General features: G+C 70.3%; 114 protein-coding genes, 1 tRNA gene and 3 pseudogenes (1 of these 118 running past the window's edge). 63 read left to right on the plus strand and 55 right to left on the minus strand.

Going from position 1 to position 108833, the window contains the following annotated elements:
- The 6 genes and pseudogenes from ACK4YQ_RS00005 to ACK4YQ_RS00030 form a co-directional block, all read left to right on the plus strand.
- Positions 1-1200: pseudogene (locus ACK4YQ_RS00005) on the plus strand (chromosome segregation protein SMC); the annotation flags it as partial.
- A gap of 139 nt (positions 1201-1339) precedes the next feature.
- Complete coding sequence (locus ACK4YQ_RS00010) at positions 1340-1705, plus strand: AtpZ/AtpI family protein (protein WP_409606989.1); 366 nt, start codon at positions 1340-1342, stop codon at positions 1703-1705.
- A gap of 15 nt (positions 1706-1720) precedes the next feature.
- Positions 1721-2506 carry a F0F1 ATP synthase subunit A gene (locus tag ACK4YQ_RS00015; RefSeq protein WP_409606991.1) on the plus strand — a complete coding sequence of 262 codons (786 nt, stop codon included), beginning with the start codon at positions 1721-1723 and terminating at the stop codon, positions 2504-2506.
- Positions 2507-2555: 49 nt separating this feature from the next.
- Positions 2556-2780, plus strand: coding sequence for a F0F1 ATP synthase subunit C (locus ACK4YQ_RS00020; RefSeq protein ID WP_409606993.1), 225 nt, complete (start codon positions 2556-2558; stop codon positions 2778-2780).
- Between the two features lie 67 nt (positions 2781-2847).
- A complete protein-coding gene (locus tag ACK4YQ_RS00025; protein WP_409606995.1) occupies positions 2848-3420 on the plus strand; it encodes a hypothetical protein in 573 nt (190 codons plus the stop codon).
- Positions 3420-3923 carry a F0F1 ATP synthase subunit B gene (locus tag ACK4YQ_RS00030; protein ID WP_409606997.1) on the plus strand — a complete coding sequence of 168 codons (504 nt, stop codon included), beginning with the start codon at positions 3420-3422 and terminating at the stop codon, positions 3921-3923. Before ACK4YQ_RS00025 ends, ACK4YQ_RS00030 begins: the two co-directional genes overlap by 1 nt.
- A gap of 115 nt (positions 3924-4038) precedes the next feature.
- On the opposite strand, the gene ACK4YQ_RS00035 is transcribed toward ACK4YQ_RS00030, so the two are convergent.
- The 6 genes from ACK4YQ_RS00035 to ACK4YQ_RS00060 all read right to left on the minus strand — a co-directional run bounded on the left by ACK4YQ_RS00035 (position 4039) and on the right by ACK4YQ_RS00060 (position 9157).
- Positions 4039-4425 (minus strand): PGPGW domain-containing protein, encoded by a 387-nt coding sequence (locus tag ACK4YQ_RS00035; RefSeq protein ID WP_409609481.1) that lies wholly within the window; start codon positions 4423-4425, stop codon positions 4039-4041.
- A gap of 264 nt (positions 4426-4689) precedes the next feature.
- Positions 4690-5628 (minus strand): ornithine carbamoyltransferase, encoded by a 939-nt coding sequence (argF, locus tag ACK4YQ_RS00040; RefSeq protein ID WP_409606999.1) that lies wholly within the window; start codon positions 5626-5628, stop codon positions 4690-4692.
- 113 nt (positions 5629-5741) lie between these two features.
- A complete protein-coding gene (locus ACK4YQ_RS00045; RefSeq protein WP_409609483.1) occupies positions 5742-6917 on the minus strand; it encodes an aspartate aminotransferase family protein in 1176 nt (391 codons plus the stop codon).
- A 166-nt stretch (positions 6918-7083) separates the two neighbouring features.
- Positions 7084-7590, minus strand: coding sequence for a hypothetical protein (locus ACK4YQ_RS00050; protein ID WP_409607001.1), 507 nt, complete (start codon positions 7588-7590; stop codon positions 7084-7086).
- 4 nt (positions 7591-7594) lie between these two features.
- Positions 7595-8239, minus strand: coding sequence for a TetR/AcrR family transcriptional regulator (locus tag ACK4YQ_RS00055; RefSeq protein WP_409607003.1), 645 nt, complete (start codon positions 8237-8239; stop codon positions 7595-7597).
- Between the two features lie 102 nt (positions 8240-8341).
- Positions 8342-9157, minus strand: a complete 816-nt coding sequence (locus ACK4YQ_RS00060; protein ID WP_409609485.1) for an ABC transporter permease — start codon at positions 9155-9157, stop codon at positions 8342-8344.
- Positions 9158-9416: 259 nt separating this feature from the next.
- Between ACK4YQ_RS00060 and ACK4YQ_RS00065 the strand changes: the two genes are divergently transcribed.
- The gene (locus ACK4YQ_RS00065; protein ID WP_409607005.1) at positions 9417-9926 is read left to right on the plus strand and encodes a GcrA family cell cycle regulator; all 510 of its coding nucleotides are present in this window, start codon (positions 9417-9419) and stop codon (positions 9924-9926) included.
- Positions 9927-10000: 74 nt separating this feature from the next.
- Here ACK4YQ_RS00065 and ACK4YQ_RS00070 read toward each other — a convergent pair whose 3' ends face one another.
- Positions 10001-10963, minus strand: a complete 963-nt coding sequence (locus ACK4YQ_RS00070; RefSeq protein WP_409607007.1) for an alpha/beta fold hydrolase — start codon at positions 10961-10963, stop codon at positions 10001-10003.
- 147 nt (positions 10964-11110) lie between these two features.
- Here ACK4YQ_RS00070 and ACK4YQ_RS00075 point away from each other — a divergent pair, with 147 nt between their 5' ends.
- The 4 genes from ACK4YQ_RS00075 to ACK4YQ_RS00090 are packed head-to-tail and all read left to right on the plus strand — an operon-like array spanning position 11111 to position 13836.
- Positions 11111-11542, plus strand: coding sequence for a MarR family winged helix-turn-helix transcriptional regulator (locus ACK4YQ_RS00075; RefSeq protein ID WP_409607009.1), 432 nt, complete (start codon positions 11111-11113; stop codon positions 11540-11542).
- A gap of 43 nt (positions 11543-11585) precedes the next feature.
- Complete coding sequence (locus ACK4YQ_RS00080; protein WP_409607011.1) at positions 11586-12095, plus strand: DUF1993 domain-containing protein; 510 nt, start codon at positions 11586-11588, stop codon at positions 12093-12095.
- A gap of 49 nt (positions 12096-12144) precedes the next feature.
- Positions 12145-13584, plus strand: coding sequence for an exodeoxyribonuclease VII large subunit (gene xseA / locus ACK4YQ_RS00085; protein ID WP_409607013.1), 1440 nt, complete (start codon positions 12145-12147; stop codon positions 13582-13584).
- 27 nt (positions 13585-13611) lie between these two features.
- Positions 13612-13836, plus strand: a complete 225-nt coding sequence (locus tag ACK4YQ_RS00090; protein ID WP_409607015.1) for a DUF2093 domain-containing protein — start codon at positions 13612-13614, stop codon at positions 13834-13836.
- A 7-nt stretch (positions 13837-13843) separates the two neighbouring features.
- Here ACK4YQ_RS00090 and ACK4YQ_RS00095 read toward each other — a convergent pair whose 3' ends face one another.
- Positions 13844-15553 (minus strand): ATP-binding protein, encoded by a 1710-nt coding sequence (locus ACK4YQ_RS00095; protein WP_409607017.1) that lies wholly within the window; start codon positions 15551-15553, stop codon positions 13844-13846.
- A gap of 96 nt (positions 15554-15649) precedes the next feature.
- Complete coding sequence (locus ACK4YQ_RS00100; RefSeq protein WP_409607019.1) at positions 15650-16564, minus strand: lysophospholipid acyltransferase family protein; 915 nt, start codon at positions 16562-16564, stop codon at positions 15650-15652.
- 138 nt (positions 16565-16702) lie between these two features.
- Between ACK4YQ_RS00100 and ACK4YQ_RS00105 the strand changes: the two genes are divergently transcribed.
- Both ACK4YQ_RS00105 and hisN read left to right on the plus strand, forming a co-directional pair.
- A complete protein-coding gene (locus ACK4YQ_RS00105; protein WP_409609487.1) occupies positions 16703-17101 on the plus strand; it encodes a helix-turn-helix domain-containing protein in 399 nt (132 codons plus the stop codon).
- Positions 17102-17158: 57 nt separating this feature from the next.
- The gene (hisN, locus tag ACK4YQ_RS00110; RefSeq protein WP_409607021.1) at positions 17159-17980 is read left to right on the plus strand and encodes a histidinol-phosphatase; all 822 of its coding nucleotides are present in this window, start codon (positions 17159-17161) and stop codon (positions 17978-17980) included.
- A 4-nt stretch (positions 17981-17984) separates the two neighbouring features.
- On the opposite strand, the gene ACK4YQ_RS00115 is transcribed toward hisN, so the two are convergent.
- Entirely contained in the window at positions 17985-18938 is a 954-nt protein-coding gene (locus tag ACK4YQ_RS00115; protein WP_409607023.1) for an alpha/beta fold hydrolase, read from the minus strand.
- 10 nt (positions 18939-18948) lie between these two features.
- Entirely contained in the window at positions 18949-19257 is a 309-nt protein-coding gene (locus tag ACK4YQ_RS00120) for an SCP2 sterol-binding domain-containing protein (protein ID WP_409607025.1), read from the minus strand.
- Positions 19258-19395: 138 nt separating this feature from the next.
- Here ACK4YQ_RS00120 and ACK4YQ_RS00125 point away from each other — a divergent pair, with 138 nt between their 5' ends.
- Positions 19396-20007 carry an MSMEG_1061 family FMN-dependent PPOX-type flavoprotein gene (locus ACK4YQ_RS00125; protein WP_409607027.1) on the plus strand — a complete coding sequence of 204 codons (612 nt, stop codon included), beginning with the start codon at positions 19396-19398 and terminating at the stop codon, positions 20005-20007.
- A gap of 18 nt (positions 20008-20025) precedes the next feature.
- Here the strand turns inward: ACK4YQ_RS00125 and ACK4YQ_RS00130 are convergent, their stop codons facing one another.
- Positions 20026-20952 (minus strand): class I SAM-dependent methyltransferase, encoded by a 927-nt coding sequence (locus ACK4YQ_RS00130; RefSeq protein WP_409607029.1) that lies wholly within the window; start codon positions 20950-20952, stop codon positions 20026-20028.
- A gap of 67 nt (positions 20953-21019) precedes the next feature.
- Positions 21020-21880, minus strand: coding sequence for a class I SAM-dependent methyltransferase (locus ACK4YQ_RS00135; RefSeq protein ID WP_409607031.1), 861 nt, complete (start codon positions 21878-21880; stop codon positions 21020-21022).
- A 255-nt stretch (positions 21881-22135) separates the two neighbouring features.
- On the opposite strand from ACK4YQ_RS00135, the gene ACK4YQ_RS00140 reads away from it, so the two are divergent.
- Positions 22136-22591, plus strand: coding sequence for an Hsp20 family protein (locus ACK4YQ_RS00140; RefSeq protein ID WP_409607033.1), 456 nt, complete (start codon positions 22136-22138; stop codon positions 22589-22591).
- Positions 22592-22656: 65 nt separating this feature from the next.
- On the opposite strand, the gene ACK4YQ_RS00145 is transcribed toward ACK4YQ_RS00140, so the two are convergent.
- The 4 genes from ACK4YQ_RS00145 to gpmA all read right to left on the minus strand — a co-directional run bounded on the left by ACK4YQ_RS00145 (position 22657) and on the right by gpmA (position 26484).
- The gene (locus tag ACK4YQ_RS00145; protein WP_409607035.1) at positions 22657-23916 is read right to left on the minus strand and encodes a pentapeptide repeat-containing protein; all 1260 of its coding nucleotides are present in this window, start codon (positions 23914-23916) and stop codon (positions 22657-22659) included.
- A gap of 71 nt (positions 23917-23987) precedes the next feature.
- Positions 23988-25247, minus strand: a complete 1260-nt coding sequence (locus tag ACK4YQ_RS00150; RefSeq protein WP_409607037.1) for a pentapeptide repeat-containing protein — start codon at positions 25245-25247, stop codon at positions 23988-23990.
- A 71-nt stretch (positions 25248-25318) separates the two neighbouring features.
- Positions 25319-25750 (minus strand): bifunctional diaminohydroxyphosphoribosylaminopyrimidine deaminase/5-amino-6-(5-phosphoribosylamino)uracil reductase RibD, encoded by a 432-nt coding sequence (locus ACK4YQ_RS00155; RefSeq protein ID WP_409607039.1) that lies wholly within the window; start codon positions 25748-25750, stop codon positions 25319-25321.
- Between the two features lie 20 nt (positions 25751-25770).
- Positions 25771-26484, minus strand: coding sequence for a 2,3-diphosphoglycerate-dependent phosphoglycerate mutase (gene gpmA, locus ACK4YQ_RS00160; RefSeq protein ID WP_409607041.1), 714 nt, complete (start codon positions 26482-26484; stop codon positions 25771-25773).
- A gap of 106 nt (positions 26485-26590) precedes the next feature.
- Here gpmA and ACK4YQ_RS00165 point away from each other — a divergent pair, with 106 nt between their 5' ends.
- From ACK4YQ_RS00165 to ACK4YQ_RS00180, 4 genes are all read left to right on the plus strand, one after another.
- Positions 26591-26845 carry a hypothetical protein gene (locus tag ACK4YQ_RS00165; RefSeq protein WP_409607043.1) on the plus strand — a complete coding sequence of 85 codons (255 nt, stop codon included), beginning with the start codon at positions 26591-26593 and terminating at the stop codon, positions 26843-26845.
- Complete coding sequence (locus ACK4YQ_RS00170) at positions 26842-27807, plus strand: SIS domain-containing protein (protein WP_409607045.1); 966 nt, start codon at positions 26842-26844, stop codon at positions 27805-27807. The genes ACK4YQ_RS00165 and ACK4YQ_RS00170 overlap by 4 nt, the downstream gene beginning before the upstream one ends.
- A 95-nt stretch (positions 27808-27902) precedes the next feature.
- Positions 27903-29405: a phosphomannomutase/phosphoglucomutase gene (locus ACK4YQ_RS00175; RefSeq protein WP_409607047.1), complete on the plus strand. Its 1503-nt coding sequence runs from the start codon at positions 27903-27905 to the stop codon at positions 29403-29405.
- 50 nt (positions 29406-29455) lie between these two features.
- Complete coding sequence (locus ACK4YQ_RS00180; protein ID WP_409607049.1) at positions 29456-30760, plus strand: UDP-glucose dehydrogenase family protein; 1305 nt, start codon at positions 29456-29458, stop codon at positions 30758-30760.
- Positions 30761-31074: 314 nt separating this feature from the next.
- Here ACK4YQ_RS00180 and glmM read toward each other — a convergent pair whose 3' ends face one another.
- Positions 31075-32433, minus strand: a complete 1359-nt coding sequence (gene glmM, locus ACK4YQ_RS00185) for a phosphoglucosamine mutase (RefSeq protein ID WP_409607051.1) — start codon at positions 32431-32433, stop codon at positions 31075-31077.
- A gap of 116 nt (positions 32434-32549) precedes the next feature.
- Here glmM and glmS point away from each other — a divergent pair, with 116 nt between their 5' ends.
- On the plus strand, positions 32550-34370 hold the full coding sequence (glmS, locus tag ACK4YQ_RS00190; RefSeq protein WP_409607053.1) for a glutamine--fructose-6-phosphate transaminase (isomerizing): 1821 nt from the start codon (positions 32550-32552) through the stop codon (positions 34368-34370).
- A 9-nt stretch (positions 34371-34379) separates the two neighbouring features.
- Here glmS and ACK4YQ_RS00195 read toward each other — a convergent pair whose 3' ends face one another.
- Positions 34380-34634 carry a hypothetical protein gene (locus ACK4YQ_RS00195; RefSeq protein WP_409607055.1) on the minus strand — a complete coding sequence of 85 codons (255 nt, stop codon included), beginning with the start codon at positions 34632-34634 and terminating at the stop codon, positions 34380-34382.
- A gap of 252 nt (positions 34635-34886) precedes the next feature.
- Here ACK4YQ_RS00195 and ACK4YQ_RS00200 point away from each other — a divergent pair, with 252 nt between their 5' ends.
- Complete coding sequence (locus ACK4YQ_RS00200; RefSeq protein ID WP_409607057.1) at positions 34887-35756, plus strand: UTP--glucose-1-phosphate uridylyltransferase; 870 nt, start codon at positions 34887-34889, stop codon at positions 35754-35756.
- A gap of 4 nt (positions 35757-35760) precedes the next feature.
- Here ACK4YQ_RS00200 and ACK4YQ_RS00205 read toward each other — a convergent pair whose 3' ends face one another.
- Positions 35761-36729 (minus strand): NAD-dependent epimerase/dehydratase family protein, encoded by a 969-nt coding sequence (locus tag ACK4YQ_RS00205; protein ID WP_409607059.1) that lies wholly within the window; start codon positions 36727-36729, stop codon positions 35761-35763.
- 139 nt (positions 36730-36868) lie between these two features.
- Here ACK4YQ_RS00205 and ACK4YQ_RS00210 point away from each other — a divergent pair, with 139 nt between their 5' ends.
- Entirely contained in the window at positions 36869-38089 is a 1221-nt protein-coding gene (locus ACK4YQ_RS00210) for an NAD-dependent epimerase/dehydratase family protein (RefSeq protein ID WP_409607061.1), read from the plus strand.
- Between the two features lie 9 nt (positions 38090-38098).
- Positions 38099-38959, plus strand: coding sequence for an SDR family oxidoreductase (locus ACK4YQ_RS00215; protein WP_409607063.1), 861 nt, complete (start codon positions 38099-38101; stop codon positions 38957-38959).
- Here the strand turns inward: ACK4YQ_RS00215 and ACK4YQ_RS00220 are convergent.
- Positions 38956-39704, minus strand: a pseudogene (locus ACK4YQ_RS00220) (alpha/beta fold hydrolase). The gene ACK4YQ_RS00215 and the pseudogene ACK4YQ_RS00220 overlap by 4 nt on opposite strands.
- A gap of 84 nt (positions 39705-39788) precedes the next feature.
- On the opposite strand from ACK4YQ_RS00220, the gene ACK4YQ_RS00225 reads away from it, so the two are divergent.
- From ACK4YQ_RS00225 to ACK4YQ_RS00275, 11 genes are all read left to right on the plus strand, one after another.
- A complete protein-coding gene (locus ACK4YQ_RS00225; RefSeq protein ID WP_409607065.1) occupies positions 39789-40952 on the plus strand; it encodes a glycosyltransferase family 4 protein in 1164 nt (387 codons plus the stop codon).
- A gap of 1 nt (position 40953) precedes the next feature.
- Positions 40954-41922, plus strand: coding sequence for a glycosyltransferase family 9 protein (locus ACK4YQ_RS00230; RefSeq protein ID WP_409607067.1), 969 nt, complete (start codon positions 40954-40956; stop codon positions 41920-41922).
- Between the two features lie 110 nt (positions 41923-42032).
- Positions 42033-42554, plus strand: coding sequence for a translation initiation factor IF-3 (gene infC / locus ACK4YQ_RS00235; RefSeq protein ID WP_409607069.1), 522 nt, complete (start codon positions 42033-42035; stop codon positions 42552-42554).
- Between the two features lie 73 nt (positions 42555-42627).
- Entirely contained in the window at positions 42628-43899 is a 1272-nt protein-coding gene (locus ACK4YQ_RS00240) for an MFS transporter (RefSeq protein WP_409607071.1), read from the plus strand.
- Between the two features lie 2 nt (positions 43900-43901).
- On the plus strand, positions 43902-45101 hold the full coding sequence (locus tag ACK4YQ_RS00245) for an MFS transporter (protein WP_409607074.1): 1200 nt from the start codon (positions 43902-43904) through the stop codon (positions 45099-45101).
- A 136-nt stretch (positions 45102-45237) separates the two neighbouring features.
- A complete protein-coding gene (gene rpmI, locus ACK4YQ_RS00250; RefSeq protein WP_409607076.1) occupies positions 45238-45438 on the plus strand; it encodes a 50S ribosomal protein L35 in 201 nt (66 codons plus the stop codon).
- Between the two features lie 20 nt (positions 45439-45458).
- Positions 45459-45815, plus strand: a complete 357-nt coding sequence (gene rplT / locus ACK4YQ_RS00255; RefSeq protein WP_409607078.1) for a 50S ribosomal protein L20 — start codon at positions 45459-45461, stop codon at positions 45813-45815.
- Positions 45816-45930: 115 nt separating this feature from the next.
- Positions 45931-47040 (plus strand): phenylalanine--tRNA ligase subunit alpha, encoded by a 1110-nt coding sequence (gene pheS / locus ACK4YQ_RS00260; protein WP_409607080.1) that lies wholly within the window; start codon positions 45931-45933, stop codon positions 47038-47040.
- Positions 47041-47050: 10 nt separating this feature from the next.
- Positions 47051-49423, plus strand: a complete 2373-nt coding sequence (gene pheT, locus ACK4YQ_RS00265; protein ID WP_409607082.1) for a phenylalanine--tRNA ligase subunit beta — start codon at positions 47051-47053, stop codon at positions 49421-49423.
- Positions 49424-49527: 104 nt separating this feature from the next.
- Positions 49528-50073 (plus strand): TIGR00645 family protein, encoded by a 546-nt coding sequence (locus tag ACK4YQ_RS00270; protein WP_409607084.1) that lies wholly within the window; start codon positions 49528-49530, stop codon positions 50071-50073.
- An 81-nt stretch (positions 50074-50154) separates the two neighbouring features.
- Complete coding sequence (locus ACK4YQ_RS00275) at positions 50155-50601, plus strand: VOC family protein (RefSeq protein WP_409607086.1); 447 nt, start codon at positions 50155-50157, stop codon at positions 50599-50601.
- A 95-nt stretch (positions 50602-50696) separates the two neighbouring features.
- Here the strand turns inward: ACK4YQ_RS00275 and ACK4YQ_RS00280 are convergent, their stop codons facing one another.
- Positions 50697-51311: a DUF1134 domain-containing protein gene (locus tag ACK4YQ_RS00280; protein ID WP_409607088.1), complete on the minus strand. Its 615-nt coding sequence runs from the start codon at positions 51309-51311 to the stop codon at positions 50697-50699.
- Positions 51312-51474: 163 nt separating this feature from the next.
- On the opposite strand from ACK4YQ_RS00280, the gene lepA reads away from it, so the two are divergent.
- A complete protein-coding gene (lepA, locus tag ACK4YQ_RS00285; protein ID WP_409607090.1) occupies positions 51475-53283 on the plus strand; it encodes a translation elongation factor 4 in 1809 nt (602 codons plus the stop codon).
- Here lepA and ACK4YQ_RS00290 read toward each other — a convergent pair.
- Positions 53280-53999 carry a glutathione S-transferase gene (locus tag ACK4YQ_RS00290; RefSeq protein ID WP_409607092.1) on the minus strand — a complete coding sequence of 240 codons (720 nt, stop codon included), beginning with the start codon at positions 53997-53999 and terminating at the stop codon, positions 53280-53282. The two genes, lepA and ACK4YQ_RS00290, sit on opposite strands and share 4 nt — an antisense overlap.
- A 155-nt stretch (positions 54000-54154) precedes the next feature.
- Here ACK4YQ_RS00290 and ACK4YQ_RS00295 point away from each other — a divergent pair, with 155 nt between their 5' ends.
- The 6 genes from ACK4YQ_RS00295 (at position 54155) to ACK4YQ_RS00320 (ending at position 57938) form a co-directional block, all read left to right on the plus strand.
- Positions 54155-54634 (plus strand): Mut7-C RNAse domain-containing protein, encoded by a 480-nt coding sequence (locus ACK4YQ_RS00295; RefSeq protein ID WP_409607094.1) that lies wholly within the window; start codon positions 54155-54157, stop codon positions 54632-54634.
- A gap of 203 nt (positions 54635-54837) precedes the next feature.
- Positions 54838-54975, plus strand: coding sequence for an entericidin A/B family lipoprotein (locus ACK4YQ_RS00300; RefSeq protein ID WP_409607096.1), 138 nt, complete (start codon positions 54838-54840; stop codon positions 54973-54975).
- A 95-nt stretch (positions 54976-55070) separates the two neighbouring features.
- Positions 55071-55460, plus strand: coding sequence for a DUF983 domain-containing protein (locus tag ACK4YQ_RS00305; protein WP_409607098.1), 390 nt, complete (start codon positions 55071-55073; stop codon positions 55458-55460).
- Between the two features lie 90 nt (positions 55461-55550).
- Positions 55551-55709, plus strand: coding sequence for a DUF3309 family protein (locus ACK4YQ_RS00310; RefSeq protein ID WP_409607100.1), 159 nt, complete (start codon positions 55551-55553; stop codon positions 55707-55709).
- A 107-nt stretch (positions 55710-55816) separates the two neighbouring features.
- Positions 55817-57151 carry an MFS transporter gene (locus ACK4YQ_RS00315; protein ID WP_409607102.1) on the plus strand — a complete coding sequence of 445 codons (1335 nt, stop codon included), beginning with the start codon at positions 55817-55819 and terminating at the stop codon, positions 57149-57151.
- 7 nt (positions 57152-57158) lie between these two features.
- A complete protein-coding gene (locus tag ACK4YQ_RS00320) occupies positions 57159-57938 on the plus strand; it encodes a DUF599 domain-containing protein (RefSeq protein WP_409607104.1) in 780 nt (259 codons plus the stop codon).
- Here the strand turns inward: ACK4YQ_RS00320 and ACK4YQ_RS00325 are convergent.
- Genes ACK4YQ_RS00325 through msrA form a run of 3 tightly spaced genes read right to left on the minus strand, consistent with a single transcriptional unit; the run spans position 57901 to position 59236 of the window.
- Positions 57901-58242 carry an MmcQ/YjbR family DNA-binding protein gene (locus ACK4YQ_RS00325; protein ID WP_409607106.1) on the minus strand — a complete coding sequence of 114 codons (342 nt, stop codon included), beginning with the start codon at positions 58240-58242 and terminating at the stop codon, positions 57901-57903. The two genes, ACK4YQ_RS00320 and ACK4YQ_RS00325, sit on opposite strands and share 38 nt — an antisense overlap.
- On the minus strand, positions 58239-58586 hold the full coding sequence (locus tag ACK4YQ_RS00330) for an MmcQ/YjbR family DNA-binding protein (RefSeq protein ID WP_409607108.1): 348 nt from the start codon (positions 58584-58586) through the stop codon (positions 58239-58241). The genes ACK4YQ_RS00325 and ACK4YQ_RS00330 overlap by 4 nt, the downstream gene beginning before the upstream one ends.
- On the minus strand, positions 58583-59236 hold the full coding sequence (msrA, locus tag ACK4YQ_RS00335; protein WP_409607110.1) for a peptide-methionine (S)-S-oxide reductase MsrA: 654 nt from the start codon (positions 59234-59236) through the stop codon (positions 58583-58585). Before msrA ends, ACK4YQ_RS00330 begins: the two co-directional genes overlap by 4 nt.
- 166 nt (positions 59237-59402) lie before the next feature.
- Here msrA and ACK4YQ_RS00340 point away from each other — a divergent pair.
- Positions 59403-59492, plus strand: a tRNA-Ser gene (locus tag ACK4YQ_RS00340).
- A gap of 526 nt (positions 59493-60018) precedes the next feature.
- On the opposite strand, the gene ACK4YQ_RS00345 is transcribed toward ACK4YQ_RS00340, so the two are convergent.
- Together ACK4YQ_RS00345 and ACK4YQ_RS00350 are read right to left on the minus strand one after the other, a co-directional pair.
- Entirely contained in the window at positions 60019-60435 is a 417-nt protein-coding gene (locus ACK4YQ_RS00345) for a hypothetical protein (RefSeq protein WP_409607112.1), read from the minus strand.
- Positions 60432-61571 carry a hypothetical protein gene (locus tag ACK4YQ_RS00350; RefSeq protein WP_409607114.1) on the minus strand — a complete coding sequence of 380 codons (1140 nt, stop codon included), beginning with the start codon at positions 61569-61571 and terminating at the stop codon, positions 60432-60434. Before ACK4YQ_RS00350 ends, ACK4YQ_RS00345 begins: the two co-directional genes overlap by 4 nt.
- Positions 61572-61744: 173 nt before the next feature.
- Between ACK4YQ_RS00350 and ACK4YQ_RS00355 the strand changes: the two genes are divergently transcribed.
- Both ACK4YQ_RS00355 and ACK4YQ_RS00360 read left to right on the plus strand, forming a co-directional pair.
- Positions 61745-62695 (plus strand): IS1595 family transposase, encoded by a 951-nt coding sequence (locus tag ACK4YQ_RS00355; RefSeq protein WP_409607116.1) that lies wholly within the window; start codon positions 61745-61747, stop codon positions 62693-62695.
- Positions 62696-62990: 295 nt separating this feature from the next.
- Positions 62991-63179, plus strand: coding sequence for a YegP family protein (locus ACK4YQ_RS00360; protein WP_409607118.1), 189 nt, complete (start codon positions 62991-62993; stop codon positions 63177-63179).
- Positions 63180-63193: 14 nt separating this feature from the next.
- Here ACK4YQ_RS00360 and ACK4YQ_RS00365 read toward each other — a convergent pair whose 3' ends face one another.
- Positions 63194-63337, minus strand: coding sequence for a hypothetical protein (locus ACK4YQ_RS00365; RefSeq protein WP_409607120.1), 144 nt, complete (start codon positions 63335-63337; stop codon positions 63194-63196).
- On the opposite strand from ACK4YQ_RS00365, the gene ACK4YQ_RS00370 reads away from it, so the two are divergent.
- Both ACK4YQ_RS00370 and ACK4YQ_RS00375 read left to right on the plus strand, forming a co-directional pair.
- Positions 63336-63956: a hypothetical protein gene (locus ACK4YQ_RS00370; protein ID WP_409607122.1), complete on the plus strand. Its 621-nt coding sequence runs from the start codon at positions 63336-63338 to the stop codon at positions 63954-63956. The genes ACK4YQ_RS00365 and ACK4YQ_RS00370 overlap by 2 nt on opposite strands.
- A gap of 803 nt (positions 63957-64759) precedes the next feature.
- Positions 64760-64864: pseudogene (locus ACK4YQ_RS00375) on the plus strand (IS1 family transposase); the annotation flags it as partial.
- A gap of 461 nt (positions 64865-65325) precedes the next feature.
- Here ACK4YQ_RS00375 and ACK4YQ_RS00380 read toward each other — a convergent pair.
- Complete coding sequence (locus tag ACK4YQ_RS00380; RefSeq protein ID WP_409607124.1) at positions 65326-66558, minus strand: MgtC/SapB family protein; 1233 nt, start codon at positions 66556-66558, stop codon at positions 65326-65328.
- Between the two features lie 248 nt (positions 66559-66806).
- Here ACK4YQ_RS00380 and ACK4YQ_RS00385 point away from each other — a divergent pair, with 248 nt between their 5' ends.
- The 3 genes from ACK4YQ_RS00385 (at position 66807) to ACK4YQ_RS00395 (ending at position 70518) form a co-directional block, all read left to right on the plus strand.
- Entirely contained in the window at positions 66807-68402 is a 1596-nt protein-coding gene (locus tag ACK4YQ_RS00385) for a flavin monoamine oxidase family protein (protein ID WP_409607126.1), read from the plus strand.
- A 2-nt stretch (positions 68403-68404) separates the two neighbouring features.
- Positions 68405-68818 (plus strand): c-type cytochrome, encoded by a 414-nt coding sequence (locus ACK4YQ_RS00390; protein WP_409607128.1) that lies wholly within the window; start codon positions 68405-68407, stop codon positions 68816-68818.
- Between the two features lie 86 nt (positions 68819-68904).
- Entirely contained in the window at positions 68905-70518 is a 1614-nt protein-coding gene (locus ACK4YQ_RS00395) for an acyl-CoA synthetase (protein ID WP_409607130.1), read from the plus strand.
- Positions 70519-70939: 421 nt separating this feature from the next.
- Here ACK4YQ_RS00395 and ACK4YQ_RS00400 read toward each other — a convergent pair whose 3' ends face one another.
- A complete protein-coding gene (locus ACK4YQ_RS00400; protein ID WP_409607132.1) occupies positions 70940-71950 on the minus strand; it encodes a M15 family metallopeptidase in 1011 nt (336 codons plus the stop codon).
- Positions 71951-72033: 83 nt separating this feature from the next.
- Between ACK4YQ_RS00400 and ACK4YQ_RS00405 the strand changes: the two genes are divergently transcribed.
- Positions 72034-72456, plus strand: coding sequence for an EVE domain-containing protein (locus tag ACK4YQ_RS00405; RefSeq protein ID WP_409607134.1), 423 nt, complete (start codon positions 72034-72036; stop codon positions 72454-72456).
- 12 nt (positions 72457-72468) lie between these two features.
- On the opposite strand, the gene ACK4YQ_RS00410 is transcribed toward ACK4YQ_RS00405, so the two are convergent.
- Positions 72469-73380: a LysR family transcriptional regulator gene (locus ACK4YQ_RS00410; RefSeq protein ID WP_409607136.1), complete on the minus strand. Its 912-nt coding sequence runs from the start codon at positions 73378-73380 to the stop codon at positions 72469-72471.
- Positions 73381-73512: 132 nt separating this feature from the next.
- On the opposite strand from ACK4YQ_RS00410, the gene ACK4YQ_RS00415 reads away from it, so the two are divergent.
- Together ACK4YQ_RS00415 and ACK4YQ_RS00420 are read left to right on the plus strand one after the other, a co-directional pair.
- On the plus strand, positions 73513-74055 hold the full coding sequence (locus ACK4YQ_RS00415; protein ID WP_409607138.1) for a hypothetical protein: 543 nt from the start codon (positions 73513-73515) through the stop codon (positions 74053-74055).
- Positions 74055-75419, plus strand: coding sequence for an MFS transporter (locus ACK4YQ_RS00420; protein ID WP_409607140.1), 1365 nt, complete (start codon positions 74055-74057; stop codon positions 75417-75419). Before ACK4YQ_RS00415 ends, ACK4YQ_RS00420 begins: the two co-directional genes overlap by 1 nt.
- Here the strand turns inward: ACK4YQ_RS00420 and ACK4YQ_RS00425 are convergent.
- The 6 genes from ACK4YQ_RS00425 to ACK4YQ_RS00450 are packed head-to-tail and all read right to left on the minus strand — an operon-like array spanning position 75416 to position 81749.
- Positions 75416-76474 (minus strand): ABC transporter ATP-binding protein, encoded by a 1059-nt coding sequence (locus tag ACK4YQ_RS00425; protein ID WP_409607142.1) that lies wholly within the window; start codon positions 76472-76474, stop codon positions 75416-75418. The two genes, ACK4YQ_RS00420 and ACK4YQ_RS00425, sit on opposite strands and share 4 nt — an antisense overlap.
- A 3-nt stretch (positions 76475-76477) precedes the next feature.
- On the minus strand, positions 76478-77305 hold the full coding sequence (locus tag ACK4YQ_RS00430) for a carbohydrate ABC transporter permease (protein WP_409607144.1): 828 nt from the start codon (positions 77303-77305) through the stop codon (positions 76478-76480).
- Positions 77302-78231 (minus strand): carbohydrate ABC transporter permease, encoded by a 930-nt coding sequence (locus ACK4YQ_RS00435; RefSeq protein ID WP_409607146.1) that lies wholly within the window; start codon positions 78229-78231, stop codon positions 77302-77304. The genes ACK4YQ_RS00430 and ACK4YQ_RS00435 overlap by 4 nt, the downstream gene beginning before the upstream one ends.
- Complete coding sequence (locus tag ACK4YQ_RS00440; RefSeq protein ID WP_409607148.1) at positions 78228-79499, minus strand: ABC transporter substrate-binding protein; 1272 nt, start codon at positions 79497-79499, stop codon at positions 78228-78230. The genes ACK4YQ_RS00435 and ACK4YQ_RS00440 overlap by 4 nt, the downstream gene beginning before the upstream one ends.
- Complete coding sequence (gene ggpS, locus ACK4YQ_RS00445) at positions 79499-81019, minus strand: glucosylglycerol-phosphate synthase (protein ID WP_409607150.1); 1521 nt, start codon at positions 81017-81019, stop codon at positions 79499-79501. Before ggpS ends, ACK4YQ_RS00440 begins: the two co-directional genes overlap by 1 nt.
- Positions 80973-81749: an HAD family hydrolase gene (locus tag ACK4YQ_RS00450; protein ID WP_409607152.1), complete on the minus strand. Its 777-nt coding sequence runs from the start codon at positions 81747-81749 to the stop codon at positions 80973-80975. The genes ggpS and ACK4YQ_RS00450 overlap by 47 nt, the downstream gene beginning before the upstream one ends.
- Before the next feature lie 499 nt (positions 81750-82248).
- Here ACK4YQ_RS00450 and ACK4YQ_RS00455 point away from each other — a divergent pair, with 499 nt between their 5' ends.
- Positions 82249-82593, plus strand: a complete 345-nt coding sequence (locus ACK4YQ_RS00455) for a hypothetical protein (RefSeq protein WP_409607154.1) — start codon at positions 82249-82251, stop codon at positions 82591-82593.
- A 41-nt stretch (positions 82594-82634) separates the two neighbouring features.
- Here ACK4YQ_RS00455 and ACK4YQ_RS00460 read toward each other — a convergent pair whose 3' ends face one another.
- The gene (locus ACK4YQ_RS00460; protein WP_409607156.1) at positions 82635-83279 is read right to left on the minus strand and encodes a hypothetical protein; all 645 of its coding nucleotides are present in this window, start codon (positions 83277-83279) and stop codon (positions 82635-82637) included.
- 83 nt (positions 83280-83362) lie between these two features.
- On the opposite strand from ACK4YQ_RS00460, the gene ACK4YQ_RS00465 reads away from it, so the two are divergent.
- Genes ACK4YQ_RS00465 through ACK4YQ_RS00475 form a run of 3 tightly spaced genes read left to right on the plus strand, consistent with a single transcriptional unit; the run spans position 83363 to position 85559 of the window.
- Positions 83363-83710 (plus strand): hypothetical protein, encoded by a 348-nt coding sequence (locus tag ACK4YQ_RS00465; RefSeq protein ID WP_409607158.1) that lies wholly within the window; start codon positions 83363-83365, stop codon positions 83708-83710.
- On the plus strand, positions 83707-85263 hold the full coding sequence (locus ACK4YQ_RS00470; RefSeq protein ID WP_409607160.1) for a PepSY-associated TM helix domain-containing protein: 1557 nt from the start codon (positions 83707-83709) through the stop codon (positions 85261-85263). The genes ACK4YQ_RS00465 and ACK4YQ_RS00470 overlap by 4 nt, the downstream gene beginning before the upstream one ends.
- Positions 85260-85559 carry a DUF3325 domain-containing protein gene (locus ACK4YQ_RS00475; RefSeq protein WP_409607162.1) on the plus strand — a complete coding sequence of 100 codons (300 nt, stop codon included), beginning with the start codon at positions 85260-85262 and terminating at the stop codon, positions 85557-85559. The genes ACK4YQ_RS00470 and ACK4YQ_RS00475 overlap by 4 nt, the downstream gene beginning before the upstream one ends.
- A 22-nt stretch (positions 85560-85581) precedes the next feature.
- Here the strand turns inward: ACK4YQ_RS00475 and ACK4YQ_RS00480 are convergent, their stop codons facing one another.
- The 3 genes from ACK4YQ_RS00480 to ACK4YQ_RS00490 are packed head-to-tail and all read right to left on the minus strand — an operon-like array spanning position 85582 to position 87892.
- A complete protein-coding gene (locus ACK4YQ_RS00480; RefSeq protein ID WP_409607164.1) occupies positions 85582-86592 on the minus strand; it encodes an NAD(P)H-dependent flavin oxidoreductase in 1011 nt (336 codons plus the stop codon).
- A 15-nt stretch (positions 86593-86607) separates the two neighbouring features.
- Positions 86608-87051 (minus strand): ester cyclase, encoded by a 444-nt coding sequence (locus ACK4YQ_RS00485; protein ID WP_409607166.1) that lies wholly within the window; start codon positions 87049-87051, stop codon positions 86608-86610.
- A gap of 37 nt (positions 87052-87088) precedes the next feature.
- Positions 87089-87892, minus strand: coding sequence for an MBL fold metallo-hydrolase (locus tag ACK4YQ_RS00490; protein ID WP_409607168.1), 804 nt, complete (start codon positions 87890-87892; stop codon positions 87089-87091).
- Between the two features lie 106 nt (positions 87893-87998).
- Here ACK4YQ_RS00490 and ACK4YQ_RS00495 point away from each other — a divergent pair, with 106 nt between their 5' ends.
- Positions 87999-88589 carry a TetR/AcrR family transcriptional regulator gene (locus ACK4YQ_RS00495; RefSeq protein ID WP_409607170.1) on the plus strand — a complete coding sequence of 197 codons (591 nt, stop codon included), beginning with the start codon at positions 87999-88001 and terminating at the stop codon, positions 88587-88589.
- Here ACK4YQ_RS00495 and ACK4YQ_RS00500 read toward each other — a convergent pair.
- On the minus strand, positions 88586-89353 hold the full coding sequence (locus tag ACK4YQ_RS00500) for an SDR family NAD(P)-dependent oxidoreductase (RefSeq protein ID WP_409607172.1): 768 nt from the start codon (positions 89351-89353) through the stop codon (positions 88586-88588). The genes ACK4YQ_RS00495 and ACK4YQ_RS00500 overlap by 4 nt on opposite strands.
- A gap of 93 nt (positions 89354-89446) precedes the next feature.
- Positions 89447-90490, minus strand: coding sequence for an aldose epimerase family protein (locus tag ACK4YQ_RS00505; protein WP_409607174.1), 1044 nt, complete (start codon positions 90488-90490; stop codon positions 89447-89449).
- Between the two features lie 133 nt (positions 90491-90623).
- Between ACK4YQ_RS00505 and ACK4YQ_RS00510 the strand changes: the two genes are divergently transcribed.
- Positions 90624-91136 carry an SRPBCC family protein gene (locus ACK4YQ_RS00510; RefSeq protein WP_409607176.1) on the plus strand — a complete coding sequence of 171 codons (513 nt, stop codon included), beginning with the start codon at positions 90624-90626 and terminating at the stop codon, positions 91134-91136.
- Between the two features lie 15 nt (positions 91137-91151).
- Here ACK4YQ_RS00510 and ACK4YQ_RS00515 read toward each other — a convergent pair whose 3' ends face one another.
- The 11 genes from ACK4YQ_RS00515 to ACK4YQ_RS00565 form a co-directional block, all read right to left on the minus strand.
- Positions 91152-92435, minus strand: a complete 1284-nt coding sequence (locus tag ACK4YQ_RS00515; protein WP_409607178.1) for an NAD(P)/FAD-dependent oxidoreductase — start codon at positions 92433-92435, stop codon at positions 91152-91154.
- Between the two features lie 6 nt (positions 92436-92441).
- Positions 92442-93845: a glutamine synthetase family protein gene (locus tag ACK4YQ_RS00520; RefSeq protein WP_409607180.1), complete on the minus strand. Its 1404-nt coding sequence runs from the start codon at positions 93843-93845 to the stop codon at positions 92442-92444.
- A gap of 20 nt (positions 93846-93865) precedes the next feature.
- Entirely contained in the window at positions 93866-95254 is a 1389-nt protein-coding gene (locus ACK4YQ_RS00525) for an aspartate aminotransferase family protein (protein ID WP_409607182.1), read from the minus strand.
- A gap of 25 nt (positions 95255-95279) precedes the next feature.
- Entirely contained in the window at positions 95280-96029 is a 750-nt protein-coding gene (locus ACK4YQ_RS00530) for a gamma-glutamyl-gamma-aminobutyrate hydrolase family protein (RefSeq protein ID WP_409607184.1), read from the minus strand.
- Positions 96030-96037: 8 nt separating this feature from the next.
- The gene (locus ACK4YQ_RS00535) at positions 96038-97168 is read right to left on the minus strand and encodes an ABC transporter ATP-binding protein (protein WP_409607186.1); all 1131 of its coding nucleotides are present in this window, start codon (positions 97166-97168) and stop codon (positions 96038-96040) included.
- 8 nt (positions 97169-97176) lie between these two features.
- Positions 97177-98043 (minus strand): ABC transporter permease, encoded by an 867-nt coding sequence (locus ACK4YQ_RS00540; protein ID WP_409607188.1) that lies wholly within the window; start codon positions 98041-98043, stop codon positions 97177-97179.
- Positions 98040-98945 carry an ABC transporter permease gene (locus ACK4YQ_RS00545; RefSeq protein WP_409607190.1) on the minus strand — a complete coding sequence of 302 codons (906 nt, stop codon included), beginning with the start codon at positions 98943-98945 and terminating at the stop codon, positions 98040-98042. Before ACK4YQ_RS00545 ends, ACK4YQ_RS00540 begins: the two co-directional genes overlap by 4 nt.
- 27 nt (positions 98946-98972) lie before the next feature.
- On the minus strand, positions 98973-100079 hold the full coding sequence (locus tag ACK4YQ_RS00550) for a PotD/PotF family extracellular solute-binding protein (protein WP_409607192.1): 1107 nt from the start codon (positions 100077-100079) through the stop codon (positions 98973-98975).
- Positions 100080-100176: 97 nt separating this feature from the next.
- On the minus strand, positions 100177-101550 hold the full coding sequence (locus tag ACK4YQ_RS00555) for a glutamine synthetase family protein (RefSeq protein WP_409609489.1): 1374 nt from the start codon (positions 101548-101550) through the stop codon (positions 100177-100179).
- An 11-nt stretch (positions 101551-101561) separates the two neighbouring features.
- A complete protein-coding gene (locus ACK4YQ_RS00560) occupies positions 101562-102899 on the minus strand; it encodes an aspartate aminotransferase family protein (RefSeq protein ID WP_409609491.1) in 1338 nt (445 codons plus the stop codon).
- Between the two features lie 117 nt (positions 102900-103016).
- The gene (locus ACK4YQ_RS00565) at positions 103017-103715 is read right to left on the minus strand and encodes a GntR family transcriptional regulator (protein ID WP_409607194.1); all 699 of its coding nucleotides are present in this window, start codon (positions 103713-103715) and stop codon (positions 103017-103019) included.
- A gap of 208 nt (positions 103716-103923) precedes the next feature.
- Here ACK4YQ_RS00565 and ACK4YQ_RS00570 point away from each other — a divergent pair, with 208 nt between their 5' ends.
- The 5 genes from ACK4YQ_RS00570 to ACK4YQ_RS00590 all read left to right on the plus strand — a co-directional run.
- On the plus strand, positions 103924-105372 hold the full coding sequence (locus ACK4YQ_RS00570) for an aldehyde dehydrogenase family protein (RefSeq protein WP_409607196.1): 1449 nt from the start codon (positions 103924-103926) through the stop codon (positions 105370-105372).
- A complete protein-coding gene (locus ACK4YQ_RS00575; protein WP_409607198.1) occupies positions 105365-106129 on the plus strand; it encodes a glucose 1-dehydrogenase in 765 nt (254 codons plus the stop codon). The genes ACK4YQ_RS00570 and ACK4YQ_RS00575 overlap by 8 nt, the downstream gene beginning before the upstream one ends.
- On the plus strand, positions 106113-107225 hold the full coding sequence (gene leuB / locus ACK4YQ_RS00580; protein ID WP_409607200.1) for a 3-isopropylmalate dehydrogenase: 1113 nt from the start codon (positions 106113-106115) through the stop codon (positions 107223-107225). Before ACK4YQ_RS00575 ends, leuB begins: the two co-directional genes overlap by 17 nt.
- A 92-nt stretch (positions 107226-107317) precedes the next feature.
- Positions 107318-108322 (plus strand): alpha/beta fold hydrolase, encoded by a 1005-nt coding sequence (locus tag ACK4YQ_RS00585; RefSeq protein WP_409607202.1) that lies wholly within the window; start codon positions 107318-107320, stop codon positions 108320-108322.
- Positions 108319-108833, plus strand: partial view of an aspartate aminotransferase family protein gene (locus ACK4YQ_RS00590; protein ID WP_409607204.1) — the 5' portion only. It continues 814 nt past the right edge of the window; 515 of the gene's 1329 nt are visible here — the first part of the coding sequence; its start codon is at positions 108319-108321; its stop codon lies off the right edge, out of view. The genes ACK4YQ_RS00585 and ACK4YQ_RS00590 overlap by 4 nt, the downstream gene beginning before the upstream one ends.

Below are 108833 nucleotides of genomic sequence, written 5' to 3' on the forward strand. Positions count from 1 at the left end.
GCGGCCGCCGGACCCGCGCGGGACGCCGCTGCGGCCGCCCGCGCGGCCCTGGACGTGGAGACCCGCGAGCGCGACGGGCGGTCCCGGCGGCTGGCGGGCCGGCGCCGGGACCGCGACGACTGGACGCGCCGCGCCCAGTCCGCCGCCCGCCGCCTGGACGAGCTCGCCCAGGCGCGGACAAAGGTGCAGGCTGAACTGGACGCGGCCCGGGACGCCCCGGCCGCCCTGGCCGAGCGGCGCGATCGGCTGATGGACGAACTGGCCCAGGCGGAGGCGCGCCGCGCCCAGGCGGGCGACGCCTTCCAGGCGGCCGAAGCGGCCCGGGCGGAGGCCGACCGTGCGGTCCGCGCGGCCGAGGCCGCGGCGGGCGAGGCGCGGGAACGGCGCGCGGGGCTGGAAGCCAAGCTCGAAGCCGCCCGCGAGCGCCTGGTGGAGATCACAACCCAGATCCGCGAGACGGCGCGAATCGAGCCGGAACAGCTCGCGCGGCGGCTGGCGGACGAGGCGGTGGCGATTCCCAAGGAGGCCGGCGGCGTCGAGGCCCACCTCTACGCCCTGGAACGCCAGCGCGATTCGATCGGGGCGGTGAACCTGCGCGCCGAGGAAGAAGCCGGCGAGCACGCCCAGCGCCTCGAGACCATGCAGACCGAGCGCGCCGACCTGACCGGCGCCATCGCCCGGCTCCGCGAAGGCATCGACGAACTCAACGGCGAGGGCCGCGAGCGGCTGCTGGCGGCGTTCGAGGTGATCAACGACCACTTCCGCACCCTTTTCTCGGCGCTGTTCGAAGGCGGCCAGGCGGAGCTGCGGCTGGTCGAATCGGACGATCCGCTCGAGGCGGGGCTGGAGATCTACGCCTGCCCGCCCGGCAAGCGGCTGGCGACCATGAGCCTGATGAGCGGCGGCGAGCAGGCCCTGACGGCGGCGGCTCTGATCTTCGCGGTGTTCCTGTCGCAGCCGGCGCCGATCTGCGTGCTGGACGAGGTCGACGCGCCGCTGGACGACGCCAACGTCGACCGCTTCTGCAACATGCTGGACGAGATGCGCCGGCGCACCCACACCCGGTTCATCACCATCACCCACAACCCGGTGACCATGGCCCGGATGGACCGCCTGTTCGGCGTGACCATGGGCGAGCGGGGCGTCTCGCAACTGGTCTCGGTGGACCTGCGCCAGGCCGAAGCCATGGCCGCGCAATAGGCGTCGCCGCTCAAATCGCCGAATTTTTCTTGAAAAACAAGGCTTTATTAGGCGTCCGCCTAGCCTTGACGCACCGCACCCGCCCCTATAGGTTCCGCGCGACTTTCAGCCCCGGCTGCGGCGGCGACGGCGCGGTCGCATGACCTCCCGACGCATGACGCAACCGGACGAACCGCGCGACGAGGCGCTAAGACGCCTCGACCAGAGGGCGGACGCGCTCGAGGCGCGGACGGCTCGGGCGACGCAGGAGCACGGCGCCAAGGCGGCCAGCTACGGCTATCGCCTGATCGGGGTGCTCATCGGCGGCGTGTTCGTGGGGCTGGGGCTCGGCGCGGCGATCGACGTGATCGCCAAGACCGCGCCGTGGGGGATGATCGCCGGGGTCCTTCTGGGCTTTGGCGTTTCAATTTGGATGGCCGTTCGTTCGGCCCAGCAGATGACCGCCGAGGCGGCGCGGGAGTGGGGCCCAGTCCGGGACCTGCCCCTCGACGACGAGGAAGATTGAGGAGTTCGAGCCGGCATGGCCAGCCCGATGCACCAGTTCGAGATCCAGCCGGTTCTCACCCTGCCGACGGTGAACGTACCGGGGATCGGCGCGATCGACCTGTCCATCAACAATTCGATCATGGCGATGCTGATCGCCGCGACCATCGTGGTGGTGTTCTTCGCCATCACCACGTCCAAGGCCGCCATCGTGCCGGGCCGCGGACAGGTGATCGCCGAGAGCATCTTCAGCTACATCGACGATCTGGCCACGAGCATCATCGGCCATGAGGGCCGCAGCTTCTTCCCCTACGTGTTCACGATCTTCCTGTTCATCCTGGCGATGAACATGCTGGGCCTGTTCCTGGTGTTCACGGCGACCTCGCAGCTGGCGGTGACCGCCACCCTGGCCGTCATGACCATCGCGCTGGTCATCATCGTCGGCGTGATCCGCAACGGCGGGGCGATGTACAAGCTGTTCGTGCCGTCGGGCGTGCCCTGGTACATGCTGATCCTGGTCACGCCGATCGAGATCATCTCCTTCCTGCTGCGGCCGGTGACCCTGGCCCTTCGTCTCTTCGGCAACATGCTGGGCGGCCACGTGGCCCTGAAGGTGTTCGCCGGCTTCGTCGTCTCGCTGGGCGCCATGGCGGCGGCCGGCGGCGTGGGCCTGCTGGGCCTGCCGGGCGCGGCCCTGTCGCTGGGCGGCGTCGTGGCCCTGACGGCGCTGGAGTTCCTGGTGGCCTTCCTGCAGGCCTTCGTCTTCGCGGTTCTGACGTGCGTCTATCTGAACGACGTGGTCAACCTCGGCCATCACCACTGATCGGCCGGTCAATCCTCAACATCTCAACTTCCAAACGGGACTGAAAATCATGGAAGCGGAAGCGGCTAAGTACATCGGCGCGGGTCTCGCCACCCTCGGCATGATCGGCGCTGGCATCGGCGTGGGCACCATCTTCGGGCACTTCCTGAACGGCGCCACCCGCAACCCCTCGGCCGCCGGCGGCCAATTCACCAACCTGATCCTCGGCGCGGCTCTGACCGAAGCTCTGGGCATCCTGGCCTTCGTGCTCGGCCTGCTCATCCTCTTCAGCTAAGCCACGATCCGCAGTCCCGGGGGCGCGCCCGCGCGCCGCCCGCCTGCCTTGAGGACGTCTAAGCCTTATGGCCGTCGAGACTCACACGCCTGCCGCCGGTCACGGCGAAGCAGGGACGACCGCCGAAGTCGCCGCCCACGGCGGCGGCGAAGGCGGGCTGCCGCAGTTCCAGTTCCAATACTGGGGCGGCCAGATCGTCTGGCTGCTGCTGATCTTCGCGGTGCTCTACACCTTGATCGCCAAGGTGTTCACCCCGCGGCTGCGCAACATCCTGGACACCCGCGCCAAGACCATCGCCGACGCCGTCGAACAGGCGCGCACGGTGCAGGCCGAAGCCGAGGCCCAGGCCAAGGCCGCGCAGGCCGAGGTCGACGAAGCCCGCGCCCAGGCGCGCCAGCTCGCGGCCGAAGCCAAGGCCAAGGCCGCCGCGGAGCTGGCCAAGAGCCAGGCCGCCGAGGACGAACGGCTGAAGGGCCAGATGGCCGAAGCCGAAGCCCGCATCCGTGAGCTGCGCGACGCCGCCATGGCCAATGTCGAGGCGATCGCCGCCGACACGGCCCAGGCCATCGTCGAGAAGCTGACCGGCGAGAAGGCGAACGCCGCGGACATCTCCGCCGCCCTCGCCAAAGGAGCCGCCTGATGCCCGCCTTCCTGAACCCCGCCGAGGCTGAAGCCTGGGTCGGCGCGGGCCTTCTGATCTTCCTGGCCATCGTGATCTTCGTGGCCAAGGCGCCGCGGGCGATCGCCGAAGCCCTGGACGCCAAGACGGCCAAGATCCAGGCCGACCTGGACGAGGCCGCCCGCATCCGCGAGGAAGCCCAGCGCCTGCTGTCCGAGCTGAAGGCCGAGCGCGCCGAGGCCGAACGCCAGGCCAAGGACATGCTGGCCGCCGCCGAGGCGGAGGCCCGCCGCTACGAGGTCGAGGCCAAGGCCAAGCTCGAGGAGAGCCTGGCCCGGCGTCAGCAGATCGCCGAGCGCAAGATCGCCAGCGCCGAGGCCCAGGCCGCGGCCGAGGTGAAGGCCGCCGCCGCCGAGCTGGCGGCCGGGGCCGCCGAGGCCGTGCTGACCAAGCGCATCGCCGCCGCGACCAGCGATCCGCAGGTCGACGCGGCGATCCAGCAGCTCGCCACCCGCCTGCAATAGCCGGCGGACCGGTCGGACGAAAACGATCAGGGCCGGCGCCAGATCCTGGCGCCGGCCCTTCGCTTTTCCGCTCGCTTGTTCGGGGGATGGCGGGCGTCGCCGCCGGGTGAAACGGTCAGACCGCGCGGCGACGGAAGCGCCGGCGGGTGCGCACGGCGAAACGATACTTGCGCGGCACGATCAGCCGTTCGACGCGAAGAACCTGCTGCCAGGCGACCTGAACCACTTCCGGCTCCCGGCGCAGCAGCCGACGGATCGGGAAGACGACCCGCGGGTGGGCCCGCTGGAAGCGCACGAACTGGCGGCGCGCCTTGAACGAATTGCGCAGCACGATCATCAGGCCGACCACCACGACGGGCAGGCCCATGGGACCGGGCAACGGCGCGATCAGCACGCCGGCCAGCACGATCACCAGCCCCAGGACCACCAGCAGGGCGCGCACAATGCGACCGCCGACATCACGGGCGATGTCTGCAGAGGCGTGGCGGCGCGCGCGCGGCATGGATAGGGCGTGGGTCACGGGACATTCAACCTGGGATCGCGCACACGCGGCCATTCGGGGGAGGCCGGCCGCCGTGCACGGTTCAGATATGTAAACCCGCAATGGAGTCGTAAAGACGCGCGGCGGGTTAAATCTTCTCCACGCGCCGCTATTCGAGGCGGGCGCGGCGCGGGCGCCACAGTAGCGAGCGCCACGGCCACGCTCCCCTTTACCGGGTGTTCAGCATAAGCCTTCCACCGGCGGTCAGCGTTCCGGCCCCGTCCCTCAGCCGATGGCCCCGAAGCACCAGGCCAGGATCGACTTCTGCGCGTGAATGCGGTTCTCGGCCTCGTCGAAGATGGTGCTCCGCGGCCCGTCGATCACCTCCTCGGCGACCTCCTCGCCACGGTGGGCGGGAAGGTCGTGCATGAAGATGGCGTGGGGCGCGGCCAGGTCCATCAGCGCCGAATCGACCTGATAGGGCTCCAGCGCCTGGAGCCGGGCCTCGCGGTCGGTGTCGCCCATCGAAACCCAGGTGTCGGTGATCACCGCATCGGCGCCCTCGACCGCCTCACGCGGGTCCTCGGTCAGGAACACGCGCCCCTGGCGCTCGGCCGTGCGCGCCAAGTCGACCCGATCCGGGGCGTAGGCCTTGGGACTGGCGATCCGCAGCTCGAAATTGAACGCCGCCGCCGCATGGATGAAGCTGGAGCAGACGTTGTTGCCGTCGCCCACCCAGGCCAGCCGGCGGCCCTCGATCGAGCCGAAGCGCTCCTCAATGGTCAGGAAGTTGGCGAGGATCTGGCAGGGATGGCTCTTGTCGGTCAGGCCGTTGATCACCGGCACGCTCGAGGCGGCGGCGAAGGCCTCGACGTCCTCGTGGCGGTCGGCGCGGATCATCACCGCATCGACCATGCGCGACAGGACCCGGGCGGTGTCCTCGATGGTCTCGCCCCGGCCGAGCTGCATGTCGGCGGCCGTGGAGATGATCACGTCGCCGCCGAGCTGGCGCATGGCCGCGTCGAAGGAGAACCGTGTCCGCGTCGAATTCTTCTGGAAAATCATGGCCAAGGTGCGTTCGGCGGCCGGGGCGTCGGCGTCGCGGCGCCCCTGCGGCCAGCCCTTGCGGGCGGCCTTGCGCGCCTTGGCGTCGTCCAGGATCAGCCGCAGCTCGTGCGGCTGCAGCCGCCAGAGATCGAGAAAGTGTCTGGGGAAAGAGGTCACGGGGGGGTTCCCATCAGCTCCGCTCGCCCCGGCCAGGACCGGGGTCCAGGTTCAGCCTGAGAGCGAGGTGTCCTTGATCTGGATCCCGGATTTCGCCGGGATGAGCGGGTGGTTCAGGCGGCGGCCTTGGCCTTGGCTCGCGCCGCCTCGCAGGCGCGCTCGAGCTTCTCGACGGCTTCGCGCGCCTCCTCCAGGGTGAGGGTCAGCGGCGGCAGGAGACGTACGCAGTTGTCGCCGCCGCCAGCGATCAGCAGGCGCTCGTCGCGGGCGTGCTGCATGAACTCGCGATTCGGGGTGGCGAGCTTGACGCCGATCAGCAGACCCTTGCCGCGGATGTCGACCACCACGTCGGGGAAGCGCTCCTTCAGGCCGGAGAGCTGCTGCGTGAAGTAGCCGGCGACGGCGCGCACGTGGGCCAGGAGCTCTGGGCTGTTCAGCTCCTCCATGGCGGCCAGGCCGACGGCCATGGCCAGCGGATTGCCGCCGTAGGTCGACCCGTGCGAGCCCACCGTCATGCCCGACCCGGCCTCGGCGGTGGCCAGGCAGGCGCCGACCGGGAAGCCGCCGCCCAGGGCCTTGGCCACGGCCATGATGTCGGGGGCGACGTCGGCCCACTCGTGGGCGAACAGCTTGCCCGTCCGACCCAGGCCGCACTGGATCTCGTCGAAGATCAGCAGGGCGCCGGCCTCGTCGCAGATCTGGCGCATGGCCTTCAGTTCGGCCTCGGATAGGGAGCGAGCGCCGCCCTCCCCCTGCACCGGCTCGACGATCACCGCGGCGGTGGTGGGCCCGACCAGGGCCTTCAGCGCGTCCAGGTCGCCGAACGGCGCCTGGAGGAAGCCCGGCATGCGCGGGCCGAATCCTTCCAGATAGGCGGCGTTGCCCGAGGCGTTGACCGCCGCCAGGGTGCGGCCGTGGAAGGAGCCGTCGAAGCCGATGATGTCGATCCGCTCGGGGTTTCCCTTGGCCCAGTGATACTTGCGCGCCGTCTTGATGGCGCACTCGATGGCTTCGGTTCCGGAATTGGTGAAGAACACCACGTCGGCGAAGGTGGCGTCGGTCAGCACCTTGGCCAGCTTTTCCTGGCCCGGGATCGTGAAGATGTTGGAGACGTGCCAGAGCTTCTCGGCCTGGTCCTTCACCGCCTGCACCAGCTTGGGGTGCGAATGGCCGAGCGCGTTCACCGCGATGCCGGCCATGCAGTCGAGGTAGGCCTCGCCGTCGGTGGTGAAGAGGCGCGCGCCCTCGCCTCGCTCGAACGCCAGCGGGGTGCGGTTGTACACGCCCATGATGTGGTCGCTGGGAACGGGCTGGCTTTGCGTCGCCGTCTTTTCAGTCACCGGAGGAGCCCTCCAAAAGAGAAGCGTCCCCGCCGCTGAGCGACGGGGACCGGAAGGCCCGACGTTTTCAGGTCTGAACGGCGATCTGTCAATGACCGCCGCCCGCCGCCGCGGCTCAGGCGGGCGCGCCCATGAACATGCCGGCGGCGACTTCGGGGTTGTAGAAGGCGAGGTAGCGCCGCGTGCCCTCCGGCGGCAGCACCTCCACCAGGGTGCGGTTGTCGACCCACACCTCGACCAGGTCGAACACCCCGCCGCGGTCGCAGTGGACGGCCCGCCAGCCCTGGGCGCGGGCGAGCTCGATGATCTGCGCGGCGGACAGGGCGCTGGTGATCGCCACGTGCATGCCGTTGGGGGACTCGGCGTCTCCGTCCTGGCGGATCTGGGTCTCCCAGGGCATGACCACCGGCCCGCCGAGCGCCTCGCCGGCCTCGCCCTCGCCCATGTGATGGGCGGTGGCGGCGGGCACCACCTCGACCCCCGTGCCCGATCCGTCGCGGGCGATGGCGACCCAGGCCCCCGGAACCACGGGAAAGGGCATCACGGCGCCGTCGATCAGCCGCCCGAAGAGCTCCGCGGTCGCCTGGGGGTCGCGGGCGGGAATGGAGAAGTGAGCGATCATCGGTCTAGTCCTTGGCAGGGCCGTCCCCGGACGCCCGGGGCCTGATGGGCGCCGAGCCGCGGGCGTGCAGATCGGCCAGAAGGGTTTCGATGGCCCAGCCGGCGGCCTCGGCGGCCGCCTTGCCCGTGACGTTCCACTGCTCGCGCAGGGAGAGCCACGTATAGGCCGAATAGAGAAGCTGGATGACGCCGGCGGCCTTGGCCTTGTCCTCGGGCGAGAGATCGCGCGTGGCCTCAGCCAGGGCGTCGAGGAATGCGTGGCGGCGCAGCTCATTGAGGCTGCCGCGCATCTCGCGGCCGTGCTCGGTGGTGATGGCGGCGGTGATGTGGGCCGGCGCGGCGTCGAAGGTGGCGAACAGCGGTCCGACCTTGTCCAGGATCTCGGCCTCGCTCTCCGGCATGCCGACATTGGCGCCGTTGCGCTGGTTCAGATGCTCCCACAGGCCGCGCAGCAGAAGCTCGCGGCTGGGAAAGTGGCGGTAGACCGTCACCTCCGTCACCCCGGCCCGCTGGGCCACGGCGCGGTTGGTCGCCGCCTCGATCCGCCCATCCTCGGCCAGGATGTCCGCCATGGCCGCGACGATGCGCTCGCGGGTGGCTTCGGCCTGTTCCTGCCGCAGCCGGGAATTGTATGTACGCGTCTCTGACATGATGTAAGTACGTATTACATCAATTTAGGGCATGCAACACGAAAAAGGCCCTCCCCGGTCGGGAAGGGCCTTGTCGCGGACCGGGGCCGGCGCTCGGACGGCTCAGGTCTTCAGCTTGTAGCCGGTCTCGAACATCCACAGGCACAGGAAGGTGAAGGCCACGATGATCCCGGCGGTCATGCCGACGCCCGTGATCAGCGAGCCCTCGGCGTGGCCGATGAAGCCGTAGCGGAAGCCGTCGATCAGATAGAAGAAGGGGTTGAAATGGCTGGCCGAGCGGAACGGCTCGGGCAGGCGGTCGACCAGGTAGAAGGTCCCCGACAGGAAGGTCATCGGCATGATGACGAAGTTGGTGACCGCGGCCATGTGGTCGAACTTCTCGGCCCAGAGGCCGGCCATGATCCCCAGCAGCCCCAGAATGAGCGCCGCCCCGATACCGAAGTAGAGCACGGCCCAGATATGGGTGACCGGCAGGTGGGCGAACGGCAGCACCGCCGCCCAGGTCACCGCCCCCACGAGCACGCCGCGGGTGGCCGCGCCAAGGGCGAAGGCGCTGACGTGCTCGATCGGGGTGAGCGGCGGGGTGAGGAAGTCGCCGATCAGGCCGTTGAACTTGGCCTGCAGCAGGCTGGAGGACGAATTGGCGAAGGCGTTGTTCAGGATCGACATCATGATCAGGCCCGGCGCCACGAAGGTGGCGAAGGCCGTGCCGTGCACGGGCGGCGCCGCGCCCCGCACGGCCACGACGAAGACCATCATGTAGAGCAGGGCCGTGACCACCGGGGCCGCCAGCGTCTGGGTGCCGACCTTCCAGAATCGGCGGACCTCGCGCAGGTAGAGCGTGGAGAAGCCGGCCCAGTTGAACCCCTGGTAGTCCCGCGGCTGCGGTGGAACCACCGCCTCGGACTGCGGATTCAGGGGGATGTCGGCGGATTGCACGGCGGCGAGTTCGGTCATGGACCGTGATGTGCGCCTAAGCACGCTCGGCCGCAAGGGTGCGGCTTTACGACCCAACATGTAGTTCCTGTGGACGAAGGAGCGGGCGCCTATTGTGGTCATTAAGGAAGAGTTTACGATATCTAGTGGTTGGTGGAGGCCAGCGTTGCTAGGCGCCACAAGATGTTGATCCGGGCGCGAACGGGGCCGCCGGGTCGACTTGGAGCGGTGGGAGGCTGACATGGGTTGGACGGACGAACGGGTCGAAACGCTCAAGAAGCTCTGGCAGGACGGGCTGTCCGCAAGCCAGATCGCCAAGCAACTTGGAGGGGTGACCCGCAACGCCGTGATCGGCAAGGTCCACCGGCTGGGCCTGTCCGGCCGCGCCGCGCCCTCGAAGCCCGCCCGCCCCGCGTTCAAGGCGCCGCGTCCGCACCGGCCCGCGGCGGCCGCCCCGTCGGCGCCGCGCCGCATCGCCGAGCCCGCGCCGACGCCGATGTCGGCGCCCACCCCGCCGCCGGTCCGCTACGCCGAGGAGGCGCCCGGCTCGGCCACGGTGCTGACGCTGGGGGCGCACATGTGCAAGTGGCCGATCGGCGATCCGGCCTCGGAAGGCTTCACCTTCTGCGGCCGCCGCGCGACCGACGGCCCCTACTGCGTCGAGCACGCCCGGGTCGCCTATCAGCCCGCCCAGGCCAAGAAGAAGTCCGGCGCCAACGAACTGGCCCGCTCGCTGCGCCGCTACATCTAAGCTGCCAGTCTGCGGACAAGGCGAGAAACGCCCGCCGTGAACGGCGGGCGTTTGCTTTTGGCGAGCCGCCGTCTTCAGCTCCTGAAGAAGGCCAGCAGGTCCCGGTTGATCGTCTCCGGATGGGTCGTGCACATGCCGTGCGGAAGCCCGGGATAGGTCTTCAGGGTTCCGCGCTTCAGGAGCTTGATCGACTTGAGCGCGGAATCGGCGATGGGCACGAGCTGGTCGTCTTCGCCGTGCAGCACCAGGACCGGGACATCGATGGCCTTGAGGTCCTCGGTGAAGTCGGTTTCCGAGAAGGCCTTGATGCAGTCGTAGTGGGCCTTGGCCCCGCCCATCATCCCCTGGCGCCACCAGTTGTTGATCACCCCCTGGTCGATCTTCGCGCCCGGACGGTTGAAGCCGTAGAAGGGCCCGCTCGGCACGTCGAGGAAGAACTGCGCGCGGTTGGCCGCCAGGGCGGCGCGGAAGCCGTCGAACACCTCCAGGGGCAGGCCGTTCGGGTTGGCGTCGGTCTTGAGCATGATCGGCGGCACCGCCCCGATGAGCACCGCCTTGGCGACCCGACCGCCGCCGCCGTACCTAGCGACGTAGCGCGCGACCTCGCCGCCGCCGGTGGAGTGGCCGACGTGGATGGCGTTCTTCAGATCCAGATGCTTGGCCAGTGCGGCCACGTCGGCGGCGTAGGTGTCCATTTCGTTGCCGACTGCACTCTGGCTGGAGCGGCCGTGGCCGCGCCGGTCGTGGGCGATCACGCGGTAGCCCTGGGAGAGGAAGAACAGCATCTGGGCGTCCCAGTCGTCCGCCGTCAGCGGCCAGCCGTGGTGGAAGACGATCGGCTGCCCGGTCCCCCAGTCCTTATAGTAGATCTGCGTCCCGTCGGCGGTGGTCAGCACCCCGCTGCCGGGCTTCGCCGGTTGCGGCGGCGCGGCCGCAGCCGATGAGTTGCTTGCGACGGACGCGGCCGAGGCGACGACGGCGCCCAGGCCCGCGGTCATCACGCCGCGGCGGGAGGCCTCGGTGTTCGACTGGTTCATATCGATCTCCGCTATTTGATATCGCGATAATGTTTATCGCGATCCCCCGCTACCACCCCTCCGAAACGCTGTCCATGGAATTCGTTATCGCGATATGCATTATCTTGCTATCTAACCGCTTCGACCATCCACCCGCGAGTGAGCCCGGTGCCGCTACCCCTGGACAATCAGCTCTGTTTCACCCTCTACGCCACCAGCATGGCCATCATCCGGACCTACAAGCCGATGCTGGACGAGATGGGCATCACCTATCCGCAGTACCTGGTGCTCAACGTGCTGGGCGAGACCGACGGGGCGACCGTCGGCGCGATCGCACAGCGGCTGTACCTGGAATCGAGCACCGTCACGCCGCCGGTGAAGCGGCTGGAGCAGGCGGGGCTTGTGGTGCGCCAGCGCAGCCAGCTCGACGAGCGGCAGGTCCAGGTTCGGCTGACCGACGCCGGCCGCGCGCTCCTGGCGCGCAGCGACTGCCTGGGAGCGACGCTGATCGCCCGCTCCGGCAAGACGCTCGAGCAGCTCGACGCCCTGAACGAAGAGGTTCGATCGCTGCGCGCCGCGCTCGGCGAAAGACTCGGCTGAGCGCTTCGCCTAAGAGGCCACAGCAAGCACCCGGGAGGAACCAATGGCCGCTAGCCTGTTCACGTTCGTCGACCTGTTCTCGCGCCAGGCCGGGACCGCGTCGCACCTGCTGGACAAGGGCGTCGAGTTCGCCGCGCTCAACGGGGTCAGCGAGCGCGAGATGCTGGGCTGGCGCCTGATCGAGGACATGGCGCCGCTGAGCTTCCAGATCATGGTGGTCGCCAACTTCACGCGCCTGTGGCCCGCGCGCGTCGCCGGCCTGCCGCCGCCGGCCGAGGTGGGCGACGACCTGGACGTGGCCGGCTACCAGGCGGTGTTGGCCGACGCCCGCGCCTTTCTGGCCGGTCTGACGCCGGAGCAGTTCGCCGGGCGCGACGAGGTTCCGCTGACCTTCCAGATCGGCCCCGGCATGGAGCCCACCCTGCCCGCCGCCCAATGGCTGACGGTGTTCGCCACCACCAACCTCTATTTCCACCTGTCCACCGCCTACGGGATCCTGCGCTCCAAGGGCGCGCCCATCGGCAAGGTCGATCTGTTCGCCACCGGGCTTTGAGGCCGCGCCAGCCATTGGGTTTCGCCGCGACCCTCGCTAGGGTCGCCCTATGAGCGACGCCGCGCCCGAAGCCGCCGAATCGAACGCCCGGCCCTACTCCGTCTCCGAGCTGGCCTTCGCCCTGAAGCGCACGCTGGAGGACGCCTACGGCTTCGTGCGCCTGCGCGGCGAACTGTCCAAGGTGACCTTTCATTCCAACGGCCACGTCTACCTGACGCTGAAGGACGAGCGCGCGGCCCTGGACGGCGTGGTGTGGAAGGGTTCGGTCCGCGGACTGAAGGTTCGTCCCGAACAGGGGCTCGAGGTGGTGGTCACCGGCAAGATCACCACCTATCCCGCCGGCTCGCGCTATCAGATCGTCATCGAGACCATGGAGGCCGCCGGCGTCGGCGCGCTCCTGGCGCAGCTCGAGCGGCTGAAGGCGCGACTTGCCGAAGAGGGACTCTTCGCGCCGGAACGCAAGGCGCCGATCCCGACCATGCCGGCGGTGGTGGGCGTGGTGACCAGTCCCACCGGGGCGGTGATCCGCGACATCCTGCACCGCATCCGCGACCGCTGGCCCTGCCGCGTGATCGTCTGGCCGGTGGTGGTCCAGGGCGACCAGGCGGCCGCCCAGGTCTGCGCCGCGGTGGAGGGCTTCAACGCCCTGGCGCCGGACGGGCCGGTTCCCCGCCCCGACGTCATCATCGTCGCCCGCGGCGGCGGCTCGGTGGAGGACCTGTGGCCGTTCAACGACGAGCGGCTGGCGCGCACGGTGGCCGCCTCGGCCATCCCGCTGATCTCGGCCGTGGGCCACGAGACCGACACCACCCTGATCGACTTCGTCTCCGATCGCCGCGCCCCGACGCCGACGGCGGCGGCGGAGATGGCGACGCCGGTGCTGGCCGAGCTGCGCGCCTATGTCTCCGACCTCGGGGCGCGCATGCACCGGTGCGGCGGCCGGGTGGTGGAGGACCGCCGCAGCCGCGTGCAGGCGGCCGACCGCGCCCTTTCCCGCGTGCCCGACCTGGTGGAGATGGCCGCCCAGCGCCTGGACATCGCCGCCGGGCGCCTCGGCGCGGCCCTGCACAAGAACGTCGCCGTCCACGAGCGCGAGATGGCGCGGGTCGCCTCGCGGCTGTCGCCGCTGCTGCTGCAGCGGCCCCAGCAGGTCCAGGCCGACCGCCTCAAGGCCGTCGCGGTGCGGCTGGAGCCGACCATCAGCCGCCAGCTCGACCGCTTCTCCGAACGGCTCTCGAACCTGTCGAAGCTGCATGCGGCGGTGAACCCCGACGCGCCCCTGAAGCGCGGCTTCGCCCGGGTGCACCGGGCGGACGGCGAGTTGGTGCGCGCCGCAGGCTCCCTCGCCTCGGGCGAGGCGGTGAGTCTGGTGTTCGCCGACGGTCCGCGCGGCGCGGTGATCGACGGCCAGGCCCAAACATCCGCGCCCAGGCCGCAGAAGTCGGCGCGCAAGGCTGATCCGGGCGCGACGCAGGGCGACCTGTTCTGACGCCGCGGGGCGCGCTACATAGCGGCCATGAACGCCCATGACCGCGACATGGCCGGCCCAGCCGGCGACCTCGCCGTGCTGCACTACGGCGACGGCGACTTCGCCGTGCTCAAGCCCGGCCGCCACGTGCGCTGCGCCGTTTCCGGCCGGCTGATCCCCCTGGAGGCCCTGCGCTACTGGAGCGCGACCCTGCAGGAAGCCTACGCCGGCCCCGACGAGGCCCTGGCTCGCTGGCGCGAGGCGCAGGGCTGAGCCGCCCTCAGGCGCGGGGCTCCACGCGCGAGAGCGCCTCGGCCAGCACCGCCGGGCTGATCGGCTTGGTCAGGTAGTCGTCGAAGCCCAGCCCGAGCAGGCGTTCGCGCGCGCCGGCCATGGCGTCGGCGGTGAGGGCCATGATCGGAACCTGCGGATCGCCCGCCTCGCCGCCGCGGATGCGCGCGGCGACCTCGACCCCGTCCATTCCCGGCATCTGGATGTCCATCAGCACCAGGTCGAAGGCGCGCTCGCGCAGCAGCGCCAGGGCCGCGGGCCCGTCCGCCTCCGCGTGGGGCGTGGCGCCGAGCGCCTCCAGGATCGCGGAGGCGACCGCCCGGTTGGTCGAGTTGTCGTCCACCACCAGGACGCGGAGCGGAGCGACCTGGGGCGGCGCCTCGGGCTCGGCCGGGAGAGGCGGCTCGACCGCCGCCAGCGGCAGACGCACCCGGAACTCCGATCCGCGGCCGGACTGCGTCTCGACCTCGATTTCGCCGCCCATCAGCCGCGCCAGGTCCTGGGAGATGGCCAGGCCCAGGCCGACCCCGCCGCCGCGGCGCGCACCGCCGGCCTCGGCGCCGCTGAAGCGCTGGAAGAGCGTGGCGCGCGCCGCCTCGTCCAGGCCAGGTCCGGTGTCGGCGACGGCCAGGACAACACCGCCCGGCGCCGGCGACAGGGTCAGGCGCACCTGCCCCGCCGCGGTGAACTTGATGGCGTTGGACAGAAGGTTGAACAGGATCTGACGCACGCGCACGGGATCGCCCGCCACCCAGGCCGGGGCGCCCTCCTCGACCCGGCAGGCCAGGTCCAGACCCTTCTCCGCCGCGGCCGGCCGCCAGAGCCTGCCGGCGGTGAAGACGACCTCATGCAGGTCGAACGGGGTCTCGACGATCTCCAGCTTGCCCGCCTCGATCCGCGCCAGGTCCAGGACGTCGTCCAGAAGCGCCATCAGCCCGTCGCCGGAGCGGATCAGGGTGCGCACATGATCCTGCTGGCTGGCGCTGAGGACGGTGGCCTCCAGCGCGTGGGCCATGCCCAGGACCCCGTTCATCGGGGTGCGAAGCTCGTGGCTCATCATCGCCAGGAAGGCCGACTTGGCCAGGCTGGCGGCCTCGGCGGCCTGCTTCTGCTCGGCGAGTTCGCGGCCGGCGGCGGCAAGCGAACGGGCCGAGGCCAGGTTGCGCCTCGCCAGGACCCAGCCATAGGCGGTGAAGGCCAGCATCCCGACCACGGTGATCGCCTGCTGCGGGCCTTCGAAGCGCGGCGCGATCACCGGCGCGGCGACCATGGCCACGGTGATCGGTCCGGTCAGGGCGATCAGCCCCAGGCGCGAGCGGAAGGCCTGGCTGACCCCGCCCAGAAAGACGCAGGCCCAGATGATGAAGGCGGTGAACGGCGCGCCAGGCGAGGGATCGGCCCAGAACAGCAGCGACAGCGCCACCCAGCACAGGTGCAGCGCCACGCCCGATACGAGATAGGCCAGACGGCGGCCCTGGCTGACCGGCGCGCCGCGGGCGAAGGGCCGGGTGACGATCCAGTTGATCGCCTCGCAGGCGGCCAGCGCCACGGCCCACGCGCCGCCCGTTCGCGGGCCGAGCAGCATGAGGACCAGGGGAACCACAACCAGGGCCGTGAGCAATCGCCCAGGTTGCAGCCTGTGGGACCCCGCCGCCACCTCATCGAAGCCGTCGTCAAATACGCGATCGACAGTACGCATCGAGCCCCCACTCGCGCGTGAACCTGCAGCGCGAACGAGAATAAAGCCTTAACGGGCATGTGCGGGGCGATTCGCGCGCAAGGCGAACCTGATCGGCTAGCTCGCCTTCCTGTAGACTTCATTGGGCCAGCGCTTGTGTACCCACCACCACTCGGCGGGCCGCTCGCGCACGCGCGCCTCGATGAAGGCGTTCACCTGGCGCACCCCGGCCTCGATGTCGGCGGAGCGGTCGTCGGTACGGGCAAGGCGTATCGGTTCGTGGACCACTACGCGGAACCGGGCCTTGTCCTTGCGCTGGACCGACATCGGCTGCAGCACTGTGTCGAAACGCAGGGCCAGGCGGGTGGGGCCAGGCGCGGTGTACGCGGTCAGGCCGAACAGCGGCGCGGCGACCCCGCCGTTGAACTTCTGATCGTTCATCAGGGCGACCGACTCGCCCCGCCTCATGCCCTCGAGGAGCTCGCGCGCTCCATCCCCGCCCTTAGGGGCGAACAGGGTCACGCCGTAACGCCGGCGCGTCGCCTTGATGCGGGCGTCGACGTAGGGGTTGTTGGTGGCGCGGTAGGTGATCTGGCAGGGAACGCCGGCCCGCAGGATGGCGGCGGGCATGATCTCGAAGCTGGAGAAGTGCCCCGAGATGAACACGACCGGCTCGCCGGAGGCGGCGATCCGGGCCAGGCGCTCGGCGCCCACCACCTCCACCCGGGCCGGATCGGCGATGATCTTGTCCAGGATCGGGAACTCCATCACCCAGCGGCCGAGCTGCGACCACTGCTGGCGCAGCAGTTCCTCGATCTCCTCGTCGGACGCCTGCGGAAAGGCGATGCGCAGGTTGATCCGGGCCACCCGGTGCGAACTGGTCAGCGGCCCCAGGCGCCGCAGGAGCCAGGCGCCGACGTCTGAGGCGGTGTCGATGGGCAGGGCGCGGACGAACAGGGTGAAGAGGTCGTAGGCGAACGCCTCGACGCGCCAAGCCAGGTTCTGGGCCAGGGAGGGCCGTGTGTCCGCCATGGCCCCTACTAGGGGCGGCGCCGGCGTGGCGCAATGCTGTCGCGGGCGAGCCCCGCTCGCTTGGAACGCGATTTGCCCGGTCGAGGTCGACCCGTCCCGCCTTGGGACGGCGTGGCGACTTAACCTTGTGAGGGGGCTCTGCGGCCCATGGGCAACGACATCGACGTTCATCTCGGCAAGCGCCTGCGCCGCCGCCGCCGTCTGCTGGGCCTGACCCAGCAGCAGCTGGCCGGCGCGTGCGGCGTGCGGTTCCAACAGATTCAGAAGTACGAGTGCGGCGCCAACCGCATCTCGGCGGCGCGCCTGTGGCAGCTGTCCGAGGCGCTGGAGGTGCCGGTGGGCTACTTCTACGACGGCCTGACCGACGCGGCCAAGCGCGAGCACGCCGCCAGCGAAGCCGGCGAGGCGGGCGGCGAGATGTTCGCCCGCAAGGAGACGCTGGACCTGATCCGCGCCTACTATCAGCTCGGCGAGCGTCCCCGCCGCCGGCTGCTGGACCTGGCCAAGTCGCTGAACGGCGACAGCGAGCAGGGCTGAACCCCCTCAGGCGACTGAGGGATTTCGCAACGGCCCACGGCGGGCTAGAGCAGGACCATGCTCGACGCCCGCCGCCTCGCCGACCTCGATTCCTTCGTCCTGGACCTCAACCGGGCCTCGGCCGAGGTGATTCTACCCCTCTTCCGCGCCGACCACGGCCTGGAGGACAAGGGCGGCGCCAGGGGGTTCGACCCGGTCACCGCCGCCGACCGCGGCGCTGAGGCCGCCATCCGAAAGCTGATCGCCGAGCGCTTCCCCGACCACGGCGTGGTGGGCGAGGAGTACGGCCGCGACCGCGACGACGCCGAGTTCGTCTGGGTGCTGGACCCGGTCGACGGCACGCGCGCCTTCATCGCCGGCCTGCCGGTCTGGACCACCCTCATCAGCCTGCGGCACGAAGGCCGGCCGGTGCTGGGCTCGATCGGCCAGCCCTACATCGGCGAGGTGTTCATCGGCCACGCCGGCGGATCGCGCCTGGTCAGCCGCGCGGGCGAGCGCGCGCTGAAGACGCGTACGGGCACGCCGCTGTCGCAGGCCATCATCCATTCCACCGACCCGTCGAGCTATTTCGAGCCGGGCGAGCGCGCCGCCTGGCGCGAGCTTGTCCAGCGCACGCGCCTGGCGCGGCTGGGCTGCGACGCCTACGCCTATGCGATGGTGGCGGCCGGAACCATGGACCTCGTGGCCGAGAGCCGCGTGTGCAAGTGCTGGGACATCGAGGTCGCCGTGCCCCTGATCACCGGCGCGGGCGGCGCCGTGAGCGACTGGGGAGGACGCGAGGTCGGCCTGGGCGGCGGCCAGATCGCCATGGCCGGCGACCAGGCGCTGCTGGACGAGGCGGTGGAGATCCTGAGCGAAGGCGCCCTGCCCCCCGGCTGAGCCGCTAGGGGGCGAGGCGCGCCGCCAGGGCGTCGAACTCGGCCCAGAACTGGGCGCGCAACTCGTCGGTCTCCATCAGGATCTCGTGGGCCGCGCCGCGGACGGCGACGAAGCGCCCCTGCGGCAGGGCCTCGGTCACAGCCTGCTGGGCTACGTTGTCGACCAGGGCGTCCTCGCCGGCCGAGCAGACGACCACGGGGATCTGCACGTCCTTCAGCGCCCCCGGCGCGGCGAGCGCGGCCGTGGCCCTGAACGCGAAGTCGAGCCAGCCCCAGGTCGGCGCGCCGAGCGCGAGGTCCTGGTAGGCTTCAATCTGGTCGTACTGGCGCGAAAAGCGCGCCGCATCATGGGTCAGGACATTGCCCTCGAAGGTGCGGTCGAAGGGCTTGCCCGGATCGTCGCGCACATAACGGCCGGCCCGGCCGGTCAGGCAGTGGGAAAGGGCCATGGCCTTGGCCACCGCCAGGGGCGTCTCGCCGGTCCGCACGCCGAACATCGGCGCCGACAGGATCGCGCCGGCGAAGCGCTCGGCCTGCCCCTTGGCCAGGGCCAGCAGGGTCAGGCACCCGCCCATCGAATGGCCGACGGCGGCCCAGGGCTTGGGCAGGCGCGGCTCGAACGCCTCCAGGAGGGCCGCGTAGTCGCGCAGGAACAGGTCGTAGCCGCGGGCGTGGCCCTTCAGCCGGTCCGGCAGAGCGCGATGCGAGAGCCCCTGGCCGCGCCAGTCGTGGACCAGGACGACGAAGCCGCGCTGGGTCAGCTCGCCGACGACCTCGAAGTATTTCTCGATGACCTCGGTCCGCCCGGGGCTCAGCACCACCGAACCGCGGGCCCGGCCTTCCGGCGCGAACAGCGCCGCACGAAGCCGCGCGCCGCCCGCACCGGTGAACCACTCGGCCGAGCCGCCAGGCGGGACGGGCGCAGACGCGACGGCGATCAGCGGAGCGGCTTCGGCCATGGCGGCCTCCTCAGGCCAGCTTGGAGAAAAGCGCCTGGATCTTCGGCTGCAGCGACAGCGCCAGGCCCATGTCGGACATGCGCAGACGGCCGGTCATGATCGCCTTCATCGGGTCGAGCTCGCGCTTGCCCATGGCGATCAGATCCTTGCGGCTGATCGAGACGGTGAGGTCGGCGGGGCGGTCCTCGTTGACCACCTGGGCGCCGTCCACATGGATGAAGCCTTCACCCTTGAGGTCCAGCTTGATGGTCTTGCCCAGGTCCGAGCCCTGCGCCACGGCGCTGCGAATCCGGTCCGTGAGCTCTTCCAACGTCGCCATGCCGCCCCCCGAAAGCCTGCGCGTGCAGATTGGCGTTTCGCGACGGCGAAGTAAACGGCCGCCGCCGGGCGGGTGACAGACGCGTGCGGGCGGGGCATAGTTGCGAACAAGTCGCAATATACGCCCTGGAGCCCGGTGATGAAGACCCTCGAACTGGCCGACCTCGACCGCCTCTACAAGGCGCCCGGCAAGCTGGTGCTGGACAAGGTGCTCGACCACGTCGACCGGCACGGGCGCGGCTTCGTCGCCCTGTCGCCCTTCTGCGTGGTCAGTTCGGCCGGCCCGGACGGTTCGATCGACGTGTCGCCCCGCGGCGGGGAGCCCGGCTTCGTCCATGTGAGCGAGGACGGACGCGCCCTGTTCCTGCCCGACCGGCCCGGCAACAATCGGCTGGACACCATCCGCAACCTGCTGGCCGGCCCCGGCCGCATCGGCCTGATGTTCCTGATTCCTGGCTTCGACGACGTCTATCGGGTGAACGGCCGCGCCGCGGCCACCGACGATGCGAACCTGCTCGGCCAGTTCGTCGAATTCGGCAAGACGCCCCGGCTGGTGCTGACCATCGCCGTCGAGGAGGCCTTCCTGCACTGTCCCAAGGCGATCATGCGCGGGCGGCTCTGGGACCCGCAGGCGCAGGTCCCGCGCGAGCGCCTCCCCTCGGGGGCGGAGATGGTCATGGACCAGCTCGGCCTCGGCAAGCCGCCGGTCAGCGACGAGCAGATCATCGAGAGCTACAGGACGCAGCTCTGAGCGGCCGGCCCCGCCGGGCTATTTCGCGGCCGGCGCCGCCGCGGCCGCCGGCTTGACGAAGCGCAGGGTCATGCGGTCGCTCTCGCCGATGGCGTCGTACTTGGCGTGGTCGAACGCCGGATCGTCCGGCTCGCCCCGCGGCGAGGAGCGTCGCACTGGCGGCAGGGTCCAGACCCCGAAGGGGTGGTCGCGGGTGTCCTTCGGATTGGCGTTGATCTCGCTGGCTTCCTCGAGGACGAAGCCCGCCTCCTGGGCCAGGCGGATCACATAGGCCTGCTGCACATAGCCGCTCTCGGCCAGGGCGTCCTGCACGCCGCCGGGCTCGGCCCTGTGCTCTTCGACGCCCAGGTATCCCCCCGGCTTCAGCGCCGCATAGGCGTCGGCGAAGGCCTTTTCGGCGATGCCCGCAGCCATCCAGTTGTGCAGGTTGCGCAGGAACAGCACCACGTCGGCCGACCCGGCCGGCGCCACCGGTCCGCTGGTGGGCCCGAAGGCGGTGATCTCCACCCGGCCGTAGAGCCGCGGCCGCGACTGCAGCTTCTGGCGGTAGGCCTCGACCACCTCGGCGGCGGCGGGGTCGGCCGGATTGTCGGTCTGAAGGTTGGCCGCATAGAGCTTGCCGCCGGTGGTGGCCAGGAACGGGGCCAGGATGTCGGTGTACCAGCCCGCGCCGGGCCAGAATTCGACCACCGTGTCGCCCGGGCTGACGCCCCAGAACTTCAGGCTCTCCACCGGATGGCGCCAGGGGTCGCGGGCTGCGTCGGCGGGGGCGCGCCATTCGCCGGCGACCGCGCCTTCCAGGGTGTTCGGCCGCCCGCCCGGCTTCTTCTTCGCGCCGGGCTCCTCGGACCGCGGCCCGCAGGCCGCCAGGCCGAGGACGCCGGCGACCACGCCGCGGCGGGAGAGCGCAAAGGCGCCGGGCGAGATGGGCTGAAGTCTGCTCATGGTCTCTCGATGTCCCCCAGGCGGTCCCCGACTAGCCCGACCGGCCGCGGCGGTCAAAACCGACGGCTCAGCCGGCCTTCACGAATCGCAGCGTCATACGGTCGCTCTCGCCGATGGCGTCGTATCGGGCGCGGTCGAAATCGGGAGCGGGATCCTTGCCGCGCTCGGCGCTCTGGCGGGTCGGCGGCAGGGTCCAGACACCGAAGGGATGGTCCTTGGTGTCCTTGGGGTTGGCGTTGATCTCCGACTGGTCCTGCAGCTTGAAGCCGGCCTTTTCGGCGGCGGCCACCACGGCGGCGGTTGAGACGTAGCCGTCGCGGGCTTCGGCGACCTGCGGGCGGGGGTCGGCGCGGTGCTCCTCAACGGCCAGCACGCCGCCCGGCTTCAGCACCGCGTGGAAGTCGGCCATGGCCTTGTCGAGCATGCCCTCCTGCCACATCCAATTGTGAATGTTGCGGGCGGTGATCACCATGTCGGCCGAGCCGGGCGCGCCCAGCGGCTTGGAGCTCGCGCCGAAGTTGGCGTAGGCGATCGTCCCGTACCTGGCGGGGTCGGCGAAGCGTGCCTCGAAGGCCGCCCGACCCTTGCGGGCGCCCTCGGAGAGCGAGGGGTTGTCCAGATCGGCGACGCCGGCGACGTAGCGGCCGTCCGTCGCCTTGGCGTAGGGCGCCAGGATCTCGGTCCAGTAGCCGCCGCCCGGCGAGATCTCCACCACCGTCAGCCCGGGCTTGAGGCCCCAGAACGTCAGGGTCTCATAGGGGTGGCGATGGGCGTCGCGGGCCACGTTCTCGGCCGTGCGCCCGGGGCTGGCGATGGCCGACTTCAGCGCGGCGTCCTCGTTGGCCAACGCGGGCGAGGACAGCGCCAGGGCGGCGCCCGCGGCCACGGCGGCGACGGCGGCGACGGCGGCGAACAGGTGTCGGGACATCTCTTGGCGCTCCTGAAAGCATGATCGGGGGGCGAGGCCGGCCTGGCCGGGGCGGCAGCCTCGCCGTTTCGGGACGGCCTGACAAGGCGCTCAGGTGGTGGGCGGCGCCCCCTCTTGAAACCCCGCCCATGGGCCCCATCTGAACCATCGAAGGCGCTGGACATCCGGGCCTTCCGAGCGCCACGCGAGGCCGGAACGGCTCGCGGACGGCTCGATCGGAACAACCTTGCTTATGTGAAGAAGGATGTGACTGACATGCGTACGATCGACTTCTCCCCCCTCTATCGCTCGGTCGTCGGGTTTGACCGCCTGGCCGGACTCCTCGAGTCCGCGGCCGCCGATGCGGCCACCGGCTATCCGCCCTACAACATCGAGCGCACCGCCGAGAACGAGTACCGCGTCGAGATCGCGGTCGCCGGGTTCCGGCCTGAAGAGCTGAACATCGAGGTCAAGGAGAACCTCCTGACCGTGCAGGGCCGCAAGGCCGCCAACGACGATCAGCGCCGCTACCTGCACCGCGGCCTGGCCGAGCGCAATTTCGAGCGCCGGTTCCAGCTGGCTGACTACGTGGTGGTCACCGACGCCCGGCTCGCCGACGGCCTGCTCTCGATCTCGCTGAAGCGCGAGCTTCCGGAATCGCTGAAGCCGCGCCGAATCGAGATCGCCACCGGCGAAAGCAAGCCGCTCATCGAAGGCGAAGCGGCCGCCTGATTCCCTCCAGGCAGCCTGCTCACTAAGGGGCGGCGCGGCGACGCGCCGCCCTTTTTCACGTCCGCTCAGTCCTCGTCGAGGCCGATGGCCAAGCTCGGGTCGGTGTCGCGCAGGCTGGCGCCCTTCAGCTTGGCGCCGGTGAAGTCGCAGCCGCGCAGATCGGCCCCGTCCAGCACCGCGCCGGAGAGGTCCGCGCCCGCCGCCAGGGCGTAGCGCAGGCGGGCCTGCTGCAGGGTGCCGGGGGCGGCGCGGTCGGCGCTGATCGGCAGCGGCCCCAGGATTGCGCCGCGCAGGTCGGCCTTGGTCAGGTTGGCCCCCGCCAGGCGGGCGCCGCGCAGGTCGGCGCCGGTGAGGATGGCGCCGCGCAGGTCCGCCCCCTCCAAGTTGGCGCCCTGCAGGTGGGCGCCGGACAGGTCCATGCCCACAAGCCGCGCCCCCCGCGCGCTCATGGCCGACAGGCGAAAGCCCCGCAGCCGCTGGTCGAGCGGGCGCAGGTCCTCGCCGTCCAGCCGCGCCGGCTGGCCGGGCTTGCCGCGGCACCACTCCTGATTGGCCTGGGCCTGGGCGTAGAGGTCCTCGACCCGGGCGAGGGCGGCGGCCGTGGGCTCGGCCAGGGCGCCGGTCAGGTTCGCGCCGCTGGTGCGGGCGGTCGACAGGTCCACCCCCGTCAGGACGGCGTCCGTCAGGTTGGCGTTCTCGAGATTTGCGCCGCCGATGTCGGCGCCGTCGAGGATCGCCCCTTCGAGGCAGGCTTCCTTGAGGTTGGCGCGCGACAGCTTGGCCCCGCGCAGGGAGCAGTCGGTGAGATCCACGGCGAACATCGAGGCGTCATGAAACTGCGAGCCGTCGAGGCTGGCGCCGGTGAAGTTGGCGTGGTCGAGCTGGCCCGGGCGGGCGTGATGCACCAGGGCGCTCAGGCCCTTGCTGGGATGCGGCACCGCGATCTGCCCGACGCGGAAGTCGGCTTCGGTCAGGTTCGCTTCGGCGAGGTTGGCGCCACGCAGGCAGCAGCCGCGCAGATCGGCGCGCATCAGGTTGGCCCGGCGCAGGTCGGCCTTGCGCAGGTCGCTGCCGAACAGGTTGGCGCGCTCCAGCTTGGCGCCGCTCAAGTTGGCCCCGTCGAAGATCGATGAGGACAGATCGGCGTCGGAGAGGTCGCGGCCCGACAAATCCACCCCCGTCAGGTCGATGAACCGCAGGCTCGCGCGGCGCCCGCCCGGCTTGCCGGCCAGGAAGCGCTCGTGCGCGGAGACGAACATCTCGATCTCCCCGGCCGAAAGGCGGCGGCGACCGGACAGGACGACGGCTGGCGCGGCGACGGACACGTGGCGGGCTCCTCCGAGACTGACCCTGCGGTAATACGCCGCAAGGGGCCACCGAACGGTTAAGAACGCTGTTATATCAGCCCGTCGAGCCCCCGAGCCCCGGCGCGCTTGGCGCGGGTGAGGTCGATCTGACGGAGTTGGGCGCCCCTGAAGTTGGCGCGCGACAGGTCGGCGTCGATCATCTGCGCCTGGCGCAGGTCGGCCCCGGAGAAGTCGGCGCCCTTCAGGTTCGCCCCGGTGAGGTTGCAGGGCATCACCCGGTCGGCCCCCAGCAGCAGCGGCCCCATCTGGGCTTCGCGCAGGTCCGCCCCGGCGAGCTTGGCGCCGACCAGGCGCGCGCCGCGCAGGTCGGCGCGCCGCAGGTTGCACGAGCGAAGGTCGGCGTTCTCCAGGTGCGCGCCCTGGAGCTGCACCCCCTCCATGTCCAGGCCGTAGAACACCGCGCCCTTGGCCGACAGCGCCGTCAGGTCGAAGCCGCGCACCGATTCCAGGGCGCGCAGGTCGGCCCCGTCGAAGGAGCTGGGCTTGCCCTCCGCCCCGCCGGTCTCGCACCAGCGCGCGTGCTCGCGGATCATCGTCTGGTAGGGCATGTCGGCGACGGCGGTCCCGGCCGGCTTGTCGGTGAGCACCCCTTCCATGTTGGCAGCGGTGACGTTCCACGACAGCGTCTTGGCGCCCACGAGCACCGCGTCCTGCAGGTCGGCGCCGGACAGGTCCGCGCCGGACAGGTCCGCCCCGGCCAGGTTGGCGCCGGTCATGTTGGCCTGCTTGAAGTTGGCCCGGATCAGCTTGGCGTCCTTCAGCGTCGCGTCGGTGAAGTCCGCCTTCACCGCCATGATGCCCGACAGGCGCGAGCGCTCCAGGTTCACCCCGGCCAGGATCGCGCCGTCGACCTCCCCGGCCCGGTTCAGGTGCTCCAGGATGCGCAGGCCCATCTGCTTGTCGGCGGCGGCGATCGCGCCCTCGCGCAGGTCGGCCTCGAACATGTCCGCGCCGGTCAGGTTCGCGCCGCGCAGGCACACGCCCCTCAGATCCGCCCGCCGCATGGACGCGTCGCGCAGGTCGGCGTTCTGCATGTCGGCGCCGAACAGGTTGGCGTGGTCGAAGCGCACGCCGCGCATGTTGCATCCGGCGAAGATCGCCCCGGTGCAGTCGGCGTCGCAGAGGTTGCGGCCCGTCAGGTCAAGGCCCGAGCAGTCCTTCCACGCCAGCACCGCCCGCGCCCCGCCCGGCTTGGAGGTCCACAGCCGGTCGTGACGTGCGCAGATCACGTCGAGCTCCGCCTGGGTGAGGCGCTGCGCGTTGGGGACCGGAACAGGGTTTACAGGCATTTTCGCGCGGGTTGCCGAAGAAGGTTCTCCGCAAGGCTAGCGCGCGGGGATTAACGGGGTGCTTCCGTGACTTAAGGGTGTTCGCAACCCTGCGTGGCGGGGCGGTAGCTATCGTAAAGAAATTCAGCCTCTTGGGCGAGAAATCCGCTCTCGACCGCAACCCCGGCGGCACCCAGCCGCTCGGTCCCCTGGCCCGAGGCGAAGGTCGACGGATCCTCGCAGGCGATCACCACCCGCGTCACGCCGGCGACCGCCAGGCGCTCGGCGCAGGAGGCCTGGCCGGACGAGCGAGCGCCGCACGGCTCCAGGGTGACATAGCAGGTCGCCCCCCGGGCTCGGGCGCCGGCGATCTCCAGCGCCTGTTCCTCGGCGTGCGGGCGCCCGCCATCGGCGGTGGCGGCCTCGCCGACGACCACGCCGCCGGATTCCAGCACGCAGCCGACGGCGGGATTGTCGCCGGTGCGGCCAAGCTGCGCGCGCGCCAGGCCGATCGCCCGGCGCATCAGCTCAGAGTCCGGCGCGCTCACGCCGCCGCAGGCAGCGGCTGGGCGCGGGTCTCGTCGAGATAGCGCGCCGACAGCGGCTTCAGGTCGGCGTCGAGTTCGATGAGCAGCGGATTGCCGGTCGGGATCTCCACGCCGACGATCGCATCGTCGCCCACGCCGAACAGCAGCTTGACGATAGCGCGGAGGGAATTGCCGTGGGCGGCCACCAGCAGGGTCTCGCCCGCCTTCAAGTGCGGCGCGATCTCCGATTCCCAATAGGGACGCACCCGGTCCAGGGTGGTCTTCAGGCTCTCGGTGTCCGGCAGCGTCGCGCCCGCGTAGCGGCGGTCCTTGGAGAAATCGAACTCCCCGCCCGGCGCCAGCGGCGGCGGCGGCACGTCGTAGGAGCGGCGCCAGATCTTGACCTGGTCGGCGCCGTGCCTGGCGGCGGTGTCGGTCTTGTTGAGGCCCGTCAGCCCGCCGTAGTGGCGCTCGTTCAGCCGCCAGTCCTTGACCACCGGCACGAAGGTCTGGCCGGCGCTGGCCAGGGCCAGCCACAGGGTGCGGATCGCGCGGGTGAGCACCGAAGTGTAGGCGCGGTCGATCTGCACGCCCGCGGCCTTGATCAACTCGCCGCCCTTCACGGCTTCGGCCTCGCCCTGAGGCGTCAGGTCGACGTCGACCCATCCGGTGAAGCGGTCTTCGAGATTCCAGCGGCTCTGGCCATGACGAAGCAGGATCAGGGTGGGCAAGGTCGGTCTCCTTGAGGTCCGGCGAAGGGGGCTAGGGGCCCGCGCCTTCGCCGTCAAGCCCGCCCGCGTCCGGCAAGCCTTGGCCCGACGCGGCCCGAGCGGCTATATGCAGCCGATGCTCGACCGGCTGTTCCTGCCCGCCCTGGCGCTCGCGGCGATCCTCGCGGTGGCGCTGGCCCTCGTCTGGCCCCAGGGACTGGGCGACCGCTCGCCCGGCCCGTTCGGTCACGAACCCGTCCAGCGAACCGCGGAGATGCAAGCGGCCATGAAGCGCGAGACCGAGGCGTCCCAGAAGCGGCTGCGCGAGGCGCGCGAGGCCGTCTCCGACCTGCAGACCCAAGCGGTCGCGCCCGGACAATGAGCGAATTCGACACCATCGCCGTCGGACGGCGGGTCCTGGCCGCCGAGGCCCTGGCGCTGACCCAGCTGGCCGACGGCCTCGGCGAGGCCTTCGTCCGGGGCGTGGAGGTCCTGTTCCAGGCCAAGGGCCGGATCATCTGCACCGGCATCGGCAAATCGGGCCACGTGGCGCGCAAGATCGCCGCGACCATGGCCTCCACCGGCACCTCGGCCATGTTCGTCCACGCCACCGAGGCCAGCCACGGCGACCTCGGCATGATCTCGGCCGACGACGTGGTCCTGGCCCTGTCCAAGACCGGGGAGACCCGCGAATTGGCCGACGTGATCGGCTACGCCAAACGCTACGCGATCCCGCTGCTGGCGATCACCGCGTTTCCGGAGAGCACGCTGGGGCGCGCGGCCGACGTGGTGCTGGCCATCCCCGACGCGCCCGAAGCCGCCGACGCCCTCAACGCCCCGACGACCTCCACCACGCTGCAGATCGCGATGGGCGACGCCCTGGCGGTGGCGCTGCTGGAGCGGCGCGGCTTCCAGCCGTCGGATTTCCGCGTGTTCCACCCGGGCGGCAAGCTGGGCGCCATGCTGCGCACGGCCGGCGACCTCATGCACCCGCAGGCCGAACTGCCGCTGGTGGGCGTCGACACGCCCATGCCCGAGGCCCTGCTGGTGATGACGGAGAAGCGCTTCGGCATCGTCGGCGTCATCGACGATGAAGGCCGGCTGGTGGGCGCCGTGACCGACGGCGACCTGCGCCGCCACATGGCCGGCCTGATGAGCCACACCGCCGGTGAGGTGATGACGCCCGGACCCAGGAAGGCGGTGCCGCCTTCGATGCTTGCGTCCGAGGCCCTGGCGCTGATGAGCGACCCGCCTCCCTCGGTGACCGTGCTGTTCGTCGTCGAGGACGGCCGGCCGGTGGGCATCCTGCACATCCACGACCTGCTGCGCGCGGGCGTGATGTGAGTCCGCCCGCGACGCCCTCGCAACGATCTGTCGCGGCGTGGCTTTAAGACCCGGTTCCGACTAAGACACCCACGAAGCAAACCATAGGAGCGCCGATGCTCGCCGTCCCCCGCGCCGACCTGGCTCCCAACACCTTCGCCTTCGAGACCACCCCGCTGGTCAAGCCGACCGGCTTTCGGGAGTACGACGCGCGCTGGATGTTCGGCCAGGAGATCAACCTCCTGGGCGTGCAGGCGCTGGGGCTGGGCCTGGGGACCTACATCCAGGAGCTGGGACACAAGAAGATCGTGGTCGGCCACGACTTTCGCTCCTATTCCCTCTCGATCAAGCAGGCGCTGACCCTGGGCCTGGTCTCCGCCGGCTGCGAGGTGCTGGACATCGGCCTGGCGGTCTCGCCGATGGCCTATTTCGCCCAGTTCGCCCTGGACGCCCCTTGCGTGGCCATGGTCACCGCCAGCCACAACGAGAACGGCTGGACCGGGGTGAAGATGGGCGCCCAGCGTCCCTTGACCTTCGGTCCCGAGGAGATGGGCCGGCTGAAGGACATCGTGCTGAAGGGCGAGTTCGCCCAGCGCGACGGCGGCAGGATGGTCCAGGTCGCCGACTTCGCCGAGCGCTACATCGCCGAGGTGTCCGAGGGCCTGAACCTGACCCGGCCGCTGAAGGTGATCGCCGCCTGCGGCAACGGCACCGCCGGCGCCTTCGCCCCCGAGGCCCTGCGCCGGATGGGCGTGGCCGAGGTGGTGGAGATGGACTGCGAGCTCGACTGGACCTTCCCCAAGTACAACCCCAACCCGGAAGACCAGGTGATGCTGCACGCCATGGCCAAGACCGTGCGCGAGCTCGGCGCGGACTTGGCGCTCGGCTTCGACGGCGACGGCGACCGCTGCGGCGTGGTGGACGACGAGGGCGAGGAGATCTTCGCCGACAAGATTGGCCTGATGCTGGCCCGCGACCTGTCGGCCCTGCACAAGAACGCGACCTTCGTGGTCGACGTGAAGTCCACCGGGCTCTACGCCACCGACGAGGTGCTCAAGGCCAACGGCGCCACCACCGTCTACTGGAAGACCGGCCACAGCTACATCAAGCGCAAGACCGCCGAGCTGAAGGCCCTGGCCGGCTTCGAGAAGAGCGGCCACTTCTTCTTCAACGACCCGATCGGCCGCGGCTACGACGACGGCCTGGTGGCCGCCGCGGCGATCCTGGCGATGCTGGACCGCAACCCGGGCCGGAAGCTGTCGGACCTGAAGAAGGCCCTGCCGGTCGCCTACACCTCCCTGACGATGTCGCCGCATTGCGCCGACGAGGAGAAGTACGCCGTCGTCGACGAGGTGGTGGCCGAGTACACCGCCCTGCGCGACGCCGGCGGCAAAATCCTGGGCCGGGCGATCACCGACCTGATCACGGTGAACGGCGTGCGCGTGGCCCTCGAGGACGGCTCCTGGGTCCTGGTGCGGGCCTCGTCCAACAAGCCCGAGCTCGTCGTGGTGGTGGAAAGCGCCAGGTCCGAGGACGACATGCGCGCGCTCTTCCGCGAAGAGGTCAAGCCGCGCCTCGCCAAGCGCCCCCAGGTTGGCCGCTACAACCAGGAAATCTGACGGCCCAGAGCCGGCGGTCCTCGTCAGTCATCAATCTAGAGACCTGATCCATGCAAGTTGCGATGATCGGCACGGGCTATGTGGGCCTGGTCAGCGGCGCCTGTTTCGCCGACTTCGGCCATACGGTGACCTGCATCGACAAGGACGCGGCCAAGATCGAGCGGCTGCGCCAGGGCGGCATCCCGATCTACGAGCCGGGGCTGGACGTGCTGGTCGCCCAGAACGTCAAGGCCGGGCGCCTGGCCTTCGACACCTCGGCGGCCGAGGCCGTGCGCAAGGCGGACGCGGTGTTCATCGCCGTGGGCACCCCCTCGCGGCGGGGCGACGGCCATGCGGACCTGTCCTACGTGTACGCCGCCGCCGAGGAGATCGCCGGACTGATCGAGGGCTTCACCGTCATCGTCACCAAGTCCACCGTGCCGGTGGGCACCGGCGACGAGATCGAGAAGATCGTGCGGCGGGTCCGGCCTGACGGCGACTTCGCGGTCGTGTCCAACCCCGAGTTCCTGCGCGAGGGCGCGGCGATCGAGGACTTCAAGCGCCCCGACCGGGTGGTCGTCGGCGCCGAGGACGAGCGGGCCCAGGCGGTGATGAGCGAGCTCTACCGCCCGCTCTTCCTCAACGAGACGCCGATCCTGTTCACCAGCCGGCGCACCTCGGAGCTGACCAAGTACGCGGCCAACGCATTCCTGGCCATGAAGATCACCTTCATCAACGAGATGGCCGACCTGTGCGAGGCGGTGGGCGCGGACGTGCAGCACGTGGCCCGAGGCATCGGCCTGGACAAGCGGATCGGCGGCAAGTTCCTGAACGCGGGGCCGGGATATGGCGGCTCGTGCTTCCCCAAGGACACCCTGGCCCTGGTCCGCACGGCGATGGACTACGACGCCCCCGTGGAGCTGATCGAGACGACCGTGCGGGTCAACGACCAGCGCAAGAAGGCCATGGCGCGCAAGGTGTCCAAGGCCCTGGGCGGCGAGGTTTCAGGAAAGACGGTCGGCGTCCTGGGCGTGACCTTCAAGCCGAACACCGACGACATGCGCGATGCGCCCTCGCTGGACATCATCCCGGCGCTGCAGGCCATGGGCGCTAAGGTCCAGGCGTTCGACCCCGAGGGCGCCGCAGAGGCCGAACACCTGCTGCCCGGCGTAGCCTTCAAGGAGTCGCCTTACGATGCGGCCGAATCCGCCGACGTGCTGGTGATCATCACCGAGTGGGACCAGTTCCGCGCGCTGGATCTGAACCGCATCAAGCTCCTGATGCGCAAGCCCGTGCTGGTCGACCTGCGCAACATCTACAAGCCCGACGACATGCGCGCGCAGGGCTTCGACTACACCAGCGTGGGACGGCCCTAGGGCCCAATCGGACGTCGCGCGCACGTCAGGCGGCCGCGAGCAGTCTCAGGAGGGTTTCGCCGATCCACAGCGCTCCGGCCCAGAAGGCCGCGGCGAGCATGGCCACGAACGCGAGGCAGGCGACCGATTGCACGGCCTTTCCTGCTGGACGCGCCGGGGCCCCGATCAAGGCGGGACGCCTCAGCATGCCGTTTCACTCCCTGTCGTCTTTTCGTTCTAACGATCGGACCGGTCGAGCGATCCGAACATTAAAAAGCTGACATGGTTTTCAGGAGTTGAACAGCCCTTCTTTTTGTAGGGAGATTTCCCCTACGTCAGGCGGCGGCGGTCTTCACCGCCCCGGCGATCTCGCGCACCACCTGCGAAACGAGGCCCTCGTCGTCGCCCTCGGCCATGATGCGGATCAGGGGCTCGGTGCCGGAGGCGCGCACGACCAGGCGGCCTGAGCCGTTGAGCCGCGCCTCGGCCTCGGCGATCGCCGACTTCACCTTGTCGTTCTCCAGCGGCCTGCCGGCGGCGAAGCGCACGTTCTCGAGAATCTGCGGCGCCGGCTCGAACTGACGGGCCAGGGCGCTCATCGGCCGGTCGCTCTCCCTCAGCACCGCCAGCACCTGGAAGGCCGCCATCAGACCGTCGCCGGTGGTCGAGAAGTCCGACAGGATCACGTGGCCGGACTGCTCGCCGCCCAGGTTGAAGCCGCCCTCGCGCATGCGGGCCATCACGTAGCGGTCGCCGACCTGGGTGCGTTCCAGCTTCAGGCCGCGGGCCTGGAGGAACCGCTCGAGCCCGAGGTTCGACATCACCGTGGCCACCACCCCGCCGCCGGTCAGCCGGTCGCGGGCGGCCCAGTGGTCGGCGATCAGGGCCATGATCTGGTCGCCGTCGACGACCTGGCCGCGTTCGTCGCAGATCACCACGCGGTCGGCGTCGCCGTCCAGGGCGATGCCGATGTCGGCGCGGTATTCGCGCACCACCCGCGCCATGGCCTCGGGATGGGTCGAGCCGCACTCGTCGTTGATGTTGAGGCCGTTGGGCTCCACGCCGACGGGAATCACCTCGGCGCCCAGTTCATAGAGGGCGGCGGGCGCCACCTTGTAGGCCGCGCCGTTGGCGCAATCGACCACGATGCGCAGGCCCGCCAGGCTGAGCCCCCGCGGGAAGGCCGCCTTGGCGATCTCCACGTAGCGGGCCTGGGAATCGTCGATCCGCTGCACCCGGCCAAGCTCGGTCGGGGCGGCCAGGCCCTCCTGCAGGCCCTGGTCCATCAGCGCCTCGATCTCCAGCTCGCGCTCGTCGGAGAGCTTGTAGCCGTCGGGGCCGAACAGCTTGATGCCGTTGTCGGCGAAGCCGTTGTGCGAGGCGCTGATCATCACCCCAAGGTCTGCGCGCAGCGAGCGCGTCATCATCGCCACCCCCGGCGTCGGCAGCGGGCCGAACAGGCGCACGTCCATGCCCACGCTGGTGAAGCCGGCGACCAGGGCCGGCTCGATCATGTAGCCCGACAGGCGCGTGTCCTTGCCGATCACCACCAGGTGGCGGCGCGCGTCCTGCGACATGAACAGCTTGCCGGCGGCCATGCCGACACGCAGGGCCACCTCGGCCGTCATGGGATGCTGGTTGGCCCGGCCGCGGATGCCGTCGGTGCCGAAATAGGCGCGCTTTTTGGTGCTCATGGAGGCTCGCGAAACGTTCGGAAACCCAGATTTAGTCGACGGCGCGTTTGCGAATGCTAAAGGCGGCGTCAGCTTCAAGACTAGCCGGGCGCGGCTAGCGGCAAAAGGTGGCATTCATGTGCGGCATCATCGGCATCGTCGGCGTCCAGCCCGTCGCCGGACGACTGGTGGAGAGCCTGAAGCGGCTCGAGTATCGCGGCTACGACTCCGCGGGGGTCGCCGCCCAGGTGAACGGCCGCCTGGAGCGCCGCCGCGCGCCGGGCAAGCTCCGCGAGCTGGAAGCCGTGCTCGAGCAAGACCCGCTGATCGCCACCACCGGCATCGGCCACACCCGCTGGGCCACCCACGGCGCGCCGACGGAGCGCAACGCCCACCCGCACATCGTCGGCCGCGTGGCCGTGGTGCACAACGGCATCATCGAGAACTTCGCCGAACTGAAGGCCGAGCTGATCGCCGCCGGCCACGCCTTCCAGAGCGACACCGACACCGAGGTGGTCGCCCACCTGCTGGAGGCCGAACTGGCCACCGGCCTCGGCCCGCTGGACGCGTTCAAGGCCACGCTCGACCGCCTGCACGGCGCCTTCGCCCTATGCGTCCTGATCGGCGGGGAAGACGAGGTGATCCTGGCCGCCCGCAACGGCCCGCCGCTCGCCATCGGCTATGGGCAGGGCGAGATGTTCGTGGGCTCGGACGGGCTGGCCCTCGGCCCCTTCACCAACCGCGTGGCCTATCTGGAGGATGGCGACTACGCGATCCTCGACCACCACGGCGCGCAGATCTTCGACCAGTCAGGCGCTCCGGCCGAGCGGCCGATCAAGACGGTGCCCGCCTCCGCCGTGCTGATGGAGAAGGGCAACTACCGGCACTTCATGGAAAAGGAGATCCATGACCAGCCGGAGGGGTGCCAGCGCACCATCGCGGCCTATGTCGACACCCTGGAGAGCCGCGCGGCCATGCCCGGCGGCCTGGACTTCGCCGCGATCGAGCGGATCCAGATCGTCGCGTGCGGCACCTCCTACATCGCCGGCGTGATCGGCCGCTACCTGATCGAGCAGCTCGCCGATCTGCCGGTGGACGTGGAGATCGCCTCGGAATTCCGCTACCGCCAGCCGGCCCTGCGGCCGAACGCCCTGGTGATCGCCATGTCGCAGTCGGGCGAGACCGCCGACACCCTGGCGGCGCTGCGCTATTGCACCGAGCGCGGCATGAAGAGCGCCGCCGTCGTCAACGCCACCGAATCCACCATCGCCCGCGAGGTCGACGTGGTCTGGCCGATCCACTGCGGTCCGGAGATCGGGGTCGCCTCGACCAAGGCCTTCACCGCCCAGGTCAGCGTGATGATCGCCCTGGCCATCGCCGCGGCCAAGGGCCGGGGGCGGATCGACGCCATCGAGGAGCAGCGCCTGGTCAGGGTGCTGCTCGGCGCCCCGCGCCTGATCGCCGAGGCCATCGGCCTGGAAGACGCCATCAAGGACATCGCCGCGGAGGTCGCCAAGGCCCGCGACGTGCTTTACCTCGGCCGCGGACCGATGTCGGCCCTGGCCCTGGAAGGCGCGCTGAAGCTCAAGGAAATCAGCTACATCCACGCCGAGGGCTATGCCGCCGGCGAGCTGAAGCACGGCCCCATCGCGCTGGTCGACGACCAGACGCCGATCATCATCCTGGCGCCCTACGACGCCTGGTTCGAGAAGTCGGCCTCGAACATGAGCGAGGTCATGGCCCGCGGCGGCCAGGTGGTGTTCATCACCGACACCGAAGGCGCGGGCCGGGCCCCTGCCGGGGCCAAGGTGGTCGTCACCGCCCCGTCGTCCGACCCCTTGATCTCAACGCTGGTGATGTCGGCGCCGATCCAGCTTCTGGCCTACCACGTGGCCGTGCAGAAGGGCGCCGACGTCGACCAGCCGCGGAACCTGGCCAAGTCGGTGACGGTGGAGTGAGCCGCAGCCCTACGGATTGACCGGCGGTGTGTCCTGGGTCGCCGGCGAGGTCGCGCTGGGATCGGTCGGCGCAGCCGGGTTGACCGGCGGCGTGTCCGGCATGGTCCCGTCTGCGGGGGGCACGGCTTCCATGCCGTCGGCGGGCGGCGCCATCGGGGTTTCCGGCGCGGGGGCCGCTGGCGTCTCGGGGGTCTGCTGGCCGCAGGCGGCGAGCCCGGCGGACAGGCTCGCGGCCAGGGCCACGGCGGCGATCGGGCGCATCATTTGCAGGCATCCTTCCGTAAGGTTGACGCCATCGAACGAACGGGCGCGCCCAGGCGTTCCCAAAATCGTGAAGGCGTTGTGTCGGGATCGCCGGACCGCGAGGTCATGGATTTGAATCCGATGCTCGTCTAGATCGTGGTCCGCCGCCGTGGGGGCCGGTCCGGCGCTGGAAATCGAACGAAGGCCGCAGCCGAGGCCCGACCCACGGGGTCGGGACCGGACGCGACAGCGCGGCCGAACCGGAGGAAGTCGATGTCGAAGCGTGTGCGCAAGGCCGTGTTGCCGGTGGCGGGGCTGGGGACCCGGGTGCTGCCGGGGGCGAAGACCACGCCGAAGAACCTGCTGAACGTGGTCGACCGGCCGATCCTGTCCTACGTGGTCGAGGAGGCCCGCGCCGCCGGCATCGAGCACTTCGTCTTCATCGTCGGCCGCGGCCAGGGCGCGATCGAGGACTATTTTGACTCCAGCCCCGAGATCGAGGGCGCCCTGGAAGCCAAGGGCAAGACTGAGATCTTGCAGGACGTGCGCCGCGACCTGCCCCAGCCGGGGCAGATGAGCTTCGTGCGCCAGATGGCGCCGCTGGGCCTGGGCCACGCCGTCTGGTGCGCGCGCGACATCATCGGCGAGGAGCCCTTCGCCGTGATCCTGCCGGACATGCTGATGGCCGCGAAGACGCCCGCCCTGGCCCAATGCGTCGCCGCGTACGAGAAGGTCGGCGGCAACATCATCGCCGTGGAGCCGGCGCCCGAAGGCGAGACCCACAAGTACGGCATCGTCGCGCTGGACGGCCAGTCGGGCCGCCTCAACCGGATGACCGGCATGGTCGAGAAGCCGCCGCTGGGGACCGAGCCCTCCAACCTGTTCATCTCGGGCCGCTACATCCTGCAGCCGCAGATCTTCGAGCTGCTGGCCCGCCAGGGCAAAGGGGCCGGCGGCGAGATCCAGCTCACCGACGCCATGGTCGAGCTGATGAAGACCCAGGACTTCCACGCCCTGGAATACGACGGCGTCACCTACGACTGCGGCGACAAGATCGGGCTGTTGCGCGCCAACGTCGCCTTCGCCCTGGCCCGGCCGGAACTGGCCGACGCCGCCCGCGCGGCGATCAAGGCGCTGCTCTGAGCGCTCAGCCGTAGAAGCCGCGGTACCACTCGACGAACCGCGGCAGGCCGTCCTCCAGCTTCACCCTCGGCGCATAGCCTGTCAGGGCGTGAAGCCTGGAGACGTCGGCGTAGGTCTCGGTGACGTCGCCCGGCTGCATGGGCTTGAAGACCTTCTGCGCCTCACGGCCCAGGGCCTTTTCCAGCACCCCGATCATGTCCATCAGGCCCACGGGGCGGCTGTCGCCGATGTTGAGCAGCCGGTTGGTCCCGGCCGGGGGAGGGTGGTCGAGCGCGCCGACCACGCCGTCGACGATGTCGTCGATGTAGGTGAAGTCCCGCGCCATGCGGCCCTGGCCGAACACCTCGATGGGCTCGCCGGCCAGGATCTTCCGCGTGAACGAGAAGTAGGCCATGTCCGGCCGCCCCCAGGGGCCGTAGACCGTGAAGAACCGCAGCCCGGTCTGGGGAAAGCCGTACAGCTTCGCATAGGCGAAGCTCATCAGTTCGCCGGCGCGCTTGGTGGCCGCGTAGAGGCTGACCGGCTCGGCCGCCGCGTCGTCCTCGCGAAAGCCCGCACCCTCCCCGGGGCGGTCGCCGTAGACCGAACTGGACGAGGCGTAGACCAGGTGCTCGAACCCCTCGGCGCGCCGGCAGGCCTCCAGCACCGACAGGTGGCCGGCCAGGTTCGAACGTTCGTAGGCGAAGGGATTGTCGATCGAGTAGCGCACACCCGCCTGGGCGGCCAGGTGGACCACCCGCCGCGCGCCCGCATCGCGCACGACGGCGGCCAGGGCCTCGGCGTCGGCGATGTCGAGGCGGACCATCGAGAAGCCCTCGCGCCCCGCCAGCCGTGCGGCCCGCGCATCCTTCAAGGCAGGGTCGTAGTAGTCGTTGAACACGTCGACGCCGACCACCCGCTCTCCCCGCGCAAGGAGCCGTTCAGCCACGTGCATGCCGATGAATCCGGCCGCGCCGGTCACGATCACGGTCATTCCGAATTAGGCCCTTCTACGGATCGAACGGGGGGTTTCTTACGGCTTAACCCGGATTCCGTCGACGCGGCGCCTTCCGAAAGCGGTCTAGCTGCGTTAGCCCTGTTGCCCGAACGCGAATAGCCCGATCGGAGGAGCGATGCGGATTCTGGTTCTCGGCGGCGACGGCTTTTGCGGCTGGCCGACGGCCCTTCACCTGTCGGCGCGGGGGCACGAGGTGGCGATCGTCGACAACCTCTCGCGCCGGCGAATCGACGAGGAGCTGGGCGTCCAGTCGCTGACCCCGATCAGCGACATCGAGACCCGCGTGGCGGCGTGGCAGGAGGTCAGCGGGCGAATCATCGAATTCATTCCCCTGACCGTGGGCAAGGACTTCGACGGCCTCCTGGACATCCTGCGCACCTGGCGGCCGGATTCGGTCGTGCACTTCGCCGAGCAGCGGGCCGCGCCCTATTCGATGAAGTCGGCGCAGCACAAGCGCTACACCGTCGACAACAACCTGAACGCCACGAACGACGTGCTGGCGGCGATCGTCGAGTCGGGCCTGGACATCCACCTGGCGCACCTCGGCACCATGGGCGTCTATGGCTACGGCACGGCGGGCGCCTCGATCCCCGAGGGCTATCTGACGGTCAAGGTGGAGACGCCGGACGGCTGGGTGGAGCGCGAGATCCTCTATCCGGCCAACCCCGGCTCGATCTACCACATGACCAAGACGCAGGACGCCCTGCTGTTCCAGTTCTACGCCAAGAACGACAAGCTGCGGATCACCGACCTGCACCAGGGCATAGTCTGGGGCTGCCAGACCGCCGAGACGCGGATGGACGAGCGGCTGATCAACCGCTTCGACTACGACGGCGACTACGGCACCGTGCTGAACCGGTTCCTGATCCAGGCGGCGGTGGGCTATCCGCTCACCGTCCACGGCACCGGCGGCCAGACGCGGGCCTTCATCAACATCCAGGACACCGTGCGCTGCATCGAGCTGGCCCTGACCCATCCGCCCGAGCGGGGCGAGCGGGTGAAGGTGATGAACCAGATGACCGAGTGCCACCGCGTGCGCGACCTTGCGGCCCTGGTCGCCAAGCTCACCGACGCCGAGATCGCCTACCTGCCCAACCCGCGGGCCGAGGCCGACGAGAACGAGCTGGCCGTGGAGAACCGCCGCCTGCTGGGCTACGGCCTGGAGCCGATCACCCTGGCCGAGGGCCTGCTGCTGGAGGCGACCGAGATCGCGCGGCGCTTCGCGAGCCGCGCCGACCTCTCCAAGATCCCTTGCGTCTCGCACTGGAACGCCGAGCGCGCCGCGGCGGCCGGCGGCGCCCCGCCGCCCTCGCCCAAGGCCGTCGCCGCGGAGTAGGCCGGCGCCTTGCGCCTGTTCATCTTCGGCTTCGGCTTTTCCGCCCAGGCGCTGGCCCGCCGCGTGATCGCCAGCGGCTGGAGCGTGGCCGCCAGCTTCCGCCGGGCCGAGGCCGCCGAGGCCCTGGCCGCCGCCGGAGTCGAGCCGGTTCCGCTGGACGAGCCCGCCGCCCTGGCCGCCCAGATGGCCGCCGCCCAGGCGGTGCTTGTGACCGCCCCGCCGGGGCCCGCGGGTTGCCCGGGCCTCGCCGCCCTCCTCCCGGCGCTGGCGCGCGCAGGCGCCTATCCCGACTGGCTGGGCTACCTCAGCACCACCGGCGTCTACGGCGACCGTGGCGGCGGGTGGGTGTTCGAGGAAAGCCGCCTGGCCGCCCAGTCGATGGAAGGCGCGCGCCGCGTGGCCGCCGAGCGCGACTGGCTGGACGTCGGCCGGGGCATGGGCCTGACCGTCGCGGTGCTGCGGCTGCCGGGCATCTATGGCCCGGGGCGCTCGGCCTTCGACCGCCTGCGCGAGGGGCGGGCGCGCCGCATCGCGGCCCCGGGCCAGGTGTTCTCGCGCATCCACGTGGACGATCTGGCCGCCGGGGTGGAGGCGTCGATCGCCCGGCCGCGGGCCGGCGGGATCTACAACCTCTGCGACGACGAGCCGGCGCCCAACAGCGACGTCGTGGCCTACGCCGCCGGGCTCCTCGGACTGGAGCCGCCGCCGGAGATCCCCCTGGAGGCGGCCCGCCTGACGCCGGCGGCCATGCGCTTCTATGGCGAGAGCAAGCGCGTCTCCAACGCGCGGGCGAAGGCCGAGCTTGGCTGGCGGCCCGCTTACCCCACCTATCGCGAGGGGCTGCGGGCGGTTCTGGCGGCCGGCGGCTAGTCCGCCGTCAGCTCTTCCACCGCCGCGACCAGACGGGCCAGGTCCTGCGGGCGCACAGGCGGTGGTCGCCGTCCTTGATCAGGGTGAAGACGACGTCGCGGCTCTTGAGCTCGTTGGCGAGCTCCAGGGCGTGGGTCCAGGGCACGTCCGGATCGGCCCCGCCCTGCAGCACGCGCACCGGCGCCTCGATCGGCACGGGCCCCGGCAGGATCGACCAGCGCGCCCCGTCCTCCATGAGCGCGCGCGTGATCGGATAGGGCTCGCCATAGGCCGAAGGCCGCATCCACACGCCGTCGGCCTCCAGAGCCGCGCGGGCGTCCGGCCCTAGCTCCGGCGCCATCAGCTTCTCCGTGAAGTCGGCGGCCGGGGCGATCAGCACCATGGCCTTCACCCGCTCGGGCCGCGCCATCGCCGCCAGGCAGGCGAGCCAACCGCCCATGGAGGAGCCGGCCAGCACCACAGGGCCCGACGCCAGTTCGTCGAGCACGGCCAGGGCGTCGTCGCGCCAGCGGGTGATCGTCCCGTCCCGGAAATCGCCGTCGGACCGCCCGTGGCCGAAGTAGTCGAACCGCAGGAACGCCCGTCCCCTGGCCGCCGCCCAGGCGGCCAGGGCGTCGGCCTTGGTCGCGGCCATCTCGGAGCGGAAGCCGCCCAGCCACACGACCGTGGGCCCGCGCCCGGCCACCGCCCGCCAGGCCAGCCGCGCCCCGTCCGGGCGCGGCAGATATCGGATCTGATCGTCCATCCGGCGGGTTTAGCCTGGACGAGGCGGCGCGTCAGCGTCCGGCCGGGGTTTACCAAACCGCCGCGTGCGCTATTTGAGAGGCCCGTGACCCTACCCCCAGACTTCACCTTGCTGCAGGTGGTGCCGGAGCTGGAAACCGGCGGGGCCGAGCAGTCCACCATCGACGTGGCCCAGGCCGTGGTCGCCGCCGGCGGCAAGGCCCTGGTCGCCACCCGGGGCGGGCGCATGGCCGCGCGCCTGGAAGCCGACGGCGGACGCCTGGCCCAGATGCCGGTCCAGTCCAAGAACCCCTTGGTGATGCTGGGCAACGCCGCGCGGCTGGTCGACCTTATCCGGCGCGAGAAGGTGAGCATCGTCCACGCCCGCTCCCGCGCCCCCGCGTTCTCGGCCCTGTGGGCCGCGCAGAGCACGAACACGCCGTTCGTCGCGACCTACCACGGCGTCTACGGCGCCAGGAGCCGGCTTAAGCGCTGGTACAACGCCGTGATGACCCGCGGCGATCTCGTGATCGCCAACTCCGACTACACCCGCGACCACGTGCTGGCCGAACATGGGGTGGCGCCCGAGAAGATCGTGACGATCCCCCGCGGCGTCGACCTCGACCGGTTCAATCCCAACTGGGTCACGCCGAGCCGGGTGGCGGCCCTGCGCAAGGCCTGGGGCGTCGCCGAGGACGACCGCCGCATCAAGATCCTGCTGGCCGGCCGCCTGACCCGCATCAAGGGCCACCTGACCATCGTCGCCGCGGCCAAGCGCCTGAAGGCCGAGGGCCGGGACAACTTCCTGATCGTCTTCGCCGGCGACGACCAGGGCCGCACAGGCTATCGCGAAGAGGTGGAGCAGGCGATCCGCGATGCGGGCCTGGAGAACCAGATCAAGCTGGTGGGCCATTGCGACGACATTCCCGCCGCCTGCCTGCTCTGCAACCTGGCGATCCTGCCCACCACCGTGCCGGAAAGCTTCGGCCGCGCCGCGGTCGAGCCCCAGGTGATGGGCCGGCCGGTGATCGCCTCGGCCCACGGGGGGACCACCGAGACGATCGTCGAGGGCAAGACCGGCTGGCTGGTCCCGGCCGACGACGTGGAGGCCTGGAGCCGCGCCATCGCCCGGGCGCTGGACGCCGGCCCAGGCGCCCTGGCCAGCATGGGCGCGGTCGCGGCCAACCGGGCGCGCCAGCTCTATTCGGCCGACGCCATGTGCGCGGCGACCCTGGCCGCCTACGAGCGCGTGCTGGACGCGCGGGCCTGAAATGCCGCGCCAGATCAAGCGCGTGCTGGTGATCAAGCTCTCGGCGCTGGGCGACGTGGTGCTGGCGCTGGCGGCGATGAAGAAGATCCGCGACGCCCATCCGGACGCCCGCATCGACCTGCTCACCACCCCGCCCTTCGAGGCTCTGGCCCGGCTGAGCCCCTATGTCGACGAGGTCGAGACCGACGGGCGCCCCGAACGCTTCGCCGAATGGCTGGCCCTCGTCGGCCGCCTGCGCCGGGGGCGCTACGACCGCGTCTACGACCTGCAGACCTCCTCGCGGTCGAGTTCGCTGTTCTACGGCCTGTGGCCGTTTCCGCCCCAGTGGTCGGGGATCGCCTTCGGCTGTTCGCATCCGCACCGCAATCCGCGCCGCGACTTCATGCACACCCTGGAGCGCCAAGCCGACCAGTTGAAGGACGCGGGCATATGGCCCGACGCCCCGACGGCGCCCGGGGCCGCCCCGCCGCCGGACCTTTCCTGGATCCTGGCCAGGACCCGCGCCGACCTCGATGGGACGCGGCCGCAGGTGCTGCTGATCCCCGGCGGCTCGTCGCACCGGCCGGAAAAGCGCTGGCCGGTGGAGCGCTACGCCGAGTTCGCCCGCGCCATGATCGAGCGGGGCTTCGACGTGCTGGTGATCGGCGGGGCGCAGGAGACGCCGCTGGCCCGCGCCATCCAGCGCCTCGCGCCCCAGGCCCGCGACCTGACCGGCCAGACCGACCTGCCCCGCATCGCCGGCCTCGGCGCCCGTGCGGCTCTGGTGGTCGGCAACGACACCGGCCCGCTGCACCTGGCCGCCGCGGCCGGGGCGCCGACGATCGTGCTGTTCAGCGCCGCCTCCGATCCGGACCTCTCCGCCCCGCGGGGCCACGTGGCCGTGCTGCGCTCGGCCGATCTTGCCGATCTGCCTGTGGCGCAGGTGCTTCAGGCCGCTTCGGCCTTGGCCCCAGCGCCCGTGGGCGCTTGATCGGGGCGCCCACGTTGGTCATATATGGTCTATGACGGCCGGAGCGCGCCCTGCGCCCGGGCGTTTTGTCGTTTTGAACAGCTCACGGAGCACAGCCTATTCGCCGCCCCATGCAGGCGCCTCCCGTCAAGGACGGGCCGCGCATCAACGAAGAGATCCGCGTACCTCGCGTTCTGCTCATCGACCAGAACGGTGAGAAACAGGGCGTGATGCCCACCTCCGCCGCCCTCGAGGCCGCCGAGGAAGTTGGACTTGATCTGGTCGAGATCGTCCCGAACGCGGATCCGCCCGTTTGCAAGATCCTGGACTACGGCAAGTTCAAGTTCCAGGAGCAGAAGAAGAAAAACGAGGCGCGCAAGCGGCAGAAGGTGGTGGAGATCAAGGAGATCAAGCTCCGCCCGAATATCGACAAGCACGACTACGACGTCAAAGCCAAGTCGATGCACCGCTTCTTCGAGGAAGGCGACAAGGTCAAGGTCACCCTGCGCTTCCGCGGCCGGGAGCTCGCCCACCCGGAACTGGGCATGAAGCTGCTGCAGCAGGTGAAGGCCGATTTCGAGCCGGTGGCCAAGGTCGAATACGAGCCGCGCATGGAAGGCCGGCAGATGATCATGATCCTGGCCCCGCGCTAGGACCGGCTCGTCCGACCACGTCAGCGGCCGCCCTCGGGCGGCCGTTTTCATTTGCGGCCGCGCCCTCCGCGGAGTGCGCTTGCTCCATACTGCGGCGCAGATTACTGGCGTTCACATGTCCGATAACGCCCCGCAGAGGGCGACGACGTCGTCCCCCCTGGCGGCGGCCTCGCTCATCGCCGTCATCTTCATCAACATGCTGGGCTTCGGCATCGTCGTGCCGCTGCTGCCCTTCTACGCCAAGTCGTTCGACGCGCCGGCCTGGCAGATCGCGCTGATCTTCTCCGCCTACTCGATCGGCGCCTTCTTCGGCGAGCCGTTCTGGGGCCGGCTGTCGGACAAGTACGGGCGCAAGCCCCTCCTGATCTCGACCATCTGCGGCAACTGCCTGTGCTATCTGGCCCTGGCCTTCGCCCCCAACGTCTATCTGGCGTTCCTGATCCGCCTGGTCGGCGGCCTGGCCAGCGGCAACGGCGCCGTCGTGCAGGGCTACATCGCCGACGTGACCCCGCCGGAGAAGCGCGCCGGGCGCATGGCCTACATGGGCGCGGCCTGGAACATCGGCCTGATCGTCGGCCCCTCGCTCGGCGGGCTCTTCGCCCATCCGGACGCCGGGCCGATCGGCTTCCGCATCCCGCTGTTCATCGCCTCGGGCCTGGCGCTGGCTTCGGCGAGCTGCATCGCCATCTTCATCCGCGAAAGCCGCATACGCGACGAGACCATCACCCATCGGCCCAGCCGCTGGGCGGCCACGGGCGAGGCGGTGCGCCACCCGGTGATCGGCCGGCTGATGCTGCTGACCTTCCTGATCGGCTTCGCCTTCACCGGCATCGAATCGGTGTTCGGCCTGTGGTCGCAGGCCAAGTTCGGATGGGGCCCGCGGGAGGTGGGGGTGTGCTTCGCCTTCGTCGGGGTCTGCGCGGCCATCACCCAGATGTTCGTCACCGGCCGGCTGTCCGAGCGCTACGGCGAAGGGCCGATGCTGGCCGTTGGCATGAGCCTGACTATGGTCTGCGCGGCGGCCCAGCCGTTCTCCACCGGCTCGGTGATGACCATCGCCCTGATGTGCCTGACCGCCATCGGCCAGTCGGTGGCCTTCCCCAACGTCGGCGCCCTGATCTCGCGCACGGCCGATCCGCACCGCCAGGGTCAGATCCTGGGGCTGAACAACGCCACCGGCGCCCTGGCCCGGGTGATCGGGCCCTTCTGCGCCGGCCTGACCTTCTCCGGAATCACCATTGACGGGCCGTTCTTCCTTGCGGCCATGGTGACGGCTCCAGCCATCTTCCTGGCGATCGCTGCGAGCCGGCGGGCGCGAACCTTTCTGACGGACCGAGCGACCTAGCCATGGGCCAGAGCGCGGACAAGACCGACCTCCGCGCACTCGTCACGTTGCTCGGGGTGATCTTCCTCAACATCGCCGGCTTCGGCGTGGTGATCCCGTTGCTGCCCTTCTTCGGCCACGCCTTCGGGGCGGACGCCTGGCAGATCACCCTGTTGTTCTCGGCCTTCTCCTTCGGGCAGTTCCTGGGCGAGCCGTTCTGGGGACGGCTGTCGGACCGGATCGGCCGCCGTCCGGTGCTGACGCTGACCATCGCCGGAGCTTCGCTGAGCTATGTGGCGTTGGCCTTTTCCCCCAACATCGGCCTGGCCATGGTCGCCCGCTTCGTCGGCGGATTCCTGTCGGGGAACATCTCCACCCTCCAGGGCGCGCTGGCCGACATGACGCCGCCACATGAGCGGGCGGCGAAGATGGGCCTGATGGGCTCGGCGTTCAGCCTGGGCTTTATGACCGGACCGGCGATCGGCGGGCTTCTGGCCCAGCCGCAGCTCGGCCCGGCGGGATTCCACGTGCCGCTGTTCGCGGCGGCCGGCTTCGGCCTGGCCTCGGCCGCGGCGGTGGCGGCCTTCGTGCGCGAGGCGCGCACGCCCAACCGGCATGCGCCGAAGACCTCGCGCCTGTCGGCGCTGAAGGAGGCCTTCGCCCATCCGGTGCTGAGCCGCATCCTGATCATCAGTTTCGTGGTGGTCTCCGGGTTCGCCGGCATCGAGGCGACCTACGGGCTTTGGACCGAGCACCGCTTCGGCTGGGGCCCCAGGCAGATCGGCTTCGCCTTCATGGGCATCGGGATCCTGGGCGCCGTGTGCCAGGGCGTGGTCAACGGCCAGCTGGTGCGCCGCTGGGGCGAAGTGCGCGTCCTGACCACCGGCCTCGGCTTCATGTGGGTCGGGATGCTGGTGCAGGGCTTGTCGCTCAATTGGGTGATGGCGATGGTCGGATTCGCCGCCGTGTGCTTCGGCCAGTCGGTGTGCTTTCCGAACCTGTCGGCGCTGATCTCCAAGGCCACCTCGCCGGACCGGCAAGGCGAGATGCTTGGGATCAACATGAGCTGCAACGCCCTGGCCAGGATCGGCGGTCCCATCTATGCGGGCCAGATCTTCTCGGCGGTCTCGCCGGGGGCGCCGTTCGGCCTGACGGCTCTGCTGATCATCCCGGCCACGTGGCTGGCGCTACAGGTGGGCAGGCGGGTGAAGACCGCGATCTGAGGCGCCGCCGGGGCGCAGGCCTTGCCTTTGGCCGGTCTTTCGCGTATCAGCCCCGCTCTTTGGAGCCGCCTGGCCATTGGCATGCCAGGGCGGCTCGTCAATACGCCAGAGGACGGGGCTTCGGCTCCGCAGAGAAATGCCGAAACTGAAGACCAAGAGCGGCGCCAAGAAGCGCTTCAAGATCACCGCGACCGGCAAGCTCAAGGCCGGCGTGGCGGGCAAGCGGCACCGGCTGATCAGCCACAACGCCAAGTACATCCGCCAGAACCGCGGCACCAAGGTGATGACCGAGGCCGACGCCAAGATCATCCGCACCTTCCTGCCCTACGGCCTGTGATCTTAGAGGAGCGCTGAGACATGGCTCGCGTCAAACGGGGCGTCGTCGCCCACGCCAAGCACAAGAAGGTTCTGGAGCAGGCCAAGGGCTTCTACGGCCGCCGCAAGAACACCATCCGCGCCGCCAAGGCCGCGGTGGACAAGGCCGGACAGTACGCCTACCGCGACCGCAAGGTGCGCAAGCGCAACTTCCGCTCGCTGTGGATCCAGCGGATCAACGCCGCGGCCCGCATCGAAGGCTTCACCTATTCCCGATTTATCTTCGGCCTTGAGAAGGCCGGGATCGAGATGGACCGCAAGGTCCTGTCCGACATCGCGGGCAATGACCCGGCCGCTTTCAAGGCCATCGCCGACAAGGTTCGCGCCGCGCTGGCCTGAGGCCTGGGGATTCCTTGCGGATCCTGAAGCAATCAGAGCCCTCCGGCGCCGCCGCCGGAGGGCTTTTTGCTGCCCTCTTCCCGCGCAGAAGACAGCACGCTAGGACACCCGTCCCATGACCGATCTCTCCCAACTCGAAGCCGATCTGGCCGCCCAGATCGAGGCGGCCGCCGACGCCCAGGCGCTCGAAGGCCTGCGTGTCGCCGCCCTCGGCAAGTCCGGCTCCATCTCCGCGCTCCTGAAGTCCCTCGGCGCCATGAGCCCCGACGAGCGCCGCGAACAGGGGCCGCGCATCAACGGACTGCGCGACAGGGTCGCCGCCCTGATCGCCGAGAAGAAAACCGCCCTGGAGGCGGCCGAGCTCGACGCCCGCCTCGCCGCCGAACGCGTCGACCTGACCCTGCCGGCGCCGCCGCGCCGCAAGGGCGGCGTGCACCCGACCATGCAGGTGCTCGACGAGATGATCGCCATCTTCGCGGAGATGGGCTTCGCCCTCGCCGAAGGCCCGGACATCGAGGACGACTTCCACAACTTCACCGCGCTCAACTTCCCGCCCAAACACCCGGCGCGGGAGATGCACGACACCTTCTGGCTGCCGGAGAACGAGCGCGGCGAGCGCAAGCTTTTGCGCACGCATACGAGCCCGGTGCAGGTGCGCGTGATGCAGCGGACCAACGACAAGCTGCCCGGGTGGATCGCCAACGGGCAGGAGCCGCCGATCCGGGTGATCGTGCCGGGCCGCACATACCGCTCCGATTCCGACGCCACCCACACGCCGATGTTCCACCAGATGGAGGGCCTGGTGATCGACCGGAACATTCACATGGGCCACCTGAAGTGGACCGTGGACACCTTCATCGCCCGGTTCTTCGAAACGCCGGCGGTGGAGACGCGCTTCCGCCCCCACCACTTCCCCTTCACCGAGCCTTCCGCCGAACTGGACGTGCGCTGCGACCGCTCGGGCGGCGAGGTGAAGATCGGCCAGGGCGAGGACTGGATGGAGGTGGTCGGCTGCGGGATGGTGCATCCCAACATCCTGCGCACCTGCGGCCTGGACCCAGACGTCTGGCAGGGCTTCGCCTTCGGCTTCGGCATCGACCGGCTGGGCACCCTGAAGTACGGCATGCCGGACCTGCGCGACATGTTCGCCTCGGACAGGCGCTGGCTCGAGCACTACGGCTTCAGTCCCTTCGCCATGCCCAACGCGGCCACGGGCCTGAGCTGAGGAGCACGCCATGAAGTTCACGCTTTCCTGGCTGCGCGAGCACCTGGACACCACCGCCTCGGTCGACCAGATCGTCGAGGCCATGACCATGGCCGGCCTCGAGGTCGAGCATGTCGAGAACCCGGCCCAGAAGCTGGCGGCCTTCTCGGTCGCCCGCATCGTCGAGGCGGTGAAGCACCCCAACGCCGACAAGCTGCAGGTCTGTCAGGTGGACACCCGCGACGGCCGCAAGGAGATCGTCTGCGGCGCGCCCAATGCGCGGGCCGGCCTGGTCACCATCTACGCCCCGATCGGCGCCTATGTCCCCGGCCTGGACGTGACGCTGGAGGCTCGGCCCGTGCGCGGCGTCGTCTCCAACGGCATGCTGTGTTCGGCGTCCGAGCTGGAGGTCGCCGAGGAGTCCAGCGGCATCATGGAGCTGCCTCAGGACCTGGCCGTCGGCCTGTCGGCCGCCGAGGCGCTGGGTCTGGAGGCGGTGATCGACTTCGAGGTCACGCCGAACCGGCCCGACTGGCTGGGGGTCGCCGGCATCGCCCGCGACCTCGCCGCCGCCGGGGTGGGCGCGCTGAAGGACCTCTCGGTCGCGCCGGTGAAGGGCGGCTTCCCGTGCCCGGTGGAGATCCGGCTGGACGGCTCCGACGCCTGCCCCGCCTTCGCCGGCCGCCTGATCCGCGGCGTGAAGAACGGGCCCTCGCCGGCCTGGCTGCAGCAGCGGCTGGTCTCCATCGGCCTGCGCCCGATCAACGCCCTGGTCGACGTCACCAACCTGATCTCCTACGACCGCGCCCGGCCCCTGCACGTCTATGACGCCGCCAAGCTCTCCGGCGGGTTCATCGAGGCGCGCCTTGGCCGCCCGGGCGAAAGCCTGCTGGCGCTGGACGGCAAGACCTACGAGGTCACCGCCGAGATGTGCGTCATCGCCGACGGCTCCGGCGTCGTCGGGCTGGGCGGCGTGATGGGCGGGGAGTCCACCGGCTCCAGCGAGGAGACCGTCGACGTCTTCGTCGAGAGCGCCTGGTTCGATCCGATCCGCACCGCCCAGACCGGCCGCGCCACCGGCATCGTCTCCGACGCCCAGTACCGTTTCGCCCGCGGCGTGGACCCCGGCTTCGTGGTTCCGGGCCTGGAGCTGGCCACGCGCCTGATCCTGGAGCTGTGCGGCGGCGAGGCCTCCGAGGTCGCGTTCGCCGGCGAACTGCCGGCCGCGCCCCAGCCGATCGCTTTCGACCGCGCCTACGTCCAGCGGCTCTCCGGCCTGACGATCCCGCCCGCGCGGATCGACGCCATCCTCGCGGCGCTGGGCTTCGAGCTCGAGGGCGGGACGGCGACCCCGCCCACCTGGCGCCGCGATGTCGAAGGCAAGGCCGACCTCGTCGAGGAGGTGGCGCGGATCGAGGGCTACGGCGCCCTGCCGGCCGAGCCCCTGCCCGAGATCGCCCGACCGGCCGGCGGCGTGCTCACCGTGCGCCAGACGCGGATGCGCAACGGACGCCGCTCCATGGCGGCCCGCGGCTTCTCCGAGACCATCACCTGGAGCTTCATCCGCCGCGAGTGGGCCGAGCTGTTCGGCGGCGGCGCGCCCCAGCTCGTGCTGACCAACCCGATCGCCGCGGACCTGTCGACGATGCGCCCCTCGATCCTGCCGGGCCTGATCGAGGCGGTCGGCCGCAACGCCCGCCGCGGCTTCCCGGACGTGGCGCTGTTCGAGGTGGGGCCCTACTACGAGGGCGACGAACCGGGCGACCAGAAGACGGCTATCGCCGCCGTGCTGGCGCCGCATCCGCCGCGGCGCTGGGACAAGGCGGGCGACGATCCCCTGTTCGCCCTCAAGGCCGATCTCCTGGGCCTGTTGGACGACCTCGGCGCCCCGGCGCTGCAGATCGCCCAGGGCTCGGCCTCGTCCTGGTGGCACCCGGGGCGTTCGGCGCGGCTGCAGCTTGGGCCCAAGACCGTGGTGGCGGAGTTCGGCGAGATCCATCCGCGGGTGCTGAAGGCCATGGACGTGGACGGCCCGGTGCTCGCCTTCGAGATCACCCTGGACGCGATCCCCGAGCCGAAGCGGAAGGCGACCAAGGGCCGGCCGGCTCTGAACGCCTCCTCGCTCATGCCGCTGTCGCGCGATTTCGCCTTCGTGGTCGCCGAGACCGTGCCGGCGGGGGATCTGGCCCGTGCGGCGTCCGGCGCGGACAAGGCGCTGATCTCGGATGTGCGGGTGTTCGACGTCTACCAGGGCAAGGGCGTGGACGAGGGCATGAAGTCCATCGCCATCGAGGTCGAGGTCCAGCCGCGCGAGAAGACCCTCACCGACGCTGAGATCGAAGCCCTGTCGGCCCGGATCGTGGCGGCCGTGGAAAAGGCGACCGGCGGCAAGCTGCGCGGGTGAACAGGCGGGGCCTTGCGCGCGCCCACGGCGCCGCTACCTAGTCCGAACCGGAGCCCTCGCGCGATCGTGGGCTCCGGCTTCGCGGACTGTCGCCTGGAGGCTCCATGACCCAACCGCCCGCCCACAAGCCCAAGCCCGTGCTGGAGCGCTGGCTGGAGGACGGCCTGTTCCGCTCGCGCTGGCTGATGGCGCCCTTCTACCTGGGACTGGTCGTGGCCCTTGCGGGGCTGGTCGTCGTGTTCGCCAACGAAGCCTGGCGCGAGCTCAGCCACATCTGGACCATGGGGCCGGAGGAGGCGATCCTGATGGTCCTGTCGCTGATCGACCTGTCGCTGGCGGGCAACCTGCTGCTGATCGTGATCTTCTCGGGCTACGAGAACTTCGTCTCCAAGATCGACACCGGCGACGACGAGGACCGCCCCGGCTGGATGGGCACGGTCGACTTCTCCGGACTGAAGATGAAGCTGATCGCCTCGATCGTGGCGATCTCGGCGATCGCCCTGTTGAAGGCGTTCATGGAGCTGGCAGAGGGGCACGATCTACAGGACCGGCATCTGACGTGGCTGGTGGTGATCCACCTGACCTTCGTCGCCTCCGGCGTGCTTCTGGCGCTGATGGACTGGCTGGCGAGCAAGACCGACAAGCACTGATCGCGCAGGATCGCCGGCTTGACTTCCGCGGCGGCGCGCCTGTGCGATGACCGGGCAGGGCCGTTCAGCGGAGGAGAACCGATGGAGATCAACGGCGTCGCCCACACCTTCATCACCGCCGGGGACTTCGAGGCCTCGGTGGCCTTCTACAAGAAGCTGCTGCCCTTCCTGGGCCTGAGGGAAGTCGCCGAGTCCGCAGACACCTACTACTGCGTGGGCGGGCGCACCGGCTTCGCCGTGCGCCGGCCGGCCCCGGAGCATGCGGGCGAGCGGTTCGTGCAGAACCGCGTCGGCCTGCACCACATCTGTTTCCGGGCGCGCGAGCGCGGCGACATCGACGAGGCCCACGCCTTCCTGGTCTCCATCGGCGCGCGGATCGTCCACGCCCCGCAGGAGGACGCCTACGCCCCCGGCTACTATTCGGTTCTGTTCGAGGATCCGGACGGCGTGCGCCTGGAGATCAACCACGTTCCCGGCCGCGGGGTGTTCGACACCAAGGAAGGCAAGGTCTACGGCACGCTCGACTAGGCGAGCGCGTCACCTCGGTGGACCACTACATGGTATCCGGCCCTGAGCTCTAAGCGGCGCCGGACCTTGCGGCCCGGCTCGTGAAATAGGCGCGCCTAGAACGGGAAGATGTTGCGCCGGCGGCTGTAGGCCAGGTAGCCGATGTTGGCCCCCAGGCGCAGGCCCACGCCCGCGCGGATGGGCGCCAGGGTGATGTCGCTGGCCCGCTGATAGTTCACCCCGAGGCCGCCGATCAGGTAGGCCGACCCCTCAACGCCGGGGAAGCGCTGGAAGATCACGTCCGGATACTGAAGATTGTAGCAGAGGGTGAAGACCCGGCTGGCGTTGCCGCCCAGGTCCCAGCCGATGCTGGGGCCCTGCCAGTAGACCTCCAGCGGGGGGCGGTTCTTCATGTAGAGCAGGCCGCGGCCGTAGCGCAGGCCCACGGTGATCGCGCCGGCGGCCTCTTCGCCGGCGATGTAGGCGGTGGGCCGGCCGTTGTCGGCGAAGACCTTTTCCACAACGCCGCCGGCGGCCTCGGCGGTGACGCCCAGGAAGTCGGAGACGTTGTTGACGATCTCGTCGCGCGAATAGGTCTCGGCCTGTCCGGACGCCGGATAGTCGGGCCGCTGGTTCGGCGGCGGCGGGCCCTGAAGCTGGGGCTGGGCCGTGGCGCAGGCGGCCGTGCCGAAAGTGGCCAGGCCCGAGGCGATGAGCGTGCGGCGATCCATTCCGTTTCCGATCCTTGAGAGCTTGTAACAGCCTCCCATCCCTTGGCGCCCTGATTGCGGCGAACCGCTTTAACGCCCGGTTAAGCATGCCACGGCGAGGCGCCCGAGGCCGTGACGCGCGGGCGCCCTCGCGCAAATCCGCGAATGTGATAGACGCTCGCCCATGACGCAGACGCCGCTCTCGCACATCCGCAACTTCTCGATCGTGGCCCACATCGACCACGGCAAGTCGACCCTGTCCGACCGTCTCATCCAGGAGACCGGCGCGCTGACCCAGCGCGAGATGACCGAGCAGGTGCTCGACAGCATGGAGATCGAGCGCGAGCGCGGGATCACCATCAAGGCCCAGACCGTGCGCCTGCACTACAAGGCCGACGACGGCGAGACCTATGTCCTGAACCTGATGGACACCCCCGGGCACGTGGACTTCGCCTACGAGGTCAGCCGCTCGCTCGCCGCCTGCGAGGGCTCGATCCTGGTGGTCGACGCAAGCCAGGGGGTGGAGGCCCAGACCCTGGCCAACGTCTACCAGGCCATCGACAACAACCACGAGATCGTGCCGGTCCTGAACAAGGTGGACCTGCCGGCCGCCGAGCCCGAGCGGGTGCGGGCCCAGATTGAGGACGTGATCGGCCTGGACGCCTCGGACGCCGTGCTCTGCTCGGCCAAGACCGGGCTCGGGATCCACGACGTGCTCGAGGCCATCGTCAAGCGCCTGCCCCCGCCCAAGGGCGAGCGCGACGCGCCGCTTAAGGCCCTGCTGGTGGACGCCTGGTACGACCAGTACCTTGGGGTGGTGGTGCTGGTGCGCGTGTTCGACGGCGTGCTCAAGGTCGGCCACCGGGTGCGCATGATGCAGACCGGCGCGGTCTATCAGGTCGACCGCCTGGGCGTGTTCCGGCCCAAGCAGACCGAGGTCAGCGAGCTCGGCCCCGGCGAGGTCGGCTTCATCACCGCCTCGATCAAGGAGGTGGCGCACGCGGCTGTGGGCGACACCATCACCGACGAGAAGCGCCCCACCGACGCCCCCCTGCCCGGCTTCCGCGAGGTGCAGCCGGTGGTGTTCTGCGGCCTGTTCCCGGTGGACGCCGCCGACTTCGAGGACCTGCGCGCCGCGATCAGCCGCCTGCGCCTGAACGACGCCTCGTTCACCTATGAGATGGAGACCAGCGCGGCGCTCGGCTTCGGCTTCCGCTGCGGGTTCCTGGGCCTGTTGCACCTGGAGATCATCCAGGAGCGGCTGAGCCGCGAGTTCGACCTGGACCTGATCACCACCGCCCCCAGCGTCGTCTACAAGATCAGGCTGACCAACGGCGAGGAGATCGACCTCCACAATCCCGCCGACATGCCCGACCCGGTGCGGATCGACAGCATCGCCGAGCCCTGGATCAAGGCCACGATCTTCACGCCCGACGAATACCTCGGCGCGATCATCAAGCTGTGCCAGGACCGTCGCGGGGAGCAGCGCGAGCTCTCCTACGTCGGCGCCCGGGCGATGGTGGTCTACGACCTGCCGCTGAACGAGGTGGTGTTCGACTTCTACGACCGGCTGAAGAGCGTCTCCAAGGGCTACGCCTCCTTCGACTACGCCATCGAGGGCTATCGCGAGGGCGACCTCGTGAAGATGTCGATCCTGGTCAACGCCGAGCCGGTGGACGCCCTGTCCATGCTGGTCCACCGCAGCCGCGCGGAGATGCGCGGCCGGGCGATGGTGGAGCGGATGAAGGACCTGATCCCGCCGCACATGTTCCAGATTCCGATCCAGGCGGCCATCGGCGGGCGGATCATCGCCCGCGAAACCGTCCGCGCCCTGCGCAAGGACGTGACCGCCAAGTGCTACGGCGGCGACGCCACCCGCAAGCGCAAGCTCCTAGACAAGCAGAAGGAGGGCAAGAAGCGCATGCGCCAGTTCGGCAAGGTGGAGATCCCGCAGGAAGCCTTCATCGCCGCCCTGAAGATGGACGCCGACTAGCCGTCCAGCTCCGGATAGCGCCGGAAAACGCCGTCCTCGTTGAACGGAATGCGGCGGGGCGAGAGCAGATAGTCGGCGATCCGCGGCCGCTGGGCCACCCGCGCGGCTAGGGCGCCGACCTTGGGCAGCCGGTCCTCCAGCCGCGCCATGGCCCGCGGGAAGGCGTAGCGCAGGCCCTCCACCGCCTGGAACAGCGACAGGTCGGCATAGGTGATCTGGCTCGGGACCAGCCACTGGCCGCCGTGGCGCTCCAGGATGGTCTCGAACCAGCCGAGATACTTGGGGATCCGCTGCTCGCGGAACGCCTTGGCCCGGGCCGCCGCGGCCTCCTTCTGCTCGTCGTACCAGGCGCCGACGTCGATCGGGTGGTGGGTGTCGTGCGCCTCGGCCACCAGGTCGGCGATGGTGAGCTGCATCTGGTTCACCCACAGCCGGCCGCCGTGGTCGATCGGCGTCAGCGCCAGCCAGGGGCCCAGGTGCAGCAGGATGTTGGCGGTCTGGGCGATCACCAGGTCCCCGTCCACCAGGAACGGCGGGGCGAACGGCGGCGTCGGCTGGCGACGCTCCATCCGCTCGACCAGGGCCGCCTCGCCGCCGCCGGCGTCCTCGGGCCCGCGCGCCACGTCGACATAGTCGGCGCCCGCGTCTTCCAGGGCCAGGCGCACGAATTCCCCGCGCCCCTGCAGTCCGGGCCAGTAGTGGAGTTCATAGGTCATCGGCCGCCTCGCTTGCGGCGGCGGAACGCTTAAGGCCGCTCGCGGTTCGCAGCCTGGCGCTGCGGCCTGACGAAATCGTGGCGCCCGTGTCGACGCCGCCGAGGCCGGGCGAACGGGATCGGCGCGCGGACGTTGGGTGGCCTATGCTGGCGCCGATGCCCGCTCCGCCCCCACGGTTCCTGTGCGACGAGATGCTGGCGCGCCTGGCCCGGCTGCTGCGCGCGGCGGGGCTCGACACGACCCTGTCCGTCGGCGGCGAGCCGGACGCCGACCTGCTGGAGCGGGCGCGCAGGGAAGGCAGGCTCCTTGTCACTCGCGACCGCGAGCTGGCCGCGCGCGCCGGCGCCGACGCCGTGCTGGTGGAGGGGCGCGGGCCGGCGGAGGAGGCCTGGGACCTGGCGCGCGCCGTCCCGATCGACTGGACGCACGCGCCGTTCAGCCGCTGCGTGATGGACAACGCCCTGCTGAGGCCCGCGACGCCCGAGGAGGTCGCCCGCATGCCGAGGACCGCCCGCGAGCGGCCCGGCCCCTTCCGCGCCTGCCCGGCGTGCGGGCGGCTCTACTGGCCCGGCAGCCACACCCGCCGGATGGCCGAGCGCCTCGCCGGCCTGGGCGCGGGCGATCGTTCGGACTAGGCTTCGGCCTTGGCCTCGCCCGCCGCCGCCCGCGGCGAGAGCGCCTCCACGCCACTGAACGTGGCGTGCTGATAATCAGAGTGGTTCGCTTTTGTAATATGAACAAACGATATAGGCGACGGACCCGTTGACGGGGCGGCCGCCTCGCCTAGAAATCGCCACCAGCTTGGCCGCACATGCGCGGCGAAGCTTCGGAGACGAACATGCGCAAGGTCCTGATCCTGGCCGCTGCGGCCACGGCCCTCTTCGTTTCGGCCTGCAACACCGTGGAGGGTGTCGGCCGCGACATGCAGGCGGCCGGTCGTGCAGTCACCGGTACGGCGGAAGACGCCCGGCGCTGAGCCACGTCCGGTGGCGCACGCGCCGCGGCGCCACCTGCGGGCCTGCGACCTCGCAGCCCCTACCCTTCCTCCGGCCAAGTGAGCATATGGCGCCCATGTCTGAACGTCGGCTTTTCCCCGCCATGGCCCGCGGGCTTCGCGGCCAGTGCCCCGCCTGCGGCAAGGGCGCGCTGTTCTGGCGCTACCTGAAGGTCTCGCCGCACTGCCCGACGTGCGACCACGACCTGGGCCAATACCCGGCCGACGACGGCCCGGCCTATTTCACGATCCTGATCGTGGGCCACGTGATCGTCGCGCCGCTGCTGCTGTTTCCGGTGATCTGGGAGGCGTCGGCGCTGATCGTGCTGCCGGCGACCCTGATACCGCTGGCGGGCCTCACCCTGGCCCTGCTGCCGCGCATCAAGGGGGCCTTCATCGGGCTGATGTACACCTTGAACGTCAAGGAAGCCGACCAGGCGATGCACACCGCCGACGCCGCCGAGTAGGCGCCGCCGCCCGGAACTGCGTCCGGCGCCGCTCGTTCTCCCGCACTGCTCATCCGCACCAGGGTGGGCGCGACCTTGGGAGAGAAGGCGATGACCCTGGGCACCATTCTGCTCATCATCCTGATCCTGGCCGTGATCGGCGCCCTGCCGACGTGGGGCTATTCGCGCGGCTGGGGGTACTATCCGTCCGGCGGCCTTGGCCTGGTGCTGGTGATCCTGCTGATCCTGGTCTTCATGGGCCGAATATAGGCCAGGCTGTCCCGCCGGCCGGCCAAACGCCGCGGCGGCCCTTCCGTTCGGCGGGGAAAGCGCCCTAGCATCCGCCCCAGCGACAACCGGCGGGGGGACGAGGGCGGATGACGGCGACGGAAACGGGAGTGGACGCCCAGGTCCCGGCCGCGGCCGTAGCGCCGGGTCTGACGCCGCTCGCCCGGCTGAAGGCGATCCTGGGCGGATCGGCGGGGAATCTGGTGGAGTGGTACGACTGGTTCGCCTACTCCTCCTTCGCCCTTTATTTCGCCAAGCACTTCTTCCCCGAAGGCGACCGCACAGCCCAGCTGATGCAGGCTGCGGCGGTGTTCGCCATCGGCTTCCTGGCCCGGCCTGTGGGGGCCTGGCTGATGGGCCTCTACGCCGACCGGGCCGGACGGCGCACCGCCCTGACGGCGGCGGTGGCCATGATGTGTCTGGGCTCCTTCGCCATCGCCATCCTGCCGGACTACTCGGTGATCGGGCCGCTGGCGCCGGCCGGCCTGCTGATCGCGCGCCTGGTGCAGGGCCTTTCGGTGGGCGGCGAGTATGGCGCGAGCGCGACCTACATGACCGAGATGGCCAGCCGCAAGCGGCGGGGCTTCTGGTCGAGCTTCCAGTTCGTCACCCTGATCCTGGGCCAGCTCACCGCCCTCATGGTGCTGATCCTCCTGCAGAACCTGCTGAGCGTGGAACAGCTCGAGGCCTGGGGCTGGCGCATCCCCTTCGCGATCGGCGGGGTGATGGCGGTGGTTGTGTTCTGGATCCGCACGGGCCTGGAAGAGAGCGCCTCGTTCACCAACGCCCAGGCCGCCGGCGCCGAGCGGGCCAAGACGATGATGCTGTTCCTGCACTTCCCGAAGGAGACGGCGATGATCTTCGGCCTGACGGCCGGCGGCTCGCTCGCCTTCTACGCCTACACCACGTACATGCAGAAGTTCCTGGTCAACACCGCCGGCTTCTCCAAGGACGCCTCGGCGGCGATCAGCGCGGCGGCCCTGGTGGTGTACATGTTCGCCCTGCCCCTGTTCGGCTGGATCTCCGATCACCTGGGACGCAAGGCGACCCTGGCCTACACCTTCGGCATGGGCATGCTGCTGACCTATCCGATCATGACGGCGATCTCGGGAACCACCGACGCCCTGATCGCCTTCGCCCTGGTGGCCGGCCTGCTGATCATCCTGACCGGCTACAGCTCGGTCAGCGCGGTGACCAAGGCCGAGCTCTTCCCGGCCCATGTGCGCGCCCTGGGGGTGGCCCTGCCCTACGCCACCGCCAACGCCGTGTTCGGCGGCACCGCCGAGTTCGTCGCCCTGCGCTTCAAACAGGCGGGGTTCGAGAGCGGCTTCTACATCTATGTGTCGGCGGTGATGGCGGTGGCCCTGGCGATCTCCCTGGCCCTGCCGGACTCGCGCCGCGAGAGCCGGATCCTGGAGGACTGAGGCCCACATGAGCGACCTGGCGCGGTTCGCCGCCGCCCTCTCTCCGCTGGACGTGGCCGCCCTGGCCGTGTTCGCCGTGGCCTGGTTCGGCTACGAGCCGCTGCTCAAGGCCGCGGCCCGCGGCGGCGGGGTGATCAACCGCGACATGACGTTGATCCGCGCCGCCTGGATGGGCAACATGGCCCGGCGGGAGAACCGGTTCATGGACGGCCAGCTCCTGGGCCACGCCCTGAACTCGGCCTCCTTCTTCGCCTCGTCCAACCTGATCCTGATCGCCGCCACCGCGGGCGCCCTGTTCGGCGGCGAGAACACCTTCCGCAGCGCCTCCAGCCTCCTGGTGCTGAAGACCAGTTCGCGGCTGCTGTTCGAGGCGCAGCTCGCCCTGGTGCTGATCGCCCTGGCCCGGGGCCTGCTCGACTTCATCTGGTCGATCCGCCAGATGAACTACTGCCTGGCGGCGATCGGCGCCGCGCCGGACCTGCCCGAAGGCGGGGCGAACGGCCGGGCCCAGGCGTTCGGCGAGATCGCCGCGCGGCTGCTCAACCCGGCGCTGTCCTCGTTCAACGCCGGGGTGCGGGGCTATTACTTCGCCCTGGCGGCGGCGGCCTGGACCTTTGGCGCGGTCCCGTTCCTGGTGGCGACCCTCGGGGCGGTGGGCCTGCTGCTCTGGCGTCAGCGGCGCTCGGCGGCGGCGCGGGCGATCGGCGACCTGCGCCGGCTGCTTGAGCAACCGGAGCCCGAGCCGGAGCCTAGGCCAGGCCCAGGGTCTTCCGCTGGGCCCGGGTGAGCCGGGCGGCCACCAGGCTATGGGCGCTGGCCAGCCAGCCCTTCATGTCTTCGGGATCGATGGCGTCCAGGTCCTCCATCGCCAGCCATTTGGCGCGGGCGAGGTATGGCGCGGGCCGGGCCATGCCGCTCTCGACCATGGCCGCATAGGCGATGTCGCTGGCCTTGAAGGAGACGCCGCCGCCCAGGCCGCGGATGGCGAAGATGCGCCCGCCGACCTTGTAGACGTCGCTGCCGCCCCACTGGACCACATGCGAAGCCCCGGGCAGGGCCATGGCCAGGGCGTGCAGCGCCTGGGGCGTCACGGCTGCAGGCCAAGGTCGCGGCGCTGGGCTCCGGTCAGCTTGGCCGCGACCAGGCCGTGGGCCGACGCGAGCCAGCCGGCGACCTCGGCGCCGTCGAGCTCGCCGGCGTCGGCGAAGCTGACCCACTTGGCCCGGGCGAGGTAGGGCGCGGGGACGGCGCGGCCGGACCCGATCAGGGCCTCGAAGGCCACGTCGCTGGCCTTGAACGACAGGCGCCGGCCCGTCCCGTCGGTGGCCGCGAACATGCGCCCGGCGAGCTTGTAGACCCGGTCGTCGCCCCATTGGACGGCGAGTTCGGCGCCCGGCAGGGCGAGGGCCGCAGCCTCCAGATCGGCGGGCGTCATGCGCCCACGCCGATCCCGATGGGGCAGGAGACGCCGGTGCCGCCGACGCCGCAATAGCCGGCCGGATTCTTGGCCAGGTACTGCTGGTGGTAGTCCTCGGCGAAGTAGAAGGGCCCAGCTTGGACGATGTCGGTGGTGATGGCGCCGTAGCCCTGCTTGGACAGGGCCTGCTGGTAGGCGGCCTTGGAGGCTTGCGCGGCCGCGGCCTGGACCTCGTCGGCGACGTAGATCCCCGAGCGGTACTGGGTGCCGATGTCGTTGCCCTGGCGCATCCCCTGGGTGGGGTCATGCCCCTCCCAGAACACCTTCAGGAGCTGCTCGTAGGTGACCACGCGCGGGTCGTAGACCACCAGCACCGCCTCGGTGTGGCCGGTGCGCCCGGAGCAGACCTCCTCGTACGTCGGATTGGGGGTGATCCCGTCGACGTATCCGACGGCGGTGACCCAGACGCCCGGGACCTGCCAGAACTTGCGCTCCACGCCCCAGAAGCAGCCCATGGCGAAGACCGCGGTCTGCAGGCCTTCGGGATAGGGCCCCTTCAGAGGACGGCCGTTGACGAAGTGGCTCTCGGCGGTGGGGATCGGCTGGGCGCGGCCCGGCAGGGCGGTGTCGCGCGTGGGCAGATCGAGGGTCTTCTTGGCGAAGAACATGGGGTGGGCTCCGGCGGGGGTTCGCCTGCAAAGATAGGCGCTTGGCGGCCGCTTTGCACGGGGCGCGGCGAGCCTGCGCGGCCGCCGCGAACGGGCGCTTGCCCCAAAGGGGCTCATCGCTATATTGCGCGCCTTCCGCCGGGGGGCGCGCCCTCCGGGCCCGGATGGTGAGGTGGCCGAGTGGTTGAAGGCGCACGCCTGGAACGCGTGTATAGGTGAAAGCCTATCGAGGGTTCGAATCCCTCTCTCACCGCCACTCAGGCGTACCAGCTCAGCTCTTTCGGACGCTGAACCGCCAGCCGCGGAAATTCCGGGGCCTTCCCGACTTCCTTGCCAACAGACCAGGCCGCAATAGGGACGTCTCGGGCCGATTCCGCGCGCTTTCGGCGCCCGGTCTCTCGCGGCCTCCCGCATGCACGGTTTCACCCTGTTAGCCTGTTATTCGCCGAAATTCGCATCGGCGAATGCCTGCCGTGCGTCGCTTCGCTCTGAACACGCGCGGCTTTTCCACGCCGGCAGCGTTCTCCGCCGTCAGACATAACAGGCTGGAACAGGCCCTGCTTAAGCCGAGATCGGGTCCAGCCGGCGGCGACAAACAGGACGAAGACTGCGGAATCAGGCGGCTTCGAAGTCCAGCATCCGCCGCTGGTCCTCCCACGCGACAGGCAGATCGGCCTGGAGCAGCTGATGCAGCGTGAGCTCCGCCCCCAATCCTGACGCCCGTCATCCTCGCCTAATGTGCATTCCATGCAGCCCCACACCGAACATCGGTTTGCGGCTCCTTAGTCCAGGGGAGCTTCGAACGACTCGGCTTCCGTAGGCGGCCAGTCCTTCGCCCACCACCGGAGATTGCTGAAGCGTGGATCGCTCTTCAGGCTGCTTTCGAGATGCCTGAGAAACGCGATCAGGGGCGCCTGGTTGGGCCAGAGCCGCCGGGTCATGTCCTTCGTCTGAAGGATGTAGTCGTCGATGAAGGTGACCTGCATCCAGAAGCGCTGCCCCTGGCCGTAGGCATTGAGCGTCCAGCCGTTCTCATATTCGTTCTCCGGCTCGTCGACGCGATAGCCGCGCGCCCTCAGCAGCTCTGCGACCGCCCGGGCGACGGCCTGTCCGGCGAACTGAATTTCGTTGCCGTCTTCGGCATAGATGGTGTCGTCCGGGAAGTCGGCTTTGAACCAGACGTTAGGCCTCAGCTTCACCAACCTTCGTCCTCCCCTTCCAGATCCTGGAACCCGCCTCCCGCTGCGGCGCCGAGGCCGCCGACACGGGCCTTCAGCGGCGCCGGGCTGCCATGCCAGATTTGGCCAGCAAACCCGTATCTCGGCAAGTCTAAGTCCCGTCCGCTCCAGCGCTCACCGAGCACGCCTGTCCCGTGGAACCGGGGGTCCACCCCATAGTGAAGTTCGTAGAAATCACCGCGGCTGATGCCCGGCGGGATCAGCTTGTTGAACGGCCCGTCCATGTATTCGCGCGGGATCGGTCCGCCCCCCAGCAGGCCTGGCAGCCTCGTCCTTCGAGGGATGAAGTGGCTGCCCCTGTTCGAGGTCGGATAGGGCTGCGCCAGATGCGCGGCCGCCCTCGGGCTGAAACCTTGCGCGACGTACTTCTCGACGTTCCCGACGTTCTCTGCACGCCCGAGCCCCTTCACCGCCTTGGCGACAGGCCCTCCCATGGCCAGCGAACCGACATCGAAGATAAACTCGCCCTGGTTCTGGCCGATGTCGAAGGTCCGCCGAAGCTCGCCGGCGAAAGTCGGCGCGGCTGGCGTCGCATTCGGGTCCAGGTCGATGCGCATCTGGCGGACCCTCGCCTTGACGTCGTCGACCACCATCTGCGGATCGGCCACAGCCCTGCCGGCATACTCCGCCACGTTCCGCGCCGCCTGCGCGAGTTTTTCCCTTGCCGATTGGCCCGGCAGACTCATCACACGATCGAGCGGATTGGGTAGTCGCCACATGAACACGGCCCCGTCGACGAGTCCCTCTGCCGCGTGCTCGGCACCTCTCACGACCCCGGCCAACGTGCCTGCGCTACCGGCGGCGCCGACGGCGACTGACCTGAGCCCCGGCGTTTCACCAACACGGTTCAACGTCGAGCCGGCCATACGTTTCGCCCTATCCACGCCGCTCGTCGCCGCTTCCATCACACGCTTCTCAGACTCCTGCAGAAGCTTGACGCCGTGCCTCATGACATCCCCAGGCGAAGTCAGCTTCAGATCCTGGCCAGCCCGGATCGCCTTGCGGTAGCCTTCATGTGCAGCCGCCTCCGCCTCCCGGCCGAGGCGCGCGGCCCTGCGCCGCTGACGTTCCATGAACTCCGCGATGCTCTCGCCCATGCCCCAGCGCCGGCCCAAGAGGCCGCCCCCTTCATGTGATGTGAATTGGTGCTGAAGCGCGACCACGCTCCGCCCAGCACAAAAATACAATGACTCCCGCCGCCGCGTTTGGGCAGTTATATACTTGACAAAGCAAGCCCGTGAGATACCTTGGCGGACAAGGGAAAACCGCCATGAACCTCACCGACCCCATCTTCGCCGACGCCGACAAGGCCCGCGAGCACCTTGAAAAGACCCGCTGGCCCCATGGCCCGGTCTGCCCGCATTGCGGCTCGGTTGATGACGCCACCAACGTGGGCGGCAAGGCCGCGCGTCCCGGCGTCTACCAGTGCAACGCCAAGGAATGCCGTCAGCAGTTCTCGGTGACGGTCGGGACCGTGTTCGAGTCCTCCAAGGTGCCGCTGAACAAGTGGCTCCTCGCCACCTACCTCATGTCGTCCAGCAAGAAGGGCGTCTCAGCCCACCAGCTCCACCGCACCCTCGGCGTCACCTACAAGACTGCCTGGTTCATGGCCCATCGCATCCGTGAGGCGATGAACCCCGCCGATCCCGCGCCCATCGGTGGACAGGGCAAGGTCGTGGAGGTCGATGAGACCTTTGTGGGCGGCAAGGAGAAGAACAAGCACGTCTCCAAGCGCAGCAAGGGCGTTGGTCCCGGCGCGTGGCGCATGGAACCCGTCGTGACCCTGGTCGAGCGCGACGGTCGCGCCCGTTCGTTCCACGTCGCCAGCATCACCTCTAAGACGCTGCGCCCGATCATCGTTCAGACCGCCGACCGCGCCTCACACCTGATGACGGACGGCGCTCGTATGTACCCCGCCGTTGGCAAGGAGTTCGCCGCGCACTCGGTCGTGGATCACACCGCAGGCGAGTACGCCCGCATGGGCTTCCATCACTCCAACACGGTCGAGAACTACTTCTCGATCCTCAAGCGCGGCGTGACGGGCGTCTATCACCACGTCTCGCCAGCCCATCTGGCGCGCTATCTGGCCGAGTTCGATTTCCGCTACTCGCACCGCTCGGGCCTCGGGATCGACGACGAGCTGCGCACCAACGAAGTCCTGCGCCACCTTGGCGGGAAGCGCCTGACCTATCGGCGGTCTGACGAAGGCGCGCACGCTTAAGCAGAAGGCGAGGAAAGTGCACTCGCTCAGGAGGCGGAACGGAGGGGGAACGGAGGGTTAATTGTCGTTAACCGCTCCAGTGTATCCTTGTTCTGTGGTCGACCGATTCGGGCAAACCACCGGAAAGGGAACTGAGGCTTCAATCTCGCCCAGGTACGTCGCGAATGGCAGAGTTTCCAGCCGAGCCTTCGCGTCGTTCAGGTCGCGAGCCCAAAGCTCCAGCGCCCATTCCGCCCCTCCATGTCGGTACTCAAAAAGGTACCGACTCAATGCGTCAGATGAAGGGAACACACCCATGACGCCTTCTCACTTCTTCGTCTACCGCGACGACAGCGTCTATCGCCATTGGCGCTGGACTCTGTACGCCGTGAACGGCCGCAAGATTGCCAACTCTGGCGAGGGCTACGTCAATAAGCAGGACTGCGTAAACGCCATCCACGGCGTCGCCGCCTCCTACGGCAAGCCCATCAAGTACGCGGCCTAGAGGTTAATCGACCCTTACGCCTTGGGCGCGGGCTTCGGCTCGCGCCCCTTCTTGCCCGCGTCATGCGGCTTGTGAGGCGTCGTCAGCAGGTTCTTCAGGGTCCGGTTGAAGACCGCTTCGGCGTCGGGGTTTTCGTCCTTGGGAGGCTTGTCTGTCATGGAACCAGCCTATCACATACCGCTTTCAGCCGATGAGCGCAGAATGCTTGGCGAGGTTGTCGCCATCCAAGGTCAAATCGAATGGTCTATGCAGGCCACGGTTTGTCGCCTCCTGAATGTCGATGGGGCGCTCTGTCGGACAATCATGGGGTCCACCAGCGTCGAAGCCAATTCGACGATTTGGGTTAGGTCCATTCGCGACAAAGCCTCCAGTGAAGACGCGAAGCTTTGGGCAGAGTGGGCCTACAAAGAAATCGCCCGTCTGGCACAAGGGAGAAACGACTTCGTACATGCCGTCTATGGAATTCCGCGACTGGATGCGCCAGGAGACTTCCTGATGATCGGCACCGATGGCGACGGCGATCTGCATTTTGCCCAGTCGGGCGGACTAGCCATTCGGGTCAAGAACCGGGAAGCACGCCCCGCCGCAGAAATTGCCGCTGTGCGCGCAGGCCTCGCCAAGCTCTCGTGCGTGATCGCCCATATCAACGGGCTCCTGAGGGACGATTCTGAGACAAATCGAGCATGGCGCGAAAAACTCGGGCCACCACCTCAGCCGACGCCTCCCAAGGCTGGACCGAAGAAGGCCAAAGCGCAGCGACCCCCGCCTCAATCATAGCGGGCGTCACTTCGAATTCGCCTTCATCCTCGCTAGCCATCTCTCTGTCCTCGCTGGGACAGCTACACACGCAACGCCTGGAACGCGCTCAGAAATTACCGAATCGCGTCTGCTTTGTCACGTATATAACTGCCCGCGTTTGTCAAGAACAAAAAGGGAACACCCTCGCTCGCCACCGGAGCCCATCATGGCGGAGGCTGCCTCCACCGCCACTCAGGCGCGAGACTAGTCTCTTAGAGCGGCGTTCCGGCCTAGCCTCGGTAATCCCGGCGTCCCTGGCGACCAAACCGCGGTGGATGCGACCCAGCGCCCGCCAAAACCCCTGTTCCAGCGCCCGACCTCCTGCCCGCGTCTCCGCGCGTCCATGGATCGGTCGAGTTTGGCTTCGGAACAGGGACCGGAAAGAATTGCGAGGGCCCGATCAGGCTGCCCGACGCGTCCACCTCTCGGGCAACCATCTGAATTTCCTGCGAGTTGCTGGCTGATTTGCTGTTTCCATGGATCAGGGGAATCGCTCCAGACAGGATGGTGCGAACGTCCGACACCCGCTCGCCAGCCCTCCCCTTCTGAAAGGGCATGACGCCTACTTTGCTAACGCCTTCATGGAGGACGTCGCATTGCGACTGGCTTCCCGCGTCCAGCTCACGTCAGACGGCCACAAAGCCTATCTCAACGCCGTGGAAGGCGCGTTCGGGGCCGACGTCGATTACGCCCAGCTTATGAAGCAATACGGCCCCGCGCCGGGCCCGACGGGCCGCTGCAGCCCGGCCGTATGTACTGGCGCCCGCCGCGTCGAAGTCGAGGGCGCTCCCGATCCAAAGCACATTTCCACGTCCTACGTTGAGCTTCAGAACCTCACGATGCGGATGCACATGCGCCGGTTCACGCGCCTTACGAACGGCTTCGCCGCTGTTCATCGCCTCGTGGACTGCGTACTCGAAGCAGATTCCGCAGTCGCCGTCCCCTGCGCGGTAGAAGCGCGGCAACATCTTCAACTTCACGTTGTCGTATCCGCCGACCTCGGCGACGATGTCCGCTTTCAGGGCATAGAGCGTGCCTTTCAAAATCGGCCGAACCACAGCCGTTAGCGCCAACACCTCATCCGCTACGGGATTTAGTTGCTGCTCTTGTTGAACCCTCATGACGCCCCCGCCTAGTTCCGCGGCCACCGATAAACTGGCCGCCTTGGCGAGTCACGCGATGTGGTTGCGTCGCGCCGCGATAGCGCGCGGGCAGGGTATTTTCAAACTCACCCACTACCGATCTAGCGGTAAGAACAACATAGGAACTTTCGGCCTTGTCCCATCACGGCTTCGGCTCAGGGGCCGCCTCGGAGACCATCTGGGAGGCCGCGCTCGCGGGCCGGGGCTCAGCCGCGCGGCGAGAACCCCCAGGCCTGCAGGGCGAAGCCCGCCCAGGCGGCGGCGAGGACCAGGGCGAGGCCGGCGAAGACGCGCAGGCGGAAGGCGGGCGGGCCGGCGGCGCGGGCGAAAAGCGCCTTGGTGAGGGTGTTGGCGGTGAAGGCGGCCAGGATCGGCACGACGGCGTCGCCGGGAGACAGGGCGCCGGCGGCGGCCAGGGAGGCGATGGAGATCGCCGCGGCGTGGGCGTCGACGAGGCCCGCCACCGCCGCGGCGAGCGCCGCCCCCCGCTCGCCGAACCAGTGGGACAGGGCCGCAGCCGCGACCAGGACGACGCAGAGCAGGCCGGCGAACACCAGCGCGGTGGCCGGGCTGAAGGCCTGGCCCGTGGAGAGGTCCTCGCCCGGCGGCTGGCAGGCCGCCGCGGCGGTGAAGGCCGCGCCATAGGCCAGGGCCGCGACGCCGGCGCAGGCGAGCGGCAGGGCCAGGGCCTGGAGCGTGTGAAGGCTGGCGGCGCCGACCACCAGGGCCATCTGCACCACCGTGGCGACGGTGGATAGCGCCGCGCCGGCCACGGCCGGGGCCAGGACGGCGGGCGCGCGAGCCGCCCGCTCGCCCATGGCGCCGATGGTCGCGGCGCTGGAGATGAAGCCGGAGGCGAGGCCCGCCGCGGGCAGGCCAAGCCGCACGCCCAGGGTGCGCACCGCCACCTGGCCGAGGGCGCCGATCGCCAGGACGAAGATCACCAGCAGCCAGACCTTGTTAGGATTGATGGCGCCGAAAGGTCCCATCGGCCGGTCCGGCAGGAGCGGCAGGACCACCAGGGTCGCCGCGGCGAGCAGCAGGGCCGAGCGCGCCTCGTCCTCGCTGAGGGCGCTCTGGACGAAGCGGTGCAGCGGGGTGCGGGCGGCGAGCAGGATGGCGGTGACGACGCCGAGGCCGGCGGCGAGGTCGGGCAGCTCCGCCGCCAGCCCGCCGAGAAGCGCGGTGAGCACCAGGGCCGCCTCGGTGGTGAGGCCCGGGTCGCCGCCGGCGCGGGTGCGCCAGTAGGACAGGCCCGCCAGGGCCCCTGCGCCGGCGACGGCCAGGGCCAGCAGCGGCGGGCCGCCGACGACCATGGCCACGGCGCCGGTCAGGGCGACGATGGCGAAGGTGCGGATGCCCGCCGCCTGCGGCGCGGTCTGCTGGCGCTTGCGGCGCTCGCGTTCGCCGCCGATCAGCAGGCCGAGACCCAGGGCCACCGCGATGCTGACGATGATGTCGTGCGTGATGGCGGCCTCCCATGGAGCGCGGCGGCGCGGGCCGCCCGCCCTTCATAGGCCCCAGGCGCAGGGCGCGTCATCCGCCCGGGCGCCCATTCGCTGCTCAGAGCCGCCGCTGCGACGCCGCAAAATCGGATCCCGGCGGCCGAACGCCGGGCGCGGGCGGCCCGGCCGTTGACCGGCCCCCTCCCCGCCGCGGCAAGTGGCCAGGACGCGAGGGGCGGGAGATGGTGATGAATTCTGGGGCGGGCAGGACGACGCGGCGACAGCTGCTGTCGGCCATAGGCATGACCGGCGGAACGGCGGCGCTGTACCACGCGATGACGGCGCTGGGACACGCGGCCGAGACCCAGTTCACCGGCCCGCCGGCGCTGTCGGGAGCGCGCAAGGGCGCCTCGGTGGTGGTGCTGGGGGCGGGGCTGGCGGGTCTGCTGGCGGCCTATGAGCTGAACAAGGCCGGCTACAAGGTGCAGATCCTGGAGTTCCAGAACCGCGCCGGCGGCCGCAACTGGACCCTGCGCGGGGGCGACACCTACACCGAACTGGGCGGGGCGACGCAGAAGGTGGCCTTCGCCCCCGGCAACTACCTGAACCCCGGGCCGTGGCGCATTCCCCACCATCACCGCACGCTGCTGCACTATTGCCGGCAGTTCGGCGTGGCGCTGGAGCCGTTCATTCAGTTCAACCACGCCGCTTATGTGCACTCCACCGACGCCTTCGGCGGCAAGCCGATGCGCTACCGCGAGGTGGCCGCCGACTTCGAGGGCCGGGTGGCCGAGCTGCTCGGCAAGGCCATCGACCAGAAGGCGCTGGACGCCGAGCTGACGCTGGAGGACCGCGAACGGCTGCTGGAGGCGCTGCGCGGCTGGGGCATGCTGGACAAGGACATGCGTTATGTCTCGAGCCTGCAGACCTCGGGACACCGCGGATACGCCCGCCCGCCGGGGGGCGGGGTGAACGGGGCGCCCCTGCCCTCCGAGCTCCTCGACTTCCACGAGGTCCTGGACCCGCAGGTCTGGACCAGCATGTCGTTCTTCATGAACCACACCATGCAGACCACCATGTTCCAGCCGGTGGGCGGCATGGACATGATCGGCAAGGCCTTCGCCCGGCAGGTGGAGGGGCTGATCACCTACAACGCCAAGGTCAGCCGGATCGCCCAGGACGAGCGCGGGGTGACGGTGAGCTACCAGGACACCGCCAGCGGGGCGATGAAGGAAGCCAAGGCGGACTGGTGCGTCTGCACCATCCCGCTGTCGATCCTGGCCCAGATCGAGGCCGAGGTGAGCGACGAGCTGGCCGCCGCGATCCGCGCCGTGCCCTACACCGGCCAGGTGAAGGTCGGCCTGGAGTTCGCCCGCCGCTTCTGGGAGGAGGACGAGGCGATCTACGGCGGGATCAGCTTCACGAACCAGGAGATCGGCCTGGTCTCCTACCCCAACAACGCCTTCTTCTCGAACGGTCCGGCGGTGCTGCTGGGCGCCTTCGCCCGTGACATGGGCGGCTACCGCCTGGCGGGGATGACGCCGCAGGAGCGGATCGAGGCGGCCCTGGCCCAGGGCGAAGCGATCCATCCGCAGTATCGCAAGGAGTTCCTGAGCGGCGCCTCGGTGGCCTGGAGCCGGGTGCCCTGGACCCTGGGCTGCTGTGCGCGCTGGAACGAGGAGACCCGCAAGACCCACTACCAGACCCTGGTGGCGATGGACCGGCGTGTGGTCCTGGCCGGGGAGCACGCCTCCTACGTCGGCTGCTGGATGGAGGGCGCCCTGCTCTCCTCGCTCGACGCCATCGGGCGGCTGCACAAGCGCGCGCTGGAGGCCTGAGGATGAAGCGCAGGATCATGTTGGGCGCGGCGCTGGCGGCGGCGGCCCTTTCGGCGGCGGCCCCGGCCGGGGCGGACTCCCCCGGCGGCGGGGGCACCAAGGTGGCGGTCCCGCGGACGGGCGAGGAGGTCTACCGGGCCGTGTGCCAGGCCTGCCACATGGCCGACGGGCGGGGCGCCACCGGCGCCGGGACGATCCCGTCCTTGGCGGGCAACCCGCGGCTGGCGGCGGCGGCCTATCCGATCGTCGTCGTGGCCAAGGGCAAGGGCGGCATGCCCTGGCTCGCCGGCACGCTGAGCAACGCCCAGATCGCCGAGGTGGTCGGCTATGTGCGCACCCACTTCGGCAACGCCTACCCAGCACCGGTGACCGAGGACGAGGTTGCCCGGCTGGCCGGAGACGCGCCCGGCCATTGACGGGGGGCCGCCTGGTCTGGTCATTGGTCCTGCGCGACGCGGCGAAAAGACCGCGCGCCGGCCAACGGCCCAGGGAGGAGTGCGTGATGGCTTGGAACTTCGGCGATATTCTGGACGCGATCGAGCCGGTGCTGCCGCCGGAGGCGCCGGCGTTCATCCATGGCGAGCGCGTGATCAACTGGGGCGACACCCGGCGGATCACCAACAACCTGGCCCGCGCCCTGATCGCCCGCGGCGCCCAGCCGGGCGACAAGGTGGCGATCTACATGCGCAACCGGCCCGAATACATGCTGGCCTTGTCGGCCTGCTTCAAGGCGCGGCTGACCCACGTGAACGTCAACTACCGCTACACGCCGGACGAGGTCTGGTACATCTTCGACAATTCGGACGCCCAGACGGTGGTCTACGCCTCCGAGTTCCGCGAGGCGGTGGAGCAGATCCGCCCGCGCCTGCCGAAGGTGAAGACCTGGGTGGAGGTGAGCGCCGACGGCCAGGTCGCGCCCTTCGCCGAACGGTTCGAGGACCTGGCCGGGGAAGGAAACGGCGGGCCGCTGGACATCCAGCGCTCGGGCGAGGACCAGCTCTTCATCTACACCGGCGGCACCACCGGCATGCCCAAGGGCGTGATGTGGGCCCACCACGACATGCGCGAGATCACCCTGGCGGCGGCGCGCAAGCTCGGCCCCGTGCCGGAGACGCTGGAGGCGTTGGCCGAATTCACCAGGGCGGCGGGCCCCGGCGGACGCATCCTGCCGGCGCCGCCGCTGATGCACGGCACGGGCCTGTTGACCGCCATGGGCGCGCACCTTGCCGGCGGCTGCGTCATCACGCTGCAAGGCGCCGCCTTCGACGCCGCCGAAATGCTGCGGGCGGTGGACCGGCACAAGCCGCAGACCCTGGTGGTGGTGGGCGACAGCTTCGGTCGCCCGCTGCTGAACGAGCTGAACGCGAACCCCGGCAAGTACGACGTCTCCAGCGTGGCGGTGATTGTCTCGTCGGGGGTGATGTGGAGCCTGGAGGTCAAGCGCGGGCTTCTGGAGCACATGCCCGGGGCGATGCTGAACGACGGCTTCTCCTCGTCCGAAGCCCTGGGGATGGGCGCCTCGGTGATGACCAAGGCCGGCGAGGTGCAGACCGCCAAGTTCATGCTGGGCGAGCGCTGCCGGGTGTTCGACGAGAACGATCAGCCGGTGGAGCCGGGCTCGGGCCGCCCCGGGATCGTGGCGCTCGGCCCGCCGAACCCGGTAGGCTACTACAAGGACGAGGAGAAGACGGCGCGCACCTTCCGGGTGATCGACGGGGTCCGCTACTCGATCCCGGGCGACTGGTGCATCGTCGAGGCGGACGGCACCCTGACCCTGCTGGGCCGCGGCAACGCCTGCATCAACACCGCCGGGGAGAAGGTCTTCCCCGAGGAGGTGGAGGAGGCGCTGAAGACCCATCCCTCGGTCGAGGACGCCCTGGTGGTGGGCGTGGCCGACGAGAAGTGGGGCCAGGCCGTGACCGCGGTGGTGGACCTGAAGCCTGGCTTCGACCTGGACGAGGACGCCCTGCGGGCGCACGTGCGGCGCAGCCTGGCCGGCTACAAGACTCCCAAGCGGATCGTCATCGCCGACCGGCCAATGCGCGCGGCCAACGGCAAGGCGGACTATCCCTCGGCCCGCGCCGCGGCGGAAGCGGCGCTGACGCCGGCGGAATAGGCCGTCGAGGCGGGCCGCAGGTCCGCCTGGCGCTGGACGCCGGGCTTTCGCCTCGGCCGCTCCATGTCGACCCGGAGCGTCGACGCCTCCGAGGCCCGGGCCGTCGGCGGCCTGGACGGCGGCCCGGTGCTCTTGGCCGCGTGCAAGAAGACCTTGCCGGATTATCGGCCGGACCCTTCGTCCGCCGGCTAAGCCCCTCCGACCGCACGCGGTCCTACAGCGGCATGCTGGTGAAGCTGGATCGCGGAGGCGCACGACGGACCAGCGGAGGATCGATTCGGGATCGAACCTGTTCCTGCTCAGCGCGAGAGCGGCGATCCGGACGATCTGCTGCTGGGCGGGTCGCCGGGCGAGGCGGCGGCGATCTTCCATCTTTCGGGATGGTGACGTCGGCCGGCCGAGGGGCGGCCCCGCCGCCAGCTCAGGGGCGCGGCGTCGCCGAGCCGGCCAGGGCCTCGAAGGTCTGGTTGCCGATGCCGTAGTCGGCCCAGTCCTTGTAGTCGAAGTGCCACCACTCCTCGGGCAGAACAACGAAGCCCTCCTTCTCCATCTCCCGGCGCAGCAGGTCGCGCAGCCAGCGCTGGCGGCCCGTGCCGCCCGGGTAGTCGGCGAAGGAGCGGCGGGACATCTCGTCGTAGCGGCCGGTCATCTCCACCGGCTGGCCGGTGGCGAGGTCGTAGAGCGTCAGGTCGACGGCGCAGCCGCGGTTGTGGCGCGAGCCGCGGGCGGGGTCGGCGACGAAAATGCGGCTGGCCTCGGGGGTCGCATCCCAGAACATCCTGGTCACGAACCAGGGCCGATAGGCGTCGTGGACCAGAAGGCCGTAGCCCTGGGCCGCCAAGGCCCGGGCGACCCGGCCGAGGGCTTCGGCCGCCGGGCGCTGCAGATAGGCGGCGGGACGTTCGTAGAGGGCGAAGCCCATGAAGTTGTCCGAGCCTGCATAGCGGATGTCGAGACGGATCGTGGGATCGACGCCGGTCAGGTCCACGAGGTCGGCGGGGCGGCGCGGGGCGGGCTCGGCCGGGGGCGAGGCGGCGAGGGCCGCGGCGCGCAGGGCGGCGGGGTCGGCCCGGGTTCCCGCCTGAATGGCGGCGACGGCCTCGGCCCCCACGTCGCGCGCGGGCAGGCGGCGGCCGTCCACGATCACCGCGCCGGGCTCGAAGGCGAGGGCGCGGGGCGGCGCGTCGGGCGGGGCGTAGCTGCCCGGCGACAAGGGCTGGAGCGGGGCGCGCGACCAGCCGCGCCCGTCGACGAACAGGCGGCCGGCGTCCTCGTAGACGGTGAGCAGGCCGTCGTCCGGGCCGTACTCTCCGACGGCGGCGGCGAGGGCCGGCGGCGGGGCGGCCGGCGGGCCGGCCACGGCGGCGGTGGCGGCAAGGACGGTCCCCAGGGCGGCCCCCAGAGCGGCCAACATCGCCAAAGCCCGTCTCATCGCATCTCCCCAGCGCTGCGCCGACGCCACCGTAGCGGCGGGCGGCGTGGGGGGCTATCTAACGGAGCCGAGGGGTGGATCGCATGGAAAACCAGTCTGGCCTGTGGCTCATGAAGTCGGAGCCCGAAAAGTACTCATTCGCCGACCTACAGCGGGACGGCCGCACGGCGTGGGACGGCGTGCGCAACAATCAGGCGGCGCTCTACCTCAAGGCCATGAAGGTCGGCGACCAGGCGTTGTTCTACCATTCGCAGAAGGACCTGGCGGCCGTCGGGCTGATGCGGGTCTCGAAGGAGGCCTTCATCGACCCCTCCGACGCGGCGGGCCGCTTCGTGGCGGTGGAGGTAGAGCCCGTGCGCCTGCTGAAGCGGCCGGTGACCCTGGCCCAGATGAAGGCCGAGCCGGCCCTGGCCGAGATGAAGATGTTCCGCCAGTTCCGCCTGTCGGTCGTGCCGGTCACGCCCGAGGAATGGGCGGTGATCCTGGGCCTGGCGGGCGAAGGCTAGGCGAGGCGCGCCTCAGTCTGCGCCGAGGGCGAGTTCAGCCGCGCAGACCTCGCGGACGCAGGCGCGCAGCCAGCGATGGGCGGGGTCGGCGTCGAGCCGCGGATGCCAGAGCATGGAGACGGTGAACGCCCGGGCCGGCGCCGGGACGGGAAAGCCGACCATGCCCTGGCGCAGGCGCCGGGTGTGCAGATCGGGCACGGTGGCGACGAGGTCGGTGGCGCGGGCCAGGGACAGGGCGGCGGCGAAGCCGCCGACCATGCAGACCACGTTGCGCTGGAGACCGGGCGGCAGGAACGGCAGGTCCACCGCGTCGGCCTCGTGGCCGCTACGCGAGACCACCACGTGCCGCGCCTGGGCGTAGCCGCGCGCATCGACCGGGGCGCCCGACAGGGGATGGCCCGCGCGCACCACGCCGACGAGCCAGTCGCGGAACAGCCCCTGGCTGCGCACCTCGGGGCCCAGGGAGTCCTCCAGCACCCCCGTCTCCAGATCGACGCGCCCATCGCGCAGGGGCGTGCTGTCCTTGTCCGGCTTCTGCAGGAAGGTGAGGCGAACCCCCGGCGCCTCGAGGCCGACCCGCGCCACCAGGGCCGCGCCGAAGGCTTCGACGAAGCCGTCGCTGGTGCGCAGGGTGAAGGTGCGCGCAAGGGCGGTCAGGTCGAGCCGCTCCGCCGGACGCAGGACCGCCTGGGCCTGGCCGACCAGCTCGGCCACCTCGTCCCTGAGGGCCAGGGCCCTGGGGGTCGGCACGAGCCCGCGCCCCGCCTTCACCAATAGCGGATCGCCCGTCGCCTGGCGCAGCCGCGAGAGCGTGCGGCTCATGGCCGACGGGCTGAGCCGCAGCCGGCGGGCCGCGCGGGCGACGCTGGCCTCGGCGAGAAGGACGTCGAGCGCGACGAGCAGGTTCAGGTCAGGGGCGGACATGAAGCGAGCCTAGCACGATCCGATGCGATACACGGCGTTCGATGCACGCCTGACATGCGAATGCTGCCTGTTCCGCCATCCTTCGTCACCGCATAGCCTTGGCGCCGCGATGACGAACCCAAGGAGGCGGCGATGGTCGGCGATGCACTCTTCGACTGCGTAGACGCGATCAGGGCGGACTGGGGGCCGCTGTCCAGCCGCCTGGTGGACGCGTGCCGGCGGCGGCTGGAGGTCCTGGCGGCCGCCCCGGCGTCGGAGTCCTGGCTGAGCGAGCTGCACCGCGCCGGCCCGGCAAGCCGGGAGCTCCACCGCGACGCCGAGCACGGCTTCATGCTGCTCGCCCACACCGAGACCGAGGGGCTCTACCGGCCGCCCCACGACCATGGCCGCGGGTGGGTCATCTACGCAGTGCAGAGCGGCGAAGTCGAAATGGGGTCCTACGCCCGGGTGCAGGACGAGGACGGCAGGGTGCGGCTGGTGAAGCGCGACGCGAGCGTCGTCCGCGCCGGCCAGGCTCGGGTCTATCTGCCCGGAGACATCCACGACACACGCTGCCTGACCCGGACCGCTCTGCTGTTGCGCTTCACCGATCGGGACCTGAAGCGGGAGGATGGCGAAGAGCGGCGCATGACGCGCTACGTCGAGCACGACGGCGTCTGGACTGCGGCGGTCTGATGAGACCGCTCCAGGCGCCCCGCACGTTGGCGATCGCCGCCGTGCTGGGGGCGATGGCGATGGTGGTCCTGGACGCCGGCGTCGTCGCGGTGGCTCTGCCGACGATCGCCGGCGCGTTCGCGGCCTCGCCGGCGCAGGCGATGGCGGTGGTCACGGCCTATCAGACGGCGCTGGTGATCGCGCTCCTGCCCAGCGGCGCCCTGGGCGAGCGGCTGGGGCACAGGCGCGTGTTCGCGGGCGGCGTCGCGGTCTTCGCCCTGGCCTCGGCGCTATGCGCGGGCGCGCCCTCCCTGCCCTCGCTGGCGGCCGCGCGGGCGCTGCAGGGCCTGGGCGGATCAGCCGTGATGGCGTTGGGGGTGGCGCTCCTGCGCCAGTCCGTCCCTGACGCTCGCCTCGGCGCCGCCATCGGCTGGAATGCGACCACCGTGGCGTTGACCTCGGCGGCGGCGCCCAGCCTGGGGGCGCTGATCGTCACCTCGGCGCCTTGGCCGTGGCTGTTCGCCCTGAACCTTCCCCTGGGAGCCGCCATCCTCCTGGCGGCGCGGGCGCTGCCGAAGCCGGAGGGTTCGGCGCGGCCGCTGGACGTGGTCAGCATGGTGCTGAACGGAGGGCTGTTCGGGGGCTTCGTCCTGGGCGTCCAACTGGCGCCGAAGAGCCTAGCGGAGGCGGGCGCGGTCCTGGCGCTGGCGGTCGGATGCCTGGCCCTGCTGATCCGGCGGGAGGCGCCAAGGCCCGCGCCGCTGTTTCCCCTCGACCTGCTCCGGACCCCGAGCCTGCGGATCTCGGCGATGGCGTCGGTGTGCTGCTTTGCGGGCCAGAGCGCCGGGCTGCTGGCGCTGCCGTTCCATCTGCAGCACAACCTGGGCCTGACACCGGCCGCCGCCGGGCTCTATCTGACCGCCTGGCCGCTCAGCGTGGCGGCGGCGGCGCTGGCCGCAGGCCGCCTCGCCGACCGGCTTCCCGCGGCCTGGCTGTGCGCGGGGGGCGCGGGCCTGCTGTCGGCCGGGCTGATCGCCGCGGCGGCCTGGCCGCCGTGGGGAGACGCAACGGCGCTCATCGGCTTCGGCGCCTTGTGCGGCCTGGGATTCGGACTGTTCCAGACGCCCAACAACCGCACCATCTTCCTGTCCGCCCCCGCAACGCGGAGCGGAGCCGCCGGCGGGCTGCAGGGGACCGCGCGCCTGACCGGCCAGACGGCGGGGGCGCTGATGCTCTCGACGCTCTTCAGCCTGGGGCCTGTCGATGCGGCGCCCAGGACAGGCATGGCCCTGGCCGCCGCCCTGGCCCTGGCGGCGGGCCTGGTGAGCCTGGCGGGACGGCCGCGCGCGGCGGACTTGCCTTCGGCGACGCCGCAGTCGCCCTAGACGCCCAGGTCCAGCCGGGCGCCGTCCTGCCCGAAGAGGTGCAGGCGTTCGGGGTCTAGGCGGAGCTTCACCGGGGAGTGGCGGGACGGCTGGGGGCCGTCGGCCCCGTGGCGGACGGCCAGGACGGCGCCGTCGGCCAGCTCGGCATGGACGATGCGCGCTTCGCCCAGCTCCTCGACCAGCATGACCCGGGCGGCGAGGCCCGTGTCGGCCAGAGCGATGTTCTCCGGGCGAACGCCGAGGTCGGCCTTGCCGCCGGGCGCGGCGGCCGGCAGCGACACGCGCTCGCCGGTGGAAAGGACCGCGGCGTCGCCCTCCAGCGTGACCGGCAGGATGTTCATCGTGGGGGAACCCATGAACTCGGCGGCGAAGCGGGTGGCGGGGCGGTGGTAGAGCTCGGTGGGCGTGCCGACCTGCTCGATGTGGCCGGCGTTGAGCAGGACGATGCGGTCGGCCAGGGTCATGGCTTCGAGCTGGTCGTGCGTCACATAGACCATGGTCGCGGCCAGATCCTCGTGCATCCGCGCGATCTCCAGGCGGGTCTGGGCGCGCAGGGCGGCGTCAAGGTTGGACAGGGGCTCGTCGAACAGGAAGACCTTGGGTTCGCGCACGATGGCCCGGGCGATGGCGACCCGCTGGCGCTGGCCGCCGGACAGCTCGCGGGGGCGGCGCTTCAGCAGGGGCGCGATCTGCAACATGTCGGCCACCCGGCGGACACGGGCGTCGGTGTCGGCCTTGGAGGCGCCGGCCAGCTTCAGGCCGAAGGCGATGTTCCGGTAGACGTCCATGTGCGGATAAAGGGCGTAGGACTGGAACACCATGGAGACGCCGCGCCGGGCGGGGGCGATGCGGGTGACGTCCTCCTCGCCGATGCGGATGGTCCCGGAGGTGGCGTCCTCGAGCCCCGCGATCAGGCGCAGCAGGGTGGACTTGCCGCAGCCGGAGGGACCGACGAAGACGACGAACTCTCCGTCCTGAACGGTCAGGTTGATCCCGCGGATCACCGGGGTGTCGCCGAAGCGCTTGACGAGGTTTTCGAGGCTGACGCCGGCCATCGGCTATCCCTTGACTGCGCCGGCGGTCAGCCCGGCCACCAGACGGCGCTGGAAGATCAGCACCAGGACGATCAGCGGCAGGGTGACGATCACCGAGGCCGCCATGATGTTCCCCCAGGGCAGCTCGTACTCGGAGGCGCCGGTGATCAGGGCGATGGCGACGGGCACGGTGCGCTGGTCGTTGGAAAGGGTGAAGGTGAGCGCGAACAGGAACTCGTTCCAAGCGGCGATGAAGGCCAGCAGGCCGGTCGCCGCCAGCGCCGGCCCCAGCAGCGGCAGGAAGATCTGCGTGACCAAGGTCCAGGGCCCCGCCCCGTCCATGATCGCCGCCTCCTCGATCTCCACCGGCAGGTCGCGCACGAAGGTGGTCAGCACCCACACCGTGAACGGCAAGGTGAAGATCATGTAGGAGACGATCAGCCCGCCCAGGGTGTCGTAGAGGCGCAGGACGCGGATTACCTCGAACAGGCCGGAGAGCACGGCCACCTGCGGGAACATGGAGACGCCGAGGATGGCGTAGAGCAGCGGGCCGCGGCCGGCGAAGCGCACGCGCCCGAGAGCAAAGGCGGCCGTGACCCCGAGCGCAAGGGAGACGGTGACGACCGCCAGGGCCACCACCACCGAGTTGAAGATGTTCCGCGCGAACGGCTGTTCGCGCCAGATCGCCTGGTAGTTGGCGAAGTCGAAGCTGGCCGGCCAGTAGTCGACGCGAAAGATCTCCGAGCCCGACTTCAGCGAGGTCACGACCGCGTAGTAGAACGGAAACAGAAGGAAGATCAGCAGGATGGCGCAGGCCAGGAACAGGCCCGCGCGTCCGAGGACGCGGTTCACCGGCGCCTCCCGTCGACGTCGGGCCGCATAGCGGCCATGTAGATCACCGTCATCAGGGCGATGACGAAGAACAGGAGGGTCGAGGCGGCCGAGCCGTAGCCCACGTCCTGGAAATCCACCAGTTCCCGGCGGGCGAAGACCGACAGGGTGATGGTGGCGTCGGTCGTGCCGGTCATGATGTAGACGAGGTCGAACATGCGCATGGCGTCGAGCAGGCGGAAGATCACCGCCACCGCCAGGGCCGGCCGGATAAGCGGCAGAGTGACCTGAAAGAAGACCCTGACCGGATGCACCCCGTCCACCCGGGCGGCCTCGTAGCAGTCCTTGGGCGTCATCTGCAGGGCCGCCAGGGCCAGGAGGGCGACGAAGGGCGTGGTCTTCCAGACGTCGACCATGACGACAGCGGCCATGGAAAGGCTCGGCTCCGCCAGCCAGGCCACCGGCGCAGCGATTAGGCCGAGCTTCATCAGGGCGTCGTTCACCACCCCGAACTGGTCGTTGAGCATCCAGCTCCACATCTTGGCCGAGACGACGGTGGGGATCGCCCACGGCACAAGCAGGGCCGCGCGCATCAGGCCGCGGCCGGGGAAGGCGGTGTTGAGCAGCACGGCCATGGCCACGCCGAGCACCGTCTCCAGGGTGACCGAGACGGCGGCGAAGACGAGGGTGTTCTTCAGCGCCGCCACCCACTGGGGATCGCTGAGCACGCCGTACCAGCGGCCCTGGTCGTAGGCCAGGTAGTTGGACAGGCCGACGAAGCTGTAGCGCCTCATGTCCACCAGGGTGGCGTTGGTGAGGGAGAAGTAGACCGTACGCGCCAGGGGCCAGGCGGCCACCAGGGCCAGCACCGTCAGCATGGGGGCGAGGAACAGCCAGGCGGACCGCGTCCGTTCGCGGGCGGCCTGGCTGCGGACCGGCGCCGTCACCAGCGGGCCCTGTACTTCAGCCGGTCGAGGTCGGCCTCGAGCTCGGCCACGCGGGTGGGGGCCGCCTCGCCGGCCAGGATGTCGTGGGCGGCGCGCCAGACGTCGCTGGACAGCCGGTTGTAGTGCGGACCGGCGATGCGCGAGGGCCGGGCCGCGGCGTTCTCCAGCGACGGCAGGAGCTCGGCGAAGAAGGGGTTGGCCGCCAGCACCTGCGGATCGTCGTAAAGCGCCGGATAGGTCGGGTTGTAGGAGGCCTCGATCGCCCGGATCTTCTGTTCAGGCGCGCTGGTCAGGTAGGCCACCAGGGAGGCGGCCTCGGCCGGATGCTTCGAATAGCGCGACACCGCCAGGTGCCAGCCGCCGAGCACGCCGGAGGTCTTGCCCCCAGCGCCGCCGCTCGGCAGGGGCACGACCCCGACCTTGCCGCGCACCGGGCTGTCGGGGCTCTGGGCCAGGGCCCAGGCGTAGGGCCAGTTGCGCATGAAGACGGCGGCGCCGGTCTGGAAGACGCCGCGGGCGGCCTCCTCGTCATAGTTGAGGACGCCGCGGGGGGAGATGTCGCCGACCCAGGAGCCGGCCAGCGCCAGGGCCTGGACGGCGAGGGGATTGTCCACGGTGATCTCGCCGGACGCGCTCACGATGTGGCCGCCGCCGAAGCTGTCGATCCATTCCAGCGCATTGCAGGTCAGGCCCTCATAGGCTCTGCCCTGGAAGACGTATCCCCAAAGCCGGACGTTCCCGCGGGCCCGCTCGGCGGCCTGCACGGCGCGGGCGATGCGGGTCATCTCCTGCCAGGTGCGGGGCGGGGCGTAGCCGTATTTCGCCAGGAGGTCCTTTCGGTAGTAGAGGACGCCCACGTCGGTCCACCAGGGCATGGCGACCAGCCGCCCGTCGACCGTGTCGTTGCGGATCAGCACGGGGAAGTGGGCCCTGGGGGCGTCGCCCATGTAGGGGCGCAGGTCGATCAGGTGGTCGGCGAGCACCCCTGCCCAGACCACGTCGATCTGCAGGACGTCGAAGGCCTGGGACCGCGATGCCAGCATCTGCAGATAAAGCGCCAGACGGTCGGTGGAGGAGTTCGGGGTCGAGACGATCTTGACCCGGTTGCCGGTCTTCGCCGCCCAGCGGTTCGCCGCCTCGGTGCACAGGCGAAGCTCCACCCCCAGCGAGGCGCAGGAGATGGAGATCTCCACCGGCGCGGCCAGCGCCCGACCGCCCCCGCAGAAGAGCGCCAGGGCCGCAAGGGCCGCCGCGAAGACCGAGCGCATCAGGCCGCGTCCAGCGCCGGCGCCTGACGCGAAGCGAAGCTGATGCCGTCGAACTGATCGGCGACCTCGTCGGCCCAGTGGGCCAGGTCGAAGTGGCGCACCACCTTGTCCATCGCCTGCATCCGCGCACGCGCCTCGTCGGTCGGCATGTCGAGGGCCGCATCGAGGGCGGCGTCCATCGAGCGGGACGAATAGGGGTTGGTCAAGACCGCGTCGGTCAACTCCACCGCGCATCCGGCGAACTCGGAGAGCACCAGCACCCCGGGATGGCCCTGCTTGGCGGCCACATACTCCTTGGCGACGAGGTTGAGCCCGTCGCGCAGGGGCGTGGTCAGGCAGATGTCGGCGATGCGGTAGTGGGCCACCAGCCGCTCGAAGGGGATGGCGGCGCCGAACAGCACAACCGGCGTCCAGTCCAGGCGCGAGAACCGGCCGTTGATCCGCCCGACGATGGCCTCGATCTCGCGCTGGGTCTCTTCGTAGACGGTCATGGTGGCGGCGGCCCGCACCGAGGTGACGAGCAGCTTGACCTTGTCGATCAGCTCGGGCCGGCGCTCCAGCAGGCGTTCGAAGGCCAGGAGGCTTTCGATCATGCCCTTGGTGTAGTCGGTGCGCCCGACGGCCATGAGCAGGCGCCGGCCGCCAAGTTCCTCGCGCAGGCGGGCCTGCAGGATGCGGCTCTCCTCGGCGGCCAGGAGGCTCTCGATCAGTTCCGGATTGGCGCCGACCGGGGCCACCCCCAGGCGCACGCGGCGCCCGCCGGCGCGCAGGGCGGTGGGGACCTCCGGCTCGGCCAGGGCCACGCCGCTGACGGCGAGCCCCTCCTCCACCGGCGCCGTCCCCTCGATCGCCGCCCCGCACAGAGCGCGGGCCACGTCGGCGAAGTTCTTAGCGTAGCGGGGGATGTGGAAGCCCACGAGGTCGCAGTCCAGCAGGCTGCGCACGATCTCCTCGCGCCAGGGCAGGACGTTGAAGACGTCGGCCGCCGGGAACGGGGTGTGGTGGAAGAAGGCGATGCGCACGTTCGGCTTCAGCGCCCGCAGATAGGCCGGCACGAGCCACAGGTTGTAGTCGTGAATCCACACCAGGCCGTCGTCGGCGACCTGTTCGGCGGCCGCCTCGGCGAACAGGCGGTTGACCTCGCGGAACGTGGCCCAGTCGACGTTCTCGTACTGATAGAGGCGCGGGAAGGAGTGGAGGATCGGCCAGAGCGCCTCCTTGGAGGTGACGGCGTAGAAGCTCTCCACCTGCTCGGCGGTCAGCGGCAGGCGCGAAACCGTGTAGCCGCCGCGGGGGTCCTCGACGTGGACCACGCGCTCGAAGTCGACGCCCGCCTCCGGGTCGTAGGTCTTCCAGGCGACCCAGGCGCCGGCGTCGGGCTCCAGGCGGTTGAAGAAGCTCTTCAGCGTGGGGACGATCCCGTTCGGGCTCTTGTGCGTGCGGTAGACGACCTTGCCGTCGACCAGCACCTCCTCACTGGGCTGCCGGTGATAGACGATGACCAGCGACGACTTGTTCATGGTTCGGAGCCCCCTTGAACTTGAAGTGGCGGATGGCGTCGGCGATGCCCGCCGCTCCGGGCAGGCGGCTGACGTGGACGTTGCGCAGGCGCTCGACGGCGCGCAGCAGGCGCGGCTCGGAATTCCCGACGGCCACGCCCTTGAAGCCGGTCTGAAACAGCGACAGGTCGTTCATGGTGTCGCCGGCGACCAGCACCCCTTCGGGGTCCAGACCCAGGGCCTCGACTAGGCGGATCAGGGTCGGCCCCTTGGACACCCCGCGCGGCAGGACGTCGAAGAAGCGGTCGGCGGACAGCAGGCAGTCGAAGCCGGCGGCCTCGACCTTGGCCACGCTGCGCGGCGACAGGCGCGCCGGGTCGTAGTCGTAGCTGACCCTGTGTCGGAACGGGGTGTCCTGCAGGGTCAGACCGGGTTCGCCGACGAGCATCGCCTTGACCCGCTCGCCCGCGTCGTTCCAGGCCGCGGCGATCGGCGCCTCGAGGTCGGCCACCGGCTGCAGCGTGCGGCCGTCGAATACGGAGGTCCCGATGTCGCCGACGATGTAGTGCGGCCGCGGCATGCCGGGCGTCTCGATCAGCCGGGCGACAAAGTCGAGATCGCGGCCGGTGACGAAGATCAGCAGGACGTCTTCGCGGGCGGACAGGCCGGCGTAGAGCGCTTGGCGCGCCGCGTCGAGGCCGCCCAGGAAAGTGCCGTCCAGATCGGTGGCCAGGACCAGGGCGGGCGTCATGGGCGCGCGCTCCCGGCGTGGGGAATCGCTATGCCGCCCTTGCGGGCGGTGATGTCTGACGCCGTCGGTCCCAGGTCGTTACAGAACCGCGTGGCTGCTCCGTTCGTAAGCACGGTCGCCCTCCGCTGTGGTGTAAGCGACGCATCGGCCGCCAGTTGATTTCGGGATTCGCCCAAGCCCCTTGCCATTAGCCGCGGCGTACATAGCCGACAAGTCAGCACATGTCAAACATTCATTTCTTACTCGACAATATTGTTGAGAATTCCGTATTGACCCTCCTTTGGATTGACCATGCCTCAAGTCATCATGGCGCGACATCTTGCGATTTCAGCTATAGGAACGCGCTCAGTTTCCGCACTAGTACAACTGCGCATCGACTCTAAAGATGACGGATATTTATCGGCCGAATAGGCGACCGGCGACGGCGGAAAGCGGCCGAGCGGGGGAACGCCCCCCGCCCGAGGGGGGTTTGGAAGGCGAAACCGAAGGGAGACGCTTCATGCCTCACCAGACCCCGCAGTCCCCGAAGGCCACCGCGCAGAACGCCGCGACGGAGCCGACGGCGCCGAACGACCAGGCGCGCGAGCAACACCGCAGCGTCAGGCCGGAGCCGCGGGCCTACGCCGCCCCGGACGTCGGCGACGCATCCCTGGCCCCGCCCGCCGCGGGCGAAGTCGGCGACTACGCCGACGAGGGCGAGGCCTTGGGCGCGCCGGGCATGCAGCAGGGCCGCACCCATGCGGGGCGGCCGATCAAGACCGAGGCGGAGGCCGGCCAGGGACGCAAGACCCGCCAGGCCAACCGCGACATCGTCAAGCGCGGGCTCTACCGGGACTCCCGCTGACGGCGAAACCCAGCGGCCGCACGCTCAGGCGCCGACGAAGATCAGGGCTTCACGAAGGTCAGGGTGGAGATGTGGTAGACCTTGGCCACGGGTACGCCCGCCAGCGTGGCGGGCTCGGCCGCTTCGTGGGTGACGCCCAGGATGTAGCGGCCGCTCCATGAGGTGGGCGCGGTGAAGCGGCCCGAGGCGTCGGTGCGGAAGGTCTTAGACCAGCGGTCAGGGTTGATCAGGGTGACCGCGGCGTCGGCCACCGGCGCGCCCTTGTAGACCACCTTGAAAACGTCGCCGCCCGGTTCCACAGGGGCGATCTCCAGGTCGAGCGCCGTGCGGGTCTCGCTGCGCCCGGCGCGGGCGTAGTAGATCGCGCCTTCGCGGGCCTCGCCCTCCCCCCAGGGCTCGAACACCGCTGGATCGCGGAGGCGAACGTCGCCCTCGCCCGCGACGGCGGCCTCGATATGGTTGGCGCGGCGAGTCAGCGGGGCGGGCTTGGCCGCATCGGCGGTGAACACCACGGGCGCCTTCAGCTTAGGAAACTCCGGGTCCCCATTCGCCGGCGGAACCTCCATGGGCTCGCCCAGATAGACGCGTGCAGGGCCTGCGCCGTCGCGCTCGACCCACACCTCGTGAGCCGCGGCCGGACCGGCTAGGACGAGCGCGGCGAGCGCGGCGGGCAACATCTTCAGCATGACGACCTCCCGGAGGCCCGGATCAGCCGGGCCGCTGTTGCGAGTGAATTGCAAAACCATCCAGGCCCGCATATAGCAACTGCGTGTCGCTCGCAAATCATGATCCCGCCAACCGCCGCGGCGCTGCGGCGAGAGCCCGTTCGCCCGACCTTCAGCGGCGCCTGGAGGTGGCGACGCGCACGCTCGCCGCCGTGGTCGGCGGCTATGCCGCCACCGCCCTGATCACCGCCCTGCTCGCCCGGCACCTGCCGATGGCCCGGGCCGAGGCGACGATGACCGCCACCCTGGCCTCGTTCGGAATCTACGCCGCGGTGCTCATGACGGCCTTCGCCGTGCGGCGGACGGCGACGGCGCTCGTGGGCCTGGGCGCGACGGTCGCGCTCCTGGGCGCGGCGCTTTGGCTGTCGTTCCAGCTGGGGGGCCGCGCGTGAAGGGCGCGTTCCGCCAGTCGATGGCCTGGCTGCACACCTGGACGGGCCTGGTGGTCGGCTGGGCCCTGTTCGTGATCTTCGCCACCGGCTCGGCGGCCTATTTCCAGGAGGAGATCACCGCCTGGATGCAGCCGGAGGCGCGGCCCGCCACCAATCCCGTCCAGGCGGCCGAGGACGCCCTGGCCTTTCAGCAGCGCGCCGCGCCCGAAGTCCTTGGCCTCTACGTCACCTTGCCGGGCCCGCGCGGGGCGGCGACCCAGCTCTTCTGGTATCCTGAAGCGGACGGGCGCGAGCCGGGCCGGGAGGCGACCGCCTGGCTGGATGCGAGCGGCCGGGAAGTCGCCGCGCGGGCGACGGAAGGCGGCTACTTCCTCTACCGCTTCCATTTCGACCTGCACTACCTGCCGGTGATCTGGGCCCGCTACCTGGTGGGCGTTTGCGCCATGACCATGCTGGCGGCGATTCTGACCGGGATCGTCACGCACAAGAAGATCTTCGCCGACTTCTTCACCCTGAGGCTCGGCAAGGGCCAGAGGAGCTGGCTGGACGCGCACAACGTGACCGGCGTCCTGGCCCTGCCCTTCCACCTGATGATCACCTACACGGGCCTGGTCAGCCTGGGCTCGCAGTACATGCCCTTCGGCATACAGGCGGCCTATGAGGACCCGTTCACCTATCAGGCCGAGATTCTCCCGACCGGCCCCGCCGCAGCGCCCGCCGGGAGGGCCGCGCCGGCGGCGCCGCTGGCGCCGATGTTCGCCGTGGCCGCCGAACGCTGGGACGGGGCGCGGGTGGGTTTCGTCAACGTGGCCAACCCCGGCGACGCCAACGCCAGGGTGACCCTGGTCCGCGCCAGCGACGCGGGCATGGCCACCCGCGGGGAGAGCCTGGTGTTCGACGGCGTGACCGGCGCGCTGATCGCCCCGGCCAGCAACACGGCGCCGGCGGCGAAGACCGAGAGCGTGATGATCGGGCTGCACGCCGGCCGCTACGCCGGAACGCTGCTGCGCTGGCTCTATTTCCTGTGCGGCCTGGCCGGGGCGGCGATGATCGCTACCGGCCTGGTGCTGTGGACCGTCAAGCGACGGGCCAAGCTGCCCGATCCTGCGCGCCCGCACTTCGGTTTTCGCCTGGTGGAGCGGCTGAACGTGGCGGCGGTGGCGGGCTTTCCCCTGGGCCTGGCCAGCTATTTCCTGGCCAATCGCCTGCTGCCGCTGGGCCTTACGGGCCGGGCCCAATGGGAGGTCCACTGCATCTTCATCGCCTGGGGCGCGGCGGCGGCCTGGGCGATGGTGCGGCCCCCGCGGCTGGCCTGGACCGAGGTGCTGGGCGCGGCGGCGGCGGCCTTCGCCCTCGTGCCGGTGGTCAACGCCCTGACGACCCCGCGCAACCTGGTCGCCAGCCTGGTCCAGGGCGACTTCGCGTTCGCCGCGGTGGACCTGGTGATGATCGCTCTGGCGGCGGCCTTCGCCTGGGCCGCCCGCAAGGCGGCGAGCTCCGCGGCCGCCAGGCCCCGGCCGGCGCCGGCGCGGGCGGCGGGGGCCGAAGCGTGATCGAGCTGCTCCTCCTTGTGACGGCCGGCGCCGGTTTCGCGCTGCTCTGCCTGAGCCTGCCGCGGCACCAGACCGAGGTGCTGAGGCGGCGGCTGTCGCCGCAACGCTCACGCCTTCTGCGCGGATGGGGCTTCGCCGGGCTGGGACTGTCCTACGCCCTGGCCCTGGGCGCCCTGGGCTTCGGCCGGGGGACGGTGACCTGGACCGGGCTCGCCGCCGTGGCCGCCGCGACTGTGGTGGCCGGACTGATGATCCAGGCCGGCCGCAGCCAGGCGAGCGGCGGCCGGCGCCGCTGAGGGCCGGCCGCGCCGGGCCGCCTCAGGCCGCGCTGGCCAGGACGGCCAGGCGCGCCAGGGCCGCCCTCGCCTCCGCCGTCATCCGCCGGACGATCTCGGCGGCCGGCAGCACCGCCTCGATGGCGCCGACGCCCTGGCCGGCGGTGAGGCAGGCCTGCTCGAGGTCACCCTCGAAGCTGCGCATCGGCAGGATCGCGCTGTAGCGCGGCAGGGGCGTCGGCTGGTCGCCGATCCGCACGGAGCCGATGACCTCGCCCGCCGCCTCGGCGACCGCCTCCGCCTCCCGGCCGACCGCGGCGCGGGCGCCGTCGTTGAGCAGGACGCGCATCGGCTGGTCCGGCCACTCGGGGCCGTAGATCGAGGTGACGACGGTGTCGCCGACGTCGGCGGCGACGACGCGCCCCTTGTAGCCCTCATGGGCGTCGGCCTCGACGGACGCCAGGAAGCGGCTGCCGCACCAGACCGCGTCCGCCCCCAGGACCAGGGCCGCGGCCATGGACGCGCCGTCGACGACTCCGCCGGCGGCCAGCATCGGCAGGTCGGGGAACAGCCGGCGCACGCGCGGGAACAGGGTCAGGGTCGAGGCCTCGGAGCGGTTGTGGCCGCCGGCCTCCGCCCCCTGGACGACCAGGGCGTCGACGCCCAGGGCGACCGAGGCGCGGGCCTCGGCCACCGAGCCGACCTGCATCCACACATCGACGCCGGCGGCCTGGAGGCGCTCGACCTGTTCGGCGGAGGGCAGGCTCCAGAAGAAGATCGCCAAAGGGACCTTGTGCTCGATCAGCACGTCCAGGTGGGCGTCGGTCACGAAGTCGCCGATCAGGTCGACGCCGAAGGGGCGGCGGGTGAGGCCGCGCAGCTCGGCGACCATGGCGGCCAGGGCCTCGGGCGGGCTCACGTCGCAGCCGATGGTTCCGAGGCCGCCGGCGTTGGAGACGGCCGCGGCGAGCGCGGGGCGCGCCACCATCGCCATGCCGGCGTTGACGATGGGCGTGGTCAGGCCGAAGCGGCGGGTGATGGACGTGGAGAACATGGATCCGGCTCCCTGTCAGGCGGCCAGGGCGGGGATCGCGCCGATCCCGGCCAGGAGCTGGAGTTCGTCGATGTGCAGCCAGGTCTCGGCGATCAGGCCACGCTCCATGCGATAGAGCGCCATGCCGTCGAAGCCGATCCGGCGGCCGTCAGGTTCGACGCCGGCGAAGGCGCCGACATGGTCGACCTCGACCCGCCAGCGCACGGCGACGAAGGCCTCGTCGGCGACGGTGACGTGGATGGTGAAGGCCATGCCGTCGAAGGCCTGCCGGAAGGTGCGGAAGAAGGCCTTGTAGCTTTCGCGGTCGACGGGATCGCCGCCGGGAAATCCGTGGCAGACGATGGCCGGCGAGACGGTCTCGTCGATCACGGCGAGGCCGGCGAGGTCCGGGCCATGCGTGCCGGCCAGGAAGCGCGCCACCGTGCGGCGGTTGGCGTCGATGGTGTCGGATGCGGTCATAGGAAGGGTCTCGAACAGGTGGTGGGAGGGGACGGCGTCAGGCGGCGAGGGCCGCCGCGACCGCCTCGGCGGCCAGGGGATCGGGGGCGCGCTCGGCGCCGCTGGCCCACGCGTCGGCGACGATGCGCGCCAGGGGCTCGATCGGACCGCAGGCCAACGGCAGGTGGCCGCTCAGCACCACGGCCGGATCTAGACGCGCGAGCCCGTTGAGGGCGGCGGCCAACGCGGCCGGATCGGTGAGCTGGAGCCAGGGGGCGTCGATCGCCGACCAGGCGACCATGCCGTCGCGCAGGTCGTCGGGCGCGATCGCCTCCACCGAGTCGGCCGGCGCCGGCAGCAGGGCGCCGAAGCTGTCGGCGGCGAACAGAACCCGCGAAGCCGGATCGAAGAAGCCGAGGGTTTCGGGGGCGTCGTAGTAGGGCGGCCGCAGCGGCACAAGGCTGCGCCCGCCGACCTCGAAGCGATCGCCCGGCTGCAGCACGTGGGCGCGGGCGGGGTCGATGCCGGCCAGGCCCATCTTTCCGGCCCCCAGGAAGCTGGTGACGACACGGGCCCGAGGCGCGCGGTCCAGGATGGCGGCCAGGGCGCCGGTGTGGTCGGCGTCCAGGTGGCTGAGCCAAATCCAGTTCAGGGTCGACAGGTCGACCGCCTGCTCCAGGGCGGCGACGAAGGGATCGGCCAGGGCGGCGAGGCCCGTGTCGACCAGCATCGGCTCCGGGCCTTCCAGCAGGAAGCTGTTGACGGCCAGGGCGCCGAGGCCGGGGACCGGCATGAAGGCGGGCAGGACCGACCAGTCGGCGGCGGCGCGCTGAATCGGCGACAGGACAGGGGCGTCGAGCATCGCGGTTCCTTTCGGCAATTTCATTGAACATGTACGTTTGTTGAAATCTGGCTACCCTGCAGGCCGGACGCTTGTCAAGCGTTCATTGCACAGATATGTTCATCGAATGTCGGGAAAGCGGCCGTACACCCTGCGTAAGCGCGCGGAATCACAGGATGAAACGCGCCAGCGGATCGTCGAGGCCACCATGCATCTTCACGAGGAGATCGGCCCGCGGGCGACCACGATCAGCGCCATCGCCGAGCGGGCCGGGGTGCAGCGGCTGACGGTCTATCGCCACTTCCCCGACGAGACGGCGGTGTTCCAGGCCTGCACCTCGCACTGGCTGACCCTGCACCCGCCGCCCGACCCCATCGCCTGGTCGAAGGTCGAGGACGGGCTGGAGCGGGCGCGCCAGGCGCTCGAGGCCTTCTACGGCTATTATGCCGGCACCGAGCGGATGTGGACGGCGGCGTTCCGCGACGTCGCCGAGGTGCCGGCGCTGCAGGGGCCGATGGCCGAGGTCGGCGCCTTCATGGGCGCGGTGGGCGACGACCTGATCGCGCGTCTGGATCCGGCGGCGCAGAACCCGGCGCTGTCCGCCACGGTGCGTCACGCCCTTGCGTTCCCGACCTGGCGCTCGCTGGACGAACTCGGCCTGGATCATGCCCAGGCGGTGGCGACGGCGATGATCTGGATCGCCGCCGCCCGCGGCTAGTGGGCGGTGTAGCCGCCGTCGATCACCAGTTCGGCGCCGGTGACGAACTTGGCCTCGTCGGAGGCCAGGTAGACCGCGCCCCAGGCGATGTCGTCCGGCTCGCCGATGTGGCCGAGGGGGTGCAGGGCGTCGGTCGCCTTGCGGCCTTCGGAGATGTCGCCCATGGCCTCCAGATGGTGCTCGACCATCGGCGTCCAGATGAAGCCGGGATGGATGGAGTTCACCCGGATCCGGTCAGGGGCGTAGATCAGGGCGTCGGTCTTGCTCATCAGGCGCACCGCGCCCTTGGAGGCGTGATAGGGCGGCACGTCGGGCGCGCCGACGAGGCCGTAGATCGAGGACAGATTGATGATCGAGCCGCCCCCGGCCGCCTTCAGGTGGGGGATGGCGTGCTTGGTGCAGAAGAAGACGCCCTTGACGTTCACCGCCTGGACGAAGTCCCACTCGGCCTCGGTGACCTCGTGGGTCGGCTTGTTGGCGCCGGAGACGCCGGCGTTGTTCACCAGGATGTCGAGGCGGCCGAAGTGCGCGGCGGCTTCGCCGATCACCCGGGCCACCTCGGCCTCGGAGGTGACGTCGCAGCGCCAGAATCGGGCCTTGAACCCGCGCCCCTGAAGCTCGGCGGCGAAGGCCGCGCCCTCGGCCTCGAGCATGTCGAACACCGCGACGGCGGCGCCCTCCTCGGCCATGCGGATGGCGGTGGCGCGGCCAAGGCCGAGCGCTGCGCCGGTGATGATCGCGACCTTGCCCTGCAGGCGGTTCATGTCGGCTCTCCTCTCGCTGGACGGCGCCGCCCGATGGCGGCTGGGAATGGTCCCCACTAAACGCCAGAAGGGCGCGACCGGCCTTGCGCGACGTCAAGAAGAGGCCGCATCGGTCCCGAACGTCAGCGCCTGGCGCCAGCGGAACACCTGCCCGGGCTGCAGCACGGCGGGGCGATCCGGCCGCGCCTGGGGTTCGAGGGCCACGCCGGCGCCCGCGCCGTAGAGGCGGCCGGCCTTGCCTGGGGGACCGCCGGAGAGCCCGCCCCCGCCATAGGCGACGAAGGCCTCGGCGTCGGTTTCGATGGTGAGGCTGCGGCCCGACGGCGGATGGTCGAGACGGGCGGCCGGCTCGCGGTCGGCGAGGACGAAGACGTGGTCGAGGCCGCCCACGGCCCGCACCGCCGGATCGTCGGCGGCGATCACCTCGGCCAGGCGTCGGGGCGCGCGCAGGTCCAGGGCCGTGCCGGCGACGGAGCTGGGCGTCCGGGCGGGCACCAGGTCCTCGCCCATGAGGAAGGCCTCGTCGGCGGCGATGCGCAGGCGGTGGTCGCCGATGTCGCCGCCCGCCCCGGACAGGTTCCAGTACGGATGGCTGGTCAGGTTCACCCGGGTGGGCGCATCGCACCTGGCCTGAAGGTCGAGCGACAGCCGGCCGGAGGGCTCAAGCCGCCAGGTCGCCTCCACGCCGAGGGCGCCGGGAAAGCCCTGGTCGCCGTCGGGGCTGTGGTGGACCAGGCGCAGGACCGCCGCGCCCCCGTCGAGCCCGGTGGATTCGACGCGCCAGAGCGCCCGGTCGAAGCCGGCCGGGCCGCCGTGCAGGGTGTTCGCGCCATCGTTGCGGCCGAGTTGGAAGACGCGCGCGCCGACCTTCAGCCGGCCGCCGGCGATCCGTCCGGCCACGCGGCCGATCAGGGCGCCCATGTAGGCGCGGTCGGCGAGGTAGCCGGCCAGGTCGTCGAAGCCCAGGACGACGTCGGCGAGCCGCCCCTCCCGGTCGGGCGTCAGGAGAGACTGGACGATCCCGCCGAGGCTGAGCACACGCACGCTGACCCCGGCGGGGGAAGACAGGGTGAAGGCCTGGACCTCACGCCCGTCGGGCAGGCGGCCGAAGGGCTGGGACTGAATCTGGACGGTCATGGCGGGGCCGCGGAATCGGGACGATCGCAGGACCATACCGCCGGCGGGCGCGATCGACGCGGGGTTTGACCTCGATCAAGGCCGCCCGCGCCGCCCGCCCGGCAGAACCTGTGCAAACAGGATGGAGGCGAGCATGGGCGAGGGACAGGACATCGGAACCGAGCCGGACCTGGGGGTGCTGACCCGCGGCGACGGTTTCGTGCAGGCCAAGCTGACCCGGCTGTTCGACCATCCGCCGGCGAAGGTGTGGGCCGCCCTGACGGACGCGTCGCAACTGCCCCTGTGGCTGGCGCCAGGCGAGATCGCGCCCGAGGTCGGCGGCCCGGCGCGGCTGGACTTCGTGGACAGCGGCATCGTCATCGACAGCAAGGTCACGGCCTATGAGCCGCCGCGGCTGGTGGAATACTCCTGGAGCGGACCTGGCGAGCCGGAGCGGCCGCTGCGGTGGGAAGTGGCGGCCGAAGGCGACGGCGCACGCCTGACCCTCACCCTGCGCAGCCCGGCGGGCGAGGACGCGGCGCGAAGCTGCGCCGGGTGGGAGGCGCACCTCGAGATGCTGGCGGCGGCGCTGGAGGGCGTGCCGATCAAGTTCCCGTTCGAGCGGTTCAAGACCACCCGCGAAGCCTACAAGGCGATGCTGGTCTGAGGACCCGGCGGGGGCTCAGAGCCGGTCGCGCAGGGCGTACCAGCTCATGCCGGCCACCAGGGCCGGCCAGCGCAGCAGGCGCCCGCCCGGGAACGGCGGGGTTGGCAGCCGGGCCAGCAGGTCGAAATCCCCGGTCTCGCCGAGCGCAGCCAGGGCAAGCACGCGGCCGCACCAGGGCGCCAGCATCACGCCCTGGCCGGAATAGCCGGTGATGGCGCGGACTCCCGGAGCGAGTTCGGCCGCATAGGGGACGCGGCTCATGGTGATGCCCAGCCTGCCGCCCCAGGCGTGGGTGATGCGCGCGTCGTGCAGACGCGGATAGACGCGGAGCATCCGCTTGCGGACGAAGGCGGCCAGGTTGGGCGGATCCCAGGGGGTGTAGGTCTCGCCGCCGCCGAACAGCAGGCGTCCGTCCGGCGTCTTGCGGAAGTAGTTGACCACGAACCGGCTGTCCGAGACGGCGGCGTTGGAGCGGATGATCAGGTCCGCGTCCGCGCCCAGGGGCTCGGTCGCCAGGACGAAGTTGCTGATCGGCATGACGCGGGCGTCGATGCGGGGCGAGAGGCCGTCGCCATAGCCGTCGCCAGTGACGATGAGCTGGTCGCAGGTCACGCGCCCGCCGTCCGTATGGACCAGGATGCGGCCGCCGTCGCGTCGCCAGGCGCTCACGCGGGAGCCCTCGTGGATGACGGCGCCTTCGTCCAGGGCCGCGCGGGCCAGGCCGAGGGCGAGGTTGAGCGGGTGCACATGGCCGCCGCCACGGTCGACCACCCCGCCGAAGTAGACGTCCGTGCCGAGTTCGGCGCGCAGGGCGTCCCGGCCGATTGGCTCGATCAGCTCATAGCCGTAGCGCTCGCGCAGATGGGCGATGTGGGCCTGGTTCGCCGCCTCCTGCCCCGGCCGGTGGTCGGCGTGGATCAGGCCCATCGTCAGGTCGCAATCGATGGCCCGTTCGGCGATGGTGCGCAGGAGCCAGTGGCGCGCGTTCTCGGCCAGGCGCCACAGGTCGGCCGCGTCGGCCGCCCCTACCGCCCTTTCGAGCCAGACCTGATCGCGCCGCTGGCCGACATGGATCTGGCCGCCGTTGCGCCCCGAGCCGCCGGACCCCACGGTGGCCGCTTCCAGCAGGACGACCCGCACGCCCCGCTCGGCCAGGGTCAGGGCGGCGCCGAGGCCGGTGAACCCCGCGCCCACCACGCAGACGTCGGCCCGCGCCTCGCCGGCCAGGGGCGGCTGGGGCGGAAAGGGGTTGGCGGTCGCGGCGTACCAGGAACCCGCGGGATGGCCGGCGTTGCGCACGGGGACCTAGACGTTCAGCAGCAGGAACTCGCGCTCCCAGGGGCTGATCGTGCGCATGAACACCTCGTACTCGGTCTGCTTCACCCGGCTGAAGGCGGCGACGAAGCTGGCGCCGAGGAGCTCGGCCAGCGGCTCGCAGTTCTCGAACAGCACCACCGATTCCAGGAGACTGCGCGGCAGGGCGATGCCGGTCTGATTGGCGTCGTGGTCGTAGGGCTCGGTCGGCGTCAGCTCCTCGATCATGCCCAGGTAGCCCGCGGCCAGGGAGGCGGCGATCGCCAGGTAGGGATTGGCGTCCGAGGAGGGGATGCGGTTCTCCACCCGCCGGTTCTGGGGATCGGACGGCGGCACGCGCAGGCCGGCGGTGCGGTTGTCGTGCCCCCATTGCAGGTTCACCGGCGCGCCGGAGTCGCGGGCGATCCGGCGGTAGGAGTTCACGTAGGGCGCCATGATCGCCATGATCGCCGGCAGGTACTTCTGCAGCCCGGCGATGAAGGCGAAGAAGGTCGGCGTCGGCTCGCCGGTCTCGGGATCAGAGAACAGGTTCCTGCCGTTGGCGGCGTCGACCACCGACTGGTGGATGTGCATCGCCGAACCGGGCTCGGCGGCCATCGGCTTGGCCATGAAGGTGGCGTAGATGTCGTGCTCCATCGCCGCCTCGCGGATGGTGCGCTTGAACATGAACACCTGGTCGGCCAGCTCCAGGGCGTCGCCGTGGCGCAGGTTGATCTCCATCTGCGCCACGCCGCTTTCGTGGATCAGGGTGTCGATCTCCAGGCCCTGGCGCTCGGAATACTCGTACATGTCCTCGAACAGGGCGTCGAACTCGTTGACCGCCGAGATCGAATAGCCCTGGCGGCCGGTCTCGGGCCGGCCCGAGCGGCCGACGGGCGGCTTCAGCGGATAGTCCGGGTCGATGTTCTTCTCGACCAGATAGAACTCCATCTCCGGCGCGACCACAGGACGCCAGCCCTTGGCCTCATAGGCCTGGACCACGCGGCGCAGCACCTGGCGCGGGCTTTCCCCGACCGGCCGTCCGTCGGGGTGGAAGGCGTCGTGGATCACCTGGGCGGTCGGATCGCTGGCCCAGGGCACCACGGCCAGGGTGGCGAGGTCGGGGTGCAAGAAGACGTCCGTGTCGGACTGCACCGCGCCCACCAGGCCCTCGAGTTCGGGGAAGTCTCCGGTGATGGTCTGGTAGAAGACCGCGAGCGGCAGGTTCATGGCAGGCATCGCCAGGAACTTGCGCACGGGCATGATCTTGCCCCGGGCGACCCCCGCGAGGTCGGGGATCATGCACTCGATCTCCTCGATCCCCTGGCGGCGGCACCAGTCGGCGGCCTCATCGAGGGTGGCGACGCCGCGCTTGTCGGAGGGACCTGGCTTGGCCTTCTTTTCCTTGTACTTCATGGCTGGGCTCCCGAGCCCCCTTATAGCGCCCTCAGGGCTGGAGCGGCCTCGTCGAGCGAGCGGGCGATGGTGTCGACGAGGCGATCGATCTCGGCGTGGGTGATGATCAGCGGCGGGCAGCAGACGATCGTATCGCGGATGCCGCGCACCATCAGTCCGTTCTTGATGCAGATGTCGCGGACCATGGGGCCGGCGGTCCCCTCCTCGCCCTTGAAGCGCTTGCTGGTCCCCTTCTCGGCGACGATCTCGACCGCGCCGAGAAGCCCGATGGAGCGGGCCTCGCCCACCAGGGGATGGCCGGCGAGCCGGTCGGCGAAGGCCTTGGCCAGATAGGGGCCGGTGTCCTCGCGAGTGCGCTCGACGAGGCCCTCGCGCTCCATGATCTCGATGTTCTTCAGCGCTACGGCCGCGCAGGTCGGATGGCCCGAGTAGGTGAAGCCGTGGACGAAGTCGCCCCCCTTCTCGCGCAGCTCGCGCACGATGTGGTCCGCCACGCCGACGGCGGAGATCGGCAGGTAGCCGCTGGACAGGCCCTTGGCCATCGGCACGAGGTCGGGGGTGATCCCGTAGTGCTGATGGCCGAACCACTCGCCGAGGCGGCCGAAGCCGGTGATGACTTCGTCGCAGACCAGCAGGATTCCGTACTTGCGGCAGATGGCCTCCACCCGTTTCCAGTAGCCCGGCGGGGGGATGATCACGCCGCCCGCGCCCTGCACCGGCTCGCCGATGAAGGCGGCCACGTTCTCCGGACCCACCGCCAGGATGCGGTCCTCGATCGCCTGGGCCGCCCGGGCGGCGAAGGCGTCCGGCTCCTCGCCGAAGGCTTCGCCGAACAGGTAGGGCTGCATGACGTGCTCGACGCCGGGGATCGGCAGGTCGCCCTGGACATGCATGTGCTTCATGCCGCCGAGGCTGACGCCGGCTACGGTGGACCCGTGATAGGCGTTCCAGCGGCTGATGAAGACGGTGCGCTGCGGCTCGCCCTTGAGTTTCCAGTAGTGGCGCACCAGGCGGAAGACCGTGTCGTTGGCTTCCGACCCCGAGGAATTGAAGAAGACGTGGGTGAGCGCCCCGCCGAGCTTCTCGGCGATCCTGGCGGCGAGCTTCACCGTGGGCGGCGTCGCGGTCTTGAAGAAGGTGTTGTAGTACGGCAGCTCCAGCATCTGGTCGTAGGCCGCCTGGGCCAGTTCGGTCCGACCGTAGCCGATGTTGACGCACCAGAGCCCCGCCATGCCGTCGAGAATGGCGTTCCCTTCCCCGTCGTAGATGGTCGAGCCCTCGGCGCGGGTGATGATGCGGCTGCCCCCCAGTTCGGCGATCAGCTTGTGGTCGGCCTGGGCCGGCAGGTGGTGGGCCAGATCCAGGCGGCGGAGTTCGGCGATGTCGTAGTTGCGGAGGGGGGCGGACACGTCTGTCACCTTTGGAATGCGGCCCTCAGGCCGTCAGGGGATCGCCGCGGAGGGCGCGGCCGAAGAGCGCGAAAAACGCGCGCGAGTTGGGATCGGCCTGCGGCTGCCACTCCGGATGCCACTGGACCGCAAGAAGCGGGGCGCCGGACAGGTCGGCGGAGACGGCCTCGACCACGCCATCGTCGGCGCGCGCCTCGACCCTGAGCCCTTCGCCGAGCCGGTCGACGCCCTGGTAGTGCACGGAGTTGACCGTGATGCGCTCGGCACCCAGGCCCCGCGCCAGGACCCCGCCGGGAACCAGCGAGACCGGATGGCGGTGGTCGAACATCTCGTTGAAGCCGACGTCGTCGGGGGCGTGATGCGCGAGTTCGGTCGCGCCGAGATCGCGGCGCAGGGCGCCGCCGAAGGCGACGTTGATCTCCTGCAGGCCGCGGCAGACGCCGAAGACCGGCTTGCCGAGGTCGGCCATGGCCTTGATCAGGTCGGCGGTCATGGCGTCGCGGCCGGGATCGAAGGGCCCCGGGGCGTCGTCGGCGGCCTGGCCGTAGCGGTCGGGCGACAGGTTGGAGGGGCTGCCGGTGAGGAACAGGCCGTCCAGGCGCGCGGCGACCTCGGAGGCGCGCATCAGCTCGGGCATGGAGGGCACCAGCAGGGCCGCGGCGTCGGCATGGGCCAGCACTCCGGCGACGTAGCGGTTCATCACCGCCTGGGCCGGCTCGATCCCGACGATGCGGGTGCAGCAGATGACGCCCGCGACGGGCCGCGCGGCGGACATGGAACTCCCTACGACAACAGCACGGCCGGCGAGCAGGCGTGCCAGAAGAGCCAGACCTCTTCGCCGACGGCGAAGTCCTCCTGGTCCCAGCGGGTGAGGTTCGAACGGGACACCTTGATCCGCCGGCCGCCGGCGATCTCCACTTCATAGACGCTTTCGCTGCCCAGGTAGACCTCCTGGTGGATCACGCCGGGCACCGCGTTGGCGCCGGCCGGGGCGTCGTCGATGGACGGCAGGGGCGAGCCGGGGCCGCGCTTGTGCAGCTCTATCTTCTCCGGCCTCAGGGCCGCCCAGACCGTGGATCCCTTAGCGCCGGTGACGCCGTGGTCGAGGAAGATGTCGGCCTCGATCTCCGGCGACTTGATGATGGCGTGGTCGGGCTCGTCCACCACCAGCGCGCCTTCGAACAGGTTCACCTGGCCGATGAAGTCGGCGACGAACCGGGAGTTGGGGAACTCGTAGAGGTCGTTGGGCGGGGCGACCTGCTGCAGGAGGCCGCGGTTCATCACCGCGCAGCGGGTGGCCAGGGCCAGGGCCTCGTCCTGGTCGTGGGTGACCATGATGAAGGTGACGCCGACCTTCTCCTGAAGGGAGGAAAGCTCGGTGCGCATCTGGTCGCGCAGCTTGGCGTCCAGGGCCGAGAGCGGCTCGTCGAGGAGCAGCACGCGGGGGCGCTTGACCAGGGCCCTCGCCAGGGCGACCCGCTGGCGCTGGCCGCCGGAGAGCTGATCCGGCTTGCGCGCGCCCAGCCCCTCGAGCTGGACCAGGGCCAGGGCCTCCTCCACCCGCCGCTCGCGCTCGCCGGCGGGCACGCGGTCGACCTTGAGGCCATAGCCGACGTTCTCGGCGACGGTCATGTGCGGGAACACGGCGTAGGACTGGAACACCATGTTCACCGGCCGCTTGTTGGGCGGGATGGAGGAGATGTCCTTGCCGTCGATGAGGATGCGGCCTTCGGTGGGCGTCTCGAAGCCGGCGAGCATGCGCAGGAGCGTGGTCTTGCCGCAGCCGGAAGGACCCAGGAGGCAGAAGAACTCGCCCTCGGCGATGGTCAGGCTGACGTCGTCGACGGCGACCATCTTGCCGAAGCGCTTGGTCACGTTCTCGAAGCTGATGATCGGCTTGCCGGTGTCGGACATGGGAGGCTCTAGGACTTGTCGGCCGGGCCGTGGCCGGCGGCCGCGGCCGGGTCGCCCTGCAGGCGCAGGGCGACGGCGGTGAGGATGACGGTGAGCACGATCAGCAGGGTCGAGGCGGCGTTGACCTCGGGCGTCACCGAGAAGCGGACCATCGCATAGACCTTGACCGGGAAGGTCACGGTGTCGGGCCCCGAGGTGAAGAAGGTGATCACGAAGTCGTCGAGGCTGAGGGTGAAGGCCAGGAGCGCGCCAGCCACCAGGGATGGGCCCATGTGCGGCACGATGACGTCGCGCACCGTGCGCCATTCGCTGGCGCCCAGGTCCTTGGCCGCTTCCTCCAGCTCGCGGTTGAAGCTGGCCATGCGGGCGCGGACGACCACCGCCACGAAGGGGAAGGAGAAGGAGACGTGGCTGATGATGATGGCGCCGAGGTCCAGCGGCCAGGGCAGGCCCTGCGGCCAAGGCAGGACCTTGGCGAAGAACACCAGGAGCGCCACGCCCATGCAGATTTCGGGCACCACGATCGGCAGGGCCATGGCCCCGTCGACGGCCGGCTTGCCGGGGAAGCGGAAGCGCCACAGGGCGAGGGCGGCCATGGCGCCCAGGACGACGCTGATCAGCGTCGAGAGCGCGGCGATGGTCAGGGAGTTGACGAAGGCCTGGATCAGGCTGTCGTTGTTCAGCGCCTTCTCGTAGTACTTCAGGGTGAAGCCCTGCCAGACGATGTTGCGGCGCGAGTCGTTGAAGCTGAACACCATCAGGGTGATCAGCGGCGTGTAGAGGAACACCGCCACCATCGCCAGCCAGGCCCGCAGCGGCCAGCGGCGCAGGTATTCCAGCGGCCCCGGGGCCTCCCTCCTGGCGCGGCGGCTCATGCGCGGGTCTCCCGGCGGCGCGAGAGCAGGCCCTGGGCGGCGATCGCCAGGAAGGTCAGGTACATCAGCATGAACGACATGGCCGCGCCGAACGGCCAGTCGTTGGCGCGCTTGAACTGGCGCTCGATCACGTTGGCGATCATCTGGCTGTCGGGGCCGCCCAGGAGGTCGGGGGTGAGGAACGCCCCGAGCGCGGGAATGAAGGTGATCAGCACGCCTGAGAGGATGCCCGGCAAGGACAGGGGCACGACGATCAGGGCCAGGGTGCGCAGGTGGCCGGCGCCGAGGTCGAGGCTGGCCTCCAGCAGCGAGCGGTCCAGTCTGTCGAGGGCCGCGTAGAGCGGCAGGACCATGAAGGGCAGGTGCACGTAGACGAGGCCCACGACCACGGCGAAGTTGTTGTGCAGCAGCTCCAGCGGCGTGAAGGGGGCGAGGGCCGGCAGGCCCAGGAGGGCGGCGAGGGCGCCGACCTGGCTCCACAGCCAGCCCAGCGCCTGGTTGACGTAGCCCTCGGTGCGCAGCACCGCGATCAGGGCGTAGGTGCGGATCAGCAGGTTCGTCCAGAACGGCAGCATGATCAGCAGCAGCAGCCAGGTCTTGGCCTTGGGCGGGGCGAAGGTGATGGCCAGGGCGACTGGGAAGCCCAGCACGATGCACAGGAGCGTCGTGAGCCCGGCCACCCCCGCCGACTTCAGGAAGATCTTCAGGTAGAGCGGCTCGATCGCCCGGGCGTAGTTGGCGAAGGTGCCGGTGAAGGAGATCTCGGTGAGCCCGACGTTCTGGCCGAAGCTGTAGCCCCAGACGATGGCCATGGGGACGAGGAAGAAGGCGATCAGCCAGAGCAGCGGCGGACCCAGCGCGCCGGCGAACACCGCCTTGGCCCGTTTCCAGCTCTGCTCCATGACGACGCCCTCCTCCTCGCCGGTCGATCAGGCCGCGCGGACGCGGGTGATGACCTCTTCGTAGAGCTGAGCCTTCTCGGCGCCCTCGAACGCCCCGTACTCGCACTTGGCCAGCACGTCCGCGGGCGGGAAGATCACCGGATTGTTCTTGTAGTCGTCCGGCATCAGCGCCTTGGCCGCCGCGTTGGGCGTCGGATAGAGGATCGTCTTGGAGATCTCGGCGCCGGCGGCCCCGTCGAGGATATAGTTGATGAACTTGTGCGCATTGTCCGGGTGCGGCGCGCCGACCGGGATGCACAGCGTATCGGAGTTCAGCAGGCTGCCCTCCTTGGGCACGACGAAGTCGATGTCGTCGTCCTCGGTCATGATCTGGGCGATGTCGCCGTTGTACTCGAGCACCAGGTCGACCTCGCCGGACAGCAGCATGTCCTGGCCGTTGTCCTCGTGGAACGCCTTCACGTAGGGCTTCTGGGCGATCAGCATCTTCTCGATCTCGGAGACGAGCTCGGGCGGAATGCCGTTGACCGAATGGCCCTTGTACTTGGCGGCCAGGCGCACGAGATCGGCCGATTCCGACAGGAGGGCGATGCGGCCCTTGTACTGCGGGGAGTCGAACAGCCACTTCCAGCTGTCCGGCACGCCGTTCACCTTGGACTTGCGATATCCGATCCCCAGCACCAGCCAGGTATAGGGCATGGAGTACTTGCGGCCCGGGTCGTAGGCGGCGTCCATGAACGCCGGGTCGATGTTCTTGATGTTCGGGATCTTGGCGTGGTCCAGCGGCATGAGCATGTTCGCTTCCGACATGCGGGTGACGAACTCGTTGGACGGGACGATCACGTCGAAGCCGGGGTTGCCGGCGCGCAGCTTGGCGAACAGTTCGTCGTTGGTCGCGAACAGGCTCATGTTCACGTCGATCCCCGAGGCCTGCTTGAAGTCGGCCAGGGTGGTTTCGCCGATGTAGGTGTCCCAGTTGTAGAAGTTGAGCTTGGCCTCCTCAGCGCCGGCGGGCGTGGCCGGCTTGGGGCTGCAGCCGGCGACCGCGCCGCCGAAGGTCAGGCCGACGGCCGCCGCGCCCAGGCCCGTCAGCAGCGAGCGACGGGACGCCCCGCCTCCCAGCAGGTTCTTGTTCATGACGCTCTAGCCTCCTCGATTTTCAGGATCCGTCGCCAGACGACGGCCTCCCCCCAAGCACTATTTCAATACGAAAGCGGCCGGCTTTTCACGCCCCTCACGCATTGCTCAAATACCAGTCATAGTCGAGCGCGGTGATGACCTCGAAGAATCTGGCCTGCTCAGTACGCTTGACTGAGACAAACATATCGACGAACCGGTCGCCCAGGTAATCGCGCAGGACGCTCGAATTGTCGAACAGATCGACCGCTGCGTACCAGTTGGACGGCAGCCGGGACTTCTCCTGCGCCGCGGCGGCGTAGCCGTCGCCCACCACCGCCGGGCCGGGATCGAGCCGTTCCTTGATCCCGTGGTGCGCCGCCGCCAGCAGCGCCGCCAGCACCAGGTAGGGATTGGCGTCGGCGCCGGCGACGCGGTGCTCCACATGGCGGGTGTGCGGCGGACCGGCGGGCACGCGCAGCGAGACGGTGCGGTTGTTGACGCCCCAGGTCGGCGCGACCGGCGCATAGGAGTTGGCCCTGAAGCGGCGGTAGGAATTGGCGTTGGGCGCCAGGACGGCCATGCATTCGCCGAGCAGGGCCTTCATCCCGCCGATGGCGTGGCGCAGGAGCTCGGAGCCCTCCGGGTCCTCGCTGGCGCAGAGGTTCTCGCCGGTGCGGTCGTTGAAACTGACGTGGACGTGGAAGCCGCTGCCGGCGCGGTCGCCCCAGGGCTTGGCCATGAAGGTGGCCTCGCAGCCGTGGCGCAGGGCCACGCCCTTGGCGGCGCGCTTGTAAACCACCGCGTCGTCGGCGCAGGCCAGGGCGTCGGGCTTGTGCTTGAGCGTCAGCTCCACCTGGCCCGGGGCGAACTCGGAGATGGCGCCTTCGAGGGGAACGCCCAGGACGTCGGCGACCGACCACAGCTCGCGCAGGAAGGGGGCCGCGGCTTCGAGTTCAGGCAGGCCGTAGACCTGGATGCCGGCGGGCCGGCGGCCGGTGAGGGCCGAGCGCGCCGGCTGGGGCGCGCCGTCGGGACCGCGCTCGATGTCGACGAGGTAGTATTCCAGTTCACAGGCGGCGACGGGGGTGAGGCCGTCGGCGGCGTAGCGCTCGAGCACCCGGCGCAGGACGTGCCGAGGGTCCAGGTCGTTGGGCCGGCCGTCCAGTTCGTAGAGCGAGAGCATCACCTGGGCGACGTCGGGCCCCAGCCACGGCGCGGGCTTCAGCGTGCCGGGCACCGGACGGGCCAGGCGGTCGGCGTCGCCGTCCTCCCACACCAGGCCGGTGTCCTCGCAGTCGGCGCCGGTGGTGTCGACCACCAGGATCGAGCCGGGCAGGAAGCGGCCGTAGTCATAGACCGCCTGGATCTCGTGGCGACGCAGGCGCTTGCCCCGCGGCACGCCGGTCATGCTGGTGAAGAACACCTCGACGAAGGCGATGTGCGGGTGCGCCTGCAGGAAGCTGCGGCATTCCTCCGGATCGGCGACCAGGACCGGACCGCTCACGCCGCGTCTCCCTGCAGGGCGGCGGCGAAGCCGTCGGCGGCTTCGACAAGCCGATCGATCTGAGAATCCTCGGTCACGGGCGACACCAGCATCATGTTGTGGAACGGCGCGATCAGAACCCGGCGGTTGATCAGCCAAAGATGGAACGCCGCCAGAAGATCATGATCCAGCGCCTTGCGCATCCCTGCGGCGTCGCTTGGCGGCGGATCGGCGAAGACCAGCTCGACCCGCGCCCCCGCCTGGACCGCGGACCAGGCCAGCCGGCGGCGGGCGATCATGGCGGCGAGGCCGGCGACCAGGCGCTCTGCGCCGGCGAGCATCCGGGCGTAGGCGTCCTGGCTCATCACCTCTTCCAGCATCACGCGCATGGCCGCCAGGGCCAGGGCGTTGCCGGACAGGGTGGTGCCGATGCCGGAGTAGCCGGGGCCGATCGCCGCCTGCGCCTCGTCCATCCGGACGGCGAGTTCGGCGGTGAAGCCCCAGACGGCGGCCGGCACCCCGCCGCCGATCGCCTTGCCGACGGTGAGGATGTCCGGCTCCAGCCCATGGGCGCGGGTGTAGCCGCCCGGGCCGGCCGACAGGGTGTGGGTCTCGTCGATGATCAGCAGCGTCCCGGCGCGGCGGGTGAGATCGCGCAGCGCCTCGTGGAAGCCGGGCCTGGGCAGGATCATGCCGCAGTTGGTCATCACCGGCTCGGCGAGGACGGCGGCGACCCGGCCGTCGGCGAGCGCCCGGGCCAGGGCCTCCACGTCGTTGAACGGAACCACCCGGGCGAAGGCCGCCACGTCGTGCACCTGGCCGACCAGGCCCGGCTTCATGCCCGCGGCGCCCGACTGCAGGCTGACGAAGGTGTCGTCCACCGCGCCGTGGTAGCACCCGTCGAACACCAGGATCTGGTCGCGGCCGGTCACGGCCCGGGCCCAGCGGATGGCGGCGCGGTTGGCGTCGGTGGCCGTGGTCGCCGCCTGCCACAGCGGCAGGCCGAACCGCTCGGCGAGCAGGCGGCCGACGGCGACGGCGTCGGCCGAGGGTAGCATGAAGCCGGCGCCGCGGCGGGCCTGGGCCGAGACCGCATCGGCCACCCGCGCGTCGCCGTGGCCGAACATGGCCGGCGTGTCGCCGAGGCAGAAGTCGTCGTAGACCCGCCCGTCGGCGTCGATCAGGCGGGCGCCGCAGCCGCGGGCGGCGAAGATCGGCGCCGGCGAGGCCCAGTCCCCCATCCAGTGCAGCGGCGCGCCGCCGCGCCACACCGTCCGCGCCTGTTCGGCCAGGGCCAGGCAAGCGGGGTGCTGGGCCATGAAGCGGGCGCGCTCGGCCGCCATCAGCTCCCGCAGGCGCTCAGCCCCCGCCGGTGGCGGGAAGCTCGGGAGCGGCGCTGAAACCGAAGCGGAAGCGGGCACGAAGCGGCCTTTGCAAAACTGTGATCACGGTTTCTCACGGCCAAGGCGGAGTCAAGCCACGCCGCTCGCCCGCCCCTCCTCTTCGACGGCGGCCCGCATGGCGTTCATGCCCACGGCGATGTCGGCGGCCATGGCGGCGTGCGCGGCCTGGGCGTCGTGCGCGGCCAGGGCGTCCATCACGTCCACATGGTGGTCGCGGGTGAGGTTGACCGTGCCCAGCCGGTCGAACACCACGCGCATGAAGGGACCGACCTGCAGCCAAAGGCCGCCGGCCATGGCCAGCAGCACCTCGGCCCCGGCGGCCTGGTAGACGCCGAAATGGAACGCATGGTTGGCCGCCATGTAGGCGTTGACGTCCCCATGCACGATGGCGGCGTTGAGGGCCTCGTCCGCCTGGCGCAGGCGCCCGATGAAGGCCGCGTCGGCGCACGGCGCGGCGCGGGCGGCGAGTTCGGGCTCGATCCAGGCGCGGGCGACGGCGAGTTGTTCCAGGCGCTCGGCGGTGAGCGAAGGCGCGGACAGGCGCTTGTTGGCCTGGTTGATCACCAGGGCGTGCTCGGCCACCAGCCGCCGCACGGCGTCGCGCACGGGCATCGGGCTCACCCCCAGCTCGGCCGCCAGGCTGCGCAGGGAGACCCCGCGGCCAGGGGGGATGCGGCCGGTGAGCAAGGCGTCGCGGATGGCGGCGTAGACCTGGTCGTGCACCGCATGGATGTCGGCGAGGGGGCGGCGCGGCGCAGGCTTGGGCAAGATCGTCCCTTCCTCAGGACGGCGAAGCGGATGTGGGCGCAACCCTGCGTCAAAGACCGGCGCGACGCCAGAGACCGGCGGGCGAGCGCTCACCCGTCCGGCGAGCGGGCGAAATGCGCCGCCGCGGGCCGGTCCGGCGAATTGGGACTTGAAAGGCTGCGGGCGGGCGGCGCAAGGAGCGGCCCGACGTCAGCATGGGAGCCTGCCGATGACCTACGATTTCGCGCGCGACGGCGTGTTCATCGCTGGACGATGGCGGCCGTCCGGGTCCGGCGACACCCTGCCGATCGAGGACCCGTCGAGCGGCGAGACCCTGGGCGAGCTGGCCGCAGCCAGCGCCGCCGACGTGGACGAGGCGGTCGCCGCCGCCCGCGCGGCGAGCGAGGGCGACTGGGGCGCCATGCCAGCCTTCGAGCGCGGGCGGATTCTCAGCCGGATCGGCCAGGCGGTGCTGGCCGAGATGGACGCCCTGGCGGCGCTGGAGGCCACGGACGTGGGCAAGCCGCTGAGCCAGGCCCGCAACGACGTGGTCGCCCTGGCGCGGTACCTGGAGTTCTACGGCGGGGCGGCCGACAAGCTGCACGGCGAGACGATCCCGTTCCAGGCCGGCTACACCGTCTACACCCTGCGCGAGCCGCATGGGGTGACGGGGCACATCATCCCCTGGAACTATCCGATGCAGATCATCGGCCGCTCGGTGGTGGCGGCCTTGGCCACCGGCAACGCGGCGGTGCTGAAACCGGCCGAGCAGGCGTCGCTGACCGCACTGAGCTTCGCGCGGATCGCCGCCGAGGCCGGACTGCCCGCCGGGGCGCTCAACGTGGTTCCCGGGACGGGGGCGGTGGCGGGCGCCATCCTCGCCGCGCATCCGGGGGTGGACCACATCTCCTTCACCGGCTCGACGGCGGTGGGCCAGGCGATCCAGGCCGCGGCGGCCAGGAACGCCGTGCCGGTGACCCTGGAGCTGGGCGGCAAGTCGCCCCAGCTCGTGTTCGACGACGCGGACCTGGACAAGGCCCTGCCGTTCCTGGTCAACGCCGGGATCCAGAACGCCGGCCAGACCTGCTCGGCCGGCTCGCGCATCCTCGTGCAGCGCGGCGTCTACGACCAGGTGGTGGAGCGGATGGCCGCCCGCTACGGCGACCTGCGGGCCGGACCGGCGATGGCCGACCTGGAGGTCGGCCCGCTGATCAGCGCCAAGCAGCGGGTGATGGTGGAAAGCTATCTGGAGCTGGGCCGGCGCGAGCTGACCGTGGCGGGCGAAGGCAAGATCGCGGCCGAAGCGCCGGCGGGGGGCCATTATGTCGCCCCGACCCTGTTCGCCGACGTGCGCGGCGACCACGCCCTGGCGCAGGAAGAGATCTTCGGCCCGGCCCAGGTGGTGATCCCGTTCGACGACGACGCCCAGGCCGTCGCCATCGCCAACGGCACGCCCTATGGGCTGGTGGCCGGGATCTGGACCGCCGACGGCGGACGGCAGATGCGCCTCGCCAAGCGGCTTCGCGCAGGCCAGGTGTTCATCAACAACTACGGCGCGGCCGGCGGGGTGGAGCTGCCCTTCGGCGGCGTCGGCCGCTCGGGCCACGGGCGGGAGAAGGGGTTCGAAGCGCTCTACGCCTTCACGACCCTGAAGACGGTGGCGGCGCATCATGGGTGAGGCGAAGGGCATGCGGCTGACAGGCAGGACGGCGATCGTGACGGGCGGAGCCTCGGGCTTCGGCGAAGGCATCGTGCGCAGGTTCGTCGAGGAGGGCGCGCGGGTGGCGATCGTCGACCTCAACGTTTCGGCGGCGCAGGCGCTGGCGGGCGAACTGGGCGACGCCGCCATCGCGGTGGGCGCGGACGTGTCCAAGGACGCGGACGTGGCGCGGCTGGCCGCCGAGGCGGTGCAGAAGCTGGGGCCGGTGGAGATCCTGGTGAACAACGCCGGCGTCGGGCACACGCCGCAGCCGCTGGAGACCCTGTCGGACGCCGACTTCGACCGGATCTGGGCGGTCAACGTGAAGTCGGTCTACCTGACGGCGCGGCACATCGTGCCGGCGATGAAGGCGGCCAGGCGCGGAGCGATCCTGAACGTCGCCTCGACCGGCGGGGTCAGTCCGCGGCCAAACCTGACCTGGTACAACGCCTCCAAGGGCTGGATGATCACCGCCACCCGGGCGATGGCGGTGGAGCTGGCCCCCTTCGGCGTGCGGGTGAACGCGATCAATCCGGTCGCCGGGGAGACCCCGCTCCTCAAGACCTTCATGGGCGAGGACACCCCCGAGGTGCGGGCCAGGTTCCTGGCGTCGATCCCGCTGGGGCGGTTCTCGACGCCGGCGGACATGGGCGCGGCCGCGGCGTTCCTGTGCTCGGACGACGCTTCGATGGTGACGGGCGTGGCGATGGAGGTCGACGGTGGCCGCTGCATCTGAGCCCTTCCGCCTGCTGGTCCTGCCCGGGGACGGCATCGGCCCGGAGGTGATCGGTCAGACCCTGCGGGTCGTCGACTGGTTCGGCCGATTCCTCGGGCGGCCCTTTGCGATCAGCCAGGACCTGGTCGGCGGGGCCTGCCTCGACACGCACGGCGTTCCGGTGACGGACGCGGTGGTGGAGACCGCGCTCAGCGCCGATGCGGTGCTGTTCGGGGCGGTCGGCGGGGAGAAGTGGGACAGTCAGCCCATCCACCTGCGCCCGGAGGCCGGGCTGCTGCGGCTGCGCAAGGACCTGGACCTCTTCGCCAACCTGCGCCCGGCGATCTGCTATCCGGAGTTGGCCAGCGCCTCGGCGCTGCGGCCGGAACTGGTCGAGGGGCTCGATATATTGATCATCCGCGAGCTGACCGCCGGGGTCTACTTCGGCGAGCCGCGGGGCGTGGAGACCCTGGCGAACGGCGTGCGCCGGGCCTTCGACACCCAGGCCTACACCTCCGAGGAGGTGGAGCGGGTGGTGCGGGCGGGGTTCGACATCGCCCGCGGCCGCAACAGGCGCGTGTGCTCGGTGGACAAGGCCAACGTGATGCAGACGGGCGCCTTCTGGCGCGAGATCGCCACCGCCGTCGGCCGCGACTATCCCGACGTGGAGCTGACCCACATGTACGCGGACAACTGCGCCATGCAGCTGATGCGCCGGCCCAAGCAGTTCGACGTGGTGGTGACCGACAACCTGTTCGGCGACATCCTCTCGGACGCGGCGGCCATGCTGACCGGATCGCTCGGCCTCCTGCCCTCGGCCTCGCTGGGAGCGGCGGGCCCGGACGGCGTCCGCAAGGCGCTCTACGAACCGGTGCACGGCTCGGCGCCGGACATCGCCGGGCGGGGGCTGGCCAATCCGCTGGCGACGATCCTGTCGTTCGGCATGTGCCTGCGCCACTCGATGCGCGCGCCCGAGGCGGCCGATCGCCTTGAAGCCGCCGTGCGCCGCGTCCTGGCCCGGGGCGTTCGCACCGCCGACATCGCCCGTCCCGGCGAGGCGGGGGTGTCGACGACGCAGATGACCGACGCCGTGCTGGCGGAGTTGGATGCGATGTAGCTGCTCAATCGGTTGAGCACTAAACCCGGTTGGGCGCCGCGGGACGCGGGACTAGACTTGCGCGCTTGGGGACGCATTCGGCGGAGGGGGCCGTGCTGGCGAAGATCGGAATGGGGGTCTTGATCTTCATCGCGGCGCTCGCCGCCCTGGCGGGGCTGGCTTTCGCTGGGCTCTACCGGCCAGACATCCCCTATGAGAAGCTTGAGGCCAAGTACGCCCGGCCGACCTCCCATTTCGCCGACCTGCCCGGCGGGGTGCGCATGCACTACCGCGACGACGGTCCGCGCGACGCGCCGGTGGTCATGCTGGTGCACGGCTACGGGGACAGCTTCCTGACCTGGGAGCCCTTCATCGAGCGGCTGTCGCCGAATTTCCGGGTGATCACCATCGACCTGGCGGGCCACGGCCTGACCCGGGCGCCGGCGGGCTATGCGCCGGACATGGACCGCTTCGCCGAGCAGGTGGACGCCCTGGCTGCCAAGCTCGACCTGCCTCCCTTCGCCATCGTCGGCAACTCCATGGGGGGAGGCGTGGCCTGGCAGACGGCGGTCAGGTTCCCCGAGCGGGTGAAGGCGCTGGTGCTGGTGGACGCGGCCGGCTGGCCGGCGGACCCGAACAAGCCGGTCCCGGCCGCCTTCAAGATCCTGCAGAGCGACCTAGGCCGCTTCCTGCTGCAGCGGATCGAGACCCGGCCGCTGACGGCCCAGGGGCTGAAGATGGACGTGGTCGACGATTCCCTGATCACCCCGGCCTTCGTCGACCGCTGGGTCGAGGTGCAGCGCGCGCCTGGCCACCGGGCCATCCTGATGGGCGTGCGCCCGGGGCGGCACACCGTCGCCAGCGAAGCGGCGCTGGGCCAGATCAAGGCGCCCACCCTGGTGCTGCATGGCGAGCAGGACGTGATCATCGATCCCGCGGACGGCCGCAAGTTCGCCGCCGCCATCCCCGGCGCGGCGCTGATCACCTATCCCAACGCCGGCCACCTGCCGCAGTATGAAATCCCCGATCGCTCGGCCGCCGACGTGACGGCCTTCCTCCTGGCGCTGCAGGCCCCGCCCGCCGCGCCCGCCCCGCAACCCGCCAGGGACCCGGCATGACCACCCACTTCAAGCCCGCCGCCAATTCGCTGGACGCCTATTGGATGCCGTTCACGCCGAACCGGCGGTTCAAGGCCGATCCCCGGTTCGTCGAACGCGCCGAGGGCATGCACTACTTCACCCCCGACGGGCGGCGGATCCTGGACGCCACCTCGGGCCTTTGGTGCGTGAACGCCGGCCACAACCGCCCGCGGATCGTCGAGGCGATCCAGAAGCAGGCGGCCGAGATGGGCTACGCCACCACCTTCAACATGGGCCACCCCAAGGCCTTCGAGTTCGCCAACCGCCTGGCGGCCCTGGCGCCCGGCGACCTGAACCACGTGTTCTTCACCAACTCCGGCTCCGAGGCGGTCGACACGGCGCTGAAGATCGCCGTCGCCTACCAGCGCAGCCGCGGCAAGGGGACCAAGACCCGGCTGATCGGCCGCGAGCGCGGCTATCACGGCGTCGGCTTCGGCGGCATCTCGGTGGGCGGCATCGTCAAGAACCGCATGTACTTCGGCTCGCTGCT

It is taken from the genome of Phenylobacterium sp. (genome assembly GCF_046291545.1).
Classification (GTDB): Bacteria; Pseudomonadota; Alphaproteobacteria; order Caulobacterales; family Caulobacteraceae; genus Phenylobacterium.

Bases quoted from the DNA above. Each gene is read 5' to 3' on its own strand.
- ACK4YQ_RS00010 (WP_409606989.1), top strand. From the start codon at position 1,340: ATGACCTCCCGACGCATGACGCAACCGGACGAACCGCGCGACGAGGCG.
- ACK4YQ_RS00015 (WP_409606991.1), top strand. From the start codon at position 1,721: ATGGCCAGCCCGATGCACCAGTTCGAGATCCAGCCGGTTCTCACCCTG.
- ACK4YQ_RS00020 (WP_409606993.1), top strand. From the start codon at position 2,556: ATGGAAGCGGAAGCGGCTAAGTACATCGGCGCGGGTCTCGCCACCCTC.
- ACK4YQ_RS00025 (WP_409606995.1), top strand. From the start codon at position 2,848: ATGGCCGTCGAGACTCACACGCCTGCCGCCGGTCACGGCGAAGCAGGG.
- ACK4YQ_RS00030 (WP_409606997.1), top strand. From the start codon at position 3,420: ATGCCCGCCTTCCTGAACCCCGCCGAGGCTGAAGCCTGGGTCGGCGCG.
- ACK4YQ_RS00035 (WP_409609481.1), bottom strand. From the start codon at position 4,425: ATGCCGCGCGCGCGCCGCCACGCCTCTGCAGACATCGCCCGTGATGTC.
- ACK4YQ_RS00045 (WP_409609483.1), bottom strand. From the start codon at position 6,917: ATGGGCGTGTACAACCGCACCCCGCTGGCGTTCGAGCGAGGCGAGGGC.
- ACK4YQ_RS00050 (WP_409607001.1), bottom strand. From the start codon at position 7,590: ATGATCGCTCACTTCTCCATTCCCGCCCGCGACCCCCAGGCGACCGCG.
- ACK4YQ_RS00055 (WP_409607003.1), bottom strand. From the start codon at position 8,239: ATGTCAGAGACGCGTACATACAATTCCCGGCTGCGGCAGGAACAGGCC.
- ACK4YQ_RS00065 (WP_409607005.1), top strand. From the start codon at position 9,417: ATGGGTTGGACGGACGAACGGGTCGAAACGCTCAAGAAGCTCTGGCAG.
- ACK4YQ_RS00070 (WP_409607007.1), bottom strand. From the start codon at position 10,963: ATGAACCAGTCGAACACCGAGGCCTCCCGCCGCGGCGTGATGACCGCG.
- ACK4YQ_RS00080 (WP_409607011.1), top strand. From the start codon at position 11,586: ATGGCCGCTAGCCTGTTCACGTTCGTCGACCTGTTCTCGCGCCAGGCC.
- xseA (WP_409607013.1), top strand. From the start codon at position 12,145: ATGAGCGACGCCGCGCCCGAAGCCGCCGAATCGAACGCCCGGCCCTAC.
- ACK4YQ_RS00090 (WP_409607015.1), top strand. From the start codon at position 13,612: ATGAACGCCCATGACCGCGACATGGCCGGCCCAGCCGGCGACCTCGCC.
- ACK4YQ_RS00095 (WP_409607017.1), bottom strand. From the start codon at position 15,553: ATGCGTACTGTCGATCGCGTATTTGACGACGGCTTCGATGAGGTGGCG.
- ACK4YQ_RS00100 (WP_409607019.1), bottom strand. From the start codon at position 16,564: ATGGCGGACACACGGCCCTCCCTGGCCCAGAACCTGGCTTGGCGCGTC.
- hisN (WP_409607021.1), top strand. From the start codon at position 17,159: ATGCTCGACGCCCGCCGCCTCGCCGACCTCGATTCCTTCGTCCTGGAC.
- ACK4YQ_RS00115 (WP_409607023.1), bottom strand. From the start codon at position 18,938: ATGGCCGAAGCCGCTCCGCTGATCGCCGTCGCGTCTGCGCCCGTCCCG.
- ACK4YQ_RS00120 (WP_409607025.1), bottom strand. From the start codon at position 19,257: ATGGCGACGTTGGAAGAGCTCACGGACCGGATTCGCAGCGCCGTGGCG.
- ACK4YQ_RS00125 (WP_409607027.1), top strand. From the start codon at position 19,396: ATGAAGACCCTCGAACTGGCCGACCTCGACCGCCTCTACAAGGCGCCC.
- ACK4YQ_RS00130 (WP_409607029.1), bottom strand. From the start codon at position 20,952: ATGAGCAGACTTCAGCCCATCTCGCCCGGCGCCTTTGCGCTCTCCCGC.
- ACK4YQ_RS00135 (WP_409607031.1), bottom strand. From the start codon at position 21,880: ATGTCCCGACACCTGTTCGCCGCCGTCGCCGCCGTCGCCGCCGTGGCC.
- ACK4YQ_RS00140 (WP_409607033.1), top strand. From the start codon at position 22,136: ATGCGTACGATCGACTTCTCCCCCCTCTATCGCTCGGTCGTCGGGTTT.
- ACK4YQ_RS00150 (WP_409607037.1), bottom strand. From the start codon at position 25,247: ATGCCTGTAAACCCTGTTCCGGTCCCCAACGCGCAGCGCCTCACCCAG.
- ACK4YQ_RS00155 (WP_409607039.1), bottom strand. From the start codon at position 25,750: ATGCGCCGGGCGATCGGCCTGGCGCGCGCGCAGCTTGGCCGCACCGGC.
- ACK4YQ_RS00165 (WP_409607043.1), top strand. From the start codon at position 26,591: ATGCAGCCGATGCTCGACCGGCTGTTCCTGCCCGCCCTGGCGCTCGCG.
- ACK4YQ_RS00170 (WP_409607045.1), top strand. From the start codon at position 26,842: ATGAGCGAATTCGACACCATCGCCGTCGGACGGCGGGTCCTGGCCGCC.
- ACK4YQ_RS00175 (WP_409607047.1), top strand. From the start codon at position 27,903: ATGCTCGCCGTCCCCCGCGCCGACCTGGCTCCCAACACCTTCGCCTTC.
- ACK4YQ_RS00180 (WP_409607049.1), top strand. From the start codon at position 29,456: ATGCAAGTTGCGATGATCGGCACGGGCTATGTGGGCCTGGTCAGCGGC.
- glmM (WP_409607051.1), bottom strand. From the start codon at position 32,433: ATGAGCACCAAAAAGCGCGCCTATTTCGGCACCGACGGCATCCGCGGC.
- glmS (WP_409607053.1), top strand. From the start codon at position 32,550: ATGTGCGGCATCATCGGCATCGTCGGCGTCCAGCCCGTCGCCGGACGA.
- ACK4YQ_RS00195 (WP_409607055.1), bottom strand. From the start codon at position 34,634: ATGATGCGCCCGATCGCCGCCGTGGCCCTGGCCGCGAGCCTGTCCGCC.
- ACK4YQ_RS00200 (WP_409607057.1), top strand. From the start codon at position 34,887: ATGTCGAAGCGTGTGCGCAAGGCCGTGTTGCCGGTGGCGGGGCTGGGG.
- ACK4YQ_RS00205 (WP_409607059.1), bottom strand. From the start codon at position 36,729: ATGACCGTGATCGTGACCGGCGCGGCCGGATTCATCGGCATGCACGTG.
- ACK4YQ_RS00210 (WP_409607061.1), top strand. From the start codon at position 36,869: ATGCGGATTCTGGTTCTCGGCGGCGACGGCTTTTGCGGCTGGCCGACG.
- ACK4YQ_RS00230 (WP_409607067.1), top strand. From the start codon at position 40,954: ATGCCGCGCCAGATCAAGCGCGTGCTGGTGATCAAGCTCTCGGCGCTG.
- infC (WP_409607069.1), top strand. From the start codon at position 42,033: ATGCAGGCGCCTCCCGTCAAGGACGGGCCGCGCATCAACGAAGAGATC.
- ACK4YQ_RS00245 (WP_409607074.1), top strand. From the start codon at position 43,902: ATGGGCCAGAGCGCGGACAAGACCGACCTCCGCGCACTCGTCACGTTG.
- rpmI (WP_409607076.1), top strand. From the start codon at position 45,238: ATGCCGAAACTGAAGACCAAGAGCGGCGCCAAGAAGCGCTTCAAGATC.
- rplT (WP_409607078.1), top strand. From the start codon at position 45,459: ATGGCTCGCGTCAAACGGGGCGTCGTCGCCCACGCCAAGCACAAGAAG.
- pheS (WP_409607080.1), top strand. From the start codon at position 45,931: ATGACCGATCTCTCCCAACTCGAAGCCGATCTGGCCGCCCAGATCGAG.
- pheT (WP_409607082.1), top strand. From the start codon at position 47,051: ATGAAGTTCACGCTTTCCTGGCTGCGCGAGCACCTGGACACCACCGCC.
- ACK4YQ_RS00270 (WP_409607084.1), top strand. From the start codon at position 49,528: ATGACCCAACCGCCCGCCCACAAGCCCAAGCCCGTGCTGGAGCGCTGG.
- ACK4YQ_RS00275 (WP_409607086.1), top strand. From the start codon at position 50,155: ATGGAGATCAACGGCGTCGCCCACACCTTCATCACCGCCGGGGACTTC.
- ACK4YQ_RS00280 (WP_409607088.1), bottom strand. From the start codon at position 51,311: ATGGATCGCCGCACGCTCATCGCCTCGGGCCTGGCCACTTTCGGCACG.
- lepA (WP_409607090.1), top strand. From the start codon at position 51,475: ATGACGCAGACGCCGCTCTCGCACATCCGCAACTTCTCGATCGTGGCC.
- ACK4YQ_RS00290 (WP_409607092.1), bottom strand. From the start codon at position 53,999: ATGACCTATGAACTCCACTACTGGCCCGGACTGCAGGGGCGCGGGGAA.
- ACK4YQ_RS00295 (WP_409607094.1), top strand. From the start codon at position 54,155: ATGCCCGCTCCGCCCCCACGGTTCCTGTGCGACGAGATGCTGGCGCGC.
- ACK4YQ_RS00300 (WP_409607096.1), top strand. From the start codon at position 54,838: ATGCGCAAGGTCCTGATCCTGGCCGCTGCGGCCACGGCCCTCTTCGTT.
- ACK4YQ_RS00305 (WP_409607098.1), top strand. From the start codon at position 55,071: ATGTCTGAACGTCGGCTTTTCCCCGCCATGGCCCGCGGGCTTCGCGGC.
- ACK4YQ_RS00310 (WP_409607100.1), top strand. From the start codon at position 55,551: ATGACCCTGGGCACCATTCTGCTCATCATCCTGATCCTGGCCGTGATC.
- ACK4YQ_RS00315 (WP_409607102.1), top strand. From the start codon at position 55,817: ATGACGGCGACGGAAACGGGAGTGGACGCCCAGGTCCCGGCCGCGGCC.
- ACK4YQ_RS00320 (WP_409607104.1), top strand. From the start codon at position 57,159: ATGAGCGACCTGGCGCGGTTCGCCGCCGCCCTCTCTCCGCTGGACGTG.
- ACK4YQ_RS00330 (WP_409607108.1), bottom strand. From the start codon at position 58,586: ATGACGCCCGCCGATCTGGAGGCTGCGGCCCTCGCCCTGCCGGGCGCC.
- msrA (WP_409607110.1), bottom strand. From the start codon at position 59,236: ATGTTCTTCGCCAAGAAGACCCTCGATCTGCCCACGCGCGACACCGCC.
- ACK4YQ_RS00350 (WP_409607114.1), bottom strand. From the start codon at position 61,571: ATGGGCGAGAGCATCGCGGAGTTCATGGAACGTCAGCGGCGCAGGGCC.
- ACK4YQ_RS00355 (WP_409607116.1), top strand. From the start codon at position 61,745: ATGAACCTCACCGACCCCATCTTCGCCGACGCCGACAAGGCCCGCGAG.
- ACK4YQ_RS00360 (WP_409607118.1), top strand. From the start codon at position 62,991: ATGACGCCTTCTCACTTCTTCGTCTACCGCGACGACAGCGTCTATCGC.
- ACK4YQ_RS00370 (WP_409607122.1), top strand. From the start codon at position 63,336: ATGGAACCAGCCTATCACATACCGCTTTCAGCCGATGAGCGCAGAATG.
- ACK4YQ_RS00365 (WP_409607120.1), bottom strand. From the start codon at position 63,337: ATGACAGACAAGCCTCCCAAGGACGAAAACCCCGACGCCGAAGCGGTC.
- ACK4YQ_RS00385 (WP_409607126.1), top strand. From the start codon at position 66,807: ATGGTGATGAATTCTGGGGCGGGCAGGACGACGCGGCGACAGCTGCTG.
- ACK4YQ_RS00390 (WP_409607128.1), top strand. From the start codon at position 68,405: ATGAAGCGCAGGATCATGTTGGGCGCGGCGCTGGCGGCGGCGGCCCTT.
- ACK4YQ_RS00395 (WP_409607130.1), top strand. From the start codon at position 68,905: ATGGCTTGGAACTTCGGCGATATTCTGGACGCGATCGAGCCGGTGCTG.
- ACK4YQ_RS00400 (WP_409607132.1), bottom strand. From the start codon at position 71,950: ATGAGACGGGCTTTGGCGATGTTGGCCGCTCTGGGGGCCGCCCTGGGG.
- ACK4YQ_RS00405 (WP_409607134.1), top strand. From the start codon at position 72,034: ATGGAAAACCAGTCTGGCCTGTGGCTCATGAAGTCGGAGCCCGAAAAG.
- ACK4YQ_RS00410 (WP_409607136.1), bottom strand. From the start codon at position 73,380: ATGTCCGCCCCTGACCTGAACCTGCTCGTCGCGCTCGACGTCCTTCTC.
- ACK4YQ_RS00415 (WP_409607138.1), top strand. From the start codon at position 73,513: ATGGTCGGCGATGCACTCTTCGACTGCGTAGACGCGATCAGGGCGGAC.
- ACK4YQ_RS00420 (WP_409607140.1), top strand. From the start codon at position 74,055: ATGAGACCGCTCCAGGCGCCCCGCACGTTGGCGATCGCCGCCGTGCTG.
- ACK4YQ_RS00425 (WP_409607142.1), bottom strand. From the start codon at position 76,474: ATGGCCGGCGTCAGCCTCGAAAACCTCGTCAAGCGCTTCGGCGACACC.
- ACK4YQ_RS00440 (WP_409607148.1), bottom strand. From the start codon at position 79,499: ATGCGCTCGGTCTTCGCGGCGGCCCTTGCGGCCCTGGCGCTCTTCTGC.
- ggpS (WP_409607150.1), bottom strand. From the start codon at position 81,019: ATGAACAAGTCGTCGCTGGTCATCGTCTATCACCGGCAGCCCAGTGAG.
- ACK4YQ_RS00450 (WP_409607152.1), bottom strand. From the start codon at position 81,749: ATGACGCCCGCCCTGGTCCTGGCCACCGATCTGGACGGCACTTTCCTG.
- ACK4YQ_RS00455 (WP_409607154.1), top strand. From the start codon at position 82,249: ATGCCTCACCAGACCCCGCAGTCCCCGAAGGCCACCGCGCAGAACGCC.
- ACK4YQ_RS00460 (WP_409607156.1), bottom strand. From the start codon at position 83,279: ATGCTGAAGATGTTGCCCGCCGCGCTCGCCGCGCTCGTCCTAGCCGGT.
- ACK4YQ_RS00480 (WP_409607164.1), bottom strand. From the start codon at position 86,592: ATGTTCTCCACGTCCATCACCCGCCGCTTCGGCCTGACCACGCCCATC.
- ACK4YQ_RS00485 (WP_409607166.1), bottom strand. From the start codon at position 87,051: ATGACCGCATCCGACACCATCGACGCCAACCGCCGCACGGTGGCGCGC.
- ACK4YQ_RS00490 (WP_409607168.1), bottom strand. From the start codon at position 87,892: ATGCTCGACGCCCCTGTCCTGTCGCCGATTCAGCGCGCCGCCGCCGAC.
- ACK4YQ_RS00495 (WP_409607170.1), top strand. From the start codon at position 87,999: ATGTCGGGAAAGCGGCCGTACACCCTGCGTAAGCGCGCGGAATCACAG.
- ACK4YQ_RS00500 (WP_409607172.1), bottom strand. From the start codon at position 89,353: ATGAACCGCCTGCAGGGCAAGGTCGCGATCATCACCGGCGCAGCGCTC.
- ACK4YQ_RS00505 (WP_409607174.1), bottom strand. From the start codon at position 90,490: ATGACCGTCCAGATTCAGTCCCAGCCCTTCGGCCGCCTGCCCGACGGG.
- ACK4YQ_RS00510 (WP_409607176.1), top strand. From the start codon at position 90,624: ATGGGCGAGGGACAGGACATCGGAACCGAGCCGGACCTGGGGGTGCTG.
- ACK4YQ_RS00520 (WP_409607180.1), bottom strand. From the start codon at position 93,845: ATGAAGTACAAGGAAAAGAAGGCCAAGCCAGGTCCCTCCGACAAGCGC.
- ACK4YQ_RS00530 (WP_409607184.1), bottom strand. From the start codon at position 96,029: ATGTCCGCCGCGCGGCCCGTCGCGGGCGTCATCTGCTGCACCCGCATC.
- ACK4YQ_RS00535 (WP_409607186.1), bottom strand. From the start codon at position 97,168: ATGTCCGACACCGGCAAGCCGATCATCAGCTTCGAGAACGTGACCAAG.
- ACK4YQ_RS00540 (WP_409607188.1), bottom strand. From the start codon at position 98,043: ATGAGCCGCCGCGCCAGGAGGGAGGCCCCGGGGCCGCTGGAATACCTG.
- ACK4YQ_RS00545 (WP_409607190.1), bottom strand. From the start codon at position 98,945: ATGGAGCAGAGCTGGAAACGGGCCAAGGCGGTGTTCGCCGGCGCGCTG.
- ACK4YQ_RS00550 (WP_409607192.1), bottom strand. From the start codon at position 100,079: ATGAACAAGAACCTGCTGGGAGGCGGGGCGTCCCGTCGCTCGCTGCTG.
- ACK4YQ_RS00570 (WP_409607196.1), top strand. From the start codon at position 103,924: ATGACCTACGATTTCGCGCGCGACGGCGTGTTCATCGCTGGACGATGG.
- ACK4YQ_RS00575 (WP_409607198.1), top strand. From the start codon at position 105,365: ATGGGTGAGGCGAAGGGCATGCGGCTGACAGGCAGGACGGCGATCGTG.